Genomic DNA, 112,770 nt, shown 5'->3' on the forward strand with positions numbered 1-112,770 from the left:
AGCTCGGCATCGTCTGCATGACGTCGAGGGTCGGGTTGATGATCGATTGCAGCCGGTCCGAGCGGGCCATCAGGATGCCGAGCGGCAGGCCGATGACGATGGCGATCAGGGTGCAGACCGTGACCATGGCCAGCGTGATCATCGTGTCGTTCCAGAGACCGAAGACGCCGATCAGGATCATCGAGATCGCGGTTCCGATGACGATCTTGATGTTGCGGCTGGCGAAATAGACGATGGCCATCATGACGATGAGGACGATGATCCACGGCGTGTTGGTGAAGAGCCATTCGAGGTCGTTCAAGAACCATTGGAGCGGCTGCACCACGGCGTCGATGACGGCGCCGTAGGCCCGGACGATGCTGCGAAAGCCATCGTCTATGTTCTTGCGGGCTTCGCGAATGATCGTATCGCTGATTGCCGGGAAGTTGCACATAACATCCGGCAGGTAACTACATTGCAGAGCCATCACGTTCCCCTTTTTATCCGGTATTGGCCCAGCCCATCCGTGTGGCCGTCACGATAGGGCGGTCGTTCGCATCGCCGTCACCGGTTGGCAGCGTGCACAGTTCATCTACATCACTCGACCGCGGAACCTTTTGCTTTTTGCGACTTCAATCCGGGCCAGTTGTCGGCGCGGGACGTCTGTGGCTCTCGCGGGATGCAGGAACGGCGGCGGGCCGGTTGGTCCGCCGCCTTCTCGGTGTTCAGGCGATCAGATCGATGCCTTGACCTTGGCGGCGACATCAGGTGAGACCCATTTGGTCCACATGTCGGGGTAGGTCTTCAGGAAGTACTTGGCGCCATCTTCGTTGGTGCCCTGGTTGTCAGTCATCCAGGCGAGAACCTTGCCGACGGTGGCGTTGTCCCACTTGCGGGTCTTGACGTAGTCCATTGCGACGCCGGCCTTGTCGGCAAAGGCCTTGGTAACGACGGTAAAGACGTCCGATACCGGGTAGGAGTTGACCTTCGGATTGGCGCAATCCTGCTGCGATGTGCAGGCGTCCCAGTCCTTCTTGTCATGTGGTACGCCGAAGCTCAGGCGCACCATCTCGTATTTGCCGAGGATTGCGGTCGGAGCCCAGTAGTAGCCGAGCCAGCCGCTCTTCTTTTCGAAGGCGTTGGCGATGGAGCCGTCAAGTCCGGCAGCCGAACCGGTATCGACGAGCGTGAAGCCCAGCTTTTCGGCGCCAAGGGCCTTGTAGAGGTTGGCGGTCGAAATCTGGCAGTTCCAGCCCGACGGGCAGTTGTAGACTGCGCCCTTGGACTTGTCTTCCGGTGCAGGGAACAGGTCCGGGTGCTTCAGAGCGTCCTGGACGGTCTTGATGTCGGGATGCGCATCGGCGATGAATTTAGGAATCCACCAGCCTTCGACACCACCGTCGCTGAGCAGCGGTGCTGCCTCGATCAGGCGGCCTTCCGCGGTTGCCTTGTCGAGCGCAGTGCGAACGGCGTTTACCCAGAGTTCCGGAGCGAGATCGGGCTGACCCTTTTCGTTCATGGAGGCGAAGGTCGGCTGCGTGTCGCCGGTGACCAGCGAAACCTTGCAGCCGTAGCCGTTTTCGAGAATGATCTTGTCGACCTGTGCGGCAACGCCGGCAGAGGCCCAGTTCATTTCGGCGATCGATACGTCGCCGCACTCCGCAGCCTGCGTCGAGCCAGCCAAAGCATAGACACCTGCGGCGAAGATGGCGGAAGCGATAAGCTTCTTCATAATGTAATTTCTCCCAGTGTTTTGCAGATCAACATTCAGGCCGTCGCGACGTATGCCGCCGGCCTGGTCAGCGTGGTCTTGGCATCAACCGCTCAAGCGCCACTGACGACGTCTGAACGGCCCCCTGTCTCTGGTACTTGTGCTTGTTATTCGCCCGCAAACCCTGTGGCAGCCACACTTTTCTTGTACCTAAAAGAAGAGCGTAAGGATTCAGACGCAGAAATCAACCAGACCGTCCAAAAACTCTTTGAAGGAATGATGGCATGCACTTTTCAATGCCGAAACTCGGTGGGCGACGAGATTTTCCGGATTTCGATGCCCAACGAGCTCGATAAGGCACTGCTGAGCACTTTGACACCGTATTGGGATCGGAAGGTCCGCACAGAGAGGGCTGTCATGGCCTGACGGCGGCGATCAGGCCGGGAACGCCGACAAGGGTAATGGCTCTTTTGATGTTGTAGGCCAGCGCCGTCAGGCTGAACTCCCCGCGCACGTTTTCCAACCTGCGCATCAGGAACGCGCCCTGATACATCCATTGTTTTATGGTGCCGAACGGATGTTCGACGCTTTCGCGCCGTTGGTCCAGAATGTCGGGCCGGGCGGCAAGACGCACCGCCATACGGTCGAGCACCGCCTCGTTCTCAAGGCGGGAGACGCGACGGAAGCTTCTGGTGCAGCGTTCACGCAGGTGGCATGCCTTGCAGGCGTCGCGGTTGACATAGTCGATCTTCACATTGTCGCGCGACTTGCCAAAGTGACGGGGTGAGAGCACCTGGTCTGCGGGGCAGATGTAGACATCCGCCTCAGCGTTGTAGCGGAATTGCTCCTTGGAGAAGAAGCCCTCGGCCACGGCCGGACCGCGGATCGGCTTGGGAACATAGGCGGTAATGCCGGCCTTCTCGCAAGCCTCGATATCCTCGATCTTGAAGTAGCCCCGGTCTGCCACCGCCTCGATCCTGTCGACACCGAGCGTGTCCATCGCCGCCTCGACCGTCGGCGCAAGAAGCCCCATGTCGAGGACCTGATTGCAGACCTCCTGCTCGGCGATCAGCTTGTGCTTCACATCAACGGCAAGCTGGATGTTGTAGCCGACGCCGACCTTGGTCATGCGCGCCATGGCGCGAGCATCCGGATCGGTCAGCGAGATCTGGTCCTCGCCGGTGCGATCCAACTCGTCCAGCAGCGCCTTGTGGCGATCCCGCTTGCCTTTGATCGCCGCAATCTTTTCCGCGAGTTTGTCATCGCCGCGGCCGCAATCGCCGCCATTGCTTCTGGCTTTCTCCTCTTGCGCATCGCCCTCATCGAGCCGCTTCATGTAGTCAGCCAGTTTCTCATCGGCCTCGTTGATGAACTTGGTCAACGCTCCCCGTGTGAAGTTGCGATCTTTGTTGTTCACCGCCTTGATGCGCGTGCCATCGACCGCCAGCAGTTCCCGTCCGAACAGATCGAGCTGCCGGCACAGGATGACAAACTCACGGAACACCTGCTTGAAGGCCGATCGGTTCACACGGCGGAAATCGGCGATGGTGCGGAAGTCAGGCTTCAAGTGCCGCAGTAGCCAGATTACCTCGATATTGCGATGGGCCTCCGCCTCCAGCCGCCGGCTGGATCGCACCCGGTTGACGTAGCCATACACGTAGAGCTTCAGTAAATCGGCTGGATCGTAACCTGGACGGCCGGTCTCTTTCGCGGCCACGCGCACGAAGCCTGCGGCAGCAAGATCGAGGCCATCCACGAAAGCCTCGATGAAGCGGACCGGGTTGTCCGGGCCGACGTAATCATCAACCGCTTCCGGCAGAAGCAGCAATTGCGTGCGATCTGTTCCTGAAAGGTGTGCCATGGCAGAATCTAGCGCAAGAGAGTGCTATTTGGAATCAGCCAAGCCGTTTAAAGGAAAATTTATGTGAGCGACGAAATACATTCGGAATTACAAGCGATCGTCTCCAAGAGCCCCCTGCTTTCTTCGGTCCTTGGCAACTGGGATGAGATTGCCCTGCCTGATTCCTGGCTTGTGGCTGGTGCTATCGCCCAAACGGTTTGGAACCACGTTTTTGGTTTCCCGCCCGCTTATGGCATCCAAGACATCGATATTGTTTATTTCGATCCCGATGATCTTTCCGAGGACTCGGAAGCCGAACACTCGGCTCGCATCCGAGCAGCACTCTCTGGATTGCCAGTCTGGATAGATGTGAAAAACCAGGCCAGAGTACACTCTTGGTACGAGGCTAAGTTCGGGTATCCAATTAATCCGTATACCTCGACAGCCGAGGCCATAACCACTTTTCCGACAACTGCGGCAGCCGTGGGGCTACGCCCTGGCCACGCGAACCTGGAGCTGTGCACTCCATATGGACTTTCCGACTTGCTTGGTGCTGTCGTCCGCCCAAACAAAAAGCAGATCACACGCGAAATATACGAAAAGAAGATCGATCGCTGGATCAAATTGTGGCCCGAGCTCACGATCGTCGGCTGGGATCAATAATTGCGGCAAGCAGAGTTTTTGGACGGTCTGTAGGAATTTTGCGACGGGGAGGCGAGAGCCAAATACCTGTTGTTGCGAGCGCCCCAGTTTCTAAGGCGAAGACCATTCAGTTTGATGAACCTTCAGCATCGTGATGGTCGTAGGTGCCGGTGCCGGTAATCGGCAACGAGCCATTTGGCCAACGCATGCTCATTGCGAAACAGGCATAGCCGGCACAGGCAAGTACAATTCCCACAAGAGGTGGCTGTCGGCAGTTTCAAAGGTTATAATAATATCTCGGAAAATCTGGCGCGATGTATCCAGGAGTTGGCGGTATTAAATCGAGAGGTGCCGTTGCCCGGCCCTTTTTTCAGGAAGGACCAGGCGATACTATTGCCGATGCGCGTCAAACCGCTTCATGTAATATCTGCGCAAGATCGGAGATCCGCCATAGGAAGCCGTCCGGTTCGCAGCTCTGCAGAGCGGAGTGCATACGTTCGGATTGATGTGCGGCGCCTATGAAGGCGCAGCTGCGCATTTTCGCGCGGCGGGCGGCTTCGAGACCAGTGACGCTATCCTCAATCACCAGGCACTCTGACGGCTGGACACCCATTGCCTCCGCAGCAAGAAGGAAGACTGCGGGATCTGGCTTATGTAGACCAAGGTCGTGAGAAGAAAAAAACCTCGGCCCTATCAGATTGAAGATCTTTGCAGAGCGCATGCGCAGGATAAGATCTTTTCGTGTTGCGTTCGAAGCGACGCAGAACGGAATACGCAGGGTTGTCAAAGCATCGACAGTTCCAGCCGTGGGGGCGACGCCGGCCAGGATTGCCTCGCGCCATTCAACGTCTACCTCCTCCATGAAGCGCTCGGGCAGCGAAACGGTGGCGAGTGTTTCCAGCAGGGTCACTTCTTGAGCGCGCGGAACACCGGCGAGCGTGGCTGCGATATCGGCCGGTGAGACGGTCCGACCGAGTTCAGCGAGTTTGCTAGAGATGATCTGCGCAACAAGTGCCTCTGTCTCAACCAATGTTCCGTCAAAATCGAATATGATCAGCTTCGGCGGCACGGCAGTAATTGTATGGCTTAATGAAGTACCAATCATCGACTTGCTTTCATCCCGAGATCGAGCGTGACAAAAATGGGTTGGTGGTCCGACCCGGCTGCCTCTTGGTCGATCCTCATCGAAATCAACGACGGAACGTAGTCTTCTGTGACAAAGCAATGGTCGAGCCGCATGGGCTGTTTCTCTGGCCGCTTGAAAGTCCAGCCTTCTGCTTCGCAGTGCTCGGTCATAACCCAGGCATCGAACAGGCCGTCGGCCGGCATGACCCTCTTACGCAGCATCGGCGACGCATCACCTAGCAGGTGTTCATATTCAGGCGCGCCCGGCTCAAAGTTCATATCGCCCATGATGACGCCGCCGCGAGGCCACGGCGGCAATGGTCCAGGGAAACCGGCATCGTCTGGCTCTGCACCGCCCCACGGCGCGCCGCGGCGCGCGGCGTCGAGCATAATCGCCCGCAGCGCCTCGGCTTGCGGCATGCGGTTCAAAGGGGAAACATGATCGAGGTGCGTGCAGCAGAAGCGCAGGGGCGAGACAGGCGTGGCGATCACGGTCTCCAACAGCGTACGCTGGAGATGAAGCGTTCCGTGCAGGCCAATCTTCGGAAGCGTGTGGTTGGTAACACTCTGGATGGGCCAACGCGACAAAACCATGTTACCAAACTTATGGCGCAGGCCGGGCCGGCCGCCGGTTACACTTCCATTGAGGTGAACGTCAATACCAGGCCCGTAGGCCCAAAATTCGCGGCCCAGCAGACCAGCGATTTCAGCCGACTGATCGACGAAATCCCTTAGCGGATTTCCGATTTCCACCTCTTGCAACGCGATGATGTCCGCATCACCAAGATCAGAGACGATTCTGGCAAGATCATGCCGTTCGTCCTTCCCGACCCCGTACTGAATGTTGTAGCTTGCAAGTATTATCTGCACGGTTGTTGGCTCGTTTCCTGTTTGGATAGTGGCAGAGATACGAAGGGTTTTGGCCCGATTCCCCTCCCGGCAATCGGGCCTTCACTTACTTCAGGAGATCGGCCGTCTTTGTAGCAATGCGCTTCAAACCGTCTTCTGGCGACAGTTTTCCACGTTGAACAAGGTCAATCACATCGCGCTGGGCGCGCCAGATCTCAACACCGGTGGAACCGGGATACGCATACCAGGACCCAGCAATTCCTGTTTGTGTAGCCGCGGTGGCGTAATTTGGATTTGAGGAATAGAACGGCCCCAAGAGGTCAGAGGCTTTCTTGTTCGTGGGCATGTAACCCGTGGCTTCCGCGATCTGGGCTTGTGCCCCCGGTCCTGTGACGAACTTCACGAACTCCCAAGCAAGTTTTTGCTTCTCAGGATCCTTTGCGAGGATCACCGCCGCATTTCCACCCGAAGGAAGGCGACCGCTCACCCTGTCAATAAGTGGATAAGGCGCAGTTCGCATCGCGAAGCGGTCGCCGATCGTCTGCATGAAGGAGCGAACGGAAGAAGGCGAGGTTATGTAGAAGCCGAGCTTCCCAGCAAAGAACAGTTCCTTGTAGGAGTTTTGCGCCGTCGCGACATCCATGTCAGTCGCCTCCGCGATGTGGCGCAGGAACCGCAACGTTTCGAGACCAAGAATGTTGTCGTATCCGACCGCCTTCTCATCTTTGGTAAGGATGGCGCCGCCGCGCTCGAGAATCGCTGCCTGCCAGAGCCAATCACTCTCGAGGGATCCGACGGAATAGTTCATTCCGCGGACGTCTCCGCCAAGCGCATTGATTTTGCGCGCCAACGCAATCACACCTTCCCAATCGGACGGGAAGTGGTCGGGGTCGGCTCCAGCCTTCGTCACAAGGTCCGCGTTGTAGTAAACGATCGGCGTTGAGGCATTGAAAGGAATGCCGTATTGAACGCCATCGACTTGGCCTAAAGAGAGAATGGCGGGCGAGTAATTCTGCTCCAGCCATTCTTTACTTTCGGCGCCGATAAACGGCGTTAGAGGAACTGCCTGCCCACGAGCCTTCAATGTCGTCACGAGAGGGCGCAGTACCGAAAAACCCGAGAAGTAGACGTCCGGCAGGTTGCCGGTCATGGCATTCCGGGTGACGACAAGGTTCGCTTCGTTGTAATTAGGCGGGGAAACCCGGAACTCGACCCTGACGTCCGGATGAGCTTTCATGAATGCATCAGCGAGCGGCTGGTAGTTGCCGTGGTCCCCGGGCCAGGCGTGGAGGACCTCGAGTGTGGTTTCCGCCTGCGCAGGCGCGATCGACAACACCGCCAGGCCCGTGGCCAGGCCGAGCCATCTGATTGTACGATTGAACATAGACTTCATCTCCGTGGAAAGCGCCCATGGGCGCGGTTGGCTCGGCCGCCGTGGGATCGGTGCCGGGTAATGGATTACTTGATTGCACCCATCGTGATGCCCTCGACAAAGCGGCGCTGGGCGATGAGAAAGACAAGCGCAAGAGGAAGGGTGATCAGCGTCGCGGCAGCCATGAGAGAGCCGTAGGAGTCACCACCGTCGGCATCACGGAAGAACAGGATGCCGAGCGTTGGCGGCGCAAGATCCGCCGAGGAGATCGCAATCAGTGGCCAATAAAGGTCGTTCCAGTGATAGGTTACCGAGAATACACTGAAGGCTGCAATTACGGGCATCGATGCAGGCAGGATGATGCGAAGCAGGATCGTCGTGTGCGAACAGCGGTCAAGACGTGCGGCCTCAATAACCTCGTCCGGGAAGGCGCGCAGAAACTGGCTGAAAAGCAGGATCGCCAAGGGGGAGACGAGAAAAGGGGCGACCAGCGCGAAATAGGTGTCCAGTGCCTGTATCCAGGCGAGCCCTAAGAAGATCGGCAACGCGAGCGCCTGAAACGGGACCAGGAGCGCGAGCACCACCAACGCTAACAGAGGCCTTTTCCCGTGGAAGCGGAGTTTGGCGATAGCGTAAGCACAAGGAAGCGCCGTGGCGACTTGCGCAGCTAGTATGAGAGTGCACACGATAATGCCATTCAGCATAAAAGAGAGGACGGGCGTCTCTGCAAGCACGCGTCCGTAGTTCTCCTTGATGGCAAGACTGCGCGGCAGAAACATCCGCGAAACGTCGAAGATCTCAGCCGGGTCACGTATGGAACTGAGGATCATCCACGCGAACGGGACGCAGGCGAAGCTGATCCCAAGCCAGATCACCCCATTTGACAAGCTCGATGCGATGAGGGAGCGGAACGGCCGGCTAGTAAATGAAGTCATGGCTGTCTCCTCCGGGCAAACCACATTTGCAGGGTCGAGACGATCCCGACGAACGCGATGAACAACATGATCAACGCACTGCCGTAACCGATGCGAAAGTAGGAAAAGGCCTGCAGATAAGTTTCATATAGCAGCACGTCGGTCGCCCCCTGTGGACCGCCCTGTGTCAGTACGGCGACAAGGTCGAAAACCTGGAATGCCTTGATCGTGGTCAGCAGCAGAACCACGACGGTTGTAGGTGCAAGGAGAGGCCAAGTGATCCTTCGAAACCGCTCCCAGCCACTCCCCACACGATCAAGAGCGGCAGCTTCGTAGACTTCGGTTGGAATTGCGGATAGCCCAGCGAGAAACACGACGAAGCAGAAGCTCGACTGTTGCCAAACCGCGATCAAAGCAAGACTTGGAAGAACGAGCTCAACGTTTGACAGGAATTCGATAGGCGCCAGCCCCATCGCCTTGAGCGCTACATTGATCGGACCGATCTGGCCGTGCAGCAGCAGGCTCCACACAATCGCCATGACTGTCATCGTTGCCGTTAACGGTAGGAAAAGCAGCAATTCATATGCCCGTCGCAGTCGGCCGCGTGCGCTTACCAAAAGTGCGAGCACTAATCCGATCGCCACGGAGGCGGGTACCACGAGCGCCGTGAAGCGCAATGTATTCAGGATGGCTCGGCCGGCATCATCGCTCTCGCCAATTCGCATGAAGTTTTCGATGCCGATAAAGTGGATATCCGTGCCGCCCAGTTGGTAATCGGTAACCGAGAGCACGACGACGGCCGCCAATGGAAGCAAGGTCATCGCAACAAGCAGCAAGATGGCTGGCGATATGCAGATAACGGCATCAAACGCGACAGAATCGCGAAGCGAAGGACGTTCCCCGACAGCGAGAGTAGTCATTTTGCCACTTCCATTTCCGTCCGCAGCAGAGGATGGAACGCCGCAGCATTCCCTTCCTCATCGAAGAGATGAACACCTCGCTTTTGTGCCACGAGGTGGAACGCTCCGGAGAGAATGCCCGTAGCGCTCACCTCGTCGAATTGATCAACAGAGAGCCGGCAGGTCGCCGACGCTCCAAGGGCCATGGTACGGCAGCGAATAAGCACTTCTGCACCCATACGCTCAACCCGGTCCAAACGCGCAGTGAGGGCGAAGCGAGGGCCCAATGGCTCGGAAGCTACGATGTCGAAAGCCTCAGGCCGAACTCCAACCTTCGCGCTGCCGTTAGGCAACGAGCAGCCGCCGAAAGGTTGTGTTCCGTTGACGAGCCTAACTCGTCCGGCCGAGTCAACGTTGACCGGGAACAGGTTGATCACCGGCTGCCCAATGAAAGAGGCAACGTCGAGGTGACTTGGAGAATCGTAGATTTCTTGCGGCGTTCCGATCTGACGGATCCGCCCTCCCATCATGAGCGCGATCCGATCCGACATGGCCAAGGCATCTGATTGATCGTGCGTGACGAACAAGAAGGTCGCACCGATCCGTTTGTTGAGGTCGACGATCTCGGAGCGCATCGAGATACGAAGCTTCGCATCCAGATTCGATAGCGGCTCGTCCATGAGGAAGATTCCCGGCTCTCTCGCCATAGCCCGCGCGAGGGCAACGCGCTGACGCTGACCGCCGGACAGGTGCGCTGGCCGCCGCCGCAACAGATGTGCGATCTCAGTCAGGTCCGCCGCTTGACGCACTCGATTGGAAATCTCTTGGCGAATTGCACGCGACCCCGGCAGGAGGCGTCCCAGCAGCGGCAGACGTTGGAGCGCAGACAGTTCGGTCATTTCAAGCGACAGCGCAATGTTGTCGGCCACGCACATGTGCGGATAGAGCGCATATGATTGAAAGACCATCGCCAGATCACGAGCGCCGGCGGGTACGGCATCCACCACCTGTTCACCCAGTCTGATCGAGCCCGCCTCCGCTCGCTCCAGACCGGCAATGATCCGCAGCAGAGTAGACTTACCACAGCCGGAGGGGCCGAGCAGCGATACGAGCTCCCCTTCTTTGATGGAGAGGTTGATATCCTTCAGCACAGCTTCGCTGCCGAAGGATTTCGTGACGTCTTGGAGTGTGATTGAGAGCCCTGGCATCCGCTTAACCTTTCGTTTGAAGCGGATATTCAGGATTTTTTGTTTCAGTCCTGTGACATTTGGAGCAAAGCTCCACCAGGAGCTTTGCTCCGCCTAAGCCTTTTTCTGGTGCTCGATAAGAGTCGCGACATATTCCGTCAGAAGAATTACTGAAGGCAGCAGGCGAGCAGAACCGTCCTTCGGCCAGGCGCCGAAGATTGAAAGCTCCAATACGACCTGTGCCATCTTGGCTAGCGGGCTCGCGGGTTGCGTTGTTAAGGCGAAGGTGTAGCTGCCGCGGTCACGAGCACGCTCCAGAAATGCGACGGTCTCTTCGCTAAGTCCGTTGTAAGATATTCCAATCGCTACATCATCATTCGTGAAGGAGCTTGCGCTCGCGAGCGCGAGGTCGCCGGAACGAGGCACATTGACGATGATTCCCTGATATGCGAGGCGAGTGGCAAAAAGCTCGGCGCAAATTCCTGAGACGCTGACGCCATAGGCCACGACCCGGCGCGCGCGGCAAAGCCTCGTTGCTAGTTCTAAGACTTGTTTGAGTTTCATTTGGCGGGCAGACCGCTGGATAGATGCGCTCAACTCTTCGACAATAATATAAAGCCGGGGGTCACGTCTCAGTGGTCCGCTTGCGCTCGCCTCGATGGACCTGTCACGAGTGGCTTGGAGAACCCGCTCGCGCTCAATCTCGCGCGCCAGAGCAAGTTTGAAGGCGCTGAACCCGTCAAATCCAAGAGTCTGACAGAGGCGGATCACGGTTGATTCACCGGTGCCGCAGGCACGACTGATTTCGGCGATAGACGAGCTCACCACCAGTTCAGCATTCTGCGCTATGAAAAAAGCCGCACGCGCCATCGCGGGGGAACCGCGTTCCACGAGGCGTGACGTCCGATCGATCAGGCTAATTTTCTCAGATTTCTCCATCGTCACAACAGTTCTGCGCGCATGCGCTCGAAGCGGACCAAGATGTCCTGCAACGTGTTGTTGAGCGCGTGGCCCATGTGCAGCGAACCGGTTACGTTCGGCGGCGGGATGACGATCGTGAAGGTTTCAGCACCCGGCGTTGCATTGGCACCGGCGCGGAAGGCGTCTGCCTCGTCCCACGCTTTTGCGATCTTCAGTTCTACTGTTGCAGAATCATAAGTCTTTTCTAGCATTAGCTGACCAATTTTCTTTCAAAAAGGGGTGTGTAAACAGAATGGCTTGGTTCAAGTCAATGAAAAAGCCTTTTACTCTAGAAAGAGTACAGAGACCTTCCCGATCGTGGGCACTTGCATCGCGGGCGCAATGAATAGCATGGGTCCGGTTCCATTTACGCTCTCTCGCGTCCAGCCTCACTGATCTAGTTGATTCCATCCCGCCCGAAACCCATTGCAATCACAAGGCCGGTCTATTTCTGCGGCCCCTATTGCTGTGCCGGCGCTGAAACAGTGATCTTGCAAGGCTGCCCCTGCTTCGCCTTGGCGGCCGTCTCGGCGCAAGCGGTCAGCACCTCCTGATTGGCGCGAACGAGGTTACTGGCATCGACCAGATTGCGCCAACTCTGCGGGCTTCCCGACTGCATCAGGGAGATTCCGGCGTTCCAGCGGTCGGCATTCATGCCCGTGGAGGCAACGGCCATATCGACCGATCCAGGGAGCACACGCGGCAGGAACAGTGCCAACAGCACGCCGGCGACCAGGCCGATACCTGCCGCGCCCCAAACAAACCAATCTTGTTTTCGACGTAAGCGGGCGCTCCTGGCGTGATCGCCAAGCTCGGCCGATACGCGCTCGAGGCTTTGGCCTCGAGCTTCGATTTTCCTCATAGATGCGCTTGCAGCCGGCCGCCTTCAGCGCCGCTTGCTGCTGGTCTAGGGTCAGGTCGTCGGTCGAGACGCGGGCATATCCGATGAGCAGGCGGTGATCCGTTAGCTGTGGCTATGGCCGGAATCTACATCGTGCAATCAGTCGCGGAAATATGTATTTTGCGACAAAGCAAATATCAGGCCCAAAACCGAAACAAGAGTCATGTCATGATAGCTGAAGGTCTCAACGTCGAATTTTCCCGCCACCTCGAACAGGAACTGCATCGTCCGGAAATTCGCGCTTCACGGGATGCTGTGAGTGCGCTGTTAGCGAACGATTTCATGGAGTTTGGTAGCTCCGGAGGCATATACGACAAGGCCATAACAACAGATGCTTTGGCTCTAGAAGCGCCCTCCGATCCTTCCGCCCTGCCAGAAGTTTATGATTTTACTGTCAAGCCGTTCACGACTGAGGCCGTCTTGGTTTTATATCGAAGTGTACGCCGCTCGGATGGAGTGGCACCTGAAAAGCAGACCCTTCGGAGTTCGATCTGGAAGCTTATCGACGGTCGTTGGCAAATGTTTTTCCACCAAGGAACGGTCGTCCCTCAGCGTTAAAAGACGAACCATGGCGACCATCATACTAGGAAAAACCTTCAGCTCCGTGCCGCCTCATGCAGACATCATCGAGATGTTCGGTTCGACCAGCGATGGCGGGCGGCTGCCTGAGCCACTGCCGAAGGAGCGGTTCACCTCCCTGTATCACCACATCACCCCGGCACTGCTCCGGATGTCGTTCTTCGCCTTAAGGCGCGGGGCGGCCCCTGGTGCGGATGGAGTGAAGTGGCAGGACTACGAGGCAGACCTTGATAATAATATCGTGGATCTGCACGAACGGGTCAGTCGGGGCACATACCGGGCCCAGCCGTCTCGGCGACGGTTCATACCCAAGCCAGACGGACGGCAACGTCCGCTTGCGATTGCCGCCATCGAGGACAAGATTGTCCAAAGGGCGACGATCACGGTGCTCAACGGGATTTACGAGGAGGATTTCCTCGGTTTCTCGTACGGGTTCCGACCGGAGCGCGGCCAGCACGATGCGCTGGATGCTCTGATGGTTGGCCTGAACGACCGGAAGGTGAACTACATACTGGACGCCGATATCCAAGCGTTCTTCGATGCGGTCGACCAAGATTGGCTGATCCGCTTCTTGAACCATCGGATTGGCGACCAGCGCATCATCCGCCTGATCCAGAAATGGCTGAAAGCGGGAATTCTGGAAGATGGGGTGGTAACGCTTAGTGAGAAGGGGACAGGACAGGACAGGACAGGGCTCGGTGGCTCGCCGCTCCTGGCCAACATCTACCTGCACTACGTGTTTGACCTGTGGGCTGCCCGCTGGAGACGGCAGAAGGCCAAGGGCGACATGATCATCATACGGTACGCCGACGACATTGTGGTCGGGTTCCAGTATGAGAACGATGCCCGCCGCTTCCGGGAAGAGATGCGCGAGCGACTGCAAGAGTTTGCGCTGTCGTTGCATCCGGAAAAGACCCGCCTAATCGAGTTTGGCCGCTTCGCAGCGGCTCAGCGCGCTTTGGTCGGGCTCGGAAAGCCTGCAACCTTTAACTTCCTCGGCTTCACCTTCATCTGCAGCAAATCCCGCCGGGGTAAATTCGTCGTCAAGCGCCGAACCAGACGGGATCGCATGCAGGCAAGGCTGCAAGAGATAAAGGGGGAGTTGCGACGGCGACTGCATCAGCCGATCCCTGAGCAAGGGAAATGGTTGCGGCAGGTCGTTACCGGATTCTTCGCCTATCACGCCGTGCCGGACAATGGCGTGGCGCTGAGGGTATTCCGGCACTATGTCACTGATCTTTGGAGACGGTCGCTTCGACGACGCAGCCAAAAGGATACGATGACATGGGTGCGGATGAAGAAGCTGGCTGATGACTGGCTCCCAAAACCGCTCATCCGTCATCCTAGGCCCGGCGATCGCTTCGCCGTCAAACACCTGAGGTAGGAGCCGTATGCGGGAATTCCGCACGTACGGATCTGTGCGGGGGGCGCTCAGTAATGGGCGTCGCAACGGGTTGTTTCAAGTCAATGAAAAACCCGGTTTCGGTTCCATTTGCGCGCCTTCTTCTGCCAGCAGAGATTCGATGGAGCTCACGATGTCCTGGGCCGAAATCACCCGTCTGCGATATTACATCGCCTCGACGGGCTGCCAGTGGCGAATTCAAGAAGAAGCCTGACTTCCTGGCCGAAACGGCCGTCTTTGAGGACAGATGGGCCGGGCTGTAGTGAAAAAGCCCGATGGGTGGGGCTTTTCGGGATCGCAAGGATCGTTGGTGGCGAGGGCTCACAAATTCCTGCGATTGGTCCAGCGGCGCATACCAAAGCTGGGATCATAAAAATCATTGGTCGCCTTGAGTAGATTCGAACCGCAGGCCCCAACCTGAATGCAGGTGGTTCGTTCGGCGCAATGGTAGTTGAATGTGGCCAATGATTTCCAGCGCAAGTTTTCGTTCAAAGCTTCAGGCGAGGTGCAGACCAAAACCCCATCGCCGTCACCCCGCAGGATCGTCTAGCCAAGGTTGTCTTCTGGAAGTGGGCGGAAGCTGCTAACGCCGATGGAATTGCAGGTTTCATCAGGCTCGAAGGTAAATTTCGGTTGCTCGAAATCGACCATCCATTCGCTTGCATTGAACAATGACGTCGATCGAGGCCCGCAGCAATTGATCAATGTCTTCACGATCTAAATTGCGTCCCCCTTCGGATTCTTTCACAAGGAGTGTCAACTGTTGGAAGGCGAGCTTGGCCGAATCGGCATGTACCGTGGTTATCGATCCGGGGTGGCCGGAGTTTACGTTGCGGACGTAGTAGAATGCCGTGCCGTCACGTAACTCTTGCAGCAAAATGCGGTCCGGCCGCATCCTGAGACAAGACTCCAGCAGTTCTTTCGGACCTGCAGTGGACAAGCCCTGCGCGCCTTTCGAATAGAATAGGCGCACGTGGTTAGGCTGCGGAATAACTAGTTCGGGGGTGTCCTCGATCGAAATGATCCGCTCGTGGTCCGGAATGTGTTTGACCAGCGCCTTCGAAAGCGTTGTCTTGGCCGACCCCGTTGCGCCTGAGATGATGATATTCTTCCGTGAAATGACGGCTTGCCGCAGAAACTCCTTGAAGTGGCCGGCACGGTATAGCGCCAGCAAACCCTGGTCCTGCGTCGAGGCGCCATCGCTGGTTGCTCGCGTCTCGGAAAAAAACTCTCTCTGTTCCAAGTCGTCGAGTGTGAATGTGACCGAGGATGGTTTTCGGATGGTGACGCTGACCGTGTGCCTGGTGGTCGCAGGGGGGATGACGATCTGGACCCGTTCGTCCCCCGGCAGTGTTGCCGACAGGATCGGGCGCGTTTCATCAATGGACTGATGGGAGAAGCTGGCCACGGCCCGGGCGAGGCGCATGAGCTTTTCAAAGGTCAGTTCCGGCGTGTCATGGGTCCGCCAACCGCCAGGACCTTCCGTCAGCACCTGCCCGGGCCGATTCACAATCACTTCATAGAGGGACGGGTCCTGGAGGTATGTCGAAAACGGCTTCAATAGCTCGCTAACAACTGTCGCATCCTGCCCCTCAGACATTTCCTATCCTACTTCGTTACGAGCGTCGACCGCGGCGAAAAATCCCCCAGCACCGCGCGATCGAAAATGCGGTTCCTTGGTTCCGTCACCCGAAGACGATAGATTCCAGAAAAGTCGAGATCGCGAGCGACAAAGATCGAAACCAGTTCGCCTTGGTGCTTGTTCAGCGTTGGTGGGATGTTGACGGATTGTTCGACCGCAATGGCGGCTGCCTGTTGACCGGCACTCGTGGTGTTCTGCGCATCGACATCGCTCTCCTGCAAGCGGCTGCTGGCATAGCTGGTCGCGTCACCGACAATAGAAAGAAGAAGGGCGCTGCCGAAGCGCTCCCACCAGTGGGTGTCGATATAACCGTCGACGCCGGCGCGACCGAGCGCGTCGGTCGCGGGGGAGGCGAGCGTGACGATAACGCCCTTCGGCGTTTTAGCTCTATTCCAGAGAACGAAGAGCCGTTTTTGTCCGCGCTGAAGCCCGCCGCGATATTCGCCGACGACCTGCGTGCCCTTTTCCATCAACACGACCCGACCGTTGTCCGAAAGGACATCGCGATTGATCACGCAACTGGTAAAGCCTGGCTGGTCGGACGCCAACGCCGTTTCGAGCACGCAGGGAATAGAAGTCCCCATCGCGACGATGAAGTCGCGATTTCCAAGTGTACCGGCGCGTGAGCCCTCAAGCCGGGTGGGCCGCAGCAGACCATCGAAGCGCTGTTCATCGCTGTTCTGTTGGTTCTGGGCCATCATAGTGTTGTCGAGCGGCACGAAATTCCCGTTGTTTGAAGTGTCGGGATTATCAGCCTCTCGTCGCTCTTTCGCATTTTTCTGCCCGCCGCTGAAGGCCATCACGGGCGCGCGGCGGGCGGAATCGAGGAGTTTGTCAGTCTCTTCCTCGGCCGGTTCAACGACGGGCGTCGGCAACTTCACCTCCGGGACCACCTGCGTCGGCTCCGCTTTTTCCTTGGCGGCTTCGAAGGGATTTGCCTGACGAATAACGACGCGTTCGGGCTGAACATTCTCATCTTTCCCCTTCTTGCCCGTCGTCGACCAAAGGGCAAAGCCGACGAACGCAACGATGGCGACGGCCACTGCGCCGCGTTTCAAAAGGGGATTGTTGTCGATACGGCGACCGGCGATGGTTTCCGCGCGCTCTCCGGGAATGCGAGCTTCATCTTCTTGAGCCATGACCGTTCCCTTCCCTACTGCCCGGTGGTGTCGCTTTTCACGACGCGCTCCACCGAGGGAGACGTCGTATTCGTGTCGGGGTTGATGCCGACGCGGTCGTAAGCCTCGTTGAAAACGCAAAGCACATCCTTGCCTCGACGCAGGATGAACTTGCGGCTGATTGCGTGCACCATCACCAGATTTCCGTCGACCGACTTCGGAACAAGGCTTTCGGATCCGTCGGAGTTCTCCATATAGATCGCGGGCATTTCCTGGTTGCCAACGAAGGCGAAAGTCGTGATCTTTCCATTGTCGTAGACGCTTTGCGGCTCCAGTGCCTGGGAGCCCTGAGCCGAATAGCGCCAATTTCGAGGACCGTACGCTTCGTGGAGTGCCAGGACGTTGTCGGCGTCCTTCGCCTGGGCGGCGAGAGCCCTTGATGCGGCCTGCTGGCGACGAAGCTCGGCTTCATCTCCTGGATACCTGAACTTCACGTAAAAATAGGTGTTCTGCCCGGCTTCCACAGAACCGTCTCGAACCGTCAATTCCATCTGGTAGCTACGGGTCGACCCATCCCGCCGCGTCGTCACCACGGATATGTTCGTCACCGGCTGGTTCTCGCGCGGTTTCAAAAACAAGATATTGCCTGCCGGCGCGACTTCCCAGGCGACGCTATTGCCGAGCGCCACATGGGCGATTTCTTCGTCCGCCGCGAACTCGACCTGTACGGATGACCGCAACGTGCCGACGACCCTCGTGATGTTGTAGGGTTGGTAGTTCACAAAGCGGACACGACTGTCTTGCGAGGCGCCTCGTGGAATCTCCAGCGCAAGCGCAGGCGACATGGAAATTGAAAGGACGAGCGCGACGATTGGTGTGGTGCGCATCATTTCACCTCCTCCGGATCTGCACGATATTCGCTGACGACAAAACCGAGCGGGTTCACAAGCCGGTCCGTCGACGACATCGGAGCGTTAGCGTAGGAATAGGTGAGGCTCGCTACCCAGTGGGTCGTCCGCACTTCTTCGCCGCGCGTAATGGTGCGCATATAGCGCACCGAGACGACATTCTGATTGATCAGAGAAATCGAAGCGATATCGATCCTCACTGTGGCGGCGCGGCCGTAGATATTCTGAGGCGATTCTGGGTTGCTACCGCGGTACACTCCCGCGAACCGTGTCTGTTCTGCTTGCGTCGACAAAAGGGCGATAGTGCGGAAGTTTTCTTGTGCTTCGCTCCAGACGTAACCCTCGCGGGCGCGGACATATTTGGCAGCGAAATATTTCGTCACGGCCTCGTCGTAGGTGCCGGCCGTCGACGTCAACGCCGACACGACATCCACGATGCCCGTCGAATTGTCGACGCGCACCACAAAGGGCTCGACCGTCTTGAGGGGAGTAAGACCCGCGACCGCGAAGACGGCGGCGCCGGCGACAATGCCTGAGGCGATGGCGATCGACCAGGCGATCCGGTTCGAACGCTCGATCTGGATCATTCGGTCCTGGTCGAAACGGCGCGCCTTGTCGAAATAACTCTTGAGATTATCTGTCGTCACCATGTCTCATCCCTCACAGCGGCGATAGGAACCGTCGATGTCCAGATGCGCAAAAGCTACGGGCTCGCTGATCTCTTCGACAAAGGGTGTCACGGACGTGGAGGAACTCGCGTCGGATTGCTGGTGTTTCAGCTTACGGTCGCCCTCCCATTCCCACATCGAGCGGTTCAGAGGCCGGCGTGAATAGCCGTCGCATTTCGGTAAAGGGTAGGTCAGTGACGCGCAGCCGCTAAGCGTGGCTGCAAGGACAAGCAACAGGGCAGGCTTAATCATTCAGCAGGCCTTTTCTTATTGTTCTAAATTGCATGTCATGCACCGGCATTTCTTGATCCGAACGCCCGGCCCGCAAAGCGAGCACCGCGACCGATCATCCGGCCAGTGTACGATGTTCCCCGAGCCAGCATGCCTTCATGCGCATCTCGTGCGGCGCCATAGCCATAAGCCAGCGACGCACCGCCAGAGGCCAAAGCTGAGGCGATGCTGGGAAGCTGGTAGAAAACATAGAGAGCAGCAATCCCGATGGCGCAGAGCGCGATCGGTCGCATGAGAACGTCGGTGTAGCCGTCGATCGCGGTGAAGGTCGAGTCGATGCAAGAAATCAGGAGCGAACCGACGGCGACGACGAGAACTTGCAGAATGACGAAGTTCGCAAGCTGCCCGATCCAGGACTCGGTAAAACGCCGCGTCGACTGGAACATGGCGAGCGCAATAAAAATCGGACCAATCGCCAACACGATTGCCAGCGCCAACCGCGCATAGAGGGAGACGACGTAGCCGATTCCCGCGACGAGGAAGCTGACGCCGATCACCATCATGCCACCGACGCCGGTGACAATATCGACCGGCCAGGAGGCACGTGACCAGATATCGGTCGCAGAAGCCTGACCTTTGTCGAGCAGGCTGTCGAACGTGCTGGCGCTCGGCGCCGCACCCGAATTCAGGGCCTGCGCGATTTCACGCGGCAACACATCGAAGAAGATGTTCGTTACATAGGTTTGATATTCGCCGGCGTTCTTGACCAACATGACGATGATCGCGAGCTTTATCGCGCGGAAGGCGAAGTCGAGGATGGGCTCCTGCACGGAGCCTCGCAGGACCAGATAGCCATAGAGAACCACGTAGAGAGTGACGGCCGCTGTCAGCGGACCGGTGACCCATTCCGCTATGTTCGAGGTTCCATCGGAGACAAACATCTCCAGCGGCCGCTTGAACTGCCCGTCGATGAACTCGAACACCTGGTACATCGGATCAGCCTCCAAGCGCTTTGCGCATGTTTTGGAGGCGTAGCTTTCCGTCGGCCGCCTCCGCGTTCTGGCAATTGATCGTGTTGCGCAGTTCACCAGGATTGTCGCGGCACCCAGAAATGGTTCGGCTCAGCAGCGCTTCGTCGGTGACGAATTCATCGACGGTATAAGTCCGCTCGGATTCCTGCGAGCACGCTGCCAGCAGCAAGAGGGTAACGAAGATGGGGAGCGGCCTCACTGCAGTGCCGCCTTCATCGCATCCATACGTTGCCGCCAATCCTCCGCCTTGCGCTGTTCATCGACCTGGGTCTGTGCTTGCTGCACCATCCGCAACCCCTCCATCCGTAGTACATCGGTCTGGAGGAATGCCTGTTCGGCTTGAAGACGCGCCTGCAGGTCCGCAATATCCTTAGAGTCGCTTGCCGTAGATATCTTCTCGCGTAGCTGATCGATTCCGTCGATACGCTTGGTCGCAGCATCGTAGATCTGCTGACCCAGGCTCATCTGACCCGCATTCTGGTTCTGAATACGCGACAGTTCTTCGGCATAAAAATCATCGGCGCTGGTGCGGTAGGTCGAGTTACTGTCCAGGAACTTCGAGGCGGAATCGCCGAACACGCCGGTGGCATTGCCTTTAAGCAGACCCTCGATGGCGGCGAAGTCGGACGGAAGCGCCTTGCGGATCGCCGGATCATTGAGAACGCTAGCGACATCCGCCATATCGGTGAGCTTGTTGAGCGAGCCATAAAGCTGCTGCGCCTGCTCGATCTGCTGATTGAGCGCGTCGAGCTGGGACTTGAGCTGCGCGATGCTCTCGATCTGCTTGGCGATAGCGGTCTGATCGATGACCGGAATCCCCTGCCCCGCCGCGCCTTCAGCGGAAAGGATAAGCACCGTGGCGAGCACTGCGCCATGAAGTCGATAGGAAGCCATCAGCTTGCACTCCTTCGCTGTTGGAAAACGGGAAGCCAATCCTTGACGTCATTCCCGACCTCCGCGCGGATCGCGTCGAGTAGTTCGACATTGGCGGTCCGGCCGGAAAGGATGGCGAGTTCATCGTCAAAGCCGTTGAGGTCGAGCTCGGCAACGACGCTGTTGTGTCCCTGCTTCAACACGAACCTCCGGCTCTCGACGGAAAGCTCGCGCGCAATCAATTCGTATTCGCGCTCGGTGAGCTTGAATCCATCGACATAGTCGGCATGGTTGCCGCGCGAGTTGGGCAGGAAGATCTGTGTCGGGCATTGCTCGATGATCGTGTGCGCGATCGGCGAGTTCAGCGCGTCGCGTGGGCTCTGCGTGGCAAACAGCATCAACCCATTTTGTTTGCGGATTGTCTTCAGCTTGTTTTGCGCAAGATCGCGGAACCCCTCGTCCTGCAGTGCCTTCCAGAATTCGTCGATGACGATGATGATCCGACGGCCATCGATCAGTTGCTCTACGCGGTGAAAGAGATAGGCCATCAGCGGTGTGCGAATTTCCTCGTTGTCGAGGAAGTCGGTCATGTCGTAGCCGATGAACTTACTGGGCCCGCCGAAATCGCCAAAGCCGATGTCCTCGATGACATTGTCAAAAACCCAGCCGAGCGGCCCTCCCCTCTCCCACCGGCGGAGCCTGGCGGCGATCCCTTCCGGGTCGGTGTTATTGAGGAAGGTCCGGAGTGCGCCGATCGTCCGTTGGTCCACAGGCAGGTCGGCAAGGCCATCGATCGCGCCGGAGATGTCGCGAAGCTCGGTGACTGTCGGTTCCCGCTTGCCGGAACCCACAAGCTTGCCGACCCAACGCGCCAGGAACACCTTGTTTTCCGGCGTCAGGTCGAGGGCCTTCAGGGGAGCGCAGCCGGTGGGGACGCCATTCTTCAGCGGCAGGTAGGAGCCGCCGGCGGCGCGGACATAGAGGTCCGCGCCCCGATCCTTGTCGAAGAAGACAACATGTGGATCGTGTTTTTCCAGCTGTGACAGCATGAAATTCACGATCACGGTCTTGCCGGCTCCCGATGGGCCGCACATGAAGGTGTTGCCGAGATCACCGTAGTGGAGATTGAAGTAGTAGGGCGATCCCGAGGCCGTCTTGAGCAGAGCGACAGCCGGTCCCCATTCATTGCCGTCCTTCTGTCCGATCGGATAAGAGTGGAACGGTGACAGTGCCGCGAAGTTCTTCGAGGTGATCGCACCTGATCGCGCCCGGTAGCGGAAATTGCCCGGCAGTTGCGCCCACCAAGCCGCCTCGAGGCCAAGATCCTCTCGCGCCACGACGGCGCCTCCATTGGTCAGGCTGGCGCGAGCCTTCGCGAGATTGTCCGTCAGTTCTTTCATTGTCGCCGCGAAGACGGACAGCGTCAGGTGATGCTCGCCGATTACGAACCGATTGGACTCCAGATCGTCCATCGCATCGTCAAGCTCGTCGATCTGCGAGGCAGCCTTGTCGCCGCTGCTCACTAACTGGTTCTGCTTTCGCCCCATGATGACGCGAGCGTCCGCCTTCGACACAAAGCAGAAGGATTGGGAAAGCATGAGTTCAAACGGACTGGTGAGGACGCCGTCCAGCATGCCAGTCCTGGTGCGGGCCGGGTATTCCTTGAAGCTCAGCATTCCGGCAAAACGGCTCTCCGCCTCATGCCGAATCTCGATCGCCTCGCGACCGATGATGACGCGATCCGAGTAGATCGCCGAAGCGATGCGGCCTTCGGTCAGCGGAACTCGTTCGCGCCTGCCGCCGACGATCTGGTGAAGCACCTCGCTCGGCTCGGAGAAGAGCATGCCGTCCTGATCATAGAGAGAAAGCACACGGGGTTCGAAACGTTTCAAGCCAGCGACTACGTCGACGACCTTGTCCTGAAGCTGTTTCAAGGCCTCTTCATCGAGCTCCATATCAAGGCGTTTTGCCCGTCGAAGGCGCGATAGCAGCTTTGCCGCCTTGGCGGCCGGATCGCGCCCTGGTGACCAAAGGACGGTCAGATAGAGATCGTTGCGGAAAAGGTCTTCGCGCACCATACGCTCGCGATACTTCTCGTTGAGTGCGGCAGAGAATGGTGTTGCAAATGTTCCATCTGGATAGTCGCTGTCTCGACGCCGGACGAGGTGAGTCCAAATCGCAAGCCGCTCATCGGCAACGTTTCGATAAAGGGTGTTGAGGTCGCGATAGAGGGCGTTGAGATCGAGCACATCAGCGGTTTCGAACGATACACCTTCGAGCGCGACCATGACCATCAGTGTGCGGGAGTCAAGCGCGATCGTCGACTGGTCGACGTGGCGCAGGTATGGAATAAAGGCCTCGGGTGCGAGCTCGCGGGATCTGAGAGTGGCGATGTTAGGCAAATCCAATATCCCTTTCGTCAAAGCGGCGGGCCAATCTGAGAGGCGAGAGTGTTGCTCCGCCCCAATAGGCACTGTTGCGCGAACGGCCGCGTGTCTCGACCCAGGCCAGCAGGATACGGAACATGTTGTGATCGTGCTTCACCAGGGCGCGGAAGATGAGATGGAACACGACGCCGACCAGCGCATAGGCGATCGAACCGGCAACGATATAGAGGATCGTTGTGAGCATGATGTTGAAGCCCATCGCCTCCATGGTCACGCCAGCGATCATTGCCGGCCGCGTGCATGCGATGAAGAGTGTGTCTTCTTCGAGAACCGCCCGCTCGATGGCCATCTTCAGCTTCCGACGATGGTGTTGACGAGTTCGGTGGCGCCGAAGATGCCGCCGATCCCGATGATCCAGAAGCCTGCCCGCCTCAGGTCCATATAGCCGAACATCCAGGCAATGCAGATGACGATCACCGCGATGACCGCCAGAAGCTTGGCGATGTTTCCGGTTAGCATGTCAACGATGTTTTGCAGGACGGTTTCGATGCCGGCGGCTTGCGCGAAGGCTGGTTCAACCATCGTCATTACGATGGTGGCAGCCATGACGGACGAAGCGACAATGGGTCGGATACGGGAATTCACGGTCATTTACTCTGCTCCGATTGATTGCTCTGAAACACGAGGACGGATGATCGGCGTCGGGTCTTAAAGACGTCCCATGCCGGCGCCGCGGAGATCGCGGCTGTTTTTTCCAGGGAGTTTTCCGCCACCACCTCGGCAACGGCGTCTGCGCCGGGAATTTCGTTTGGGATGTCGTCCTCCCTCCCCTCCCCCGTGTCGCCAATTGTCACTCGTGCCATGGTCGGCCCGAGCCGTTTGATTTCGCGGCGAACCTGATCGTCATAGTTGACCATGGCGCCGACAGATGGATCATCCCGTCCGTAGTAGGATTGCAGCATGACCTGCTCGGCCCTGGCGGGGTCGGCACCCACCTTGACCGCGAGGCGATAGTAGCCGTCGAGTAGCGTCGCTGTAGCCTGAAGGTTAAGGCACGGATCGAAAGCGTCGGATATCGAGAGTTTGAGCCTCCGAAGCTCTTCCGCTCCGACTCCGCCAAGGCCCAACTGGATGTCATGGCGTTCGGCCATCAATGATGTGGCGATTTCGATTGCCTCAGCCTTCGTCGCAGGCTGCCGCTTGAGGCGCGCGCCGCTGTTGATCCGGATGCTGAGCGGAGCGAACCGGCTTTCGAGGCTGACGACGCCTGCAAGTGTTTCGGATGCAACGAAGGGCGCGCAGGTCTGTGCAAGATCTAGGAAGGCAACGGGCATGTTCAGAACCACACCCTCTGCTTACCGATCCCGTCGATCGTCACATCGATGTACCGAGGTTTCTCGCGCACCAAGGGACGGGCCACGGTATAGGCAATGCACTGATAGCGACCGTTTTGGTTTTGCCAACGCGGGGACATAACTGAGCCGTTGTTCTCTCCGCCGCCGTCTCGATCCTGCCGGCAGAAACTATCGCTCACGGCCTGCGGCGACGTCGAAATGCACGTAGCGTCATTCCCACGAGGGCCGTAGCCAGCCGATAGACGGTAGTCGGCACTGCAGTAGTATGGCTCGTAATGGGGCCGGGAGCTCTGAAAGCCGACGCCGCTGCAGGTCGGAAACGAATGGCCTTTCGCGAGCCAATCCCAAAGTTTCTCGATCGGCGGCCGGCACTCGGCATATTGCGTTGGGCCACCGGGGTTGGATATGCACAGGATAACCTGGCAACCCCAGTCGTCGGCACGAGCGCTTCGTTCCGAAATAATATACAGTGAGGCGAACCCCAACGCTGCTATGATCGCTCGAAAGAAAAGGCCCTTCATGCCCCCTACCCTCCGGTTTCTTCAATGTCAGCTAGAATTGAAAAGCGACTCGCCTCAACCCGCTGACTATGCAAATAATAGATAGTTAAACCGATGGCAAGCAATTTGAGCGACCGATGGCAAAGCCAAGCGTTATCTGTCTTTGCAGTGCGTGAAATTTTAGAAAAGCCGATCGAGGGAGAGTCGGCGCAGTCCCGCATCAAACAGATCGGGATGATGAATATTCTCTATCTGATGCATCAGGCGCACCAGAAGTTAACGCTCGCAAATATAATCGAAATCACCGGAATGACGCGTGGTGGCGTAATCGAAACCATTGATCTCTTGGTCCAGCGTGGGATCCTTACGGAGACGCTTGGACGGAACTCAATGGGCCGAGGAACGGCCCGACAGTTTGAGTTTTCCCCCCAGATGTTTGAGGCACTCCACGCTGCAGCTACGACCAGAAATGGCTGATTTTTAAGTTATCAGGCATTGTCTAATACAAAGATTTAATTCGCACAACCGAGCGCCGGAAACGACGGTCAACAGCAGTTCATGGGGCATGCGCCGATCGTGTCGGCGTAGGCGCTATAAGCACCAACGGCACGCGGATTCTACGATCACGGTGAAGTCACGTTCGGCCAAATGCTCCAACTACGTTGAGAGAGGGTGGCTTTGCCGGTGGCGGAAGAAGCCGTTAACGCCATCCTCTCCATTGCGCGACTCGGCGGCGATTGGATGGCTAATGTCATAACAGAGCATCACCGGAGGAAGATTGGGATCGTTTCCGGTTAGCTTTTAGCGAAGACGTGGACTCGGCGTAGCATGCCGACTCGAACGCCTGAATCGCGACACATACAGAACCTATCAAGCCACGACGGGGCCAGACCCAAGTGCTCTTTGACCTTGATCATGACTTGAGCAAGTCGGTTGTCGACTCATTTTTTTCTTCCACCGGGGGGACAATGCTAGCCAGGCAATTAACTGATGTTATTGTCTTTTTTGTGTGCGTCGCCCGAGGTCCAGGAAGATGTTAATGTTGCATTAACCTTAAAGCACTTGCCGACTCGGTCAAATCGGTCTCTATCTAGTTGCGGAGTTATGCCGTCCGTTGGCAAAGGTCCGCAAACTGGGCAAGGCGAGCGTAAACATGGTAAACTTAGATCTAGGCGCTGAAGAGGAGTTTTCCGGCTTTCGGGAGCTGGTTCGCAGCCATTCCCGTACGCTTTCTGCCCAACTACAAGCTTACCAGACAAAGATGTTTCCACCGCACGCGCGGAAAACAATCCGAAATTTTGCTCCAGCCGAGGCAGAGAAATTATTCGATTTCGCTGAAGGGTATCTACGCACAATCGTTAGCGAAATGGAGAAAGATGAAAGCCTGAATTTTAAGGTTGCCTCAGGTCCTGGCAACCGCCGTACTTATTCCGTGAGCGATCTTGCGAAAATACGTCAATATATGGACGCTGGGAGCCGCCCCGCCGGACGTTATCTGCCACATCGCCGGCAAAATGAAGACCTGCAGGTGCTTGCCGTTATGAATTTCAAAGGCGGTTCTGGCAAAACCACAACTGCAACGCATCTTTCTCAATACCTCGCCTTGAGAGGTTATCGCGTCCTTGCCATCGACTTAGATCCTCAAGCAAGCATGTCCGCTCTGTTTGGAAGCCAGCCTGAGCTTGATGTCGGACCAAACGACACGATCTACGGTGCCATCCGTTATGATGAAGACCGGCGTCCAATCCAGGATATTGTCAGGGCGACGTATATTCCTGACCTGCACCTGATCCCAGGCAATCTCGAGCTTATGGAGTTTGAGCATACCACGCCCATGGCTCTTGCAAAGCGAGAATCCAGGGACAAGCTTTTCTTCGCTCGAGTGTCAGATGCCATAAACGATATTCGAGACTCATATGATGTGGTCGTCATCGACTGCCCTCCCCAGCTCGGCTATCTAACGCTTTCGGCGCTTACTGCGGCTACGTCCGTGCTCATTACAGTTCACCCACAGATGCTCGACGTTTTGTCCATGAATCAGTTCTTGGCGATGACCAGTGACCTCATGGATACAATTGCAGCCGCAGGTGCCGACGATAGGCAAAACTGGATGCGTTACCTGATCACGCGCTTCGAGCCTTCTGACGGCCCCCAGCATCAAATGGTAGCCTTTCTGCGATCGCTGTTTGGCAGTCACGTCATGGTCAACTCCATGGTCAAGAGTACAGCTATCTCGGATGCCGGATTAACGAACCAGACCCTTTTTGAGGTTGACCGCAATCAGTTCACACGGGCGACGTACGACCGCGCTCTGGAATCGATGAACAGTGTAAATGCTGAGATTGAGGGTCTGATAAAAAGAACATGGGGCAGAACATGAGCCGCAAAAATCTTTTCGCTGACCTTCCGGCGCCCGTCACCACATCGGGCGCGCCACCACACGAACGTCCGCTGCACGGGACGAGCAATCCAATGTCGGCGATAAAGAAGTCGGTCGGCGATCTAAACGACCGGAGCCGCCGTGCCGACGAGATAGAAAAAAGTCTCATCGAGGGGCAACCTGTCATCGATATCGATACTGCGCTGATTGATCCGTCATTTGTACAAGACCGTATGGAAAGTGACATACACGGGCTAAGAGCTTCAATTCAGGAGCAAGGGCAGCAGGTCCCGATCTTGGTGCGTCTACATCCTGACGACGACGGCCGATATCAAGTTGCCTTCGGCCACCGTCGTCTACGGGCATTGAAAGAGCTCGGCCTCAAAGCCAAAGCGATCGTTCGCAGTCTAACTGATGAGCAGCTCGTTATCGCACAGGGCCAAGAGAACAATGAGCGTGAGGATCTCACGTTCATTGAGAAGGCTCGGTTCGCCGCGCGGCTGAAAGAACGCTTTACGCGAGACGTGATCGTGTCTTCGTTATCGGTTGATAAGACAACGCTATCGACGATGCTCCAACTCGTCGACGCATTGCCTGAAGATTTGATCGAGGCAATTGGGCCAGCGCCAGGTGTCGGTCGGCCGAGTTGGCGGCAGTTAGCCGATTTGCTTGAAAAGACAAAAGGAACTTCGGAAGTGATCGCGGTTGCCAAGGCCGAGAGCACGCAGGCTCTTAGCTCAGAAGAACGCTTCAAGGCTGTAATGAGCCACATGAGGCCGAAGCCTGTGTCTCGTGGCGCACCTACTGTCCTGGCGACACCAACCGGCGCCCGTTTGGGCCAAATCACGCAGAATAAGACGAAGCTCGAAATTACAGTCGATAAGAAGGCAACGCCGGACTTCGCGACCTTCTTGCTGGAGCAGGTGCCCGCGCTTTATGAGGCGTACCTGGCAAATCACAGGCGAAACTAGGAGAGCAGGCGAGTAAAGAAAAAGGCCCCAACAACGTTGCCGTCGTGGAACCTCATTCTGTAGTCGTGAGAAACACAGAATCGCATTTCCATGAATCCTCGTCAAGAGTCTTTGGCACCGTTTTTGGTGAGCGGCTTTCTTTTGCCTTCTGAAAGGTGAGAGACGATGCAAACAGGAAATGTGACGACGCCCTTCGGGCGCCGGCCGGCGACGCTTGCGCTCGTGCGACGTCAGACGGCCTTGGCCGATATCAAGCAGGGAAAGACCGCGGATAAATGGAAGGTCTTCAGAGACGCATCCGCCGCGATGGATTCTCTCGGGATCCAGTCCAACAGCCTTGCGGTTCTCGACGCGCTTTTGAGCTTCTACCCGGAAGCTCAGCTACGCCAAGATGCCAAGATGATCGTCTTTCCATCGAATTTTCAATTATCGCTGCGGGCTCACGGCATGGCAGGAGCCACTCTACGCAGGCACATCGCTTTGCTGGTCCAAGCAGGGTTGATCGTCCGCAAGGATAGCGCCAACGGCAAGCGATACGCGCGCAAGGATGACGCAGGCAAGATCGAGGCTGCATTCGGCTTCGATCTTTCACCTCTCCTCGCCAGATCCGAAGAGTTGGCCATGTTGGCGCAGCAGGTTATGGCCGATCGCGCTACGTTCCGGAAGACGAAGGAAAGTCTGACAATCTGCCGCCGCGACGTCCGCAAGTTGATATCCGCAGCCATGGAGGAGGGCGCGGCCGGCGATTGGCGGGCAATTGAGGAGATGTATGTCGGCATAGTCGGCAGGATTCCCCGCTCCCCCACGCTTACTGACCTCACCTCAATCGTCGAAGACATGCAGGCTCTACAAGAAGAGGTCGTCAATCGCTTGGATATTCACGATATTTCGAGAAATGATAGCACCAATGATGCTCATAATGAGCGGCACATACAGAATTCAAATACCGAATCCCCTAATGAACTTGAACCAAGCTCTCGAATAGAGCCAGGGGCGAACCCAAGCGGATTAGATAGAGCGAGGAGCGAGCCGATAAAGGCATTTCCGTTAGGAGTGGTGCTGAGGGCCTGCCCGACGATTGCTGATTACGGGCCTGGTGGGGCGATTGGGAACTGGCGCGACCTGATGTCCGCGGCTGTGGTGGTTCGGTCGGCCTTGGGGGTCAGTCCGTCGGCCTACCAGGACGCCTGTGAAGCGATGGGGCCGGAGAATGCGGCTGTTGCCATAGCCGGGATTTTGGAGAGGGCAAACTTTATCAATTCCGCCGGGGGGTATCTGCGGGATCTCACTCGGCGCACTAGGCGCGGCGAATTCTCACTGGGCCCGATGATTATTGCTCTTCTGAAGAGCAATGCGGAGGGCCGACAGCAAGCGAGTGCGTAAGCCGGTGACCTTGGAGGCAAGGATCGGGCAATCTCTTGAGTTCAAAACCTCGTCTGTAACAGCGTTGCGAAGGTCACAACATTACGTGGGGGGCAACGGCTCAAGCTTGCGAACGACCGTCGCATTCGCGTCACACGATCGAACGTTTTAGCTTTCGTAACGAAACCATCTTTGACACCTTGAGTTTATGAATCCATCGCCTTCGTATTCCTTTCGTGATCGCTCCCCCGCCGAAGCCGCGTGTAGAGGTAAAGCGACGCCTCAGCGCGATTTTCGCGATAACGCCGGCCACGTGAGAACCATGCCCGCTTGCATTGTTATGGAACTGGTCCTTAAAGCTCGGAATCCGTCGTAATCAGTCAGAGCGCGACATTCCATCATGCAAGGCGTCTTGCAGGCGTCGAGATGGCGGTCGTGAACCCCTCCCCGTTTCCCGACGCGGGCTTTTTTGACAAGCATCGCAGTCAAGCAATCTTCATGAGGCTCAACGATGGGGATCAGATCATCTTGATAACGAGTTCCCTGTCATTCGTATCTTGATGTCGGCAGGCGTCGCGAAGGCGCTATGGTTCGAGCCCACAAGGCCAAGGTCGAAGGTGCGGTGCTGATCGTCGAGCGCTGGATACTGGCTCGCCTCAGAAACCGAGGCTTCTTCAGTCTGGCCAATCTGAACGCCGCGATCTCGGTTCTACTTACGACTTAAACAACCGCCCGATGCGCCACATCGGCAAGTTTCGCTGGCACCTGTTCGATGAAGTGGAGAGAAAAGCTCTCGCGCCGCTGCCGGCAAAGCAGTTCGACTATGCAGAATGGAAATCGGCGAAGGTCCATCCCGATTACCATGTCGAGGTCGACAAGACCTTCTACTCCGTGCCGCACCGCCTGATTGGCCGACAGGTTGATGTGCGGCTGACTCACCGGGTGGTCGAGATGTTCCTCGATCACAAGCGGATTGCCAGCCATGTCAGGCGCTCTCAGCGAGCCGGGCATGTCAGGGTCAACGAGCACATGCCTAAATCCCATCAGCGTTACGCCAACACTACGCCGGCATCGCTTTTGAACCATGCGGTGAGGATCAGGGTGAACACCGCCATTCTGGTCGAGCGCATGATGCGCGATCGTCCTCATCCCGAACAAGGATATCGCTCGGCCTTCGGCATTTTGTCCCTTGCCCGCGTTACGATACGGATCGACTGGAAGCGGCTTGCGAGCGGGCGCTGGTCATTAACTCCATCACCTGTTCCTTTGTCACCGCCACTCTCAAATCCGGTCTCGAGCGGACCAAACCTCAGACTGATCCGGCAAAACCAACACCATCGCACACCAACATCCGCGGCAGTTCTTATTAGCAATGAAGGTAGGGAAGACCCCCTTACCGCCACTCCCAAAAAAGTGAAAATTGGAACTTCGCAACTGCGAACCGATATAACACGCTGATAATAAAGTTGTTTTTCCGTTGGTCAATTCTGTAGGGGTCTGCCGACCCTTTCTCACGTGCACTTGCCGGAGACAAAACGTCGTGAATTAGCAGCCCGCCGGATCGATTCAACTAATGGCTGACCTCGCCCCTGTTCCGCCGCGGACCAAGGGTTCAGGGCAATATCAGACCCAGATCAAGAGCGCATTCAGCGTGAGGCCGTAAAGCGCTTTGCCAAGCAATTCGAGTTTGCCGGTGTGCAAATTGTGAGAGACGCTCAGTCTCCATCAAAGTCATTCTTCGTTTGTGAGGGCAGAGAGAGGGGGTCGGAAAATGCCGCGGCTGTGATGGCCTGCATTCTGGAGCGGCGAGGCCTGATCAACTAGCCGGCGCGTGATCTGACGCAACGACCGAAAAAAGGCGAGTTCTCGCTGGGGCCAATGCTAATGGCGTCGATGCGCGCCAATGCCGGTAACAAGAGGGAGTCGGGATGAAATCGTCGACGTTCCGCCCATTCACAGCCTCAAGTGATCGTGGCGAGAAAGCTGTCCAGCAGAGAATTGAATTCCCTGTGCTTTTGCCAGTGGAGACCATGTCCCGCATTTTCCAGACGAACGGCCCCGCGCGCCCAGAGGCTCCGGAATTTCAGGGAGTCGATGTAGTCGAGATTGATCACTGGGTCGTCAGCGCCGTTGATGACGGCGAGGGGGACAGCGGAATTTTCGACAAGCGCACGCTGATCGAGATGTTTTCCGGAAAGGGCTGCATCGATCATCAATTTACGCGAGCGGCCATCCGTTCGCCTGACAGTGGTTTTCCAGAACTCGTCGGGGACGGCGTCCGATCCGAGCGCAAGCTCAACGACCATGTCGATCTCCTGCTTCGTCAGAACTTCTTTCCCTGTGTAGGCGAACTGCGGATTGGGAAGAAAACCAAGGGCCGCGCCCGCGGGACCTGGAGGGATGGGGGGCGTGCCAAAGATCATCGTGCCGGCTGTCTCCTCGGGCAGGAGACGCATAAGTTCCAAAGCCACGTGGCCGCCGAGCGAGTGGCCAAGAATGGCGAAGCGATTGACGCCGAGGGTTTCGATAACTTCGCAAACTGCGTCGGCATATCCGTCGAAGTTGTAGGTGTGCAGCGGATCGACGGCATCTGAGGATTGGCCGTGTCCCGGCAGATCGACGGCGATGATGCGGTTCTTTCCCGTCAATGCTTCGATCTGGAAATGGAATGTTTCTTTGCACACGGAATTGGCGTGGATCATGAGGACCGGAAGCTGGTCGCCGGGTGTATCGTAGACTGCGATCTGACCATGGGATGTTTCGACCGTTTTTTCGTTCATCATCGTTGTTCCTCGTTCACCTTAAATTTCTCATTCTGACGATTTTGCCCAGTCACCTAAACCGTCACTATGACAACAATCTGATCGTGTCCTGTGAGACAGTCGGCAATAGCCGGGTGAGGGTACTGCCCTCGTGCAACATTCGCGGTGATTTTTCGGTAGGCGAGGCACATGGCTCAACTTTTACCGAAGTGTTTCGAACCTTTTAAATTCAGGAAGCTCATAGGAATTCAAATTTGTCACGGTGGTATTGATGCGTTGTATTGTAGAGAAGTCGATTTTAACCGGCCTGCTTTCGGTGTTGGCCTCGCTGGCTCTTTCGTTCAGCATTGTACCGTTGCTGGGCGGGCAAGTAGCGGGCGCGGGCCTGTTCATGACCATTTTTTGTCCACTGGCGATATCGATCCCGGCCTCGGCGCTGCATTTCACCCAGTCGGAAAAAGTGCGACGAGCAGAAGCTGCAACGGCGCAGGCTCTGAACAAACTCGCGGATGCTTATGATGCCCTCCGGGTCCAGTCTCGCAGGGACGGCCTGACCGGCATTCCTCACACGAAGCGCATTCATGGAAGATCTGGAGATGATCGGTCAACAGGGTGGGGCCGGCGCCCTGCTGTTTCTGGACCTGGACTATTTCAAGTCGATCAACGACCGGCATGGTCATGCAACTGGCGATGAAGCCCTTCGCAGCACCGGCCGGATCCTAGCCCGCTACCAGAGCCAATCAGATTTCGCGGGACGTCTTGGGGGTGAAGAATTTGGTCTGTTTCAGAGCAATTTGATGTTCGATGAAATGCTCGGTCGTTGCGAGGAGGTTCGGGAAGAAATCGCCCGTATTGTCTTGAAAACACCTTCTGGCGCACAGGTGCGGATCTCTACGAGTATAGGGGCGTGTTATTGCCAGCCAGGCTTTGATCCATCGGGCTCCCTGAAGGCTGCAGACGAAAACCTTTATCAGACAAAAGCCCTCGGCCGAAACATGGTCGTCGCATAGGCATTGAAGTCAGACCAACGACCGGACGATGCCACCTGGCTACTGGGAAGGTCAAATATCTCGCGTGCAAGGTGGGTGCGAAGAGCATCCCGGGCGAAGCGGGTTTGCGATTTCGCAATCGCCCAGGCATGGTGTGGTTCTCCTTGCTTAGGTTCAAAATCCGGCGACTGGTCATGGTCTCTCCAGGAACCACATTCGGTATTCTGACATCGAGAGAGAATTCACTTTCGCAACGGCATCGGCTGAAAGGGTTTCTTCGCTTCGCCCGGCCGCCAATAATGTCGTTGGCGAAAGAGGAAGAATCCATGTCTGCCGATAACGATCGGGCATAAGAAATTGTCCATCTCCTGCGCGTAAAACGCCCCATTTCATACCGCGGACTTTCGAATATATGGCGTTGATCTTCCGTTGCATGTGTGGCCATGCGAGCATTCGGCCTGGTATGGAACCATCTGGATTGGAAATGACGTAACCGGCCTTTTCCAACTGGTCTCGCTCATCGGAAGACCATCCACTCAGGTCGGCGCCAGATGAAAATCCCTTAAGTCCAGGCATATTCCTCAGACCGACTCCTCTATCATTTGCTTCGACGAGATGGGACCGGACCGCCCAAAGAGCGAACATGGCCGTGATATCGTGGCTGTGTTGAAGATCAGGAATATCGAGATCTCCAATACAAATCCTGTCTGCTATCGCCTGAAAGGTGTCTTCTATAGTTTTGTGCCCATTCTCGCTGCGCTCCTCCCAAAGGCGCGGAGCACAGAAACCAGCGTTCTCTGGCTTTGCAAGAAATGTCTTGCCGTTCTTCCGTGTCACACGAACAAGGCCGGCCTCGTTGCAAAACCGCGCGATGCTTCTACGAGGAACAATATGCTGTTTCTTTGTCAATTGATGAAGGTTCAGTCTTCCCATCGCTACCTCTTCCGGGGCGTGCAGCGCGCATGCTGCATCGGATATGATCTCAATTACTGCTCAGGAAGTGGCCTATGCCGATCGCTGGATGATCAAACTACCAACCGCGCCGCGCGTCCCATTTTACGTTCGGTGTTGTTGTAGTACCCCGACGCTTGGGTGACCGACTTGTGCAGGGATTGCTGCATGGCTTCAGGCAGCGGAATGCCGCGGTTGGCAGCCTCGGTCAAATAGCCCGAGCGCAGGCCGTGGGCAGAAAACTGCGCCGGATCAAGACCAGCCTGTGCAATACGCGTTTTCAGGATGAGATTGACCGATTGTGGCGTCATTGCGCGGCAATCGACATTGCCCCACTGGTCTATGCGGCGGAAGACAGGTCCCGCTTCGATCTTTGCCGCTTCCAGCCAATGCTTGAGGGCTGTCACCGGCCTGCCGATCAGGACGACATGCTCGTTGTCGTCCGCCGACGTGGTTTTGGTACGACCGAGACGGATCGTCAGGCAGGGCAGGAGAGGGGAGTGCTCGTCGGCCGGATTGGCGTGAACCGGTTCCTCGTCCATCAGATCCTCGACCCGAAAACCCGCCACTTCGGAACGCCGCCGGCCGCCCGATGCGAAGGCCATCAGCAGCAGCGCCCGGTCGCGCAGATCGACGAGCCGATCGCCGGCGCAAGCGGTCAGCAGCTTGGCAAGGATATCGCCGGTGACGGCCTTCTTGCTCTTTCTCTGCCGCGGCCGATTGCTGGCGCGGACAGCGAGCCGCAACGCGCTCTTCAGTGATGGCGCCGAAAACGGTCCGGTCAGCCCACGCCAGCGCGTCAGGATCGACCAGCTCGTGAGCCTACGGCGAACGGTCGCTGGCGCATGCGGACCGGTGCTTCTCAGCAATCCCTTGACGCGAAGCGCATTCGACACATCTTCGGGCATGCCGTGATCGGGATTGGTCTCACGCTCGGCCGGATCCCACAGATGGTGGGCAACGAATTTCAGAAGCAGGCTTTCGGGCGCCGGCCAGGGGAGGGGAGTGCCTGTCGCGACAGAACACCATACCTCGAGGTAGGCTAGGTCGGACGCCAGCGCCCGCATGGTGTTGTCGCCCATGCCTTCGCTGGCCAAGTGCTTGAGCGTCGCGACATCGTCGTCGGTCAGCAACTCAGCAAGTTGATCACGACGATCGAAGGGCAAGATGGCGTCGAGCGCATCCAGTTCTTCGGCACGCTTCAGAATCGCGTTGCCCGAAGGCGACAGGTCAGTGCTCATGTTCAAGCGGCCCGACGATGGTGATCCCTTCACCGCGGGCGGCGGTGGCCATTTTCCGGTCGCCGGTCGCCAGAGGCAGTCCTTGTGTCCTGGCGAGCGCGACATAACTCGCGTCGTATGCGGTCAGCGTGTAACGGGCCGCCAGTTCCAGCACCAGGCCGTCTCCACCGGACCCTGCGTCCTCGAGCGGTAACCCCCGCAACTGAGTCATCAGCAGAAGCGGTTCGCCCGGGCGGAGCCGGCCACGCCGTTCGGCCACCAGAAACAGATTGCGCGTCTCAAACCAGAACAGTGCCGGGACGAGACCGACCGTCGAGCGTATCTCTGACATCAGTCGATCGGCGGCATCGTGTTGTTCGTCGGGCAGAAACCAGGCGGCGGCGATGGAGGCATCGAGAACGAAGGACATCAGTAACGCCGGCCTTCATCGCGCCATTCGCGGATTTCGTCCTGCGTGGTGACTGGACGGCCGGCACGCTGGGCCTTGATTTCGGCGATCAGCGCATCGACGTCGTTGTCGCGGCGGATGCGGGAAAGACGGGCGACAGGTGTGTTGCCTCGCGAGATGATCACCTCTTCGCCGGCTTCGACTTTTGCCAGCAGCTCGGACAGGTGGGTTTTGGCCTCGGCGACCTTGACGGTAACGGTCATGACGGATGCTCCAGGGTGTGTGCCTCTCGTCGAGCGGACGGTGGTTCACATCGCTTTTCGACATTCTGCGCGATCATACGGCGGTTTCCGCAAGTTGGTCAAGGCCTAACCATATCATTATCGATACTTATACACTATCGATAGTGCTAGCACCAACCGATAGAAATATGCAGTGACGGACACAAACTATCCACTGGTGTCTGTTTAGAAAATCATTTACCATGATTTCAATGTCTTACGATCTTGCCAAATTGCCCATCTCAAGCCTCCTGCGACCGATTTCGGACGCGGGCTCAATGTTGACCCGTCTTGACGAGCGCATTGCCCGTTCCCCAGTCGGCGAGGGTTTTGTCGAGCGCTCGCACTTTACCGACGCCTGCGCCTCGCTGTGGATCGACGGCGAACTTGTCCACCTCGAAGACCTTGTCCTCCATGACGCCACGAAGGATATTCGCACACCAACCCACGAATTGACCATCGCCCGCGACGTTTTGAAAACCCGCCGGCGCATTGCCGCGCAGCCACCCGGCTGGGCGCTGTCGCCGGACGGTCTGCGCAGCCTGCGTGGCCAGGCGCCTAAGGAGGCGTCGGATGGAATCGCTCCGATCAGCAAGGATGAGCCACCCGCCGACGATCCGGTCGGAGGAGGGGAGGCGGATGGGATCGAAGATAGTATAAGCCTGCCAGACGTTGACTATGCCGCTATCGACGCGCTGCTTGCCCGCTCGGATGCCGTCATCGAAGAGGCAAAGAAGCCGGGCCGTGCCAGCTGCCGCGATAAGGATCCGCTGCTCTATGATCTCGACTGGGATGAGGACGAGCGCATGGAGGAATGGCATGCAGTGGTGCGGCAAGCTGAAAACCTGCCGCCCGTGCTGCAGGTGGTGGTCGCCCTCGATGCCTGGAACGAACTTTCTGTCCTTCAGCACGCCCCTTGGCTCGGCAGACTGCTGACCGTCTCAATCCTGCGGCAGGCAGGCATCACATCTGGAGCACACCTCGCCGCGATCAATCTCGGTCTTAAAACCATTCCCGTCGACCGGCGCCGGCATCGCGACCGCGAGACACGGCTGCTGGCGATCGTGCGTGGTTTCGTGGCGGCCGCAGAGCTCGGGCTTAAAGAACATGACAGGTTGACGCTGGCGCGAAATATGATGGAACGGAAGTTGGCGGGACGACGAACGTCTTCAAAACTGCCAGAGCTGATCGAGCTGGTGATGGCGCGGCCGCTGGTGTCGGCCGGTATGATCGCGAAGGAACTTGCCGTCACGCCGCGGGCGGCGCTACGGATTGTGGATGATCTGGGGCTCAGGGAGATGACGGGGAGGGGGAGGTTTCGGGCGTGGGGAGTGATGTGACGTCGCCGAAAATTGTATCTAAATGTCTGATGCGGAAAGTTCATTGAGCGCGATTGACAAGACGAAAGAACAATTCGAAGTTGTTCTGGAACAATGCATAGCTGGGTCCAATTTTGCTGAATGCCTGCCCATCTGTACTGCTAGATCTCGAAGATCCGGGTGATGATGTCATTGCGCGGTTTAGGTACCAATTCAGCCACGTCGCTATTCAAGCACTTAAAATGGTGGTCGATCCACAATGGGCTAAAGCGATCATCTGCGAGAATTTCGAAGATTTTATTGTCGAGCGTCACACGGGCACCTTTTCCGCGATTCAAGTAAAGTCGCGCGAGCGACACTTGTCACCGTTTAAGCTGAATGAACTAGCAGTCGAAAAGGCCATCGTTCGCTTCGTCCGGCTTGATCTTCGCTTCCCAGGGATTTTTGACGAGTTTGTATTCGTCACAAACCATGAAATGTGGATCGAAAAGGAGAACGAGTCTAATCTTGTTTGGCTCTTGGATGAAATTGAGCGCCAACCGACTATTAAAAGGCTAAGAGCCACAAATCCGAAGAAGATCGCCATTGACCGCTTGTGTAAAGCGTCCGGCGCCGATGCGGATAGTGTGATCGCGACATTATCGCGAACGCGGTGCAATCCGCAGAAGCAAGATATTAAAACAATCGATCGAGCTGTCGAGCATGCTATCGTCGAGTGTGAACAGTGTTCAGACCTCCAGCATAGAACCGTTCTGAGGCTTGTCGACGATCTTGTCGCCGCTGCATTTCATGCCTCTTCGAAAGGTAGAAATACCTTTGTACCTTCGCTTTATGCGGCTGACGTGGACTACGCCAGCGTCTTCCAGAAAGCCGCATTGCAAGGAAAGATGCTCGGACGCGAGATGGTGCAAGCAATTATCGCCGATCGGTTGAAGCCGGTTGACGAACCCTTGGCCATAACCGATCTCCTTGAGCATTCAGATTTGCCAGTGGGGCTTTCCCGCATGGTCCAGAAGATGGCAGCGGGCGGCGTCCAACTCGCTCGAATAAATCACGTGCAGGACCTGGTTCGAAGTTTCGAAGCGCTGAAAGTGCGGTGGGCTACCCGATATGGTGGCGACAAAGCGAAAGAGATGGTCAATGACCTGCTGGCCAGGACACTCACCGAATGCGTTGAGGCACACGTCGAGGCCGAAGCTGCCGCGTCGGGCATGAGTTATGGCTCTTCACAGTTTTCGCTGATGAAGGCGAAGTTGGAAGCTCGGTATACTCGTGAGCAGGCGACGCTTTACGGATGTAAACCCGATCATCTGATTGGAGCAGCAGGTCTTCTGACTGAATACTGTAAAGTGTGGTGGTCGTCACCGTTTGAACTATTGGCGGAGGCATGACGATGGATCTGATCGACATCGTCTCGTCCCTTGAGCAGAATGAGGAGCTTCATCTCGCTCGGCTTTTAGTGCTTTTGAATGCCTTTATGAAAAAAGACGCCAGCGCGGTCGAGGGGATAACTAAACTTGCAAAACTCGACTTCTTATTGAGATACCCCTCGTATTTCGAAGCCGCGCTCGAGAAAAGAGGTGTGCAAAGGGCAAAGCTCCAAGTTGCGGATTTCGAACGAAAATCCATCGAAGCTACCATGGTCCGGTACAGGTTTGGCCCGTGGGATCACCGATACCGGCGCTTCCTCAACAATCTTGCAGCGCGCGGATTCGTTACCTTCAAGGTTGAGGGGCGTAAGATATCGATCGATCTCACAGATTCAGGCGTATCTATCGCCGAGACAATTTCCAGGCAGACGGAGTTCGAACAACTGGTATTTCGGTCTTCCATGCTCGCTAAGCATCTCGATCTATCGGCAACTAAGCTGATGAATTTCATCTACGACACTTTTCCAGAGCTAAATTCCATGCAGCTGAATGACGAAATCGATGCAACGGGGCTGATCGGTGAGAATTAACATTGTTTATCTCAAACTGCTTTGCCGTAGCTCTGAAGAACTAATCACCTTCGGATCCAAGATCTCATTTTTCCACGGCCGGATGTCGAGCGGGAAGTCAACGATCGTTGAAATGATAAATTACTGCCTCGGAGGAAAGCTCGTAAAAACTCCGGCCGTCTCATCCGAGGTGTTGAAAACGCAGCTGACCGTCCGTTTGGGCGATACTGAGGTTCTCATAGAACGTGCGATCTCGGCATCGAACGTGGAAGTAAGCTGGGAGCAGGACGGACAAGTATTTCGTGAAGTGCTGCCTCTCCAAGCGGGAGAGAGGGCGGTAATCGGTGACGACATCTTCAACCTCAGCGACTTTCTGCTCGTGCGTATGGGAAGCGTGCCGATGAAGGTGCGAAAACGGAAGGCGGATGAAGATTCGGAACTGCACAGACTTAGCTTTCGAGACTTCTATAGGTTTTGCTACCTTGACCAGCCTCATCTGGATTCAAGCTTGTTCGCCTTAGAGCAGCCGATCAAAGCCGAAAAATCGAAGGATGTTCTGAAATTCGTTCTCGGCTTTCAGAGCGATGTGCTTACGCAGTTACAGCAGGAGCTGCAGGAAAAGAGACAGGAGCAGCGCTCTCTGCGAGAAGCCGCGAAACAGATCCGCGAATTCCTCAACACCTACGGTTTCGCTTCGGAGGCGTCTATCGACAGCCAAGTTGATGAGATCAACGGCTTGACCGAAAAACTCGAAATTGAGCGAGCAGCTCAGGAGGCACCGACGGAATTCGTCGAGGATAGCCTGCGTAACGAGGCAGTTCGCCTGACAGATGCCCACCAGCTCAAAGCCGCAGCGATAGAAGACATTCGTTTGCGTCAGGAAGAACAGGAGGCCCTTCGTTCCGAACTGATCACCTTGAAGATGAAAGCGGCCAGAGCAGCGAGTGCTTCGAAAGTCTTGCAAGGAGCTACCTTCAAGGCATGCCCGTGCTGCGGAACGTCAGTTACGACCAAGAGTCCTCCTGGTCACTGCTATCTGTGCAAGGCCGAGACCGATTCTGACGACGAAGGCGACATGCCATCTTCGGCCGTCGAACAGGATCTGTCAGACCGGATCGATGACTTGGACATATCGTTACGAAGGTTATCGAATTCTCTGAGAAATCAATCGCGGTCACTTTCTGAGATCCAGATGAAGCGTGCCGAAATATCGCATTCTATCGATTCCGCACGACAAAGCGTGGAATCGCAATACCTGCAGCGGGCGCGCCAGATCGAGAGCGAACTGGGCAAGTTAAACGAACGAAGAAGATTTCTCATGCACGTCAGGGCGATGCCGGCGGACATTGAGGCGAGAATGGAGAGTGCAGACAAGCTTTCAGCCGATGTCGCAAAAATTATGCGCAATATCAGCGAGGAGGAAGAGAAATTCGAAAAGGGTCGCATCCATGTCAAGGCTCTAGAAGAGAACTTCAAATCCATACTGCGAGCCATCAAGTTTCCGGAGATTGGCGATACGGACGGTATTCACATCAACACGCGAACTTGGCTTCCCTACATTTATCCAGAGGGGAATTTTGATGCCGCTTGGACCTTTTACGATGTAGGTAGCGGCGGCAAGGCGGTGCTTTTCAAGATTTCATACGCGCTTGCTATTCACAAGACGGCTGCGGAACAAGGACTTCCCATACCTCAGCTACTGATCGTGGATTCAACGATGAAAAACATCACTCCTGATATCAATCCGCTGGTTTTCAAGAATTTTTACAAGGAATTGTATCGCTTGCTGAACGCTGAATTGATTGATTGGCAGTGCATAGTCGTAGACCAGACATTTAGCCCCTTCGAAGGCTTCAAGACCGGCACCTTTGAACGGAAGATGGTCGTAGATGATCCCGAGCATCCACCGCTGATCAGTTATTATCGAGGGCACTGATCCACAGGAAACCGTGTTTGTACTCCCTAGCTTCCAGCCACTTCTTTAATTGAGATCGAATCTTCGGAGGATGCGTCATGAAACTCGTTCGTTTACGGCTAAAGAGCTTTCGTTCTTTCGGCCCTGCGGCGACTGTTATCGACCTGGCCGACCTGATCTTCCTTCTTGGGCCCAATGGCTCCGGTAAGACCGCAGTGCTCCAAGCGCTGGCAAGGATGTTCAGTCTCGATCCTAGCCAGCGGAAAATTCGGAAGTCTGATTTTCATGTTCCCAATGACGAGAAAGATCATCCCCTGGAGCGACAGCTATGGGTTGAGGCGGATTTCGAATTCCCGGAACTACTTATCGATGATGGGTGCGCCCCAACCGCTCCTGATCGAACTGGGAAGGCAGCTTTGCGACATTCTACCGGCCGAGGTTCATCAACGACACAGAGAGCCGGCGACATGGAAGTGGCAGAACGACAGTGCGCCGATCGAGTTCCAGGTCGAGGTGCCCACCGAGGTGCATTCGACGGTGGCTCTGATTCTAGGTTTGAGCGCGACAATATCAAAAGACCGTATCATTGCCGTTCTGGGCAACGACGTTTCGGTCTGGTCGATCACTGCGATTTCGCCGCACAACGACATCATGCGGACTGCTGGCGACCTCTCGCGCTTTCGCCAAGAGCTGAGACGGCTGTTTGACAAGATAAAATCGGCGCACGGAGAAGGGGCAGCGATAAACGTTTTTCCCGCCCTGCCGGTCTCTGCGGCGGTGGAAGTGGGGCGCGTGTGGATGCCAAAGGCCGATCTGCCTTTGAACGTATTTGACCAAAATCGCAGGATCGGCGGCTTCGCATCCGCTCTTAGGATCCAGTGATAGGCCGCTGAGGCTTTCAAAACAAGCTTCACCAAGCATGCGCGAACTAGTTGAAGAGGTTGCTATCTGTGGTAGGCTTCTGACGGGGCGAGGGGAGATTTACGATGGCCAAGAACATCGTCGTCTGCTGTGACGGGACTGGCAACGAAATTGGCGTGAACATGTCCAATGTTCTCAAGCTATACAGGATGCTTGAAAAAGACGAGGGCCAACTCGTGTACTACGACCCCGGCGTTGGAACGTTGGGTCAACGAAAGACGTGGGGGAGAATAAGCCAAAACGCAAAAGGGGTTCTGGGGCTCGCCACAGGCTATGGCCTGGACGACGACGTATTGGGTGCTTATCGCTTTTTGGCTGAACATTACAGCGAAGGCGACCAGGTGTTTCTTTTCGGCTTCAGCCGCGGCTCTTACAGCGTCCGTGTCCTTGCTGGTTTCATCCACCTCCTCGGTCTGTTGCGGTCAGACCAGCTGAACTACGTCGGCTATGCGTTCGCCGCTTATAAGCGCGCCGCCATGGATGGTGAGGATCTATCGGTAGCCTGGCACTTCCGAAGAATTGTTGGTGGACGGACCATAGCAATCAAGTTCCTTGGCGTATGGGATACGGTTGCATCCGTCATTGTGCCGCGACCTGATCGCTTCTACATCCCGAGCTTGGAGATGCTGCCTTACACGCTTCAAAACCCCAGCGTCGAAGTCTTCCGTCAAGCAATTGCTATCGATGAATTTCGTCGGATGTTCCGATTGCGGAGATGGAAGGAGGACCAGGAATTCAAGCCCAATCGCTTTTCGACTTCAGAGCCTCGAAACCAGGACAGCCGACAGGTTTGGTTCGCGGGCTGTCACTCCGACATCGGCGGCGGCTATCCGGAAAATGAGAGCGGGCTATCAAAGTATCCCCTCCGCTGGATGATCCAGCAAGCCAATCCGCACGGACTGAACGTGAACACGTCGATGTTCAATCATCTTGCAGAAGGAAAGGCGCGGGGCGGCAGTGAGCATGAGTACGCGGAGCCAAGCGCAACAGGGGAGTTGCACGTATCAGCAACCGGCGCCTGGCGTATTCTCGAGTGGATTCCGAAGAAAGTGAAATGGCGAGAATGGCCAAAGCGCAAGGGCTTGCTTGGCTACTACGTGCCCCACTATGAGCCGCGGTTCATTCCTGAAGGAGCAAGCATTCACGAGTCTGCGCTCCGACGGAAGGAAGTAGTTCCGTCGTACAATCCGAAAAATCTGCCGGAAATCTTCGAGGTCGAGCATGACCCTCTTTGAGGTCTTGAATGACTTTTTTTTGGATAAGCGATCGATTGTTCCGAAGTCCATTGTTCTAGGCGAGTACCGGGTAAATGAATTAACGTCGCGAATCTCAGTCCCATCAATTGGCGGAAACCAAGCCGCCATAGTGTAATCAGGAGGACGCTTGCATGTTCCTACGTCGACTGCGTCTGAAAGATCTTCGCTCCATTGCAGAGCTCGACATGCAATTCGTCCAGTCGAGCGGTGATGTTCGCCCTTGGACCTTTGTCTTGGGAGAAAATGGCGCGGGCAAGAGCACAATTCTTCGCGCCTTGGCGCTTGTCACCGCGGGAGGGGAGGCACTCCCCGAAATTGTAGGTGATCCCGACACTTGGATACGTGTTGGAAGTGACACCGCTACGATCGAACTCGACTACGCCACGTCGGAAAATCAACCACGATATGCTCAGCTCATTTTGCGGCGCGGCGAAGGTATCCGGAAACTTCTAGAGGCAAATGCTGAAACTCTCGAGCAGATCGATGCAGCGCTGGCCCACGCTACCCGGAACTATTTCGTAGTAGGTTATGGTGTCTCGCGCCGCCGGTCTGCCGAGCCGATCAGCTGGTCCGGAATGGCAGGGAGCTATAGGAACAATCGGGCCCAAAGCGTAGCGACGCTCTTTTCCCCTGACGCTACACTTGTTTCCATCGAGCAATGGGCTCTTGATCTCGATTATCGCCGTGGAGCGCAAGGGCTTCGGCCTGTTAGAAAGGCGCTCGACACGCTTTTGGCTGACGCCAAGTTTGACAGCATTGACAAGGAGCGCCGCCAGCTTCTGTTCCAGACGCCTGATGGAGTGCTACCGCTCTCGCAGCTCAGCGATGGCTATCAGGCAATGACAGCGTGGTGCGGCGACGTGTTGTTCAGGATTACGGAGACCTTTGCGGATCGCACCGATCCGCTGAGTGCACGGGGTGTTCTACTCATCGATGAACTTGACTTGCACCTTCATCCGATATGGCAGCGTCAACTGGTCAGCTTCATCAAACGCACGCTTCCTAATTTTCAAGTGGTAGCTACCACTCATTCCCCCCTAACGGTGCACCAGGCAGAAGAGGGCGAACTCTTTGTCCTAAAGCGCCCGGAGCGGGGCAACGCGGCCTCAGCTTTGACGCAGTTTGAAGGCGCGCCGAATAAGCTCATGCTGCATCAGCTAATTCAGAGCCCGTTTTTTGGTCTCGAGACCCTCGACTCTCCACAGGTGGCAAGCCTTCGTCGAGAGTTGCGATCGCTCAAGGGCGTTGCGGAAGAGGCTCCGGCAGATGGAGGGCGAACAGTGGCCTCTGAAACGGCAGCAAGTCCTCGGCCGGCATCGCAGGCCGCACGATCAAAAAGAGTGAAACAGATCGAGATCGAGCTTGCCTCTGTTCCAAACTGGAGCAAGGTCCCAGAGTATCTGCAGTCGACTAACAATCTGTTGCGTCAAATATCGGAAGAATTATCGACGGGTTCCGGGTCCGCGCGTGCATCTAAAAGGGCAACAAAGTCGCGATCGGATGTTGGCAATGGAGGCGAGTCGTGATCCGGCTGACGCGTCTCCGCACCGCAACGGGACTGCCGCGCGACTTCACGGGCGCGCGTCTGCTCGAAAAGCATCAGGACTTGGTGACCCGCTTTTTCTCCGGACAAGTGGAGCCGCCAATCAAATGGACATCGTCCAAATGGAAATCGGCAAAAAAACGACTCAAATTCGAGACCAGCGGAAAATGCGCATACTGCGAAGCATCAACTGATGTTGTCGCGCATGGCGACGTCGAACACTTCAGGCCGAAGTCCACGTATTGGTGGCTCGCATATGACTTTGACAATTATGTCTTTGCTTGCCAGATCTGCAACCAGATTTACAAGGGGGACAACTTTCCGATCTCGGGGCAGCGACTCGGATCACCTCTCTTGCCCAACGCTCAACCGGCAGACGCTCAGTTGACGCAGCTTGTTCAAACCCTGGTCCGTGATGTGACATCGACAACCGATGAGGAGCTAGTTGCACTCTGGGGGGGGGAGGGCGCGGATCTAATCCACCCTTACCTTGAAGATCCGTCAGAGCTCCTGACATATGAGGCCGACGATGCCAATCGTGAAGTTTGGATTCGTGCCAACGTCGGGGAACGGGCGGTACGTGCACATGATGCGGCCGTGAAATTCCTGGGCCTAAATCGTGAAGAATTGCGTCGGCTACGCTATGAGCAACTCGACCTCTTGCGGATATTAAAGTCAAGTTTTGATGAGCCACGGCTCTCAGACGACATAAAAGCGAGAATCAGAGCGAAATTCGATGAGATGAGCCGGGCAGCTTATCCTTTCGCGGGTTTGAACCGCTTTTTCCTTCGTGAATGGCACGTGCTCTGAGGTCGATTGTCAATGTTTACCCAAGTTGTTTGTGCTGGCGACTCTTGCTCCGCAAGCTACATCGAATAGGTGACGCCCATGCGCGAAAACTTTAACTTAACAACTCTGCGTAAACTGCGAGATCGGGTCGCTGGAATTTGTTCTAGACCGGGGTGTAGAAGGTTGACTATCGGCCCTAAGACCGACTTCGGTGTGTTAAATATCGGTGAAGGAGCGCATATCACTGCGGCCTCATCTGACGGGCCGCGTTTCGATCCGAGGCTGTCAGTGGCGCAACGAGTCCATTTTAGCAATGGCATTTGGCTCTGCCGGAATTGTCATCGCCTAGTTGATGGAGACGCAGGGTCCTTTCCTGTTGAGCTGTTGCGCAGTTGGAAGTCGGATGCAGAGGCTCTGGCGCGGCTTAATCTATTAGATGGGCCAAGGGAGCTCACTGGTGTACGTGAATATCTCGATGCCAGAGTTACTGAGGCCCAACCAACGGGCTATATTCGCTTTATCGGGGTCGCTGACGTCGATAAACGGAGCGTTTCTGAGGCGATTGAGGCAAGTGATGAGGTAGACATCCGCTACTCTGATTCAATTGAAAAGGCGCTTGTTCAACTTCAATGGCGCGACAAAGATCCAGATGCACATATGGCACAGAATCCGCACCGAAAGGAAATTGAGCCTAACTTACGCGGGGAGATCGCCGCGTTTTATCATTCGCACAATAAGCGACTTTTGAAGCGTGTGAGTTTAATCGCTGAGCACAACTCTGCGGGCCTTTGTCGCCTTCTCGAAATTCTTCGGGAACTGAATGCCTCGCTTTCTCAGAGAGAAAATTCAGTAGCGACTTTTGCAGCGCTGGCGGCGCTACGGTTGGTTCTGATCCTGAAGGACGGGTACGACTGGGATGAAGAGGGCGTGCGCCATTGGTTCGAGTCGTTGCAGGTTGAGACCACAGTTGGGCCAAGCCTTTTGCCTCTGGTGCCCAAAGTCAGCCATACCGGCAGTGCGACGTTCGGCTCCAGGTTTTGGTGTGCAGCCCGAGTAGGTTCGGAAAACATCTACGAGTATGCGATGTTCCCGTACGAGCGGGTACTGCCACTCTTCCTTGGGGGCGTTCGCGGCGATCGAGAGGCATTCTTTCAATGGGTGTTGCCGCAAATTTTTGACAGCAATCGCCTTAGCCTTCGACGTGAAGCAAACAAAATTTCTCCCGAAGACTGGGAGCCGTTCCTCCTGCATGGAAGTCACCTTGAGTGGTGGAGCCGGCATAGAGATTGTCCTTGGGGAACCATCAATGAGCGCTAAAGTTCATCGCTCGTCCGCCGACGTTGATCATGATATTATCGACACACGAAATACGGCATGGGCGCGAAGTTTGGGATTATGTCTTATGTTTGCGTGAATTGCTCTTCATCCACTCGGAACGCCTGAATAGATATTCCACAGTCCGAACCCTGTCGAAGCAGCGAAATTCCTTATGGCGACACCTAAAATACTAAGCACTTAAATTCTCTCCTCTTTTGCTATCGTATGCCATTCAAACTAAGGGGGTCGGCGGTTCGGTTCCCTTCAAGGCGTGGGAATCCGGTCTGGACTCTGCACCCATTTTCGGAGCTTTGATTCCTGTGCATATTTCCGAATAACAACAGCCGCGGAAGTGGTGCACTCTTGCGGACCAGCCCGCTGTCCAGAAAACGGCCGTTTACCGGACACTCATATGCTCAGTCCCGACCTCGCCAAGCGACTGAATAAGGCTGAGGTCGATAGGCATGGCCGCGGCTGGGAGCATACCAGCGATCACGCGCCGGTTTGGATCGAGCTATCAGACAATCAGATCCGGCGGAAAAAGAGTGAGTAATGACGGAGGCCCTCACAGAAAGATGTGCACGACTATGGACGTCACTATAGCATTCAAGCCCATTGCGATGCCCGAAAACAACCCTGCAACTGGGTTCACCGAATAGGCTCGCGCAGTACCTATCCCGTGTGATGCCAATCCGACTGCGAAACCCCGGGCGCCGTAATCACGCACGCCCATCGCATTCATCATCGGGGTGACAACGACCGCTCCGCAGATCCCGGTGAGAACGACCACCGCAGCAGTCAAAGACGGATCGCCGGCCAGACTTTTGGATATTGCCATGGCGACTGCCGCGGTCGTGGATTTCGGCGCGAGAGAAGCCGTAATGAACTCAGGAAATCCGAGCGCCTCGCTCAGGAGGATCGTGGATCCTACCGCCGTCAGGCTTCCGACCGTTAAGGCGACGATCATCGGCAACAGATTCCGCCTCACGAGTGCGAACTTTTCGTAGAGCGGGATCCCCAGTGCGACCGTCGCTGGCCCCAGGAGAAAGTGAATGAACTGCGCACCTTCGAAGTATCGTTGGTAATCGATGCCGGTCAGGTAGAGGATGAGGGCTATGATTACAATCGACATCAGTGTCGGGTTGAACAGCGGATTGCTGGGTCTCAGTCCGGCAAGGAACGTTGCGAAGATCCATATTACCAAGGTTCCGCTTAGCCAAAGCAGCGGCGAGGTTGCGAGGTAGACCCACAAACCGTCACTCATCAGACGCACCTCCGAAGATCCGCTTCGCAAGGACGAACGACCACACCGTGACGGCGAGGGTGATCACCGTCGACACGACAATGAGCGCGAGCAGGGCGAGCCCGTGCGCGACCAAAACGTCGATATGCTTCACAATGCCAACGCCAGCGGGAACGAATAGAATCCCGAGATTTGCCAAAATCGCTTTCGACGTGTCGATTGTCTGGCTTTGAGCACTCTGTACGCGTTGCCACTTCGCCATCGTCAGTAGCGCAATTGCTATCAGCGCCATCCCCAGAACCGGACCGGGTACGAGACCACCGATCTCATAGGCGAGGATTTCGCCGATGAGCTGGAAGGTGAGGAGCGTTGCAATGCCGACGATCATGACCGTGCCTCCTGGCTCAGGACGGGGCGCGACCTGTCCCCGCCAGATACGGCACTGGTAGAACCCGCTGCCCTGTGCGGCAAGATTCCGACATCAAAAGCCTATGAGACTCCGGCTCGCCTTACTCAATTTTACCCACAATGCACTCTGCTTTGCCGCCGCCTTTGTCGATCATCGCGTATTTCCTCTCTTGTGGTTCACCAGGGATACGGAGTGGTGGATCTGGAACCATCGGTATTTCCAAGGGAGGAAAAGCATGCATTCGACGATAGGCACTTTTTACAGAAGCGCGCGCCATGCAGCCAAGGGCTGTTTCATGGGGACTGCGCTCCTTGCGACGTCTGTCGCGGTAGCAAACTCTGCCGCCGCGGCCGAAATGAACTGGCGACAGTTCGAGGGCACCACGATCACATGGGCCTACGACATCCATCCGTATGCTGACGCCCTCAGCGCTGAACTTCCGGAATTTGAGAAACTGACTGGGATCAAGGTAACGCCCGAACTCTATCCGGACGACTCCTACTGGAGTAAAATGACGATCCAGCTCACCACGAAATCTCCTGCGTGGGACGTCTTCGGTACGGGCATCCAGCCGGCATGGGATCTCGCGCCGAGCGGTTCTATTGAGCCCCTGAACAAGTATCTCAATGATCCGACGCTCACCGATGCGTCCTACGACTACAATGACTTCTTCCCAGCACTGCGTTCGGCGCTGACCTGGAAGATAGAAGATGGTCAGATCGCACCAGGAGAAGGCGGCGAAGTCTGGGCAATTCCGCACGCATTCGAGAACATCCAGCTCTTCTATCGCAAGGACATCCTCGACAAATACCAGATCGCGGTACCAACCACTCCGCCAGAGATGGCAGCAGCCTGCGAAAAGCTGAAGGCAGCCGATCCCAAGATCACACCCCTTGGCGTTCGCGGGGTCCGCTTCTGGAGCAGCATCCACACCGCCGCCGTTTCCATCGCGCAGTCCTATGGTGTGAAGGATTGGGTCATGAAGGATGGCAAGCTCGACACCGGTCTCGACTCGCCAGAGTCCATCGCGTTCCACAAAGACTACGTCGATATGATCAAGAAGTGCGCAGCGCCGTCCTTCGCCAATGACAACTGGTACCAGGTCGTCGACGGAATCTCGTCCGGACGCACAGCGATGGCGATCGACTCCAATATGTTCGGCTTCTGGAACGACGTGAAGGGTCAGCCCGCTTCGGGGAAGATCGCATTCGCTCCGCCGCTCCATGCTCCGAGTGCCAAGTCCTTCAACTCCAACATTTGGATCTGGTCGCTCGCCATGAACGCTGCGTCCGAGAAAAAGGGCGCTGCCTGGCTCTTCATGCAGTGGGCGACGTCGAAGAAGGTAACACTGGCGGGCGCCGTCGCTGGCAAACTCGTCAACCCTCCGCGTACGTCAACCTGGGCTGACAAGGCTTGGGTCGATTACGCATCCCAGCCCGAGTTCAACAACTTCGTCGAAAGCTTCAAAACCACTCAGGACCAAGCGGCCCTGGCATTCACGCCACGAGTAGGTTTCGGCGAAGCGATGAACGCTTGGGCAGTCGCCATGCAGAAGATGGTCAACGGTGACGATGTCGAAACCACGCTCCACGCGCTGGCCGAAGAAGTCCGCGCGGGTCTCTGAGAACGGGCGGGGTGGCGGCACACCCGCCACCCCCTTCAAGGACAAATGGAGAATGCCATGACATCTCACGTTTCGAAGGTGGTGTCGCTGCGATCGGAGGCATCGTCAGCCAAAACCTTTCACGCAGCGGAAACGGAAGACGCGGAACGCAAGGTCGACTGGGTAAGCCTCCTTGTCATCGCTCCCGCGATACTGATCCTGCTCGGTTTCCTCGTTCTCTTTTTCTACGGCGTCTATCAGTCTCTTACCGACATGCGCCTTGGCCGACCGGTGGTCCGTTTCGTCGGCTTTGCCAATTACATCGCGCTCATGAAGACGAGCGACTTCTGGAATTCTGTGCGGGTGACCATCGTCTACGCCCTGTCCGCGGTTTTCATCGAGGCACTGATCGGTTTGGCGATCGCGAAGCTCTTTGCAACCGGTGTAACGCTGGCGCGCTGGCTGCGGCCGTTCATTCTACTTCCACTGGTACTTCCGCCGATGAGCGTGGCCTTGATGTGGACGACAATGATGAACCCTCAGAGTGGCATCCTGAACTACCTATTCTCGCTTGTTGGGATGGGCCCGTTTTTATGGATTTCCAGTCCCGCCACCGCATTGATCTCCATCATCCTGATCGATGTCTGGACCTACACGCCATTTTTTGCCCTGATCATCTTCGCCGGGCTTCAGGGGATTACCGATGACTTGCGAGAGGCAGCGCGCATCAACGGTGCGAGATCCTGGGCGACCTTCATCAATATCGAGCTGCCGCTCGTCGCACCCTATATCCTCATTGCGGCCGTCTTCCGCCTCATCGAATCCTTCAACCAATTCGACATCATCTTCGGAACGACCCAAGGGGGTCCCGGAAATTCGACCTCTGCACTTTCAGTCCAAGCCTACATCTCGGCGTTTCAAAACCTGACGTTCGGTCGGGGGGCGGCGATGATGGTCGTGAACTGGTTGATCGTCCTGATCGGGGCAACACTGATGGTCAGAGCCTGGCAGGCGGTCCGCCGCCGGGTGCACTGAGGGAGAAACTCATGGACTTTACACGCAAACCAATCACAACCCTCGTGTTGAACGTCCTGGTGGCGCTATGTGCCCTGGTCCTTGCCTTCCCGCTGGTCTGGATCGTCATGATGTCGCTCAAGGACCAGAACGAGGTCATGGCCTGGCCGCCGACGTTCTTGTTCACTCCGACGCTGGAAAACTTCCGGGTGCTGTTCGATGTCGCCCAGGCCGGTGCGACCAGCTACGGAACCATCAAGGTCGACTTCCTGACGCCGATTATCAATAGCGTGGTCGTCGCACTTGGATCGGTCGTCGTCTCGCTTGTCGTCGGTGTTCCCGCAGGATACGTCCTCGCCCGTCGCGAGGTACCCTTTAAGGAAGACATTGCGTTTTTCATTCTTGGGTTCCGGTTCGCACCCGTTCTTCTCGTCGTCATCCCGCTCTTCAATCTCTTCCAGTCGATGGGCCTGTATGACACCTATTTTGGGATGATCTGGGTCTACCAGGTGATCACTCTTCCAATGATTGTCTGGCTGAGCCGCTCCTATGTCGAGGACATCCCGAAGGACATTGAGGAAGCGGCGGCTATCGACGGCGCAAAGCCTGTCCGCGTTGTTCTTCACATTGTGCTTCCACTGCTGAAGACCGGTCTGATCGGCGCATCGCTGCTCGTGTTTCTGCTTGCCTGGCACAACTTCGCGCTCGGCTTGATGTTGAGCTCGACGAAGGCGCCCGTAACCGTTGCTCTTCTCAAGCTGCTCAACCCGGGCGTTCAATTCTACCCGGTGATGGCAGCGGGACTTGTGGTCACGATGATTGTGCCTGTGATCCTGATCGTGTTCGGACAACGCCATCTCGAACGCGGCCTCACCTTCGGAGCGGTCAAATGAGCACGCGCCCTCTGATATTCTTCGGTACAACCAACCTGGACCTCTGCTTCAACGTCGAGCGTCTGCCCACACCGGGCGAGAGCCTCATCGGATCTCTGGTTCGAAACGCAGGCGGCAAAGGCGCCAATCAGGCCGTTGCTGCCGCCAGGCTCGGCCTTACACCGCGGCTCTTCACAAGGCTCGGTGATGACGAAGCCGGCGTCGAGCTTCTGCGTTCGCTGGTCAACGCAGGCGTCGATACGCAAGCTGTCCAGATCGCCTCGGGTGAAGTCTCTGGGTCGGCCCTCGTGATGGTTGGCGACGACGGCGGAAACATGATCGTCATCGATCCCGGCGCGAATGCGAATGTAACGTCTGACATCATCGAAGGCGCCGCGCACTACATCCAGAAGGACGCGATCGTCGTCGCCGAAATGGGGCTTCCCACGGCCGCCCTTGAGCGATTGTTCGCCCTGAAGGACGAACGCGGGTTCACGTTGATCTTCAACCCCGCGCCGGTCCGGCACGGCTTGACGCGGGACGCGTGGTCGAAGGTGGACTTTGTCACACCGAACGAGTCCGAGGCATACGAGCTGACCGGTATCGAAATCGTGTCGATGGAGGAAGCAGCCCAGGCTGCGAACGCCCTGCTGGCGCTCGGGCCCAAGGCCGCTCTTATAACGCTTGGCGAACGCGGGGCCTACTTCTCTGACGGCAATCAGACGTTCCTGGTGCCGGCTTTCCCGGTCGTCGTCGTCGACACGACTGCAGCGGGAGACGCCTTCAACGGGGGATTTGCCGCAGCCCTTGCGACCGGCACCCCAATCCGCGCCGCAGTTCGGCAAGCCATGGCAGTTGCGGCCCTTTGTGTCACCCGCAGGGGCGCTCAGCAGGCCATGCCATCGGTCGCCGAGGTGGACGAATTTCTCAATCACAAAACGCTTATGGAGATATAATGACCAATTCCCTTTTCACGATGTCGGGCAAAACGGTCCTCGTCACCGGTGCAGGCGGCGGTATCGGCGCCGCGATCACGGCTGCGTTCCTGGAGAGCGGCGCGACGGTCATCGCGACTGATGCGAATAAGGATGCGCTCGACAAAACGCTTGCTACGGTTGAGGGTGGAGATCGCGTCGTCGCGCTGGCGATGGACGTTACAAGCGAGCCGGACATCGGCCGGGTGATGGACACGGTTGCCGAGCGGTTTGGCCGTATCGACGTCCTTGTGAACAATGCGGGCATAAAATCCGGTGAAACGCTTTTGTCTGGCGACAAGGCAAAGATCGACCGGACCATGGAAATCAACTCGGGGGCAGTTCTGCTGTGCTCGAAGCTGGTGGTCAACCGTTTCATGAAGGATGGCGGCGGGCGCATCGTCAACATCGGATCTTCGCTTTCCTCCCAAGGCGCCGTGTTCAACTACCAGGCAGGCGGCGCCGACTACTGCTTCTCGAAAGCCGTTGTCCATGACTTGACCAAGCTCCTGGCCTACGAGTGCGCACCATTCGGGATCAACGTGAACGGCGTCGCACCTGGCATTATCGACACACCTATGCATGGTCGTCCTCGCGAGGAGACGGAAGCGCGTCACGCTGGGAGAATTCCGCTCGGCCGAGTGGGTACGCCCGAGGACGTGGCAGGTCTGGCCGTCTTTCTGTCGACGCCCGCAGCGACATATATCACCGGACAGATCGTGCATGTGAACGGCGGGATGTTGATGAATGGATAAGCTGCAATCTGCCTGGCCGGTTATCCGGGGCGTTGTGTCGGACCTCGATGGCGTGGTCTACCGTGGCAAGACCCCGATCGAAGACGCGGTCGAGGTCTTCAAACGTTGGAAAGCGGACGGGATCCCGTACTGCTTCGTGACGAACAACTCGACGCACACGGCAGAGGACGTCGTGGCTAAGCTCGTTTCGTTCGGCCTCGATGCCACTCTGGATGACGTCGTCACCTCGGCGGTGACGGCTGCCCAGATCGTGCGGCAGAGGTTTCCCGAAGGAACACGTGTCTATGTCATCGGCGCGCCGTCTTTAAAGAAGGCCATCTCCGAAGCCGATCTTGAAATCACCGACAAGGATCCGTCCGTCGTCGTCATGGGTCTCGACCGCGAAATCAGCCATGAGAAACTTCGAATTGCGGTCGACGCTATCCTGAAAGGCGCGCTGCTGATCGGGACCAATCCCGATCTTTTGTTGCCGACGCCGACCGGTTTCGAGCCGGGCGCAGGCGCAATTCTGACCGCCGTTGCGACAGCGGCGCGTGTCCGCCCGATCATCGTTGGCAAGCCGGAAGTTCATATGATCGAGGCGGCGCTCAAGCGACTTGGGACCGATCGCTCGTCGACACTGATGATCGGCGATCAGATACCGACGGATATCCAGGCGGGAAAGAAAGCGGGGCTCTGCTGCGTGCTCGTTACAACGGGAGTACCGCCGGTGGAGGACGCGAGCCTGTTGCCGCCCGATTTCACCATCGCAACGCTTAAGGAAATACCGGTCACGCGCTGAGGAGGCGTACGACCCATCTAAAGGAGGAACACATGGCCGACGTCCAACTCGAGGGCATTCGAAAGAAATATGGCAGTCTGGAGATCCTTCGCGACATCGATCTCGAGATCGAGCATGGCGAGTTCGTGGTCTTCGTAGGACCGTCCGGATCCGGCAAGTCGACGCTGCTGAGAATGATCGGTGGGCTCGAGCAGATCACAGGCGGCACGCTGAAGATCGACAGCAAAATCGTGAACCGCGTTGACGCCGCAGACCGGAACCTAGGGATGGTCTTCCAAAGCTACGCGCTTTATCCGCACCTTACTGTCCGCGACAATCTGGCGTTTCCTCTACGGATGGCGAAAGTGAAGAAAGCCGAGATCGCCGCGAAGGTCAACGACGCCGCAAAGCTCCTGCAGATCGAACATCTGCTCGACCGGAAGCCAAAGCAGCTATCAGGCGGCCAGCGTCAGCGGGTCGCCATCGGCCGAGCGATCGTCAGGGAGCCAAAAGTCTTTCTCTTCGACGAGCCGCTCTCCAACCTCGACACTGAACTGCGCGTGCAAATGCGGGTTCAAATTGCCAAGCTCCATCGCCAGCTCGGCAACACGATGATCTACGTGACCCACGACCAGGTCGAAGCGATGACCATGGCGGACAAGATTGTCGTGCTGAAGGATGGCCGCATTGAGCAGGTCGGCAGCCCGCACGATCTCTATCATCGACCGGCCACTGAATTCGTCGCGGGCTTCATTGGTTCCCCCCGCATGAACTTCCTTCCGAGCCAGGTTCTTTCCAGGAATGACGGCCAGGTGGAGGTTGCAGTAGCTTCCAACGGTCACTGGCTGCCCGTTGATGGCACCGCTGTCGGACCCGGGACAAAAGTCACGCTCGGCGTCCGCCCCGACGACTTCATCTCGCCGTCAGGAAATGCTGGCGAACTGATCCTCGACATCGATGTCGACTTCGTCGAACACCTTGGCAGCGCGACTTATCTATACGGCACGGCTCTGGGCGAAAGCGTCGTCGCCCGATCTCCCGGGGATCAATTCCATCTCGGAAGGCAGGGAAAGGTTTCATTGGCCGTTGCGGTGTCGGATTGTCATGTCTTCGCAGACGATGGCAAAGCTCTTTCGAGACTTCAGGCCCCGAAAAGCTGGAGTTGAAACTTCGTGCTGGATAGCCGATCCTGCTGACGTCGAAACACAGGATTTTTTGCCATATCCGGGCTCAGACAGTTTTTGAATGATTCAAGGTCGTTCTTGCTTGGGGCCGCAATTGGCTCCGGCATGACGGCGCGCGCCGCCGAGCGGGCCGGAGCCGACTTTGTCCTGGCCCTCAACGCCGGCCGCTTTAGAGCGATGGGCGGATCGTCGCCGGCGTCTATCCTTCCCTTGCGGGACAGCAACGCGTTCGTGGAGGGTTTTGGCCGCTCCGAAATCCTCCGCAGCACACGCCTCCCTGTCTTCTTCGGCTCCTGCACGTTCAATCCTGCGTTGGACCTCGATGCATTTCTCGATCGGCTCAAGAGATGGGGTTTTGCCGGCGTCACGAACTTCCCCTCCGTGATACATCTCGATGAACCGCGACGCTCTATCCTAGAGGACAACAATCTGGGTTATCAGCGCGAGGTCGAGCTTCTCGTGAAGGCTCGGCAACGGGGGATGATGACCATCGCCTACACACGCACGCAGAGCGAGGCGAGGCGCATGGTGGAGGCGGGCGTCGAAGCGATTGCCATGAACTTCAACCTCAATCCTGCAGAGACCGCCCAGTCAGCGTCATCGATAGGTCTTGCTGAACTGGCTGCAAGAACACGAGACATCGCAAGGACCGTCCACAGTATCGATCGCAATGTCGTCTGCCTGCTCGGAGGCGGTCCCATCACCAAGCCGGAAGAGCTGATGGATGTCTGCAGGGAAACCGGGACGCAGGGCTTCATCGGCGGGTCCTCGCTCGACCGGGTGCCACTTGAGACGTCCGTTCTGGAGATGACTTCCGGCTTTAAGACCATCAACGTCCTACGCGAAAAGGTCGATCTTCTTGAGCGCCAGCTTCAGCTTAACGGCTACAGGCACGGCGTCATCGCGCGGTCGGCCACCATGAACAAGGCACTCGATGCGGCGAAAAGACTGGCAGCCGGAACCAATCCCGTTCTGATCGTCGGAGAAACCGGCGCTGGCAAACGAAGGGTCGCTTCCCTCGTTCACTCTCTCGGTGGTCGCAAGCATCGGAAACCTGTCATGTTCCCCTGCCGCCCGACGCCTGGAAGTCAGAATGCGGTCGCGCTTTTCGGGCTGGAAGCCGACAAGGATACGCGACGCCGGATTTCTGTGCTTGAGACAGCTGCGGAAACATCACTCGTCATTCTTCATGTTCATGACCTTTCGCCCGCAGAGCAGGACAAGCTTGCGGACCTCCTGGAAACTGGAACCTATACCGCCCAGAACGGCGCGACCACGACACGGGCCGAGGCTAAGATCATTGCGACCTGTACGATCCCTGCCCGAAGCCGTCCCTCGGATTGGCCCATCACCGCGCGCCTGCGGGAGGCTTTTGCTGGGCTTGCGATCGTGCTTCCACCAATGCGGGATCGCCTGGAGGACCTTCCGGCGTTGATCCATCATTTTACGATCGAGACGAAAGGAAATGCGTCGGCAGGCGCCCTGGCGATCGAGAATTCTGCATTTCTCGCTCTCGCGAGCCATTCATGGCCCGGCAATGTTCGAGAACTCCGCCACGTCGTCGAACAGTTGGCCATTCTGCCTGCCGACGTCGTGATCGCTGCGGATCACATCCGATCGGTTCTCGGCGTCGAGCCTGCGATCCAGGAACCGACAAATCTTTCCGAGCGGGAGTGGATCATCGACGCGTTGCGGCGCAACAAACTGCATCGAGGCAAGACGGCGCGGGCTCTCGGGCTCTCGAGAAAGACGCTCTACAATAAGATCAGGAAGCTACGGATTCTGGAGTAGCGCCGGCTGCAGACGTGAACGAAAGGACCGGCGGAAGTCCTTGGCGCTCAACATTGAGCGTTGGATCGAGCTCAAGTTCTAGAGTGTCGCTGAGAGGTCGTCCGAGGGATGTCACAGGCACGTTGACTATCGCTTCGAGCAGGCCCGACAGGCGCTGCTCCACGTTCCTTATTTCTTCCACGCGCGACGCGGTATAGACGAGCCCAAATCCGACGTCGTGAAACCATTTCATCCGATCTATCTCGATCATGTTGCCTTCATCTGTCGATGTCTGGACCTGCTTCACTTCCAACAGGGAGGCCGGAGGAAAATTGACAACTCCAGCGAAGCCTCGCTCCGCGAGCAGATCGCCCAGGTCTTCCCACAGGGTGAACGGATCAATCATCATGACTGCCGCAAAGCAGTTGGGGCCCACCGGGCGCTTAAGTTCGGTCAGCGCTTTCACAAGCTCGGAGTTCCAGTCGACAACAGGGAGTGTCGCCAAAACTAAAGGAGCCCCGCTCTGAAGGACGCCGAGCGCTGGCGCAATAATTATGCCGTCGCGCGAAGAACCATCGAGGTCGTCGCCGTCCCGCTGTTCCGCTCGTCCAATGATCGCCCATGTACCCAACTTTACCCATCTCCCGTGTTGCCCGCGGTTCTTCACGTCAGGAGCAGCGGCTATTCGTTCTTAGGATTGCTCAGGAAGCAAGCGGATACAAGGGAGGATCAATTGTCAGAGTTACGCTGCTCTCGGGGGTGGTCGTCGAGCCACGCCGGGACCCTTTCCAAATGACCAGCGCTGCATCAACCACGGACGCGATCGCCATCGTAGCCACGATGGATACAAAGAGTGCCGAGGTGTCCTTTGTTTCGGACATGATCGCAAAGTCCGGTAGAGAAATCGTGCTCGTCGACGTCGGGACGACGGCATCCGCTTCAGATCGATCGAACGATCCGGCAAGCCTTCTTTCGGCGATCGCTCAACGTGCCCGTGTTTCGGTACACGGAATGTACGAGGCCGGGCGCATCAGCGCAGTTATTGGCATCGCCGGCGGCAAAGGCAGTGGCGTGTTCGGAGAAGTCGTAGCGGATCTTCCGTACGGTTTTCCCAAACTCCTCGTATCGAGCGCGCGACCGGCATTGCTCGCGGAACTCGCCAAGACAAGCGACATCCTCCTTTATCCGACCCTTGTGGACCTGTTTGGTATAAACGGATTCACGTCACGAATTCTCACCAACGCAGCACAAGCCATCGCCGCGATGCGCTATTCGCCGCGACAAGATGCCCGGCGCTCGATCGTCGCGATTTCGGCATTCGGCGTGACAACGCCCGCGGTAGACCGGTGCGTGCGCCTCCTCGCAGATCAGAATGTCGAAGCCATTGTGTTCCCTGCAAACGGCGCCGGGGGGCGCAAGATGGAAGCGCTGATCGAAGCCGGTGAATTTGACGCCGTTCTTGATCTGACAACCACTGAGCTTGCAGACGAACTTTTGGGCGGGACAGCCAGCGCCGGTGCTGAGAGGCTGACTGCAGCAGGCCTGAAGGGTATTCCCCAGCTCATCGCACCGGGCGCCGTCGACATGGTCAATTTTGGCGTAGCATCGAGCGTGCCTGCACAATATGCCGGCCGAAAGTTCTACTCACACACACCCTACACAACTCTCATGCGGACCACGCCCGATGAGACGCGAGAGATCGGTCGTCGCACTGGCACTAAGCTGGGTGAAGCCGTTGGACCTGTGTGCGTGCTGTGGCCCGCGGGGGGCGTCTCTGATTACGACCGGGAAGGTGGTGCCTTTCACGACCCAGAAGCGAACAAGGCTTGGCTCAAGGGTCTGAAGAGCACGCTCCCAGATACTGCCACCCTTCTGGAAGTCCCCTTCCACATCAATGAGCCAGGCTTTGCCGATGCAGCGGTCGACTGGCTTGTCAAAAACTTGAAAAGCGAGGTGGTCTGAAATGAAAATGTTTGAACGGGCGGAAATCCTGGCGGCCATCGCGCAGCAGACGGCGAAGGGAAACGCCATTCTCGCTGCGGGTAGCAGTTGCGGCTTGGTCGCCAAATGTGCGGCACTTGGCGGCGCCGACATGCTGGTCGTCTACAGCACGGGTCTTTCACGTTTGATGGGCCTTCCAACGAGCCGCATCGGTGACTCCAACGCTCGAACGATCGAGATGGCGGAGGAAATCCGCAATGTAGTCTCGGACGTTCCCGTCATTGGAGGGATCGAGGCCTGGGATCCCGTGCGCCTCGACCTCGACCGGCTGCTCGACAGGTTCTGGGCTGCCGGCTACTCCGGGGTTATCAACTATCCGACCATCTCGACCATGGGCGACAAGTGGCGCGACCGAAGAGGGCGCGTCGGGCTCGGTTTCGAGCGAGAGATCGAGATGATACGGTTGGCGAGACAGAAGAGCATCTTCACGATGGCCTACGTCGCCTCCGCCGAAGACGCGGCGGCGATGACCGACGCGGGCGCCGACTGCATCGTCCCCCACGTTGGGGCGACGCGCGGAGGATTGGTCGGTCACGACGAGGGCCAGGCGATCCAGGAAGCGATCTTGAAGATCAACAAGATCAATGACGCGGCCAGAGCTGTTCGATCCGATGTCATCCTTCTCGCCCATGGCGGCGCTGTTGCCGAGCCGGAGGACACGGCGGAGGTCTATCGCCACACGGGCTGTGTCGGCTTCGTCGGCGCATCATCGATCGAGCGGATCCCCATTGAGCGTGCCGTCATGGCCGTTGCGAAAGCATTCAAGTCTGTGCCCGTTCCGCGCTCCTGAACCCTTCGATTTATCCACTAGCCAGCGAGACTGACTATGACCGTTTCATCCGCGCCAATTGCTCTTCACCCTGCCAATGCTTCCCAATGGGAAGAGGTCTATGACGTCGTCGCCATCGGCAGTGGCGCTGCCGGCCTTTCTGCCGCTCTTTTTGCCGCCCAATCAGGCCTGAAAGTTCTCGTTTGCGAGAAGTCCGCGAAGCTCGGGGGTACCACTGCGCTGTCGAACGGCATGATATGGGTGCCATGCTCTCCCCAGGCGAAAGCGGCAAAAGTCAACGATAGCATCGACAACGCTCGAACCTACCTGAGGAACGAGCTTGGAAACTATTATCGCGAGGACTTCGTCGACGCATATCTCACGGACGGCCCTGCAGCATTGACGCAAATCGCAGACGGCACGGAGGTGAAATTCACACTGGCATCAGCGCCCGACTATCATTCCTCTCAAGTCGGCGGCGTCGATTCGGGGCGCGCTCTCAGTCCAGCTCCCTACGATGGCAGGCTTCTTGGCAAAGATTTTGATCTGGTCGGCGATCCCATTCGTGTCGTCCTTGGTGGGATGATGATTTCCTCCGGCGAAGTGATGAAGTTTCTGAACCCTCTCAAATCCTTGGATTCGATGCGTCATGTGCTAAAGCGGGTCGGGCGCTACGCTCGCGACCGCCTTTCCTACCGGCGCGGCACAGAGTTCAGCGGGGGCAACGCGCTCATCGCCCGGTTCATCACTAGCCTTCGAAAGAAGAACGTAGCGATCTGGACAGAAGCGCCGCTGATCCGTTTGATCATCGAGGATCAGAAGGTTATCGGAGCGGTCGTTCGTCGCGGAGGTCGGGATATCCGGATCAAAGCGGAGAAGGGCGTGGTTCTCGCGACCGGTGGCTTTCCGCGAGATGCGGGCCTGCGCCAGGCGCTGAGCGGGGCCCACCAGCATGACGAAACACTCGCGCATCCGGATTCTACCGGTGACGGCATAAAGATTGCCCAGCAGATCGGTGGAACCATCGACAACGACGTTGCAAGCGCCGGATTCTGGACACCGGTTTCGATTCTTCGTGACAAGAAGGGTGGCCAGCAGACGGTTCCATACGGGTGGCTGGACCGCGGGAGACCGGGAGTAATCGCAATAGGGCCCGACGCCCGACGCTTCGTCAACGAGTCAAACTCATATCATGACATTTGCCTGGCGATGTTCCGGAATGGCTACCCGAAGGACAAGCGGTTCTACTTCATCTGCGACTCGGAATTCCTGAAAAAGCGGGGCATGGGACACATGCTGCCATGGCCATGGACGATGGGAACCAAAGCCTACGAACAAGTCGACTACATCAAGGTGAGCCGAACGATCGCCGACTTGGCCGAAAAGATCGGCGTCAGCGCCTCGGAGCTGGAAAAGACAGTCGAAGAGCACAATGCCCATGCGCGTACCGGCAAGGACCCGTATTTCCAGCGCGGGGAGTCGGCGTTCAATCGCATGCTTGGCGATCCGTCTGTGGGAAAGCCGAATCCCAACCTGGGTACGATCACGGTCGGTCCCTTCATCGCACTGCCGATCGTCCCCGCAACCCTTGGTACCGCGACGGGGCTTGCAACCGATACCTGGGGGCATGTCCTCGATCAAAGCGGGCAGAAGATCGAAGGGCTCTACGCGTGTGGCAACGATGCAACGTCACTCATGCGCGGTCTCTATCCAGGCGCGGGAATCACAATCGGTCCTGGTATTGTGTTTGCTTACCGGGCGGCCAAGGCAATCGCTGGCAAAGATGACGAAAGGTCGTGAGATGCTGACGATAACAAGACTAAGCCTCGAGGATTCAAAAATCCTTGTCGAAGGAGCAAAAGCAAAGGCTGAGGAAATCGGTGTACCTATGTGCATAGCAGTCTGCGATGAGTCCGGACAGCTTATAGCATTTGAACGGATGGACGGTGGCAAGATCACCAGCAGCATCATTGCCCAGGACAAAGCTTACACCGCTGCAGGTGCCAAACGGACAACCGAGAGCTATGGTACGGCAAGCCAACCAGGACAGCCCGCTTATGGGATCAACTCGGCCATCGGTGGCCGGTTGATGGTTGTTGCAGGCGGCGTTCCGGTGGTTGTCGACGGGCAGGTCGTTGGTGCAATCGGAATAAGTTCCGGAACGCCTGCCCAGGACCATGAGTGTGCGCAAGCAGGCGTGGACCGCTTTCTCGCCTCCTTGTAAGGCGCCGCGTTCACAGCTTTGGTCTGCTTACAGTGCATTTCTAAGCGCTTAGATCGCTCCGCTACACCGCCGCGGGGCGATCTGTTTTCGGCCACTATCTTACGATCTGCCGTCTTTCACTCTTAGCATGCAAGTGCGCCACAAGGGCCCCGAGCAGAACCTTGTGGCGTTCATCATCCCTGCGCTCCTGTTGGCGGAGACGGGCTTTAAGAGTTTGCGCTGGACCTCGATCTGGGCGAGGCGTTCCTCAATGCACTTGCGTGCCATCGAAATGCTCCTTTTACTTTCTGGTCGCGGTGGATGCCGGTTTGAGATGGATGAGGACGCCTTTCTGCGACTTGCCGGATCGGTCGATGTCAAATTTCCCCGTCGCCTCGACGAGTTCGCTGAGACGGGCAAAGCCGTAGTTTCTGGAATCGAATTCGGGTGACTGCTTTGCGACATGACTGCCGACAGCACCGAGATTGACCCAGCCGTCTTCGTCGGCGGTGGCGATGACGGCTTTGGTCAGCATATCGATCAGGATCTTGTCGATCTTGCTCTTAACGGGGGTGACTGGGACAACCGGCGCAGCGCCTTGGACCGGTGTCGCCTTCTTGGTGGCCTTCTGAGCGGGCTCTGCTGCTGCAACGACGGCAGCCGGTTCTTCGCCCGACGCATTGAGGACGTCGAAATAGACGAACTTGTCGCAGGCAGTGATGAAGGGACGAGGGGTCTTGCGTTCTCCGAATCCGTAGACGGTCACACCCTGTTCGCGGATCCTCGCTGCAAGTCTGGCGAAATCACTGTCACTGGAGACAATGCAGAAACCGGAGAAGCGTCCGGTGTATAGAAGATCCATGGCGTCGATGATCATCGCGCCATCGGTGGCATTCTTGCCGGTGGTATAGGCGAACTGCTGGACCGGCTGGATAGAATGTTCGAGCAGGCATTCCTTCCAGCCGTTGAGATTGGGTTTGGTCCAGTCGCCATAGACACGTTTGACGCTGGCGGTTCCGTAATTGGCGATCTCGGCGAGTAAGCCTTTGACGATTTTGGGCGTTGCGTTGTCGCCGTCGATGATCAGCGCCAGTGTTGCGTTTGCCTCTGCCATTGAAGCGTTCCTTTTCCATAATGTCATTCGAGAGCTATTGCGGAAATAGACGACACGGTCGGTTTCGACGACGCCCCGGTCAGCACGAGCCTGGTGCGATCGTCTGCTTCTGACACCAGCGTCCGACCGGAAATCTCGCGTCTTAGGGAACGGGCTCGGCATAGTCTCCAACTCGGGACAAGTGCCCGACTTGAACATGGATACGTTGAAGGTGAAGAGCCGTAATTTTCAGTAAGCCCTGTAGAACGCGGAAGAGACCAGCTTGCCCAGATTTGATGATCAGGCTGGTCTCACGGCCGACACGTCAGAGCACGCTAACGTTCTCAGCCTTCGATTTTCCGGTCTTGCGGTCCTGGCCAACTTCGAAAATGACCTTGTCACCTTCTCTGAGCGAGTCACCTTGCTGCAAAGCGGACACGTGAACGAACACGTCCGTTCCGCCAGTCTCCGGCGTGATGAAACCAAATCCCTTTTCATCGTTGAAAAATTTAACAGTACCGGTGGGCATGACAGTTCCTTTTCAATTTCGCAGCCTTCTGACTCCAAGCTATACTAAAGTTTGTAGGTCTGCTTGCGCTTTGCATCCAGGCTGAAACCCAACCCCGCTTAGCGGGAGAAAGAGAGTCCTATAAGCAATGAGGAATTTGAAACTAGATGTCCAAGAAATTTAAGTTTGTAAACGAAGGCGCCAAACGCGCCTTTATGGACCTGCCGACAGATATTAGGATCAATTTTTCAGGCGAGATCCGGAGAGTTCAGGAGGGCGAGGACCCGCTGGATGACTTCAAGGTCCCCAGAGGCGAATGGAAGGGCGTCATTGAGCTGCGCGAAAACGGTTCGCCCGCCTATAGAGCCGTCTACTGCGCAAAGCACCTCGACACCCTCTACATTCTCCACGCCTTTACCAAGACCAGCGAAAAGGCTGATCAGAAGGAAATGGACACTGCACTGTCCCGCTACAAGGAGATGATGGCAGAGGTCCGGGAAGTGACCCAGGCTGAAGCGAAGGCGGCCAAAGCCAAAAGCCCGACGAAGAAATAACACTCCGAAATTGGAGCAAGGAGGGGCCGGTTATGCGGCCTCTTTTTGTTTTTCTTCGACACGGCAAACCACGTGATGGTTGCCATCAAGCGACGGCTTGAAGCGATAGCCGAGGACTGCCAGGTAGCCAAAAAGCTTCTGGATTGAAAGGATGGCGATCTTACCGCGCACGAGTTCACTGACACGCGACTGCGGGATGTCGAGTGCCGCGCCGATATCGGCGTTCTTCCAGCCGCGTTCCTTGAAGATGGCAACAAGCGTGTTGACGAGATCCGATCGCAACGTCAAATCCGCAGCTTCGATCGGATCGTCCGTGATCGCTTCAAAGATGTTGTCGTATTCAAGCTGTGTCATAGCGAGTTCCAAACTCTAAAATTACAGAATTCTGTAAATACGGCAAAATGACGGAGCCGTCAAGTTGGTAACGCTTACCCGGATCCTCGGCACCCTTCGCATTCGCAGCCAGCGAGAGAAGCGTGCTAGGCCGCAAGGCGAGAACGGCTCCAAGAACGGCGGCGAAACTGGCTGGAGCTTCACACACATCAGCGACTTAGCTCAATGACAGAGGGTGCCGAAGGTTTGGATCCTTTCAAGGCGAACGATGCGCACAGGGGCCGCGTCTCTCAGGAGCGCGCGAATTCCAGCAACGGCGCTATATCATGATTGTCTGCTGCGCGAAGGGCCGCGACATAATGAGTGCGCAGTTCACCGACATCGGCCAGAGTTCCGCCGCCCCAACTGAAACGCTCGCCGCCAAGACGTTCGATCAGAAGATCGGCCGCCAAACGAGCGTGACGACCATTTCCGTTTGGAAACGGATGTATTGCGACCAGGCGATGGTGGAACCTGACCGCAATCTCATCCGCCGGAAATGTCTCATGTTCAACCCAATAGCGGACGTCGCTTAACAGGCTCGCGAGTTCCACTCCGATGCGGTAGGCTTGGACGCCGATGTTGCGCTCCGTCGTTCGGAAGGTGCCGGCCCATTCCCAGACGTCGCCAAACATCCGCTTGTGCAGTGTTCGCATGAAGTCTTCGCTGAGCATTCGCTCATGCGATACGCGCCGGCGACCGCGCGCCCAGGCTGCGCCCTCGACGATGTTTTCCTGCTCCGCCTCGTTGAGATCACGGCGGTGCGTGATCCATGTCTGCAGCAGTCCCTCTCGCTCATGCGGTTCAAGGTGTGTTGCGTCCTCCGGCTCCTGAAACAGGTCCGTCATGTCTCGTTCCAGAGGTCACGCTCAGAGAGTTTGTCGCGAATGTATGCCTGGACGCGAGCTTCAAAATCCGCATCGTCTGTGCCCTGAGCTTCAAGGCGCATTGTATGCGCGACGGCCTGAAGCTCGCGCGTTGCGATTTTCCTCGCACGCGTTTCGATGACAGTCTCAAGTGAACTGTTTGGAACAAGGGCGTAGACGAGCGTGCAATCCAGCGCCTCAGCTGCGCGACGTAAGGTTTTAAGTTGGATCGTGCCTGCGGCTTCCGACTTCTCGATGGCTTCGACAGTTTGAGGTCGCACGCCAATGCGTGTGCCGAGCTGAGCGCCCGTCATCCCGAGCGCGTCACGTAGTGCGCGCACCCATCCTTTCGGCGGCGCTTTGAACCGGTCAATCGGTTGGAGCGCCCGAAGTCTTTCATCGAGGCGCAGGCGCCCCCTTTTCCGACTGTCGCTTTTCATCTATGTGTCTCAAGCTGCAAGCTGATCTTATGACTATGTGTATCAGTACACAGGCTGATCATCAATACGCATGATTCAAACTCTAGTGTGATCATTGGAGTTATTATATCAGCCTATGGTATGTAGATTGCGTATAAGATATCAGACTGTAATCTGATTATTGGATTCGGGGAGAAACATACCTGCATTGTTTCTTCGCTCCGACCGTCTCGATGACTTCACGACTGACCCCCGAGATTGCTGCCGCCATGAAAACGGGCGGTCTCGGCACGCGATGGCCGCGCCCGACGACCCAGCGACGCGTCATGCCATCCGGCGAACATCCGGGCTGCCATATCAATTCGATGACGGCACATTGCATCTTGCCGTTCGTCGAAGTCTGCCTGGTCGGCGGTGCCCTCTATCTCGATGTGATGAGCCATTTCGTGGAGCTGTTCCGTGAAGACGGCTTTGTGACCGGGAGCGCGCCTGTAACGGAAATCTGCGGGCCGTTCGGCATCATGCGAAAGCAGCTGGCCGCCTGGCTGAACAGACCTCTGCCTGCACCCGGCGACGAGGTGGGTGCCGGCCGGAGCCGGTGATGGTGGGGGGTGTGGTTGGAGGGAGAGGGGGGAGGGGGTGTTTGTGGCGGGTTGAGGTCGTCGGAGAGAGGCTCCGGCCAATCCGCCACGGAGAAACGACATGGCACAGGCCATCCAGAAAATCACGCTCAACACAGGGCGCGACGTCCCCTTCAACAAGCTCGTTCTCAGCCAGCAGAACGTGCGCAAGACCAAGGCGGGCGTCTCGATCGAGGAGCTTGCCGAGGATATCGCCCATCGCGGGCTTCTGACCAGTCTCAACGTCCGCGCTGAAGTCGATGCCGACGGCAACGAGACCGGCATCTACCGTATTCCGGCGGGCGGCCGCCGCTACCGCGCGCTCGAATTGCTGGTCAACCAGAAGAAGCTGTCGAAGACGGCAGCCGTTCCCTGCATCGTCAGCAAGGGCGACACTCTCGAAGTAGAGGATTCGCTGGCCGAAAACGTCAAGCGCGTCGATCTGCACCCACTAGACGAGTTTCGAGCCATCATGACGCTTCGCGAACAGGGGCTCGATGAAGAAGAGATCGCCGCCCGCTTCCATATGTCGGTGGCAACGGTGAAGCAGCGCCTGCGGCTGGCTTCGGTCTCGCCGCGTCTCCTCGAGCTCTACGCCAATGACGATATGAAGCTCGGCCAGGTCATGGCATTCTCGATCACCAATGATCATGTTCGCCAGGAGCAGGTCTGGGACACGATCTCGCGATCGCATAATCAGGACGCCTATTATATCCGGCGGATGCTGACCGAAACCGCGGTCCGCGCCTCAGATCGCCGCGCCGTCTATGTCGGCATCGACGTCTATGAGGCAGCCGGCGGTGTCGTGATGCGCGACCTGTTCGAACAGGACAATGGCGGATGGCTGCAGGATCCGGCGCTGCTCGAACAGCTCGTACTCGAAAAGCTGACAACCGACGCCGAAACGCTGAAGGCCGACGAGGGTTGGAAGTGGGTCGAGGCCGCGTTCGACTTCTCCTACGGCCATACCTCCGGTCTTCGCCGATTCTACGGCGAACGTGCCGAATACACCGACGAAGAGCTTGCACGTTATGATGCGCTGAAGGCGGAATACGTCAGGCTCGACGCGGAATACGCCGAGGCGGAGGACCAGTCCGAGGAAACCGAGGCCCGGCTTGAGGAACTCGGCGGCGAGCTGGATGCCCTCAACGACCGGCCCTACGTCTTCGACGCGGAAGAAGTCTCCCGCGGTGGCGCCTTCATCTCGCTTGCCGCCAATGGCGAGCCGAAGATCGAACGCGGTTTCGTCCGGCCGGAAGACGAACCCGTCGCCGAGCCGAACGGCGTCGATGCCGATGACGGCGACAGTGATGGTGAAGGCGAGACTGACACTGCTGCGCCTGCCGCGAACGGCGGCATCTCGGTCAACGGCAAGCCTGTCGGCGTCGAAGAACCGGAAGAAGACGACGGCAAGGTTCGTCCGCTTTCCGATCGCATCATCGAGGATCTGACGGCCGCCCGCACCGTCGCGCTCCGCAATGCTCTGGCCAATGACCCGATGATGGCCTTCATCGCCGCTCTGCATGTCGCGGTCCTGAAGATCTTCTACAGATACGGGGCTGACTCGTGCCTGGAGATCACGCTCCAGCACACCGCGTTCAGCCAGACGCAGGGGCTCGGCGATACGGTCTGGGCAAAGGAGATCGAACAGCGGCAGGAATCCTGGGGCTATGACCTTCCCGGCAACGCCGACGAGGTCTGGAACTATCTGATCGCGCTCGACCAGGATAGCCGCATGGCACTGTTTGCCCATTGCGTCTCATTGTCGGTGAACACAACCGTGCAAGCGTGGAACCGGCGGACGAAGGAAACGGCTCATGCCAAGCAGCTTGCCAGTTCGCTCGAGTTCGGCATGGTCGCGGCCGGCTGGACGCCGACGGTCGACAACTATCTCGGCCGCGTGACCAAGGCGCATATCCTGCAGGCGGTCCGCGAGGCGAAGGGCGAACAGTCGGCGCAACTGATCGATCATCTCAAGAAGCCCGACATGGCGCGCGAAGCCGCCCGGCTGCTGGAAGGTAGCGGATGGCTCCCCGAAGTGCTGCGGCTCCCGGTCGATCAGATCGCCGCGGAGGCAGAGGTCGATGCTGCGGCTGCGGACGCTGTTGTCGAGGACGATACGGCCGAAGCCGCCAAAGTCGATCTGCCAGCCTTCCTGACGGCAGATGAGGAAGCCGCAGAAGCGGCCGCCGACCCGATCAATGATGACGGCGAACATCTCGAAGCCGCCGAATAACGCCCTCAAACCCTCACTCACGAAAGCCCGGCCACTGCGCCGGGCTTCTCTGTTTTCAGGAGCACCGTCATGCCTGCCTACACGATTGAAACGACCTACACCTTGCCGATATTTCGGCATGGGACCTATATCGCCGACACGCCCGAAGCTGCCTGCAAGGCGGCCCTCGGCGACGACGACTGGGAGTCCCTGAAGAAGGACTACGATTCCTCAGGCGAGATCCATGTGACCGGCATCTGGGAGGGTGAGAACACCGCCTATGCCGGATCGCCGATCACAATACCTTCGCAGTTTGATGAAGCAGTTCAGCGCCGCGCTCACCACTTCGAGATCCTGCTCGGTCTGCTGAAGATGTTGTTCCACGATGTCCAGGCGGCGCGATCTCCGTCAGTCGATTGGTTGGACAAATCGGCCTGGGCGATTGCGCGGGGCGAGGCGATTCTCGCTTACGCACCCGATCCCACCGAGCCGGCCGACGCGCCAAAGCCGAGCCATGTCCTTGCACGTTTAGAGGAAGAACGTGTCCGCAGCGCGATCGTCGCCGTGCTTGAGGTCGATCGCGACTTCGAGGGGCTTTCACCAGATTTGGTGAGCGACGAGGAGATCCAATCGGCTTGCGAGTCCGTCGTTGCAACGATGGATCTCTCCGATGCTGTGGGCAATGCCGAGTTTCATGCGGCGATGGCAGCGATCCGAACGGCGTACCGGCGCCTCCATCCGGATTAAGCCCTGTCGGACCCCTCTGACTTTTCAACGCGGTTCACCGTCAATTCAGAACCTCGCTTTTTCATTCAACCCAGCCCGACGTCTGCATCTTTCTTTTTATGCGCGCCGGCAAAAGCCGCGGCTGCGGCCCGCCTGCAGGGGAAGAGTGGGGCCGGGGAGAGGGGCGAAGCCGGGCCGTGGAGAGAGGGCGCCCGGCTAGAATCCCGTTACCTCTCTGGAGAAAGATCGATGTCGATATCCGAAGTCACACCCCAAACTGCCTCCATCGTCACTGACGAGCGCCGCCTGGAATTCCTGCCCACCCTGTTCGGGCGCTCGCTCCTGATGATCGGCGAGAACGCGGTCTACAGCCTCATGGAGCGGCTCAGCCCCCTCGATTATGGCGGCGGGTTCTGGGATTTCTACGAACATGAGAGCAAGCCGCTGTTTCTGGCTCCGAGATCCAAATCACGTTTCCGGATCACCGGCGAGATCACCGGGTTTCAGGGGGAAGTCTCGGCGGAGGCTGCCGGGATTATCGCCACGCTTTTTGCCTTCTCGCATCTCTCCTTCCAGCATCAATCCGAGCAACTCTCGGAAGGCTATGGCCGTCTTTACGCCTATTCGGCTGACCACCCCGAAGCCGCCGAGATCTTTCAGGCGATCGATTGACCACTAGCCCCCCGTCGCCCTCGGGCGGCGCGCTTGTCTTTCCTGACCGCATTGCCCTGTCAGCAGGGTCTTGCGGCCGCAATTCGTCGTCCATCTCACCAGCCTGGTTGTCGCAAGAGCGGTCAGCCGGGCTCTTTCGTTTCAGGAGACTTCATCATGAACACCATGATTTCCAACCCGCAACCGACATCGTCTGGATTCAAGGTCGATATATCCCGCGGCGAACGCATCGGCCGCGTTTCGTCGGAATGGTTTTCGCGTCCCGACGACGAGCGCTATCTGTCGCTTTCCGATCTGCATCGCGCCGTCAGCGCCCGAACGGAGCGCGCTCGCGTTCGCACGGTCGAGACCGCCGAGATCCGCGTCGAGGCGACCCGCGACAATGCCGAACGCCTGTCGCTGATCGTTCCCGGCGGGCGCGAGCCGTTGGCGCCGACACACTGGAGCTACGGTCAGCTCTGCAGCCTGGTTGGCGCACCTGCGAGCTACATGCGTCAGCTGCCGGCGCCGTTGGCGGCGATCAATCTCCAGCACGGGCTCCTCAATCATAATGCCGAAATGGTCAAAACGCTCGAGATGGACGACGGCCGCCTTGAACTGCGGGCGGTGACCGGTCCCGAATACGGCCGGATTTGGGATAAGGATCTGATCGCCGCCATCATGAACATTGCCGGAAATGGCACCGGAGATACCATCTGGAAGGTTCCGGGATGCTTGTCATGGGAAACCATGACGCACAATCCCTTCGTCGACATCTCGAAGGACACCACGACGCTGTACGCCAGCGATCGCGACGTGTTCGTCTTTCTATGCGATGACACTCACCCGATCGAAGCCGGACGACTGCCGAACGGCGAACCTGATTTGTATTTCCGCGGCTTCTATGCCTGGAACAGCGAGGTGGGTTCGAAAACACTTGGAATTGCCAGCTTTTACCTGCGGGCAGTGTGTGCCAACAGGAATCTTTGGGGCACAGAGAATTTCGAGGAAATCACCATCCGTCACTCGAAATTCGCTGCCCAGCGCTTCGCCCACGAAGCAGCCCCGGCGTTGACGAACTTCGCCAATTCCTCGCCCGCACCATTCATTGCCGGCATTCGCGCCGCTCGTGAACGCATCGTCGCCCGAAACGAAGACGATCGCTCGGAGTTCCTGCGCAAACGCGGCTTCTCAAAGGCCGAAACCGGCAAGATCATCGAAACCGTTCTCAGCGAGGAGGGAAGACCACCGGAGTCGATTTTTGACTTTGTGCAGGGCATCACCGCCCTTGCGCGGGGAAAGTCGCATCAGGACACCCGGCTCGAACTTGAAGGCAAGGCGAAGAGACTGCTCGAAAGCGCGGCCTGACCACGTCAACTCTACCACAAATCCTTATCCATCCCTTTCATCGCCCGGCCATCGCGCCGGGTTTTTCTCGTTCCCGGAAAGGAAACATCATGACAACGCTCGAAACCAGAATCTACAGCCATCCTCCTATTCCACTGGCAAACATCAGCCCGCTCGAAATGCTGATCCTCACCAATGTGCTCGAGTGCAGCGAAACGCAAGCGGGCCTTGTCCTATTCACGGATGTCGCACCGACCAATCCGGTCCGTGTGGCGCGCGGCGAACTGGTCGCTGCATTTCGCGCGTCAGCACAATACGCCGGGGATCCGCTCAGCGTATTCATCGCCGACCGTGTCCTCGCACTTCTGCCAGCAGGCGGCAACACGGTCGAGGACGATGCAACGATCGAAATCGACCTCAGCCAGTTCCCGTGGCAGTTCGTGGTGCAGGGAATCGTCGCGCGATCACCGGATCTGCGCGAGGTCACGGTGATTCAATGGATGAACCACCCCTCGCAACGTCTGGAAAGCTTCGGCGCCAGCGTTTCGCTGATCACCGCCAAGGCCATCCATCACGCCACCAGCGAGGACCTTCTCGCCCGGTTCAGGCTTCAGGACAGGGCCCTTCTGCCTGAGGCATCGTCGGCTGCCTCTTCAGAGCACGACGGCACGTTGACCGGTGCCGCTGCACGCGACCCGTTTACCGTGAAAGACTTTGAGACGGCTCTCTGCATATGGGAGGCCATGCTCTATTTCCGTGGGTTGCATCAGGACGGGCGGCCGGTCCCGGACAATATCGTCCGCATGTCGGAAGTCTGGGATACTGTCGGATGGTAGGCAATGCGTTCCCATGTTCGCGCGATCGTGCCCCTCGCGCTTGATGTCCATGACGCCGTTTTCGAGGACCTTGAGGAAGAAGGTTTCACCTTCGATTTCGATTTCGCACCAGCGTTCATGGAGACCTTGCTCTGGTCCGAGGACGGAGCCTACCGCGAAGGCGAACCTGAAGAGTTCCTTGAAGACGTGATGATGGCCGTCAGGCGCCGTCGGCAGGATGTCGTCGCGCGAAATACATCGAGCTTCAACCCGGCTTCATGCCAAGTCGACTGATGAGGAGAGGCGCTCGCCTGCCGACCCGCGCGTTTGCGGCTCAAGGCAGCCGCGGGATATCGCCTTCCGCGACCCGCCAGACCCATGGTGTGATCTCGGGTCTCGCTTCGATCATCTCCGCAAGCGCCTGCTCATATTCCTCTCCGGCGCTCGCCGGCACGATGAACATGGCGACGGGAGCCGGTTTCTGCTCCGGCAGTGTCACCGACACGATCGGCGCATCGCGCGCCAGATTGAAACGCAAGCCTTTGACGCTTTTTCGCTTGAGGTGGCTGAGCTTTTCCAGAAGCCGCAACTCGTGAATATCCTCGAACGGCAGCCAGTGCTCATTGACCACCATCAACGCGACCTCCTCGACCGCTGCGATGCCGGCGGCTGAGACACCGAAGGTGGCGACGACGATCAGATGGAACGCCTCGCTTGATCGCCATAGTTCGAGCTCCACCTCATAGCGCGCGGCGAGCCGCCGCCATGCACCCTCCTCGATCATCAGCGGAAAGGGCATGTGCCGAACGACGATCCTCTGCCCCTCACGCGCGGCGGAAAACTCCTTCACTTCGGCTACGATCATCATCAGCTTGCGAGGACCGGCACCCGTCGCCTGCACGCCCTTGAGCACCGCGGCGCGCCGGGCGGCGATCCCATCCTTGTCTTCGGGATGAAACACTTCCGGCACGAAGAGCATGTCGCCCAAGGTAGCACCTCTTGCCGTCATCTGCGCGGCGGCATTGAGAAGGCTTGCTCGCACCCGGCCCCAGCCGCGTCTGCCAGCCCAGGTCGAACGCCATTCCGTCAATTCGCCAGCCTCCCAGAGATAATGCAGCATCGCCCGCAGCGACAATTTCCGTGGCTCGCTGCGGATGCCCTGTTCAGACGCTTCAGCCGTCGCGCTGGGTGCAGCCCGAGGCCCGCGTTTCGTCAGCGAGAAATCCAGCTTGAGGTCGGCCTTGCCGTTGGCATCGATCTGGATCGCATTGCCGATCAACGGGCCAAGGCCGGAAAGCTCGTAGGGAGGCTCATAGGAGGGGCAGGCAGGATCGTGATCGCGTCCCGACAGCGGCATCCGCTTGATGAGATATTGGTCTTCGACCCTGGCGATGTACATCGGCACGGACGGTTCTTTGCACATGCACATCGGGCGAAGCCGTTGCTCGTAGGCCTGCGGAAGGAATGCCCGCAAATCATGCGACGATTCTTCGATCACCCGTCCATCGATCATGAATTTTCGCACCTCTGTTCTCCCCGTTCCGTCGTCGAAGCTACACGGCCACCATGTGTTTTACTATCTAAAATATCGACAGTAAAACGCCGCGATGCCAATGAAGCCTGCGGGGCGGAGAGGGCGAGTTCGGCCAGCAGAGGGACGGCGGGTTCGGGCTGGAGCAAAGCCTTTCGGCGCCGCTTGATATTGGCCGAGCACCGTGCAGATGATCGGCGCGATCTCTTATGCCTTCCGGCTGTGAGATCGGTGGCCACCAGAGTTCAGAACCCTTCGCCCGGCGCAAGCCGGGCTTTTCCTGTTTAGGAGGATAGAATGACGATACCCAACCATGCCAAGGCCAATTTCCATACCCTGTTGCGCGCAGCCGCAGACGGCAACCTCGCCCTGATGGAATGCCTGGATTCCCGAACGAGCGAACCCCGCTATGTCCTGTGTGCTGTCGGGTACGACGGGACCGACCGGGTTTTCACACCGTTTGGGCATCTGTCCGATGGGAACCCCTACGATGCGTACCTACCCCCGGATCCTGACAATCCTCAAGGCTTCCTGACGGCGGGTCGGGCTCGAACCGACAGCCGCTTGCCAACCGCCGACGACAGAGGAGAGAGCGATGCAGATCCGACGTAAACCCCGACCCGGCGAGATGCTTCAGCATCTCGCCCATTCCCTGTTCTCGGCGAAGCTCGGCGCATATGACCCGGGCCGCTATCGTTCGACGCCTTCCGGCGCGCCGGATGTCGGCGATCTCGTCTGTCCCGGCATGATGGTCCATACATCCTATGGCACGGGCGGAATCGTGACAGAAGTCGAGGGTCCGCATCTCCATGTCATTGCAGATGGCAAGGAGTATCCGCATTTCACGATCGTTTATCTGCCCGCCGGCCGTCTCGACCGACACAGCAAGCTCGATCGCAACTGGATCAACGAATGCGTCGCCGTCAACGGCCGGATCCTGAAGCTTCTCGAAGCCAACCTCGACGAGGTCTTTATCGAAGGTGCGGTCTCCGACCCACGCTGACGCTCTGGGGAGAACGCCCCACCAATCTTTCTTCCAACCTTTTCCAACCAGGCCAGGTGCTCCGAATGGAGCGCCGGGCCTTTCCACGTTTTCAGGAGAGTATCATGACCAGGCCTGCACTCGACTGCCCCCGCCCGGCTTCTGCGCCGGTCGCACCGGTCGCACCGGTGTTCCTCAATTTCCGTTCGCAGATCGTTCGACCCGTCTGCTTCGCGATCGTCTTTTGGGACGGCCCGGGCGATACGCTTTACGCCTTCGAGGACCGTGACGCCTTCGAGCGCCAGCGCACCACGGCCGAACGTCATTTCGTCCATGTCCACGAGCTGTCGGACGAGGAGGCTGCCGATTGGATCGCCGCCGGCTGCAATGCCGTCCTGCACGAGGTATCGGTCGCCGGCATTGCGGCATTCGGCAATCTCAAGCTCGCGCCCGGCTGAAGGCCGGGCGCCCGCCGCCTTGATCGCCCAGAGGGAGAGAGGGGCCGGAAAAGGGCGGTCTGCCGGGGCTTGGAGAGCGTCCGGGCGGGCCTGTCCTTTCCCGCTCTCGACAAGGTTTCCCATGAACATCGTTCCTTCCCGCGCCATAAACGCGACCACCGCCTCGCTCGCCCCCGCCGATCGCACCAGCCGAACAGGCAAACTGCTGCGTTCCGGCCACGTGCTTCTGCCGTCTCTCGAACGTGGCCAGCCCATCGGCGCAGCCGATCTTCGCACGATGCTGATGAGCATTTTCGGTGGCTCGGACGCCGAAGGCTTCTGGTCATGGAAAGACGCCTACGAGGCGACCGAAGTGGCGCAGGTCCTGTTTCTGCGCAAGTTCGGCGCGGCGATCACCGCCCGCGCAAACGCGCCGCAGGCAACGCTGGCGATGCTGACCAAGGTGGCGGGCCTGATCCCCACCCATACCCGGCGCTCGGAGGAAAGCCAGCAGCTCCAGCAATTTTCGACGCCGATACCACTGGCTTATGTCGTGTCCCGCGCCGCCGGCATCATGGCGGACGATACCGTGCTCGAACCCTCCGCCGGGACCGGCCTGATGGCGATCTTCGCCGAACTCGCGCACGCGCGGCTTTCTCTCAACGAATATGCGCCGGTGCGCCACGGCCTTCTGGAGCAGCTCTTCTCCGGGTCGGCCGTGTCGCAGCATGATGCCGCCCACATCGATGACTATCTCGATCGTTTGATCCGCCCGACCGTCGTCTTGATGAACCCGCCGTTTTCCGTCGGCGTTCATGTCGAAGGCCGCATGGTCGACGCCGCATGGCGTCATCTCGCCTCCGCCTTCGCGCGGCTTGCCCCTGGCGGACGGCTGGTGGCGATCACCGGCTCACGTCTCTCTCCCGACAATCTCAAATGGCGCGCCGCCTTCGCCCGCCTGCAGCAACGTGGCACTGTTCTGTTCAGCGCCGCGATCGATGGCTCGGTCTATGCCCGGCATGGCACCACGATGGAAACGCGGCTGACCGTGATCGACAAATTTGCCGCTGCCGATCCGACACGCCTCATCGCGTCACACGGTCTCGCTCCCGATCTGGAAACATTGCTTTCATGGATCTCGGGCCTTCCACCCCGCTCGCCTTCGACCGCGTCGAACTCCATCGGCGCGCTTTCCAATGGAACCTCAAGCGCCTGCGCGGCGAAGATGGCCGCCCGCAAGGCCGCGGACACCCTGCGCCCCGCGGCCTTGGCCCCGCCAGTAGCGCGCCCTCTGTCCGCTGCTCGCGCGCCACATCCCCTGTCCCCACCGCCCGCGCGCATCGACGATGAAGTCATCGAACTCTCCTATGAACTGCGCGATGCAGCAGCGATGACCCGCGGCGATGTCGCCGACGGCATCTACGAGCCTTATCGGCTGCAGACGATCCACATTCCGGAGGCAAAACCGCATCCTGACAAGCTCGTCGAATCCGTCGCAATGGCATCGGTCGCACCGCCCAAGCCGAGCTATCGGCCGCATCTGCCGAAGCGCGTTATCACCACCGGCGACCTTTCAGACGCCCAGCTTGAAAGCGTGGTTTATGCCGGCGAGGCCCATTCGGGCTACCTCGCTGGTCACTGGTCCGTCGATGCCAGTTTCGACAATCTGAAAGCCGTCAAGCCGGAGGATGAGGGCGCTGTCCGCTTTCGACGCGGCTGGTTTTTGGGTGATGGGACCGGCGCCGGCAAAGGTCGCCAGGCTGCCGGTATCATCCTTGACAACTGGCTCAAGGGCCGTCGCCGCCATCTGTGGATCTCGAAATCCGAGACCCTGATCGAAGATGCCCAGCGCGACTGGAGCGCGCTCGGCCAGGAAAAGCTGCTGGTCACGCCGTTGTCGCGCTTCCGCCAGGGCAAACCGATCAAGCTCGATGAGGGCATCCTCTTCGTCACCTTCGCCACGTTGCGTACCGACGAGCGTGAGGGCAAGCGCTCTCGCGTCCAGCAGATCGTCGACTGGCTGAGTGAAGAGGCGGGGAGGGCTGAAGGCCCGACTGGGACTGAACGAAGAGCGGCGGGGAGCGGCGAAGCCGGGACAGGGAACGCAAAAGGTTTCGATGGCGTCATCGTCTTTGACGAGGGGCATTCGATGGCCAACGCCGCCGGCGGCAAGTCCGAGCGCGGCGAAAGATCCGCCTCGCAACAGGGCCGCGCCGGTCTGCGCCTGCAGCGCGCCCTTCCCGATGCCCGCGTCGTCTACGTCTCCGCAACCGGCGCGTCCGAGGTGGAGTCGCTTGCCTATGCCGAACGTCTTGGCCTCTGGGGCAGCACGGATTTCCCCTTCTCGACGCGATCGGAGTTTATCGCCGCGATCGAAGACGGCGGCGTCGCGACGATGGAAGTGCTGGCGCGCGACCTCAAGGTGATGGGGCTCTACGCCTCCCGGTCCCTTTCCTTCGAGGGCGTGGAATACGACGTCCTCGAGCATGAGCTGACCGAGGAGCAGGTCCGCATCTACGATTCCTATGCCGAGGCCTTCCAGGTCATTCACAACAATCTCGACGCGGCACTGGAAGCCTCCGGCATCGTCAGCAACAGCACCACGCGCAACAAGAATGCTAAGGCCGCCGCCCGCTCCGCCTTCGAGAGCTCGAAGCAGAGATTCTTCAACCACTTGCTCACTAGCATGAAGACGCCGGCGCTGATCGACGCGACGACCAGGGACGTCGAGGAGGGGCACGCGGCGATCGTCCAGATCATTTCGACCGGCCAGTCCCTGACCGAACGCCGGCTCGCGGAAATACCGACCGAGGAGTGGGGTGATATCCAGGTCGACGTCACGCCACGCGAGATCGTTGCGGAATATCTCAACCATTCCTTTCCGACCCAGCTCTTCGAGGAATTTTCCGACGCCGGAGGCAATCTCCTGTCGCGGCCGGTTTACGACGCTGAGGGCAATCCCGTCCTGTGCCGGGAAGCTGTCGCCCGCCGGGATGCGTTGCTCGAACGGCTCGGCAGCCTGCCGGCGATCCCGACCGCCCTCGACCAGATCGTCCAGCACTTCGGCAGTACCCGAGTCGCTGAGATCACCGGCCGCACGCGCCGCATCGTCCGCCGCGACGACGGCGGCACGATCGACCGCTTCGCCGTCGAAAGCCGGCCGGGCAGCGCCAATCTCGACGAGACCCGCGCCTTCATGGACGACGAGAAGCCGATCCTGATCTTCTCGGAAGCCGGCGGTACGGGCCGGTCCTACCATGCCGATCTTGGCGCGAAGAACCAGCGCCTGCGTCTTCACAATCTCCTCGAAGCCGGCTGGCGCGCTGACGTGGCGATCCAGGGCCTCGGGCGCAGCCATCGCACCAACCAGGCGCAGCCGCCCCGGTTCAGGATGATTGCCACCAACGTCAAGGCCGAGAGACGCTTCCTGTCGACCATCGCCCGACGTCTCGACACGCTCGGCGCCATCACCCGCGGGCAGCGTCAGACCGGCGGCCAGGGAATGTTCCGCTCGGAGGACAATCTTGAATCGCAATATGCCCGCGATGCGCTCCGCCAGTTCTACAAGCTGATCCACGGTGGCGGGGTCGCAGGATGCTCACTGGAAAAATTCGAGACGATCACCGGCCTGTCGCTGGTTGCGGATGAGGGGGGTCTCAAGGACGAGCTGCCGCCGATCCATACCTTCCTCAACCGCATGCTGGCGCTCACCATCGCCATGCAGAACCTCCTGTTCGACGCCTTCGAACAGTTGCTGGCCGCCCGCATCGAGGGCGCGATCGCCGCCGGCGTTTATGACAAAGGGCTTGAGACTCTGACGGCGGACCGCATGACGGTGAAGAAACGACGGCTGGTCTATACTCATCCGGTCACCGGCGCGCAGTCACACCTGCTGACCATCGAGCGCATGGATCGCAACCAGCCGATGCAGCTCGCCGACGCTTTGAAACTTGCCGCGCGCGATCCCCGCGCCATGCTGATGCTCAACGGCAAGTCCAGCCGTGCCGCGGTGCAGGTTCCGACCCGTTCAATCATGCTCGACGACGGCTCGGTCCAACCGCGCGTGGCGCTCGTCCGGCCGATGGACGAAATCCGTTTCGAGGTGCGACAGCTCGAAGAAACGAACTGGGAAGAAGCGGACGAGCAGAGCTTTTCCGCTGCCTGGAGCGCTGAAGTCGTCAATCTCCCGGAGTTCTCCATCTCGACCATGCATGTAGTCTCCGGCCTCCTGTTGCCGATTTGGAAACTGCTGCCGCAGGATTATTGCCGGGTCTATCGTCTTGAGACGAATGAGGGCGAGCGGATCGTCGGCCGGCTGATCTCTTCGGAAGGGCTCTCCCGGCTTTGCCGGAATTTTGGACTCGATCAGACGGAGGTCATCACGGCCGCGCAGGTCTGGCAATCGCTGCTCGGCGGTTCCGCGGTCGTCGCACTCGCTGGCAACATGACGCTGCGGCGCGTCCGGGTAATGAACGACTATCGGGTCGAGCTCGCCGGCTTCACCGACGGTATGCGCGACAGGCTGAGATCCATCGGTCTCTTCTCCGAAATGATCGCCTGGAAAGTCCGGTTCTTCATCCCGGCCTCGGATGACGGACAGGCGGTACTGTCGCGCCTCATCGAACGGCATCGCGTCGTCGATGTCGGCGGCCGGAGGTGACCGTCATGCTGTCCGCTTCACAGCTGGCGGATCGTCTGGCGCTCGATGCCGAGGCGGTTTGCCGTCACTACCTCTCCGCCGGCCGCCGGGCCGGCAATTACTGGATCGTTGGCGACGTCGCCAACAGCAAGGGAAAGTCGCTTTACGTTCATCTCTCCGGCCCCCGCAAGGGCAGGTGGACGGATGCGGCGACCACTCAATATGGCGATTTGCTCGATCTCGTGCGGGAATCCTGCGGACTGGTCGACTTCCGCGACGTCGCCGACGAGGCGCGGCGTTTCCTGAACGAACCCCAGGCCAGACCGGTATCGTCGCGCAGGGACGATACCCCCGACAGCCGGCCAGCCGAACGACCGGCTGCAGAACGTGCAAGACGCCTGTTCCGTATGACGGAGCGGCTCTCCGGCACGCTGGCCGACAGCTATCTGCGTCAGCGCGGCATCCTGCGCGCATCCTTGCATCCCGCGCTCCGCTTCCATCCGTCCTGCTACTATCGTGATCTCGCAAGCGGCAGGACGAGCAGCTATCCGGCGCTGATCGCAGCCGTGACCGATCAAGCCGGTACGATCACCGGCGTGCATCGCACCTGGCTCGATCCGGAGGGCAACGGCAAGGCGCGGGTCGAGGATCCTCGCCGTGCGCTTGGCGGGCTGCTCGGCAACGCCGTGCGCTTCCGCTTTCCTGTCCATGGCCCCGTGCCTGTCATGGCGGCGGGCGAGGGGCTCGAAAGCATGTTGTCGCTCTCGCATGTCATGCCCGGTATGCCGATGGTCTCGGCGCTGACGGCCAACCACCTTGCCGCCTTCCGGCCACCAGCCAAATGCTTGCGCATCTACGTCGCCGCCGACGCGGATGCCGCCGGCCGGCATGGCATTGAGGGACTGAGCCGCCGGGCGCAGACGCTCGGCATCCTGCCGCTTGTGCTCACCCCGGAACTCGGCGACTTCAACGAGGATCTGCGCCGGCTTGGACCTGATCGGCTCATCGCAAATCTCCGGGGCCAACTCGCACCGGAAGACGATTGGGCCCTTCTTCCCGCGTGATGCGGCCTCGGAGGAGAAGGCGGTGAGGACGCGGCGTGGCTGGCAGGGCCGGTCCCTGCCGGTCTCCATCCTGGTAAGGCGCGCCTGCGGGCCTGGCGAGAGGCGACCCTTACCAGGCGGCTGTCTGGCCTTCAGCGGGTCGGTCAGGTTTCTTCCCCGCGCCGGCTTTTTACTGCGCATCGGCCACTCCGAAAACCGGTTCCCACTTTTCGAGCCGATGTGGCAGCCGGCGCTCCTCGCGGGCCAAGAAACCCTCCCTCAACCGCCCGGCGCTGCGCTGGGCCGCTTCGCTTCGCTCGCGGTTCCGGCCCGCCCGCCGCCTGGACAGGGATCGCCGTCAGGCCGCGAGAGGCGCGGCCCAAACCGACGGAGACCATCATGAACCTGATCCTTCCCATCGACGACACCTTCGAACCCGACCACGCGTCTTCCCCGACCGACCGCGTCATCTACGAGATGCAAGTCTTTGGCTACCGCCCGTTCCAGGACGAGCCGGATCCCCGTCCGCTGCCCGAGGAGCCAATGGTCCAGTCGGCGCTGACCACGATGTTCGACGCCCTGTTCGAGATGCTCGGCGACACGCGGCTGGAGCCCGATCTCGAAGATCTTCTCTGGTCGACGGTCAATCTCTTTCACCGCGCCGGCGAGCGTATCCAGCGCGAACTTCAGCGCAACGAGGACGCCCAGCGCACCGGCCAGCGCGAGCAGGACGGCTCGGAGGTGAAAAGCGTCGAGCTTGAGCGCCATGTCGTCGAGGGCATCACGCTCCTCGAACGCCGCAATGCCTTCGAGTTCATGCGCGACTATGCAGCCGATCTCTTCGAAGCGCAGACTGGCTCTGCATGGCGGCCGCGCACCGGCTCGAAGGTCAACCACGCGAACATGACCGCGGCGATGATCGATAGCAGAGATTTCCTCTCTGCCCGCCGGCACGCCGAAAACACGGTGCTGATCCCCGCCGGGACCAAGATCGCCTTCGGCGGCGGCATGGACTACAACGATCACGACCGGATCTGGGCCGCGCTCGACAAGGTCCATGCCAAGCACACGGACATGATCCTGCTGCACGGCGGCTCGCCGAAAGGCGCCGAACGGATCGCAGCCTGCTGGGCCGAGGCACGCAAAGTCACCCAGATCGCCTTCAAACCCGATTGGAACAAACACGCCAAGGCCGCCCCGTTCCGCCGTAACGACGACATGCTCTCGGTCATGCCGGCCGGCGTCATCGTCTTCCCCGGTTCCGGCATCACCGAAAACCTTCGCGACAAGGCCCGCCGGTTCGGCATCAATGTCTGGGAACTCAAAGGAGATGGCGCGTAAGCGCCATTCTTCACCTCGCCGAGGAAACCCTTGCATTTTGGAGGAATTGTGTACACATTTCCCACTCAAACGGAGCCTCGCCATGCCTCAATCCCGGCCACAGACATCTTCCCCCCGCCGTGTCGGCGTGCGGGAGTTTCGCGGCAACCTGACGTCCTTCCTCAAACAGGTAGAGGATGGCCAGCGGTTTGTCCTAACCTCCCATCATAAGGTCGTCGCGGAAATCGGGCCGCCATCACAGGACACTGTCGTTCGCAAGCCCGGCGCGTTACGCGGGAAGATCAAAGTTGCTGAAGACTTCGACAGTTTGCCGGCAGACGTTCTGACGTCGATGGAAGACGAGGCGTGAGGCTACTCCTCGATACGCATGCCTTGTTGTGGTGGTTGAACGACGACGTGAAGCTGGGGAACCATGCGCGTGGTCTTATCGGCGATCCTGAGAACGACGTCCTCGTCAGTGCTGTCTCCCTTTGGGAAATCACCGTGAAGCTGCGGATTGGCAAACTCGATGCCGATATAGAAGAGATTCTTGCGATCTTGCCGGATCAGGGATTCGATCGGCTGGATATCACGGATGCGCATCTTATCGCTCTTGCTGCTCTTCCGCTTCATCACCGTGATCCCTTCGATCATCTCCTCATGGCGCAGGCCGTGGCGGAGGGAGCGCATTTCGTTTCGCAGGATCGGAATGTCGCGCTCTACGGCATTCCGTTCGTGACGTGCTCGGATCCTGCCGCGTGATCTCCGATGGGCTCGGTTCCGCCGAGGTGGCCGGGCCGATCGCTCGGGGCCGCTCGCTTGCAGATGGCGGTGTCCCTGGCGGATGCCAACGCCTCAGACTGCCAGGCGCTGGAAGCGAGTTGCTGAAAGCCCGTATCGATGCGCCCCGCGAACAGCTTCGTCCGATATTGCCGACCGATCGGCAGACGGTAGTTTGGACGCTGCTAGACCTTGCAGACTGGCGCAAGTGTGATGTTGGCAGGGGGCGTGCTCATCCGCGTGCAGCAGTTTGGACCAGGCGAGAGCATGGCGGCGATGCGGATGGCCGCGAAGCGCTCACGAGGCGCGTGGCCAATATCCCGCAGCGCTGGACCGGCCAGCCATGAGGGTTTGTCGCGCCCTTCAGTTGCCCCGAACCATTCCCGTTTTATGTCGCTCGTATAGACGACCGCCTGCTTTTGCGGCCAACCCCTAAAGGGGTAAGACTCGGTCAAAATTTTTGCGAAATTCGATTTCAGTTGTTTTCCTCTGGCGGAAAATAGAATTTCGCAAAAATTTTGACCGAGCTGACCGCAGCAGATCGGCCGTCTCTTCGTGCGCCATCGGGAAATGGTCCCGAGCAACCGAAGGAGACACAACCATGGCCACCACGATCGCAACCCTGACGCAGAAGACCGACGGCATCCTCGAAGGCATCTTCGCCACAATCCGGGTCAACGCCCCGATCGCCATCATCCCGAACGCCAACAAGGCGAGCGAGGAAGCCCCCGACTACCGCGTCATCCACCGCAAGACCGGCTTCGAGATCGGCGCAGGCTGGAACCGCATCGCCCGCCAGACCGGCGAGGAATACCTCTCGGTGAAGCTGGAAGCACCCGAGATCGGCGTGATCTTCGGCAACCTCGCTCAGGCCCCCGGCGGCGATCCGAACAAGAAGGTGATCCTCTGGAACAACCCGAACTGAAACGCAAGCGAGCGGCCCCGAGCGATCGGGGCCGGCTCTAGCGAGTGAGGCCAGACGGCCGGGAGGATTGCGGGATTGATCGCGGGCATCGAGCCCGCGATCAATTCTCTTTGGGTGCCACACGAGACCAAACCCTGTCTGCTCAGAACGCCAAGTCTGCCGTGAGCATCGCGCCGCCTCAAGGACATCGCGGCCCCTCCAATTTTCAGCCGACGCCCTGAAGGGTGCCGTCAGAAAATCGGTTCCTCCGCTCGCCGCCTCCGGCGGTCGCTGCGCGATCCTTGACCCGGCCCGATCCTCACGACCCCGGGCGTCATCTTTCACATTATCCAAGGAGATGACGATGACGTACGAACTCGAAATGCAAGTCGAGGAGCTGCGCGCTGAACTGGGCCACTTCGACCCGGCCGAGCGCCACCAGATCGCCGCGGAGCTGGAACAAGCGCGCGCCGCACTGAAGGCAGCAATCGCCGCACAGGAGGGCGCAAACGACGCCGAGCCTCCCCAATGAGGGAGGCGCTTCAGCCGAAGCAGTTGGTTCCTCACGCCGGATCGACCGGCGCGAGGAACCCGAAGCTACGCTTCGGCCGGCGATCAAATGAGATTATGATGCTGTCACTGGGGCACCGTCTTGTATCCCCGCGCTCGTTTCGTCCGTAGGAGGTCGAGAAACATAGCCACAGCCTCCCTTTCCTCGTCGAAGTGATGTTCGATCGACTGTCCCGACGAACCGATCCGGCCCCATCGTCGGCTCAGGCAGAGAGTGCCGAACAACGTCGGTTCGATCGCGAGCGCGTAGTAACGCGCCATGTTCCTGGCCGGGTCCGTGCGTTCGATATAGAGCTGGTATGGTTGAACGAGCATGGCCAAGAATCGCCGATCGGGGAAACCCGGTCCAACGACAATTTTGAATCTATCGCCATGCAACGATTCATTTTGCTGATGGAATGATCCTCCGGCAATGAGGCGTAGCCGGGCAAATCGGCTATCGCCGACCGGGCTCTACTCGCGCCGTTCCGTCGCTCCCCGAGCCGGCATTGCCGTCTCGGCCTTCGGTGACGATCCCTTTCGCGGGCGCGCCGCAGCCAGATCGACCGGTCGCTGTGCCGCAGGAAGATACCGTCGCTGGTGCGGCCGGCTGATCGACCGCCGGCCGGATGTAGTTGGCGCTCCAACAACCCGTTCTTGCTTTGATCTCCATTGCGACCTAGACTCCGTCTGGTCGACAGCATCGCATGTCGACCAGACGGAAGCGTGTGTGCAGTCGATCAGACGAGAGGGCGCGATGAGCGAAATTCAGCCTCGAACCAGAACCCTTTCACAAGCCACTCGACGCAACCCTGTCCTGCGACTGCTGTGGTTTTTCGCCCGCCTGATCGCCGCGATTGCCGTCGGAAGCGTGCTCACTGTGTTCTATTGCGCCTGGCATCTTGCGTTCTTCCTGCTTTGCATGTTCCGCCCGGTCGTCAATGTGCTCGTTTTTGGCGGGGTGATCATGCTACCGCTCTCGCTCGCAGCCTTCATAAAGCCCGAAACGGCGAACGGGATGCCCTTCTGGGCGATCCTCCTGATGGCGGTCGGCTTCATCAGCTTCGCCATGGGCTATTCGAAGTTCGTCGAATGGTTCGCGCCGCCGGGCGAGGCCGATCCGTTTGAACGTTACCGTCGGCGCGACTGGCGATAAGCTTCAGGCCCGGTGTTGGACCCCTCGCTTTAGCGCTTCATGGGGGATAGGGTCTTTCCAATCTGGTGTGACTGCCGTTCGAAGAGGGGAGCAGAATGTCGACTATAGAAAAGGCGCAGATTTCGACGACGACCATTCAAGACCAAGTTGGGATCGCGCTGGATGCGTTACAGCGAGGTTTCGACGGACGGATTGTCAACGGCTATGGCGTCTACGTCGATCCGTCGAGCCGGCATCGAGATTTACTTGAGGCGCGCAAGGCCATTGAAGTCGCACTTTCGGCGATGACGGCGACGCAGTGGCCGACCGAAGCGCAGTACGAAAAGGCCGAGCAAGCCTGACATCTGAACTCACGGCTTGACGAAACGGTTGACCTTGGCCTCCGCATTCATGTCCTTCCGTCTGAAGTAGATCGCCCTGCCGCTTCGGATCGGGCTATGTCCCTGCACGACGATGATCTGCTCATCCTTCCTCATCGATTGCGTGATCTCGTGGGGCATGATGAGCGGCCGGCGTTGAAAGTTGACGCTCTCCGATTTACGCGATGCGCTGTTTTTCGTATCCCAGCCGACGTTGCGCGAACTGCCTTTCACCTCGACGGTCATCTCCCCACATTGCGCCGAGACGTTGCGCGCCGTCTCCAACGCTTTGATCGCGGCGTAGCTCGCGAACGCGCAGCCGTCGATCCACGAGACCGCGCCGTCTTTTCCAAAATGCCGTTCCAGCTGACCGACGGACTGGTAGAGGAGCATCATGCTGACGCCGTACTTGCGGCCGCGGTCACGCGCCTCTTCGAGCACGCGCATGTAGCCGAGAAGGTCCACCTCGTCCAACATGAACAGCGCCCGGCGCTGAAACGCGCCGTCCGCCTCGATCATGGCATTGATGAGAGATCCGACGATGACACGTCCAATCCCCGGATAGGAACGCAGGATCGACGCGGGGATATTGAGGAACACGTCTTTTTTGCCGGTGGTGAGATCGCTCGGCTTGAACGTGTTGCCGCAGACGAGGGCCGCGTAGTTGTCGAGCGACAGCCATTGCGTATCCTTCGACGCGGTCGAATAGACGCCCGAGAACGTCTGCTCGGTCATGTTGACGAAGACGCCCAGCGTTTCGCTGATGAACTTCGATGCCGAATGTTGCTGAACGTCACGGAGCATCGCGAGCACGGAGGTCTCCGGCTCGGAGACGATCTGCCGGAGACTGCGCAAGTTTCGTCGACCGGCATATTCCGGCGACAACATCACATGCGCCAGAAGGCCGGTGAGCAGATTGTGCGCCTGAGACTGGAAGTAGGAGCCGGTCGACGATTCGAAGCGCACGCTTTCCGACAACAGCATGTGGGCGATACCGACGATGTCCTGTTCCTTCTGCTTCGACGTCTCGATGCCATCAAGCACGTTGAAACCCATGATCGGGTTTGCGGGATCGAGCACCATCACCTCGCGGCCGAGCGCGCGCGTTCGGTGTTCGACCACCATCGGCGCGACCTCGGTCGACGGATCAAGGCAGATCAGCGGCCCGGTATATCTGAGCGCCGTCGGCAGGACGTTGCTTGTCGTCTTGTACCCACCCGATCCGGCGAAGAAGAGCATATGGGTGGAATCGAAGTCCTGCTTGTAGGTGAGCAGTGGCGCCTTGCCGCCCTGTCCCCAAGTGGCCGGATCGTTCGGATCGAATGGCAGCTCATGGACGGTTTCCTTGTCGACACGGTAACGCTCGCCGACGACAATCTCGCCGTCGTCCGGAAAGAGCCGGCCCGCCGCAGACATGGACAACCAGTCCGCATCCCCGAAGGTGCCGCGCCTGGCGCGCTTTACCGGTTCGGATACGACGGTCGAGATGCGTGCGGATACCGCCGTCGCCATGAAGCCGACGACAGCGCCGACCACGGCCACCATGTCGATGAACGACAGCGCCTGGCTCCATGTCACCGCGCCGCTTTCAACGGAAGGTGAAAGCCGGCCGAATTCCCGCAGCGCATAAAAGCCGGCGACGGATAAGAAGCAGATGAGCGTTGCCATTGCGATCGGTCTTCGCCGATGCAACGGCAGAGCCCAAACGGCCAGAAGTCCCGCCAGCGGTCCAAACAATAGAGCCGGCACGGGTGAGGTTCGAAGGAACCAGTATTGCGTTTTTCCTGTCATGCCCGCGGCAAGTTCTGGCCAGCGCCAGCCCGCGACATAGACGGCAAAGGCCGTCACTGTGATCGGCACGAAAGTGAGCAACAGGCTGGAATGCGGCTTTGCCCTCATCGTCATTCTGCCGCCTCGACCATAAGCGGCGTGCCACCATCCAGCGTCGGGACCTTGAAAGCCTCCTCACCGATGCCCCGAAGCCGCCGATGCTCGAATGAGCTTGGCGCGATCCTCGCGAGCTCCAGCAATCCGCCGAGCAGGAAGGCGCGGTCCGCCTTCGACAATCCGGCCCGCACGACGATGCCGCCGAGCAGGAATTTTTCGCGCGCCTCCTTTTTCCGGTCAGCTGTCATGAGGAACCTCCGTCGTCGCTCCAGGCCCGCCACCTGGCTGTCCACCCGGCGGAGAAGATGCGCGAGCAGTCCCCTTCTTCTCTGCTTTGCGAAATCGGGCAGCGATCTCTTCGAAGATGCGATCGACCTCCTCCTCAGTGATCTCCATTTCGGCCAGTCCCGACTTCGTTGCCGCGCGGGCAAAGCGGTCAGCCGATTTGACTATTAAAGTTTTTCTACGCTCACGCAGTTTCTCGATTTGTGCGTCAATATCGAGAATTGAAGGTTTTGCAGCCATTGTCCGATCCTTTGCAACTGCAGAAAATTTCTGCTTTCCGATTTAACTTACTAGAAAAACCTAGTCAAATAAGCTACGCTGCACAAGTCCCTAAATCGTCGATGCCGGAAATTCGGCTTGGGCCGTCTTCTGGAAAAGCGGCATCGGCCCTTCGGTCCGATTGGTTTGAGGGCGCAATATACGTCGCTGTCGCGACGTGCTTGAAAGGTCTGGAGACGACGGTGGCGATCATGTTCGTCAGAGCGCAGGTGATCAGCAGGGGAGCGGGACGCAGCATCGTCTCGGCCGCCGCCTATCGTCACCGCGCCCGGATGATGGACGACCAGGCTGGCACATCGTTCAGCTACCGCGGTGGATCGCGCGAACTGGTGCATGAGGAACTGGCGGTCCCGGATAAGATTCCCCCCTGGCTGAAGGCGGCCATCGACGGCAAGACGGTTGCCGCTGCCAGCGAGGCGCTGTGGAATGCGGTTGATGCCTTCGAGACCCGGGCCGACGCCCAGCTCGCGCGCGAGCTCATCATCGCCCTGCCGGAAGAGCTGACGCGGGCCGAGAATATCGCCCTGGTCCGTGAGTTCGTCGCAGACAATTTTACCTCGAAGGGCATGATCGCCGACTGGGTATTTCATGACAAGGACAGCAATCCGCACATCCATCTGATGACGACGCTGAGGCCGCTGGCGGAGGAGGGGTTTGGGCAAAAGAAGGTGCCGGTGCTTGGCGCGGACGGCGAGCCGTTGCGCGTCGTTACGCCGGATCGGCCGAACGGCAAGATCGTCTACAAGGTCTGGGCCGGCGACAAGGAAACGATGAAGGACTGGAAGATCGCCTGGGCCGAGACGGCCAATCAGCATCTGGCGCTTGCCGGTCATGATATCCGTCTCGACGGCCGCTCCTATGCCGAACAGGGGCTCGATGGCATCGCGCAAAAGCACCTTGGGCCGGAGAAAGCTGCGCTCGCCCGCAAGGGCATCGAGATGTATTTCGCGCCGGCCGATCTGGCGCGGCGGCAGAAGATGGCCGACCGGCTGCTGGCAGAGCCGGAGCTCCTGCTGAAGCAGCTCGGCAATGAGCGCTCCACCTTCGACGAGAGGGATATTGCCAAGGCGCTGCATCGCACTGTCGACGATCCCGTCGACTTCGCCAATATCCGGGCGCGGCTGATGGCGTCGGACGAGCTGATCACGTTGAAGCCGCAACGGATCGACGCGCAGACCGGCAAGTCCTCGGAGCCGGCGATCTTCACGACGCGCGAAATCCTTCGCATCGAATATGACATGGCGCAGTCGGCTGCAGTCCTGGCTAAGCGTACCGGCTTCGGTGTCGCCTATGCGGCGGTCGCCTCCGCCGTGCGACAGGTCGAAACGGCCGATCCGGAAAAGCCCATCAAACTGGATGCGGAACAGGTGGATGCTGTGCGCCACGTCACCGCCGACAATGGGATTGCGGCCGTCGTCGGTCTCGCCGGCGCCGGCAAGTCGACGCTGCTTGCCGCTGCACGCGTTGCCTGGGAAGGCGAGGGCCGCCTAGTGTTCGGCGCAGCGCTTGCCGGCAAGGCCGCGGAAGGGCTTGAAGACAGTTCTGGCATCAAGTCGCGCACGCTCGCCTCCTGGGAACTGGCCTGGGAAAATGGGCGCGATCTCCTGAAACGGGGCGACGTCTTCGTCATCGATGAGGCCGGCATGGTGTCCTCGCAGCAGATGGCGCGTGTCCTGAAGGGGGTCGAGGATGCGAGGGCGAAAGCCGTCCTGGTCGGGGACGCCATGCAGCTGCAACCCATCCAGGCCGGTGCAGCGTTCCGCGCGATCAGCGATCGGATCGGCTTTGCCGAACTGGCCGGCGTGCGCCGCCAGCGCGAGGACTGGGCGCGCGAGGCTTCGCGTCTGTTCGCTCGTGGTGAGGTGGAAAAGGGTCTCGATGCCTATGCCGCGCATGGACGCCTTGTCGAGGCGGAGACGCGCGACGAAATCATCGGCCGCGTGGTTTCCGACTGGGCGGACGCGCGCCGTCGGCTGGTCCAAACATCCGGTGAGGGAGAAAACGGCTCTCGTCTTCGTGGCGACGAGTTGCTCGTGCTCGCCCACACCAATGATGACGTCCGCAAGCTGAACGAGTCGCTGCGCAAGGTCATGATGGACGACGGCGCGCTCACCGGCGCGCGCGAGTTCCTCACGGCGCGCGGGGTTCGCGAGTTCGCCGCAGGCGACCGCATCATCTTCCTCGAGAATGCTCGTTTCCTTGAGCCGCGGGCGCGTCGCCTCGGTCCGCAATATGTCAAGAACGGAATGCTCGGCACGGTCGTTGCGACTGGCGACAAACGCGCCGGCCCGCTGCTTGTCGTGCGTCTCGACAACGGCCGCGACGTCGTCATCAGCGAGGGCAGCTATACCAATGTCGATCACGGCTATGCCGCGACCATTCACAAATCTCAAGGCGCAACCGTCGACCGGACTTTCGTGCTTGCCACCGGCATGATGGACCAGCATCTGACCTATGTGTCGATGACCCGCCATCGCGACCGCGTCGACCTCTATGCGGCCAAAGAAGATTTCCAGCCGAAGCCGGAATGGGGCAGGGCGCGCGCAGATCATTCCGCCGGCGTCACCGGCGAGCTCGTCGAAACCGGAGAAGCAAAATTCCGTCCCGAAGACAGGCAAGCCAAGGAAAGCCCTTACGCCGATGTGAAGACTGACGATGGAACCGTCCATCGCGTTTGGGGCGTCAGCCTACCAAGGGCGCTGGAGAAAGGCGGCGTCTCGGACGGCGACACGGTCACGCTTCGCAAGGATGGCGTCGAGACCGTGAAGGTGGACGTGACTGTCACCGATGAGGAGACAGGCGAGAAGCGAACAGAGGAACGTCAGGTCGAACGCAATATCTGGACCGCGGAACAGGTTGAGACGGCTGATGCTCGGCAGGAACGGATCGAGCGCGAAAGCCACCGGCCGGAATTGTTCAAACAGCTTGTCGCGCGTCTTGGCCGCTCCGGCGCCAAGACGACGACGCTTGATTTCGAAACCGAGGAAGGTTACCAGGCGCATGCCCGCGACTTCGCCCAGCGGCGCGGTATCGACACGGTCGCCGGGGTCGCGGCCGGGATGGAGAAGGGCGTTTCCCGGCGGCTGGCGTGGATCGCCGAGAGGCGCGGGAAGGTGGCGAGGCTTTGGGAGCGGGCGAGCGTCGCGCTTGGTTTTGCGATCGAACGGGAACGCAGCGTCTCGTACAACGAGTCCCGGGCGGAAGCCGTCTCGGCCGATAACTCGGTTGGTGGCTACCATCTGATCCCGTCGACCACCGCATTTGCTCGCAGCGTCGAGGAGGATGCGCGCCGTGCTCAGCTTTCGTCCGAACGATGGAAGGAGCGGGAAGCGATCCTGCGGCCGGTTCTCGAGAACGTCTATCGCGATCCGGATGCGGCGCTGGTCGGCCTGAATGCGCTCGCATCGGATTCCGCGATCGAGCCACGTAAGCTCGCCGACGATCTCGCGATCGCCCCGGACCGTCTCGGCCGCTTGCGCGGTTCCGATCTCATGGTCGACGGCCGGGCGGCACGCGATGAGCGCGCCGCCGCGATGGCGGCCTTCGACGACCTGTTGCCGCTGGCTCGCGCGCACGCGACGGAGTTCCGCCGGAATGAAGATCGCTTCCAGGATCGCGAGAAGACGCGCCGCGCGCGCATGTCCCTGTCGATCCCGGCGCTCTCGAAACGGGCGATGGCCCGTCTCGTCGAAATCGAGGCGGTGCGCAATAACGGCGGCGAAGACGCCTATAAGACCGCATTCTCCTTTGCCGTCCAGAATCGTGAGATCGTCCAGGAGGTGAAGGCGGTGAGCGACGCGCTGACGGCACGCTTCGGCTGGAGCGCGTTCACCGCAAAGGCCGACCCGATAGCCGAGCGCAATGTTGCCGAGCGCATGCCGGAAGACCTCGGTGATGAGCGCCGCGAAAAGCTGGTGCGCCTGTTCGAGGTTATCAGGCGCTTCGCGGACGAGCAGCATCTCACTGAGAAACAGGATCGATCGAAGATCGTCGCCGGTGCGAGTGTCGAGGCCGGAAAGGAGAGCATACCTACGCTTCCCATGCTCGCCGCCGTAACCGAGTTCAAGACGTCGGTGGACGATGAGGCGCACACACGGGTGCTTGCCGTCCCGCACTATCGCCATCACCGCGCAGCGCTTGCCGAGACCGCCGGGCGCATCTGGCGCGATCCCGCCGGCACCGTTGGCACGATCGAAGAACTGATCGTGAAAGGTTTTGCCGGCGAGCGGATCGCGGCGGCGGTGGCAAACGATCCCGCAGCCTACGGTGCGCTGCGCGGCTCCGATCGGATCATGGACAAGCTGCTCGCCGTCGGCCGGGAACGCAAGGAAGCGGTTCAGGCTGTGCCGGAGGCCGCAAGCCGGGTGCGTTCGCTCAGTGCATCCTGGGCCAGCGCCCTCGATGCGGAGACGCAGGCGATCACCGAAGAGCGTCGGCGCATGACCGTTGCCATTCCCGGTATTTCGCCGGCGGCCGAAGAAGCACTTCATCATCTGGTTGCCGACCTGAAAAAGCAGAGACAAGAAAAGGCGAAGAGCGCCAGGATCGAGACCGCCGCTCGCTCTCTCGATCCTGACATCGCCCGAGAGTTCGCCGCTGTCAGCCGGGCGCTCGACGAGCGCTTCGGCAGAAACGCCATTCTTCGCGGCGAGGCGGATGTCATCAATCGCGTATCGCCGGCGCAGCGCCGCGCCTTCGAGGCGATGCGGGAGCGTCTGCAGGTCGTGCAGCAGACTGTGCGGACGCACGGCAGCCAGGAGATCATATCCGAACGCCAGCGCCGTGCCATCGATCGCGCCCGCGGTCTCACCCGATAACAAGTTTTTGACGAATGAAAGGAAAGCACATGGCAGAGCACGAAACGTCCTACGACGCGATCGTCCGAACCGAGATCGCCATCGAGATCCTCAACCAGGCCCGGGCGATCGTCACCGCCCGCGTCTACGAGCTCGAGGATACCGATCCGGCGGCCGCCGTAGCGCTGCGCCAGCGGCGTCGCGGTCTCATCGATGTGCAGCAGAGCCTTTCCGCCGATGATCGCGATGCCGTCGAGGACGTCATCGCGGTCTGGGGACCGCGCGTGCAGGAAGAGATCCGCTTCTGGGCGGAGTTCTGACCATGGCGGAGGATCAGGCATCCGGCCCGCTCTCGCCGGAGAGGAACGAGCGCATTTTCCGCAATGACATTCTTCCCGATTATCTGCCAACGGCAAAGACGCCGGCAGAGCGGCCCCGCCTCATCCTGCTCGGCGGTCAGCCAGGCGCTGGGAAGACAGCGGTTCTGTTCGCAAGCCATGTGGAGCTTGAACAATCGGGATCGACGATCCGTATCGTCGGCGACGATCTCAGATTTTACCATCCGCAGTTTCTCAGCTTCCAGCGACAGGATCCGGAGACGGCGTCGCAGTTCACGCAAGCGGACGCCGGGCGATGGACGGAGAAGCTGCTGGCGGCGGCCGCGGAGCGTAAGGTGAACATTGTCTTCGAGACGACGATGCGCACCCCCGAAAACGTCGCCCGCGTTATCGGCATGGCGCGTGACGCTGGTTACGAGGTCGAGGCCCGCACTGTTGCCGTCAATCCGCGCCTCAGCTGGCAGGGCAATCATGTTCGCTTCGAGGAAATGTTGCGCCTCGGCGACGCCGCGCGCATTCCGCCGCAGCATATCCATGACGCCGCCGTCGACGGGCTACGCATCAGCCTGGAGAAGATCGAAAGCGAGCGCTTGGTTGATCGGGTGCAATTGCGCTCGCGCGGTGGCACGATCCTCTACGACAATGAGCTGCGGCAAGGCGAATGGTCGGATCGACCCGGCGCGAGGCAGGCATTGGAAGCGGAACAGGCTCGACCGATGACCCGTTCCGAGCTCCAACGCTTTGCCGACGACTGGAGCTATGTGCTGAGCCGGATGGAAGAACGAAGAGCCCCGGCGGATCGCATTGCCGAGGTTAAGACGCGCGCCGCCGATGATGTGAACTATCTGCTCACGCAACGCCGAGAAGCCGATGTCGACGAGAATTCTCGTCGGAGCCGCACGATCTTCCAGAGTCGGGCCGATGCATTGGGCCTGTTCGTCGAACTCTACGACAATGCGGTGCGAGATGCAGAACGCCGGCCCATCGGCAATATAGAAGCCCATGCCACTGGCCGTCTGATGCAGACCTACATGACGCTGAAGCTGATCGAAGCCGTCCGCGATCTTGGCCTTCTGCTAGAGGGCGGGAAAATCGTTGCAACCCGAGCCATGGTCCAGGACAAGCGCGGAACGCAGGAGTTTCCGCACCGTTTGCCGGCGGACCTCGCCGTGGAAACGTCGGACGGATCGCGCCGGCGGCTGACGGAGCATCTCGATGTTGCTCTCAATCGTGTCGCCGCCGACCGTGAAGTGTTCGGTCGAACCGACCGGCTTTCTCGCTTGGCCAATGTCGTGGATTCCTGGATGGACGCCGCTGGGATGCGGAAAGCCCTCGTGCGTGCCGCCAACGCGGTCGCAATCGGCGGCAGGTCGGCCGAGGCAGCAATGGCGGAGATCATCGAGCCGGGTTATGGCGCCGCTCTTGCCCATACCCGCGCTCGGCTTGACCGGAACATGGCAATCGCCGAGCGCGCCGTCATTGCAACAGCGATCAAGGACGCCAGCGGAGAGCCGTTTCGCGCCGTGCGGAACGATCTGCGGCTTCGGGCGGGCGATCTCGAAAACCGCGCCCGGGCGAAAGCCATGATGGAGGCAGTTCTGAACGAGACGGCGCGCCATTTGCAGTTCGATCCAGAACGGCGGAGGGAGGCTGATGAGTTTGTTCGCGGCATCGCTGATAATGAGCGCAGCCTCGGTGCGCGCCGATCGCCGGATCGAAAAAGCGTGCAATCCGAGGTTCTTGTGCCTGCACGGGACCTGCCTGACCTCACCGATGCGGAGATTGCCGATCGCTTGCGTGTTTCCTCCCGGCTCGCCAACAAGCGGGCGGAAATCGAAAACCTGTCACGGCTCGTGTTCGGCAACGGCCAGGCGGTCTCGGCGTCAGTCCAACAAATCGCCGATGCGCGCAGCGGCGCGGCGGCCCGCGATGATGTTCGCGCCGGCCGGCTTGGCGATATGGCCGGGGAGGGGAGGAAATGGTTGCGCGGGCCGAGCCCGGCACGCCAGACGGCCGAAGCCCATGCACCGCAGCTCGCCGCAGCGCTGGCGGATTACGGGCATGCGATGGATTTCGAGCGGCACCAGACCGTCTTACAGCATCGTGAGGAACAGGCGCGGCAGAAGGTGGAGATACCGCGCCCATCGGCAAGGCTGTCAGAAGTGCTAGCAACTGAGCGCCAAGAAGAAGTCCGTCGTCTGAACACGGACCCCGCTCTACGCCGTGAACTCGAGTCATTGGCGCTCGCCATCACCAAACGGCTATCGCCTTCCGACAAAGCGGATTTGAGAGCAGGAAATGTCGCCAAGCTCACATCGTCGTACGGCATTAGCCGGGAGCAGGCGGATGCGCTGCGGGCTGTGCATGCCCGTGTTGGCTCTCTGCAAGAAAGAAATCTCCGGCAAAGTCGTGACGTTGCGCGCACAACCCAACTTGGCATCCGCCGGTGACAAGTACGTTGTTCGCGGCGTTATCGACCGCCTGACCAGCTTCGTCTGAGGAGCGCGCGACTATTGAGCGCCCCGAATGTTGCGCCGTCGGCCGGATACCACTCGACGTCCTGTGCGTCGACAGGGGCGACGGCCGTAAGGTTTCCCTGCAGTATTACCCGGACGCCATAGAAGACGACCATGTCCTTGGCCTCAACCCGCATCTGCACCCCCGCGCTGGTCGGTCTCAGGATCGCGCGGGCGTCCTCGAAGGCAAGAACCTTGTCGGCCCCTGTCTGCCTGATCGACAGGCAGTGGCCGCGAGTACGCTCGCAGAGGTTTTCGACAACGCCTTCAGCATGTGGGACCGGCACAAATGCTTCCGCGGCATGTTTGAACTTGACGGACATCTTTCTACACCCCGCCGCCCGTCACGCCGAGAGCCGCGCCGGCTTGCGAACAACCTGCACAGGGTATTCAGGCCGCCGGTAGAGCGGTTCACCAATGCCGATCTTGCGGCGCATTGTGCAGAGGACCGGGCCTGAGACTTCAAATACGCCGCAGCAAACCGGGAAGCGGCCGAAGCCATCAGACCGTCCGAGTTCGTCGAATTCGGCGCCGGCCTTCTGATAGACCCGCCGCATATGCGGCTCATAGTTTGAGATCATCGTTTGGATCCCATTGTCGAGCGCGACTTCGCAGAGCGCCAGAAGGAGCAAGCAGAAAGCGCGGTCTGGACGCATATCGGGAAAGTCGCGGGCAACCGCGTCCTCGTCGATGCACATCCGGGTGCCCTCCCAGATCCCAGGGGCAACAAGGTCGCAGGCGTCCGGAAATGTCTCGCGAAAAACATCGTAGAGGAGCGTTGGACCTGTCGTGGGCATCAGCCGGACCGAGCCATAAAGCTGTCGGCCTGTTTCGTCGCACCAGAGCAAATAGGCAGGATTGAGGTGGTCGTAGCGGTCTTGTTCGCGAGAGCCCGATACGATCACATCCCATCCCAAGCGATCGGCGAAGACTTTCTTTCGTAGGCGGAACGACTGATCGAGCAGCGTTGCATATTTATGATATTGGTGCGCTTGGACAAGAAGATACATGATTGCCTCCATCGTTTGACCAACAGGAGGATGCAGCCTTCGCCACAGGTGATAAATCTGCGGAGATCGGCTCACTTAATTCTGGGTATTGCCATAGGGATTGATCAGGCGGAGCTGAATTGCCAGGGCGACCGTTGAAGCAATAGGACCGCTCCCCAACTTGTGTCGGGCGGACGTCAGATAGCGGCTCGTAGTGTGCTCGGACAATCCGAGAATGTCCGCGATCTCCTTGCTGGTTTTCCCAAGCGCCGTCCAATGCAGGCATTCCAGTTCGCGTCTGGCGAGTTGCGGGACCGGGTCGTGCTCTCCGTGCAATTCGAAAATCGCTTTCTTGTGGATCAGGAAGGCGAGCTTCATCCATTCGTGACGAAACCGCTCAACGACGGCTGTCCATTTTGCGGGTGGCTTGCTCGAATTCAGGGAGAACAGCGCACGCCGTTTTTTGTCCACGATGGGGATTGAGTACCCGTTGGGGCCGAGACCGTGCGCTTGGGCGTCGAGGAGAAATTCGTGTGCACCTTGCGGGACCTCAACCTCACGCCAATCGAAAGGCAGCTGTCTGACGAGGCCCTCGCGAAGCACGGGATCGATTTTCGCATACCCGCGGATCAGGTATCGCGCAATCCACAGGTCGGGATACGTTGTTCGCACGTAGGGGGTATCGACTACATCAGCTACGGTCAAAGCAAGGTGGTAAGTCAAAAAATCAATTCCGTATGCAGCTCCTAGGATGCGGAGAGCGTCGAAAACGCTTGGCGCATCGGCGACTGCAAGAACGAGATCTTCAAAATCCATTTCCAAACTCCGTCAGAGCAACGATGGTCCCGGGACGCCCTGTCTCGCGGACAGAGCGACCGCCTGACAGAAAAGCATATACTCTAGTTATGGTATAACATATCACATACATAGCCACTCGCTGGATGTCGTAGGTGATAGGAAACCTTGACTACAGTGCAATTTCCGCCAAAGCTGCTTTGAAGACCTCTGAATTAGGCTCATGCCCCGTCCACAGCTTGAAAGCGATGCACGCTTGATTAACGAGCATGCCACGGCCGTCTAGCACGGTGCATCCGCGGTCCCTCGCCGATTGCAGGAATTTCGTGTTCGCGGGATTTGCTATAACATCGGCCACCGTCATTCTAGGAAGCAAGGTCGACGTATCCACTTGGAAATCAACGTCAACACGCGGCGGGAGGCCGATCGATGTGCAATTGATGACTATATCTATATCATCCGGAATCTGAAATCTGCCAAGCCAGGGTGAGAAACAGGTCTTTGTCGATGTGCAACTGCTGACGAGTTCCGCAAGCCTCTCGCCCCTACCGGGATCACGGTTTACAACGTGGAGTTCTTTACAGCCGGCAAGAGCAATCTCGATCGCTACAGCACGGGCGGCCCCCCCAGCGCCAAATATAAGGGCCTTAGCGCCTTTGACAGGCCTGACCGCGTCAAGAGATTTGAGGAAGCCCTTGCCATCGGTATTTTCTCCCAAAAGGCGGGAGCCGGATATGACCACCGTGTTGACTGCGCCGATGATTCGTGCCGAATCGCTGAGGTCATCGAGAAAGTCGATCACCTTGATCTTATGCGGCATTGAGCAGTTGAACCCAATCCAGCCCATCGCCTTCGCTCCATGGACTGCGAATTTCAAATTCTCTGGATTAACTTCGCAGTTGATGTAACGCCAATCCAACTTGTGAAAGCGGTAGGCCGCCTCGATCATCCAGACAGTCGGGTTGCTGGCTGCACCCGTTGAAAATGAGCCTGTCAGCCTTGAAAGGAAATCGCTGCCGAGCACGCCTTTAGTCCTTATTACAGAGTTCTTGTTTTTCGCGGATCGCTTCGCGTCTATCAACCGAGAAGGCGTCGGTGCATTATCGGCCATATCCGAGAGCCTGGGGAACGCAGTTGTTTAGTTCGGCCAACCACGATCTTGTGCCCGACTGGAGGTGAAACACGTCCATCCCCAAGGCAATCAAATCAAATCCGAGCTCAGAGAGATACTTGGCATTTTGCGGACTAACCGACATGGCCCAGGCCCTCTTACCTCGGCTCCGACATATCCGGAGTATGTCTTTTTGGCTGCTGACGACATCGGCTCTCAGCGGGTTAAGATCCCTTCCCTCCGACAGCGACAGCGATAAATCTGCTGGACCGATGAATACACCGTCGACTCCGGCGACATCCAGGATCTCTTCCAGCCTGTCGACCGCGCGGGCAGACTCGATCATAGGAATAACGAGGCAGGAAGCATTTGCGCGGAGACGATAGGCCTCGGGCTCTTCCTCCGTGACTGCACAGGCCAAGTATGGCCCCCAACTGCGGTTTCCAATGGGCTGGTATTTACAAAACTCGACAAGTCTTCGCGCTTCAGCGGCATCGTCAATCATCGGCGCAATAATTGCCTCTGCTCCGGCATCTAATACTCTGGAAGCAAGGCTAAAATCTCCGACGGGGACACGGACTATAGGCGACTTTCCCGCCAGGCGTATATTTGCGATGGATGCAACAATAGACGTGTAATCAAACTGTCCGTGCTGAGCGTCAAGCGTAACAGCGTCCACCGCTTCTCTTGCCTGATAAAGAGCCAGTTGAGGATCGTTGAATGCGAGCCAAGACGTGCACAGCGCTCGCGGCTTGGCGTTCTCACTCGAAGAATTGTTATCATTCGTCAGCATGGTTTGATCCTGATTTATAAACTGGTTAAGCCACCGGATGTCAGGGGCAGTATCGTAAAATGGAATAAAGCTCCATAATAATACATAATAGAACTATACTCCGCAACAGGATTTGGTATTTTTTTTCGGCCTTCTGGCATTGCAATTCGTTTCGGTTCACGTCGACCGTAGATTGTACAATCACTAGTCGACAAAACCAGATAGAAATGAGCAAACAAGTGGTGTAACGCGATGAGCAAGGTACCAATGCGCAAAAGTGAGAGAATTGGATAGAACAGATGACCCAAACTCCTTTGATGGACGCCATATATAAATCAATCACCACGGCCCCTGCGGCACTCTCCAGAATAGCCTTGTACATCGCCAGAGAACCTCAGCTGGTACCCAACCTCTCCATCGGCGAGCTTGCTTCGAATACCGACAGTGGCCAAGCTTCCGTCGTGAGATATTGTCGTTTGCTTGGCTTTCAGGGTTTCCGTGAATTCAAAATTGCCTTTACCGGCGAAATCGAGCGCGACAAAGCGCGGCGGGTTTCACGGGGGATATCGGACGATCTCAGCTTGGATCCTGCCGTGACCTCCGTCAGCACGGTATTAATGGAGTCAATTGCGGCGTCCGCCGAACTTATGGATCTCGTCGAGATAAAACGGCTTGCCGTAAAATTGCGTGTCGCTCAACGCGTGGAAATATTTGGTGTGGGCGCTTCAAGTATCTGTGCTGAAATCATCAGCCATCGGCTGTTGTGGCTCGGGATACGGGTGCATCATATCCTCTCCCCAAGCATAGCGTATGGAATTGCCAACACGCTTGACGCGGAAGCCCTCGCAATCGGCATTTCTTATAGCGGAGTAACTGACGAAACTGAAAAATTTCTATCTGCTGCTAAAAGTTCGGGCGCCGACAGTATTGCAATAACCTGTCGTTCAGACTCCCTGGTAGCTCTTTCTGCAGCTAGCACAATTTTGTTGAGCGTCGCCGGACCGTGGCCGGAGCCAGGTTCATCAAGGTTGATACCTTCCGTGGTTCTCCTAAGCGAGCTTCTCGCGGCTCACCTCAGATAGATACGGTTCGACGCTTCCGCCTACAGTGGCGGGAGCATCTACAATAATTGTATTAGTTTCGACTAAGCAGCCCCCGATGGTCGCCGACCACCGTTATGCTGTTCTTCGGATTGAGCAGTCATCATCCCAGGCTGCGATATAAAGTAAAATTCCAATTTGTAAAACAATGGAGCTTGTTTCCATTTTTGCTCTCTGTTATCGCTTACTGACTGCAGTGCAAAAGTGACGCCTGCGCGGTGAAGGGAGATTTCTCATGGTTGAGGTTAGCCTGAGTTCATTGGAGGACCGGGATGTCAAAGCGCATTTCCATTCTCAGACGAATCCGAAAAACTTAGCTGAAAATGGGCCGATAGCTATCGCGCGGGGCGACGGACCTTACGTCGTGGACAATCACGGCAACCGTTTCATCGATGCTATGGCAGGCCTTTGGTGCGCGTCATTGGGTTTCTCGAACGCAAGACTGGCACAGGCGGCATCGCGACAATACGAGACCATGGGTTTCTACCACACCTTCTTCAATCGCACCCACGGCCCCGTAGTGGAGCTCGCCGAAAAACTGCTCGATCTGACTGAGATGCGCGACGGCAAAGTGTATTTTGCGACGTCTGGATCAGAAGCGAACGAAACCATGGTCAAACTGTCATGGCTGTATCACGCCGAAAGAGGCAAGCCCAGCAAGCGCAAGGTTATTGCGCGGCAAAAATCATTCCACGGCTCCACCATCGCTGCATCGTCCATGTGCGGGCTACCACACATCCACCGCGGATTTGGGTTGCCTCTTTCGGGCTTCATCCATACCTCAGCGCCATATTCTTATAGGGGCAAATTAGAAGGCGAGAATGAGAGTGAGTTCGTCGCCAGGCTTTGTCAGGAATTGGAGAATCTCATTCTCAGGGAAGGTCCTGACACGATTGCGGCGTTTATCGCTGAACCAATTCAGGCTGGCGGCGGCATCATACCGCCGCCGCAGGGATATTTTGAGGGTATTCAAAGAATACTCTTGAAATATGATGTTCTCGCTCTGGCTGATGAAATCGTTTGCGGATTTGGCCGAACCGGCTCCTGGTTCGGAAAGGATACCGTGGGATATAAGCCTGATATGGTCGCACTTTCCAAAGGACTTTCGGCAGGTCACTTTCCAATTTCCGCCGTGGTGGTGACAGATGAAGTATATCGAGCCGCATATAGGTACAACGAGAATGGTGGCAACTTCTCACACGGATTTACCAACTCCGGCCATCCAGTCGGTGCTGCCGTAGCACTTGAAGCTATAAAAATCTATCGCGAGATGGACGTCGTTCAACACGTCAGGCAGATAGGAGCGCGTTTGCGAGGACATCTAGACGAAATCGCCAGAGGCTCGAGCATCATAGGCGATGTCCGTGGTGAAGGTCTAATGCTCGCTGTCGAACTCGTAGAGGACAAAGCCAAAAAGACGCCGTTCGCGCCTTCCATGACCGTCGGTTCTAGATTGGATAAGATCGCGTACGCAAACGGTTTGGTGATCAGATGCATGGGCGACACGATCGGTTTCTCTCCCGCCTTAAATATCGACAGTTCCCAAGCGGATGAAATTGCTGAGAAGGTCGGCAAGAGCATAGCCGATCTTGAAAGGCAGCTTTTATAGAATGACGCCTACGCCGTGCATCGGATGACGTTGCGCGGCGGAGCCGGACCGCATTCAAAGGCTCAAGACGAAGTTTGACCCTGGTGGTCGTTCGAGTTTCGCCATCAAGCAGCACAGTGTTCAGAAAATGATATCCGTTTCACAATCTTCCGGAATGATCGATTTAACAGGCAACGGGTTTCGCGCCACAATCGCGACAAAAGGGGCCACCCTGCTGGAGTGGGTCCCCTTATCGAGCATGAGCGAGGCCAGCGGAAGCTGGGTCGACGGATACGAAAGTTTGGCCGATCTCGACAATCAAGCCGGCGTGAGAAACGGTATTTTGGCGCCGTTTCCCAACCGGATTGCGAATAGTACATTTGATTTAGATGGCACTCTCTATCAGTTCGACCCAGTCACCAGCCGGGACAAGACCGTGCTCCACGGCTTTCTCAGGATTGTCACGTTTGACGTTGCAGACATAAGTGCAAACGACGATTTCATCTCGATTGTATTCAGAGCCAAAATTGATGACGACGCGTTCGCGGGTTACCCCTTCGCATTGGAAGTCGAGGTTGTCTACCTTTTCAAGAACCAAGCGATCGATGTTTCCATCAAAGCCAAAAATCTGAACAATTTTCGCATACCGTTTGCGGCCGGTTGGCATCCGTATTTTCGCCTACCTAACGCGGAGGTTGTAGACGAAATGTATCTAAAGGTACCTTCCGTCTGGACGATAGAAACCGATCAGAACCTGATACCGGTTCGAGACGAATATGGGCGCCAACGCAAACAATTCGACGACAGTTTCAATCATCCTCGACTTGTCGGCAAAAGTGTTCTCGACAAATGTTTTACAAATTTGCAGCCGGGACCTCAAGGAGTGTTCGAGACGTCGATAAGCGATTGTAAGGGCGAACACGTCCTGACCGTTTGGCAAGACCGGGGCCATATGCATGTCTTTACTGGCGATACACTGTTGCGAAGGCCACGCAACTCCATTGCGCTTGAGCCTGTGGAGGCCACTACAAACAGCTTCAATCACCCTGAACTCATCGAGGAGTTGATGCTCCACCCCGGCCAGACGCGTGTCTTCAACTTCGGGGCGCGGGTCGAGGTAAACAGTTAGCTCGAATTCCTTGGCTTGCTTTGCGGGGGTCAAGGCTACATCACCTGGCGGCCGGCATAGGCCCACTATTTGATTTCCGGAGCCATCGGGGGCTCGCACCAAAAATCTCCGCGCGATCTATTCACGCGCTTGAATGATCGTCCGTGAGACTTTCAACCGGCAGACAGCGAATATCTTCCGTCAAGACCAAAAAATTTCCGCCAATTAGCGTGATAAGGCCGAAACTGAAACGTAAAAAATTGGCTTGCGAAATAAAACTCTGTATGTCATATAAATGAAACTTAGCTCCATTAAGAGAGCATAGTCGAAGTGGGAACAGGAATTGATGGGCTCTACACTTAGAATACAAGACGTTTCGATGTCATTCGGAGCGATCAGCGTACTCAAGCAAATCAACTTGGATATAAGAGCCGGAAGCTTCGTCTCACTTCTCGGGCCCTCTGGCTGCGGAAAGTCGACGCTACTTCGTGTTATTGCTGGTTTTGAAGCGCAGCAATTGGGATCTATTCTCATCGACGGCAGAGCGGTCGAAGACGTTCCTCCTCGTGCACGCAATCTGGCTATGGTGTTTCAGAGTTATGCTCTCTACCCGCACATGACCGTGTCAGAAAACATTTCTCTTCCGCTGGAAATGGAGCTGTTAAGCGCCGTGCAGCGGCTTCCTCTGGTAGGGCGGATGGCGGCTGGATCAAAAACCGTGTGGACCGATATTCGGCGGCGAGTACTGGACGCTTCCTGTTCCGTTCAGATCGATCATCTGCTGGAGCGGCGCCCATCGCAGCTGTCTGGCGGTCAACGGCAACGCGTAGCACTAGCCCGAGCCCTGGTGCGTTCACCCGGCCTGTTTCTGATGGATGAGCCGCTCTCCAATCTGGATGCGAAACTGAGGGTCGCCATGCGATCTGAACTTGTTTCGCTGAACAAGCAATTAGAATCAACGATCTTGTACGTTACGCACGATCAGACCGAAGCCATGGCGATGTCCGATAAGATAGCCTTAATGATGGGCGGAAGCGTGCTGCAGTATGATGCGCCGGAGGTTCTTTACACCAAACCCGGTCATCTGGACGTTGCCACATTCATTGGTCAGCCAGCAATCAACTGTTTTACCGCCAGGATTCAAAATAACACGATTGTCAGCGATGGGGTCGATTGCAAGCTCTGGACCGAATACCCTAATCAGGAAAGCACTCTTGCCATTCGGCCTGAGGCACTAGCGATCACCAATAAGCAACCGGATGGCGCCCTCATTTCGATACCAGTGACACTGGATCGGGTCGAACTATTGGGTTCTGAAATCCTTCTCTGGTGCTCGAATAAGGCGACAGGTCAATCGGTTGTCGTGCAAACACGCGCCACCTTCCATCGCCGCTTGATAGACCAAGGAAAATTGAGCGGAGATCTTTGGTTGGAGACTGATGGTGCGGGTACCCACGTGTTCGACCGGAATGGTAAGGCGGTTCAATTCGGCGACGCCGAGCTTGTGACCGCAGTTTCCAAAGGCGGCGCGACACAATGAAAAGCGCTTCGTCTACTTCATCGCCAATTCGCCACGCAGCTCTGACTGCTCGTTATCGAACCGAAAAGACGGCTTACTGGTGCGTTGCGCCGTCAGTGATATTGTTAGCGATTACCACGATCGCACCTTTTGCTGCCGTAGTTATGTTTAGCTTCACCGACTACGAACTTGGCGCGACCGGTTTCAATTGGGTCGGGTTGGGCAACTTCGCTCGGATGATTAACGATCAAGGCGCGCAGAAAGCAATTCGAAATACCTTGCTCTTCGCCGGCATGGTGGTCCCGACCACGATCGCATTGGCCATGCTTTTTGCTGTACTCGTCAACGAGCGCGTAAAGACGCGCCGCGCCTATGAAATCCTCTTCTTCCTGCCAATCACGGCTACAGTGCCGGTGATGTCACTCGTGTGGAGTTTTATTTTACACGACAGAATTGGCCCGGTCCACGCGTTGATGATGACGTTGGGCATGCCTCAGGTGAGCTTTCTCTCCGACCCGAGAATTGTCCTTACCTCACTGGCGTTCATCGCTGTCTGGCAGCACCTGTGCTTTGCGTTCATCATATTCCTGGCCGGCTTGACGACAATTCCAAAAGAGCTTTATGAAGCCGCCGCTCTGGACGGCGCCGACCGTGGTTGGGAGCGGCTTCGTCGAATAACTCTACCGCTGCTCGGCCCGACTTCCCTTGTTGTGGCGTTGCTGACGACCTTGCGCACATTACAAGTGTTCGACTTGATTATCGTGCTTACGCAGGGCGGACCCGACGGCCGATCTGAAGTCATTCTCTATCGAACATATTTGGAGGCTTTTGCCTATTTCCGCGTCGGCTATGGCAGCGCGCTCGCACTTATCTTTGTGGGGATAGTCGGCATCATCTCTGTAATACAGTTCTTGAGCGCTGGTAGGCGGAAATAGAAAAATGAAGATCCGAACCTCACATTTCATTGTACATGCGATCTTACTTTTGGGCGCCATATATTCGGCATTCCCTTTCATATGGATGGTTTGGACGTCTCTCCGTTCATCCGGAGAGGCCTTCAACACAGGAACTGTTTCATTGCTGGAGCATTGGGACGCCCTTTCAAACTATCGACAGGCTTTATTTGATACGCCTCTTATCAAATTCATGGCCAATGGCGTCGTTGTCTGCAGTGGGATCCTTCTCTTCCAAGTTTTAACAGCAGTTCCATCCGCCTATGCGCTGGCAAAACTAAACTTTCGAGGTAAGCGACTTTTCGTCGGAACGCTCCTGGTGTGCTTTGCGATTCCGTTTCAATCACTTGCCCTTCCGCTTTTTGTCGCCTTGTCGCAGATGAAAGCCCTCAACTCGTATTTCTCTCTCATTTTCCCGTTTGTTGGCTCGGTCTTCGCGATATTGATGCTTGCGCAGTTTCTAAGGTCCTACCCAGACGAAATACTTGAGGCGGCGCGACTGGATGGTATGTCGGAATTTGCAATCCTGTTGCGGCTAATATTTCCGGCTAGCTGGCCCGCCATCGCAACGTTCTCGCTATTTTCAGTATCAAGTCACTGGAACGACCTGTACTGGCCCTTGATCGTGATCACGTCGCCGGATTTAGCCCCTCCCACACTTGGAATACTCTTTTTCCGCAGCGATGAGAGCGGAGACAAAATGGGGCCGCTGATGGCTGCCGCCACAATGGTCATGCTTCCGCTCTTCGTTTTTTTCCTCGTAGCCCAGCGGCGCTTCGTTCAAGGCATCACGAACACTGGCGTCAAGTAATAACTCATATCTAATCGAAAAATGGAGTTAAGAGAATGCTACTGACCCGTCGCAATGCCATGTATATCGCCAGTGGAACCGCTCTTGCCGGTTTCTTCAGAGAGGCCTCTTTTGCCAGCGCTGCAAGTGATAAGACCCTGTCTATTTTGTTTGCGTTTCCAGAATCGAAGAGTTTTCAAGAGCCCCTTGCTCAGCGCTTCATGGAACTCCACCCCGATGTCAAAATTGACTTTCGCCTTTCTGCCCCCGATTACACGGAAGCGAACCTGTTAATCGCCCGCGGTGCGATCAACGGAGATCTGCCTGATATCTATTTCTCGGGATTTGCGGTTTTGAAACCGGCCGTTGACACCTTGTCGAAACGCGGCATCGATATTTCTCTTGAGAATTTGTTGAGGTCGGAAGGAAACAGCTGGATTCAGGGCAACTTCGACGAATCCGTCCTGAAGTTGGGACAACTGGACGGGGTGCAATTTGCGTTGCCTTTCAACGCTTCTACACCAATTATATATTACAACGCCGATTTGGTCAAAGCGGCAGGGCACGATCCTGACAATTTTCCTACGGACTGGGATGGTCTGATCACGCTCGCTAAGGACATCGGTGGGCTTGGGGGAGGCGTTGGAGGCTTAGACTTTTCGGTTGGTTCAGGCTCCACCGACTGGCTCTGGCAGACGACAATTCTCAGCCTTGGTGGAGAAGTGACGACAGCTGACGGCGCCAGAGTCGGCTACGAGAATGCCATTGGCCTGAAAGCTATGCGACTTATTCAGCGTATTTCCAAAGAGACGAACATGACTGTCGCTACGACAGTTGATCCATTTCGTCAGCAGTTTTTTGCGGGAAAGCTCGGCTTCTTTGCGACATCACCGTCAAGCGTTGCCAACTTTACGGAGACTGTCGGAAATAGATTCAAGCTTAGGACGGCGACGTTTCCTGTCGATGCGGACGGCGGGGGGCTACCGACCGGCGGGAATGCGGTGACCATAACTGCCCAAGACAAGAGTAAACGCCTCCTGGCATGGGAGTATATAAAATTCATCACGAGCCCCGAATCTCAGGCTTTCGTCGCAAAAGCTACCGGCTACATGCCGACGAACAGGAATTCTGAGCAGACGCTGAGCGATTTTTACAAGCAAAACCCGAACTATCAGACCGCCTTTAAGCAGGCCTCGCGCTCCCGGCCTTGGTATAATTACGCGAAGGGGAACACCAAGGAGATATGGAAGGTTCAGCAGGGCATTCTAGATCGTGTTCAGCGCGGCGGAACAAGCCCTGAGGACGGTCTCAAGGAGATCGTTCAAGCTACAAACTCTCTCGTGAAATAATTACCCGGTTCCGTCGCCAGGGGCGATGGAACCTAGATTGCCACAGGTTTCAGATGAAAAAGTTGATTCAGGTTACCGATCCACATCTCATGGGTCGGGGGGGTAAATTCCATGGCATCGATCCGGAAGAGCGATTGCGGGAATGTTTGCTCCACATTGCTGAAAACCATCCGGACGCCGATGCTATCATCGTCACAGGCGACCTCGCCGATAACGGCGAGGTGGCAGCATACCAGCAGCTGAAGGAGCTGATGGAAGGCCTGCGGACACCGATTTACCTGACCCTGGGAAATCACGACTCAAGGCAGGCGTTCCGCCAAGTCTTCGGAGGAAGTGGGTTCGTGAACGCGACGTTCGACCTAGAAACATGGCGGATAATCGTTGTGGACTCGAAAGGTGATTTTAGCGACTGCGGTTCCCTGGATCAAGGACGGCTCGCGTGGCTCGAATATGAACTCGCAAATGCAGGTGACCGGAATGTAATTCTGGCAATGCATCATACGCCTACAAATCTCCACGCTCCTTTCTTTCAGCCAGACGATGACCTCACGGATGGCGAAGCGCTCGTGGATTTGATCAAGCGTACGCCTGCCGTGAAGCACATGCTTTTTGGTCATCGGCATTTGACGGTCGGGGGATCTTACGCTGGCATTTCTTTCTCGGTGTGTCGCGGCACGTCGCACCACATTGCGCTGGATTTATCGCAAACCGGCCGTTCCAATTTTGTGGCGGCTCCACCGTCTTACGACATCGTTCTGTTAGATGAACGCGATGTCATTGTTCACAAATATTACGGGCTCGAGCAGCTTGAAATTATCAGACCGGGAGATCCAAAGTGATGTTTAAGCACTCGGCGAATACCGATCATAAAGCAATGCCCCAGCTCATTATTTTTGATTTTGACGGAACGCTGGCGGAAACTGAGGCGCTTATCGCCAAAATCGCGTCACTCAAGCTAAAGGCGCTTGGGGTAGATATAGAAGCACGCACAATTGCGGAAACCTTTGCAATCGAGACCTTGGATGACGATGTTGCGGTGCTTGAGCGCTTATTGAATCGAGCGCTGCATTTAGAATTCATGGATGAGGTGAGAGCCGACGTCCGCGCCTCAATCTTGAACGGCTTGGAAGCAACCCCTGGATCTTTCGAAGTCCTTTCTATTCTAAAGGTGCCTTTTTGCGTTGCATCCAACGCTTCAAGGGCAGACTTGATCAGGAGACTCAGGGCGGCCGGTTTGTTTGAACTTGTTGGCCCCCGATTTTTTTCTGCCCACGACGTTGGGGTTAAGAAGCCGGATCCTGGCGTCTTTTTGCTCGCGGCGGAAGCAATGGGGGTGAAACCGCAGGATTGTTTGGTGGTTGAAGACAGCATGGCGGGCATTCAGGCAGCACGGCGCGCTTCTATGCGCTACGTCGCTTTCGCTGGTGCATCACATCATTCGGAACAATCACGCCGGAATTTATTCGAAGCTAAACCGGAAGCAATGTTGGTGAACATGGGCCAGCTCCTCGCATATCTTGAGAAGTTGGGACAAGTCGAGATCTGAACCGTCAAGGATCCGGTCGAGTGCCGTCTAACTGAGACGTGCGCAACACATACGCACGACCCTACCGTTGTTGAAGATCAGGAACTGCAAAAGCTTCCTGAGAATTCGAGGAAACTAATGAAGAGTGGCATCAGACCAACAAGCGAACAACTGTCTCGGCTGGAAGCCCAACTTGGGCAATTGCTTGGCGCCAGATTTACGCGCTCTATGGCCGAGCGTGACCTGCACGCGCAGGACGAATCCTGGCACAAGTGCGCTCCACCTGATGCCGTCTGCTACCCCGCATCGACGGACGAAGTCAGTCAGGTAGTTCGCGTTTGCATTGAGAACCGTATTCCGATCATACCATTTGGTGCAGGCACGTCTTTGGAGGGACATATATCGGCGGTTTACGGCGGAATCTCGATAGATTTAAGTCGAATGAACCGGATTTTGGAGGTTCGTGCGCAGGATTTAGATGCATCGATCGAAGCCGGCGTAACCCGCCAGCAACTGAATAGCCATATACGCGATACAGGCCTCTTTTTCCCGGTTGATCCCGGCGGCGAATCGACGTTGGGAGGCATGGCGGCAACCCGAGCGTCCGGCACGAATGCCGTGCGTTATGGAACCATGAGGGAGAATGTTCTTTCGCTTAAGGTTGTACTTCCGAACGGTAAAATCCTGACAACATCCACTCGTGCTCGGAAATCGGCTGCTGGTTATGACCTGACCAGATTGATGATTGGGTCGGAAGGAACATTAGGTATCATTACGGAACTCACGGTTCGCCTTCATGGTATTCCGGGCGCGATTGCGTCGGCAGTGTGTTCTTTTCCAAATCTGCGTAGCGCGGTTTCAACGGCCGCTGAGACAATCCAAGCTGGCGTCTCTATCGCTAGGATCGAGCTTTTAGACGATCAAAGTATGAAAGCTGTAAATCGCTACTCTAAGTTGAATTATCCTGAAAAAAGCACGCTTTTTCTCGAATTTCATGGCACGACAGCGGGCGTACTTGAGCAGGCTGATATTGTCAGGGAACTTGCAGAGGCAAACGGCGGTACACAGTGGCAATGGGCGAACGATCCGGAACAGCGGAACCGGCTTTGGAAAGCTCGTCACGACATGCACTACGCGGCCTTGTCCATGCGACCCGGTTCAAAGGTTTGGGGAACTGACGCCTGCGTTCCTCTATCGGCGTTGACCGACATAGTCACTGAGATGCGGGAAGAGGCATCGGCCGCAAGTTTCTTCACCACATGTGTTGGCCATGTCGGAGATGGGAATTTTCATCTCGGATTTTTGATCGATCCATCCAGCAAATCGGAGATTGAGGAGGCCGAGAGATTAAACTCAAGGCTGATCGAGCGAACTCTTGCATTAGGTGGTACGAGCACAGGGGAGCATGGGATCGGACTCGGAAAAATTAAGTGGATGGAGAAGGAACACGGTGATGTTGCGATCGAATTAATGCGCCAGATCAAAACCGCAATCGACCCGCTCGGACTTTTCAACCCGGGTAAACTTCTGCCGAACACGTAACGATTTCGACGCTTTGTTAGCCTTGATCGACGAGCAAGATACCTCAGGCCCAAGTAAAACTCGCAAGGCGGAGAATTTAAATGAAAATCCTGGTACCTGTGAAGCGAGTTGTCGATTACAACGTGAAGATCCGGGTGATGTCGGATGGTACGGGTGTCGAGCTCGCCAACGTCAAGATGTCGATGAACCCGTTCGACGAGATTTCGGTCGAGGAAGCATTGCGGCTGAAGGAAGCCGGCAAGGCCGAGGAAGTGGTCGTCGTATCGATCGGACCTGCCAAGGCCGAGGAGACGTTGAGAACGGCGCTTGCCATGGGCGCCGACCGGGCGATCCTGATCGAAACGGATGAGGCGGTCGAGCCTCTGGGCGTCGCCAAGATACTCAAGGGCGTCGTCGAAGCCGAACAACCGGGACTGATCATCGTCGGCAAGCAGGCGATCGACGACGATTCGAACCAGACCGGCCAGATGCTGGCGGCACTGATCGGCTCGGCGCAGGCGACCTTCGCTTCGAAGATCGAGCTTTCCGCCAACAAAGCCATTGTGACCCGTGAAGTCGATGGCGGTCTGCAGACGATCGAGGTGAAGCTTCCGGCTGTGGTGACGGCAGATCTTCGCTTGAACGAGCCGCGCTATGCTTCGCTGCCGAACATCATGAAGGCGAAGAAGAAGCCGCTCGACAAGAAGAC

At 57.8% G+C, this 112,770-nt stretch carries 110 protein-coding genes and 5 pseudogenes (2 of these 115 cut by a window edge); 66 read left to right on the forward strand and 49 right to left on the reverse strand.

Annotation, left to right across the window (positions count from 1 at the left end):
• The 3 genes from CPY51_RS15110 to CPY51_RS15125 all read right to left on the reverse strand — a co-directional run.
• Positions 1-466, reverse strand: the 5' portion of a protein-coding gene (locus CPY51_RS15110; protein WP_111161065.1) for an ABC transporter permease. The gene continues 446 nt to the left of window position 1, outside the view; 466 of the gene's 912 nt are visible here — the first part of the coding sequence; the start codon lies at positions 464-466; the stop codon falls past the left edge of the window.
• Between the two features lie 246 nt (positions 467-712).
• Positions 713-1,711 (reverse strand): ABC transporter substrate-binding protein, encoded by a 999-nt coding sequence (locus CPY51_RS15115; protein WP_111161066.1) that lies wholly within the window; start codon positions 1,709-1,711, stop codon positions 713-715.
• 394 nt (positions 1,712-2,105) lie between these two features.
• Positions 2,106-3,551: an IS1182 family transposase gene (locus CPY51_RS15125; protein WP_111161068.1), complete on the reverse strand. Its 1,446-nt coding sequence runs from the start codon at positions 3,549-3,551 to the stop codon at positions 2,106-2,108.
• 63 nt (positions 3,552-3,614) lie between these two features.
• Between CPY51_RS15125 and CPY51_RS15130 the strand changes: the two genes are divergently transcribed.
• Positions 3,615-4,193 (forward strand): nucleotidyltransferase family protein, encoded by a 579-nt coding sequence (locus CPY51_RS15130; RefSeq protein ID WP_111161069.1) that lies wholly within the window; start codon positions 3,615-3,617, stop codon positions 4,191-4,193.
• Positions 4,194-4,578: 385 nt separating this feature from the next.
• On the opposite strand, the gene CPY51_RS15135 is transcribed toward CPY51_RS15130, so the two are convergent.
• The 10 genes and pseudogenes from CPY51_RS15135 to CPY51_RS15180 all read right to left on the reverse strand — a co-directional run.
• The gene (locus CPY51_RS15135) at positions 4,579-5,277 is read right to left on the reverse strand and encodes an HAD family hydrolase (RefSeq protein WP_111161070.1); all 699 of its coding nucleotides are present in this window, start codon (positions 5,275-5,277) and stop codon (positions 4,579-4,581) included.
• Complete coding sequence (locus CPY51_RS15140) at positions 5,274-6,167, reverse strand: endonuclease/exonuclease/phosphatase family protein (protein ID WP_195909532.1); 894 nt, start codon at positions 6,165-6,167, stop codon at positions 5,274-5,276. Before CPY51_RS15140 ends, CPY51_RS15135 begins: the two co-directional genes overlap by 4 nt.
• 85 nt (positions 6,168-6,252) lie before the next feature.
• Positions 6,253-7,539 carry an ABC transporter substrate-binding protein gene (locus CPY51_RS15145; protein ID WP_111161072.1) on the reverse strand — a complete coding sequence of 429 codons (1,287 nt, stop codon included), beginning with the start codon at positions 7,537-7,539 and terminating at the stop codon, positions 6,253-6,255.
• A 65-nt stretch (positions 7,540-7,604) separates the two neighbouring features.
• Complete coding sequence (locus CPY51_RS15150; RefSeq protein WP_206607256.1) at positions 7,605-8,453, reverse strand: carbohydrate ABC transporter permease; 849 nt, start codon at positions 8,451-8,453, stop codon at positions 7,605-7,607.
• The gene (locus CPY51_RS15155) at positions 8,450-9,352 is read right to left on the reverse strand and encodes a carbohydrate ABC transporter permease (RefSeq protein ID WP_111161073.1); all 903 of its coding nucleotides are present in this window, start codon (positions 9,350-9,352) and stop codon (positions 8,450-8,452) included. The genes CPY51_RS15150 and CPY51_RS15155 overlap by 4 nt, the downstream gene beginning before the upstream one ends.
• Positions 9,349-10,539: an ABC transporter ATP-binding protein gene (locus tag CPY51_RS15160; RefSeq protein ID WP_111161074.1), complete on the reverse strand. Its 1,191-nt coding sequence runs from the start codon at positions 10,537-10,539 to the stop codon at positions 9,349-9,351. Before CPY51_RS15160 ends, CPY51_RS15155 begins: the two co-directional genes overlap by 4 nt.
• A gap of 93 nt (positions 10,540-10,632) precedes the next feature.
• Positions 10,633-11,457 (reverse strand): MurR/RpiR family transcriptional regulator, encoded by an 825-nt coding sequence (locus tag CPY51_RS15165; RefSeq protein ID WP_111161075.1) that lies wholly within the window; start codon positions 11,455-11,457, stop codon positions 10,633-10,635.
• An 11-nt stretch (positions 11,458-11,468) separates the two neighbouring features.
• Positions 11,469-11,690: pseudogene (locus CPY51_RS15170) on the reverse strand (class I tRNA ligase family protein); the annotation flags it as partial.
• A gap of 248 nt (positions 11,691-11,938) precedes the next feature.
• Positions 11,939-12,340 (reverse strand): DUF6118 family protein, encoded by a 402-nt coding sequence (locus CPY51_RS15175; protein ID WP_111161076.1) that lies wholly within the window; start codon positions 12,338-12,340, stop codon positions 11,939-11,941.
• Position 12,341: 1 nt separating this feature from the next.
• Positions 12,342-12,431 (reverse strand): annotated as a pseudogene (locus CPY51_RS15180) (recombinase family protein); the annotation flags it as partial.
• Positions 12,432-12,547: 116 nt separating this feature from the next.
• On the opposite strand from CPY51_RS15180, the gene CPY51_RS15185 reads away from it, so the two are divergent.
• Both CPY51_RS15185 and ltrA read left to right on the forward strand, forming a co-directional pair.
• Positions 12,548-12,937 (forward strand): nuclear transport factor 2 family protein, encoded by a 390-nt coding sequence (locus tag CPY51_RS15185; RefSeq protein ID WP_111161404.1) that lies wholly within the window; start codon positions 12,548-12,550, stop codon positions 12,935-12,937.
• A gap of 10 nt (positions 12,938-12,947) precedes the next feature.
• Positions 12,948-14,342, forward strand: coding sequence for a group II intron reverse transcriptase/maturase (gene ltrA, locus CPY51_RS15190; protein WP_111161077.1), 1,395 nt, complete (start codon positions 12,948-12,950; stop codon positions 14,340-14,342).
• Between the two features lie 628 nt (positions 14,343-14,970).
• On the opposite strand, the gene virB11 is transcribed toward ltrA, so the two are convergent.
• Genes virB11 through CPY51_RS33425 form a run of 13 tightly spaced genes read right to left on the reverse strand, consistent with a single transcriptional unit; the run spans position 14,971 to position 25,094 of the window.
• Positions 14,971-15,960 (reverse strand): P-type DNA transfer ATPase VirB11, encoded by a 990-nt coding sequence (gene virB11, locus CPY51_RS15195; RefSeq protein ID WP_111161078.1) that lies wholly within the window; start codon positions 15,958-15,960, stop codon positions 14,971-14,973.
• 8 nt (positions 15,961-15,968) lie between these two features.
• Entirely contained in the window at positions 15,969-17,141 is a 1,173-nt protein-coding gene (virB10, locus tag CPY51_RS15200) for a type IV secretion system protein VirB10 (protein ID WP_111161079.1), read from the reverse strand.
• Positions 17,142-17,155: 14 nt separating this feature from the next.
• Positions 17,156-18,007: a P-type conjugative transfer protein VirB9 gene (virB9, locus tag CPY51_RS15205; RefSeq protein WP_111161405.1), complete on the reverse strand. Its 852-nt coding sequence runs from the start codon at positions 18,005-18,007 to the stop codon at positions 17,156-17,158.
• The gene (locus tag CPY51_RS15210) at positions 18,007-18,678 is read right to left on the reverse strand and encodes a VirB8 family type IV secretion system protein (protein ID WP_111161080.1); all 672 of its coding nucleotides are present in this window, start codon (positions 18,676-18,678) and stop codon (positions 18,007-18,009) included. Before CPY51_RS15210 ends, virB9 begins: the two co-directional genes overlap by 1 nt.
• A 3-nt stretch (positions 18,679-18,681) precedes the next feature.
• The gene (locus CPY51_RS15215) at positions 18,682-18,948 is read right to left on the reverse strand and encodes a hypothetical protein (protein ID WP_111161081.1); all 267 of its coding nucleotides are present in this window, start codon (positions 18,946-18,948) and stop codon (positions 18,682-18,684) included.
• A gap of 35 nt (positions 18,949-18,983) precedes the next feature.
• Complete coding sequence (locus CPY51_RS15220) at positions 18,984-19,919, reverse strand: TrbL/VirB6 family protein (protein ID WP_111161082.1); 936 nt, start codon at positions 19,917-19,919, stop codon at positions 18,984-18,986.
• 4 nt (positions 19,920-19,923) lie between these two features.
• Positions 19,924-20,157 (reverse strand): EexN family lipoprotein, encoded by a 234-nt coding sequence (locus tag CPY51_RS15225; RefSeq protein WP_111161083.1) that lies wholly within the window; start codon positions 20,155-20,157, stop codon positions 19,924-19,926.
• Positions 20,154-20,852, reverse strand: a complete 699-nt coding sequence (virB5, locus tag CPY51_RS15230; RefSeq protein ID WP_111161084.1) for a P-type DNA transfer protein VirB5 — start codon at positions 20,850-20,852, stop codon at positions 20,154-20,156. The genes CPY51_RS15225 and virB5 overlap by 4 nt, the downstream gene beginning before the upstream one ends.
• Complete coding sequence (locus tag CPY51_RS15235) at positions 20,852-23,233, reverse strand: VirB4 family type IV secretion/conjugal transfer ATPase (RefSeq protein ID WP_111161085.1); 2,382 nt, start codon at positions 23,231-23,233, stop codon at positions 20,852-20,854. Before CPY51_RS15235 ends, virB5 begins: the two co-directional genes overlap by 1 nt.
• Positions 23,226-23,567, reverse strand: coding sequence for a VirB3 family type IV secretion system protein (locus CPY51_RS15240; protein ID WP_111161086.1), 342 nt, complete (start codon positions 23,565-23,567; stop codon positions 23,226-23,228). Before CPY51_RS15240 ends, CPY51_RS15235 begins: the two co-directional genes overlap by 8 nt.
• Before the next feature lie 2 nt (positions 23,568-23,569).
• Positions 23,570-23,869 carry a TrbC/VirB2 family protein gene (locus CPY51_RS15245; RefSeq protein ID WP_111161087.1) on the reverse strand — a complete coding sequence of 100 codons (300 nt, stop codon included), beginning with the start codon at positions 23,867-23,869 and terminating at the stop codon, positions 23,570-23,572.
• Positions 23,866-24,552 carry a lytic transglycosylase domain-containing protein gene (locus CPY51_RS15250; protein WP_111161088.1) on the reverse strand — a complete coding sequence of 229 codons (687 nt, stop codon included), beginning with the start codon at positions 24,550-24,552 and terminating at the stop codon, positions 23,866-23,868. The genes CPY51_RS15245 and CPY51_RS15250 overlap by 4 nt, the downstream gene beginning before the upstream one ends.
• Before the next feature lie 2 nt (positions 24,553-24,554).
• Positions 24,555-25,094: a hypothetical protein gene (locus tag CPY51_RS33425; RefSeq protein WP_111161089.1), complete on the reverse strand. Its 540-nt coding sequence runs from the start codon at positions 25,092-25,094 to the stop codon at positions 24,555-24,557.
• Positions 25,095-25,187: 93 nt separating this feature from the next.
• Here CPY51_RS33425 and CPY51_RS15260 point away from each other — a divergent pair, with 93 nt between their 5' ends.
• The 5 genes and pseudogenes from CPY51_RS15260 to CPY51_RS15280 form a co-directional block, all read left to right on the forward strand.
• Positions 25,188-25,550: a transcriptional regulator gene (locus tag CPY51_RS15260; protein ID WP_111161090.1), complete on the forward strand. Its 363-nt coding sequence runs from the start codon at positions 25,188-25,190 to the stop codon at positions 25,548-25,550.
• A gap of 676 nt (positions 25,551-26,226) precedes the next feature.
• Positions 26,227-27,453, forward strand: a complete 1,227-nt coding sequence (gene repA / locus CPY51_RS15265; protein ID WP_111161406.1) for a plasmid partitioning protein RepA — start codon at positions 26,227-26,229, stop codon at positions 27,451-27,453.
• Complete coding sequence (repB, locus tag CPY51_RS15270) at positions 27,450-28,424, forward strand: plasmid partitioning protein RepB (protein WP_111161407.1); 975 nt, start codon at positions 27,450-27,452, stop codon at positions 28,422-28,424. The genes repA and repB overlap by 4 nt, the downstream gene beginning before the upstream one ends.
• A gap of 165 nt (positions 28,425-28,589) precedes the next feature.
• Positions 28,590-29,807 (forward strand): plasmid replication protein RepC, encoded by a 1,218-nt coding sequence (gene repC, locus CPY51_RS15275; protein ID WP_111161091.1) that lies wholly within the window; start codon positions 28,590-28,592, stop codon positions 29,805-29,807.
• Positions 29,808-30,346: 539 nt separating this feature from the next.
• Positions 30,347-31,156: pseudogene (locus CPY51_RS15280) on the forward strand (Mu transposase domain-containing protein); the annotation flags it as partial.
• A gap of 591 nt (positions 31,157-31,747) precedes the next feature.
• On the opposite strand, the gene CPY51_RS15290 reads toward CPY51_RS15280, so the two are convergent.
• The gene (locus CPY51_RS15290; protein ID WP_244598683.1) at positions 31,748-32,569 is read right to left on the reverse strand and encodes an alpha/beta fold hydrolase; all 822 of its coding nucleotides are present in this window, start codon (positions 32,567-32,569) and stop codon (positions 31,748-31,750) included.
• Between the two features lie 560 nt (positions 32,570-33,129).
• Here CPY51_RS15290 and CPY51_RS33435 point away from each other — a divergent pair.
• A complete protein-coding gene (locus tag CPY51_RS33435; protein WP_244598684.1) occupies positions 33,130-33,558 on the forward strand; it encodes a GGDEF domain-containing protein in 429 nt (142 codons plus the stop codon).
• A gap of 171 nt (positions 33,559-33,729) precedes the next feature.
• Here the strand turns inward: CPY51_RS33435 and CPY51_RS15300 are convergent, their stop codons facing one another.
• The 4 genes from CPY51_RS15300 to CPY51_RS15315 all read right to left on the reverse strand — a co-directional run bounded on the left by CPY51_RS15300 (position 33,730) and on the right by CPY51_RS15315 (position 36,380).
• Positions 33,730-34,470: a hypothetical protein gene (locus CPY51_RS15300; protein ID WP_111161092.1), complete on the reverse strand. Its 741-nt coding sequence runs from the start codon at positions 34,468-34,470 to the stop codon at positions 33,730-33,732.
• A 92-nt stretch (positions 34,471-34,562) separates the two neighbouring features.
• The gene (locus CPY51_RS15305; RefSeq protein ID WP_111161093.1) at positions 34,563-35,729 is read right to left on the reverse strand and encodes a site-specific integrase; all 1,167 of its coding nucleotides are present in this window, start codon (positions 35,727-35,729) and stop codon (positions 34,563-34,565) included.
• The gene (locus tag CPY51_RS15310) at positions 35,719-36,138 is read right to left on the reverse strand and encodes a type II toxin-antitoxin system VapC family toxin (protein ID WP_111161094.1); all 420 of its coding nucleotides are present in this window, start codon (positions 36,136-36,138) and stop codon (positions 35,719-35,721) included. The genes CPY51_RS15305 and CPY51_RS15310 overlap by 11 nt, the downstream gene beginning before the upstream one ends.
• Positions 36,138-36,380 (reverse strand): type II toxin-antitoxin system Phd/YefM family antitoxin, encoded by a 243-nt coding sequence (locus CPY51_RS15315; RefSeq protein ID WP_034513080.1) that lies wholly within the window; start codon positions 36,378-36,380, stop codon positions 36,138-36,140. The genes CPY51_RS15310 and CPY51_RS15315 overlap by 1 nt, the downstream gene beginning before the upstream one ends.
• A 221-nt stretch (positions 36,381-36,601) precedes the next feature.
• Here CPY51_RS15315 and CPY51_RS15320 point away from each other — a divergent pair, with 221 nt between their 5' ends.
• From CPY51_RS15320 to CPY51_RS33440, 11 genes and pseudogenes are all read left to right on the forward strand, one after another.
• Positions 36,602-37,738, forward strand: coding sequence for an RHE_PE00001 family protein (locus tag CPY51_RS15320; RefSeq protein WP_111161095.1), 1,137 nt, complete (start codon positions 36,602-36,604; stop codon positions 37,736-37,738).
• Positions 37,739-37,851: 113 nt separating this feature from the next.
• Positions 37,852-39,108 carry a dsDNA nuclease domain-containing protein gene (locus tag CPY51_RS15325; protein ID WP_195909533.1) on the forward strand — a complete coding sequence of 419 codons (1,257 nt, stop codon included), beginning with the start codon at positions 37,852-37,854 and terminating at the stop codon, positions 39,106-39,108.
• A gap of 2 nt (positions 39,109-39,110) precedes the next feature.
• A complete protein-coding gene (locus CPY51_RS15330) occupies positions 39,111-39,677 on the forward strand; it encodes a hypothetical protein (RefSeq protein WP_244598685.1) in 567 nt (188 codons plus the stop codon).
• The gene (locus CPY51_RS15335) at positions 39,667-41,592 is read left to right on the forward strand and encodes an AAA family ATPase (protein WP_111161098.1); all 1,926 of its coding nucleotides are present in this window, start codon (positions 39,667-39,669) and stop codon (positions 41,590-41,592) included. Before CPY51_RS15330 ends, CPY51_RS15335 begins: the two co-directional genes overlap by 11 nt.
• A gap of 77 nt (positions 41,593-41,669) precedes the next feature.
• A pseudogene (locus CPY51_RS32995) lies at positions 41,670-41,912 on the forward strand (AAA family ATPase); the annotation flags it as partial.
• Positions 41,866-42,453: an SAVED domain-containing protein gene (locus CPY51_RS33000; RefSeq protein WP_275540477.1), complete on the forward strand. Its 588-nt coding sequence runs from the start codon at positions 41,866-41,868 to the stop codon at positions 42,451-42,453. The pseudogene CPY51_RS32995 and the gene CPY51_RS33000, both read left to right, overlap by 47 nt.
• 104 nt (positions 42,454-42,557) lie before the next feature.
• Positions 42,558-43,727, forward strand: a complete 1,170-nt coding sequence (locus CPY51_RS15345; RefSeq protein WP_111161100.1) for a DUF2235 domain-containing protein — start codon at positions 42,558-42,560, stop codon at positions 43,725-43,727.
• Positions 43,728-43,879: 152 nt separating this feature from the next.
• Positions 43,880-45,274 carry an AAA family ATPase gene (locus tag CPY51_RS15350; protein WP_111161101.1) on the forward strand — a complete coding sequence of 465 codons (1,395 nt, stop codon included), beginning with the start codon at positions 43,880-43,882 and terminating at the stop codon, positions 45,272-45,274.
• Positions 45,271-46,101 carry an HNH endonuclease family protein gene (locus CPY51_RS15355; RefSeq protein ID WP_111161102.1) on the forward strand — a complete coding sequence of 277 codons (831 nt, stop codon included), beginning with the start codon at positions 45,271-45,273 and terminating at the stop codon, positions 46,099-46,101. Before CPY51_RS15350 ends, CPY51_RS15355 begins: the two co-directional genes overlap by 4 nt.
• Positions 46,102-46,179: 78 nt before the next feature.
• Positions 46,180-47,397: a hypothetical protein gene (locus CPY51_RS15360; RefSeq protein ID WP_195909534.1), complete on the forward strand. Its 1,218-nt coding sequence runs from the start codon at positions 46,180-46,182 to the stop codon at positions 47,395-47,397.
• A 403-nt stretch (positions 47,398-47,800) separates the two neighbouring features.
• Positions 47,801-47,950 (forward strand): annotated as a pseudogene (locus tag CPY51_RS33440) (exodeoxyribonuclease III); the annotation flags it as partial.
• Positions 47,951-47,962: 12 nt separating this feature from the next.
• Here the strand turns inward: CPY51_RS33440 and CPY51_RS15370 are convergent.
• Both CPY51_RS15370 and CPY51_RS15375 read right to left on the reverse strand, forming a co-directional pair.
• On the reverse strand, positions 47,963-48,661 hold the full coding sequence (locus CPY51_RS15370; RefSeq protein WP_111161104.1) for an LrgB family protein: 699 nt from the start codon (positions 48,659-48,661) through the stop codon (positions 47,963-47,965).
• Complete coding sequence (locus tag CPY51_RS15375; protein ID WP_111161105.1) at positions 48,654-49,028, reverse strand: CidA/LrgA family protein; 375 nt, start codon at positions 49,026-49,028, stop codon at positions 48,654-48,656. Before CPY51_RS15375 ends, CPY51_RS15370 begins: the two co-directional genes overlap by 8 nt.
• Positions 49,029-49,284: 256 nt before the next feature.
• On the opposite strand from CPY51_RS15375, the gene CPY51_RS15380 reads away from it, so the two are divergent.
• From CPY51_RS15380 to CPY51_RS15415, 8 genes are all read left to right on the forward strand, one after another.
• Positions 49,285-50,673 (forward strand): ABC transporter substrate-binding protein, encoded by a 1,389-nt coding sequence (locus CPY51_RS15380; RefSeq protein ID WP_111161106.1) that lies wholly within the window; start codon positions 49,285-49,287, stop codon positions 50,671-50,673.
• 57 nt (positions 50,674-50,730) lie between these two features.
• Positions 50,731-51,687, forward strand: coding sequence for a carbohydrate ABC transporter permease (locus CPY51_RS15385; protein ID WP_111161107.1), 957 nt, complete (start codon positions 50,731-50,733; stop codon positions 51,685-51,687).
• A gap of 11 nt (positions 51,688-51,698) precedes the next feature.
• Positions 51,699-52,559 carry a carbohydrate ABC transporter permease gene (locus CPY51_RS15390; protein ID WP_111161108.1) on the forward strand — a complete coding sequence of 287 codons (861 nt, stop codon included), beginning with the start codon at positions 51,699-51,701 and terminating at the stop codon, positions 52,557-52,559.
• Entirely contained in the window at positions 52,556-53,494 is a 939-nt protein-coding gene (locus CPY51_RS15395) for a ribokinase (protein ID WP_111161109.1), read from the forward strand. Before CPY51_RS15390 ends, CPY51_RS15395 begins: the two co-directional genes overlap by 4 nt.
• Entirely contained in the window at positions 53,494-54,267 is a 774-nt protein-coding gene (locus tag CPY51_RS15400) for an SDR family NAD(P)-dependent oxidoreductase (protein ID WP_111161110.1), read from the forward strand. The genes CPY51_RS15395 and CPY51_RS15400 overlap by 1 nt, the downstream gene beginning before the upstream one ends.
• Positions 54,260-55,048 carry an HAD-IIA family hydrolase gene (locus CPY51_RS15405; RefSeq protein WP_111161111.1) on the forward strand — a complete coding sequence of 263 codons (789 nt, stop codon included), beginning with the start codon at positions 54,260-54,262 and terminating at the stop codon, positions 55,046-55,048. The genes CPY51_RS15400 and CPY51_RS15405 overlap by 8 nt, the downstream gene beginning before the upstream one ends.
• Positions 55,049-55,080: 32 nt before the next feature.
• Positions 55,081-56,193 (forward strand): ABC transporter ATP-binding protein, encoded by a 1,113-nt coding sequence (locus CPY51_RS15410; RefSeq protein ID WP_111161112.1) that lies wholly within the window; start codon positions 55,081-55,083, stop codon positions 56,191-56,193.
• Between the two features lie 75 nt (positions 56,194-56,268).
• A complete protein-coding gene (locus CPY51_RS15415) occupies positions 56,269-58,002 on the forward strand; it encodes a phosphoenolpyruvate hydrolase family protein (RefSeq protein WP_275540476.1) in 1,734 nt (577 codons plus the stop codon).
• Here CPY51_RS15415 and CPY51_RS15420 read toward each other — a convergent pair.
• Positions 57,977-58,612 carry a hypothetical protein gene (locus tag CPY51_RS15420; RefSeq protein ID WP_111161113.1) on the reverse strand — a complete coding sequence of 212 codons (636 nt, stop codon included), beginning with the start codon at positions 58,610-58,612 and terminating at the stop codon, positions 57,977-57,979. The two genes, CPY51_RS15415 and CPY51_RS15420, sit on opposite strands and share 26 nt — an antisense overlap.
• Before the next feature lie 161 nt (positions 58,613-58,773).
• Here CPY51_RS15420 and CPY51_RS15425 point away from each other — a divergent pair, with 161 nt between their 5' ends.
• Genes CPY51_RS15425 through CPY51_RS15440 form a run of 4 tightly spaced genes read left to right on the forward strand, consistent with a single transcriptional unit; the run spans position 58,774 to position 62,975 of the window.
• Entirely contained in the window at positions 58,774-59,943 is a 1,170-nt protein-coding gene (locus CPY51_RS15425) for a Tm-1-like ATP-binding domain-containing protein (protein ID WP_111161409.1), read from the forward strand.
• A 1-nt stretch (position 59,944) separates the two neighbouring features.
• Positions 59,945-60,772 (forward strand): phosphoenolpyruvate hydrolase family protein, encoded by an 828-nt coding sequence (locus CPY51_RS15430; protein ID WP_244598687.1) that lies wholly within the window; start codon positions 59,945-59,947, stop codon positions 60,770-60,772.
• A gap of 36 nt (positions 60,773-60,808) precedes the next feature.
• Positions 60,809-62,551: an FAD-dependent oxidoreductase gene (locus CPY51_RS15435; protein ID WP_111161114.1), complete on the forward strand. Its 1,743-nt coding sequence runs from the start codon at positions 60,809-60,811 to the stop codon at positions 62,549-62,551.
• A gap of 1 nt (position 62,552) precedes the next feature.
• A complete protein-coding gene (locus CPY51_RS15440) occupies positions 62,553-62,975 on the forward strand; it encodes a GlcG/HbpS family heme-binding protein (RefSeq protein ID WP_111161115.1) in 423 nt (140 codons plus the stop codon).
• A gap of 280 nt (positions 62,976-63,255) precedes the next feature.
• Here the strand turns inward: CPY51_RS15440 and CPY51_RS15450 are convergent, their stop codons facing one another.
• Positions 63,256-64,068, reverse strand: a complete 813-nt coding sequence (locus CPY51_RS15450) for an NYN domain-containing protein (RefSeq protein ID WP_111161116.1) — start codon at positions 64,066-64,068, stop codon at positions 63,256-63,258.
• Between the two features lie 304 nt (positions 64,069-64,372).
• On the reverse strand, positions 64,373-64,576 hold the full coding sequence (locus CPY51_RS15455; protein WP_111161117.1) for a cold-shock protein: 204 nt from the start codon (positions 64,574-64,576) through the stop codon (positions 64,373-64,375).
• A 146-nt stretch (positions 64,577-64,722) separates the two neighbouring features.
• On the opposite strand from CPY51_RS15455, the gene CPY51_RS15460 reads away from it, so the two are divergent.
• Positions 64,723-65,109: a type II toxin-antitoxin system RelE/ParE family toxin gene (locus CPY51_RS15460; protein WP_111161118.1), complete on the forward strand. Its 387-nt coding sequence runs from the start codon at positions 64,723-64,725 to the stop codon at positions 65,107-65,109.
• Positions 65,110-65,139: 30 nt separating this feature from the next.
• Here CPY51_RS15460 and CPY51_RS15465 read toward each other — a convergent pair whose 3' ends face one another.
• The 3 genes from CPY51_RS15465 to CPY51_RS15475 form a co-directional block, all read right to left on the reverse strand.
• Positions 65,140-65,463 (reverse strand): helix-turn-helix domain-containing protein, encoded by a 324-nt coding sequence (locus tag CPY51_RS15465; protein ID WP_111161119.1) that lies wholly within the window; start codon positions 65,461-65,463, stop codon positions 65,140-65,142.
• Positions 65,464-65,732: 269 nt separating this feature from the next.
• Positions 65,733-66,329 (reverse strand): mobile mystery protein B, encoded by a 597-nt coding sequence (locus CPY51_RS15470; protein WP_111161120.1) that lies wholly within the window; start codon positions 66,327-66,329, stop codon positions 65,733-65,735.
• Positions 66,326-66,787: a mobile mystery protein A gene (locus CPY51_RS15475; RefSeq protein ID WP_111161121.1), complete on the reverse strand. Its 462-nt coding sequence runs from the start codon at positions 66,785-66,787 to the stop codon at positions 66,326-66,328. The genes CPY51_RS15470 and CPY51_RS15475 overlap by 4 nt, the downstream gene beginning before the upstream one ends.
• 212 nt (positions 66,788-66,999) lie before the next feature.
• On the opposite strand from CPY51_RS15475, the gene CPY51_RS15480 reads away from it, so the two are divergent.
• The 7 genes from CPY51_RS15480 to CPY51_RS33445 all read left to right on the forward strand — a co-directional run bounded on the left by CPY51_RS15480 (position 67,000) and on the right by CPY51_RS33445 (position 73,434).
• Positions 67,000-67,368, forward strand: coding sequence for a hypothetical protein (locus tag CPY51_RS15480; RefSeq protein WP_195909535.1), 369 nt, complete (start codon positions 67,000-67,002; stop codon positions 67,366-67,368).
• Positions 67,369-67,468: 100 nt separating this feature from the next.
• On the forward strand, positions 67,469-69,622 hold the full coding sequence (locus CPY51_RS15485) for a ParB N-terminal domain-containing protein (protein WP_111161122.1): 2,154 nt from the start codon (positions 67,469-67,471) through the stop codon (positions 69,620-69,622).
• Between the two features lie 69 nt (positions 69,623-69,691).
• Positions 69,692-70,348 (forward strand): hypothetical protein, encoded by a 657-nt coding sequence (locus tag CPY51_RS15490; protein ID WP_111161123.1) that lies wholly within the window; start codon positions 69,692-69,694, stop codon positions 70,346-70,348.
• A 228-nt stretch (positions 70,349-70,576) separates the two neighbouring features.
• On the forward strand, positions 70,577-70,999 hold the full coding sequence (locus CPY51_RS15495; RefSeq protein ID WP_111161124.1) for an antirestriction protein: 423 nt from the start codon (positions 70,577-70,579) through the stop codon (positions 70,997-70,999).
• Positions 71,000-71,155: 156 nt separating this feature from the next.
• Entirely contained in the window at positions 71,156-72,346 is a 1,191-nt protein-coding gene (locus tag CPY51_RS15500) for a DUF932 domain-containing protein (protein ID WP_111161125.1), read from the forward strand.
• An 89-nt stretch (positions 72,347-72,435) separates the two neighbouring features.
• Positions 72,436-73,161, forward strand: coding sequence for a hypothetical protein (locus CPY51_RS15505; protein WP_244598688.1), 726 nt, complete (start codon positions 72,436-72,438; stop codon positions 73,159-73,161).
• 3 nt (positions 73,162-73,164) lie between these two features.
• Positions 73,165-73,434: a hypothetical protein gene (locus tag CPY51_RS33445; protein WP_244598689.1), complete on the forward strand. Its 270-nt coding sequence runs from the start codon at positions 73,165-73,167 to the stop codon at positions 73,432-73,434.
• A 40-nt stretch (positions 73,435-73,474) separates the two neighbouring features.
• Here CPY51_RS33445 and CPY51_RS15510 read toward each other — a convergent pair whose 3' ends face one another.
• Complete coding sequence (locus tag CPY51_RS15510; RefSeq protein ID WP_111161126.1) at positions 73,475-74,653, reverse strand: DUF1173 domain-containing protein; 1,179 nt, start codon at positions 74,651-74,653, stop codon at positions 73,475-73,477.
• A 315-nt stretch (positions 74,654-74,968) separates the two neighbouring features.
• Between CPY51_RS15510 and CPY51_RS15515 the strand changes: the two genes are divergently transcribed.
• The 10 genes from CPY51_RS15515 to CPY51_RS32840 all read left to right on the forward strand — a co-directional run bounded on the left by CPY51_RS15515 (position 74,969) and on the right by CPY51_RS32840 (position 85,308).
• Positions 74,969-75,283, forward strand: a complete 315-nt coding sequence (locus CPY51_RS15515; RefSeq protein ID WP_244598690.1) for a DUF6117 family protein — start codon at positions 74,969-74,971, stop codon at positions 75,281-75,283.
• The gene (locus tag CPY51_RS15520) at positions 75,267-75,674 is read left to right on the forward strand and encodes a hypothetical protein (protein WP_111161127.1); all 408 of its coding nucleotides are present in this window, start codon (positions 75,267-75,269) and stop codon (positions 75,672-75,674) included. The genes CPY51_RS15515 and CPY51_RS15520 overlap by 17 nt, the downstream gene beginning before the upstream one ends.
• Positions 75,675-75,778: 104 nt before the next feature.
• Positions 75,779-76,111: a hypothetical protein gene (locus tag CPY51_RS15525; RefSeq protein WP_111161128.1), complete on the forward strand. Its 333-nt coding sequence runs from the start codon at positions 75,779-75,781 to the stop codon at positions 76,109-76,111.
• Positions 76,112-76,232: 121 nt separating this feature from the next.
• Positions 76,233-80,750: a bifunctional class I SAM-dependent methyltransferase/DEAD/DEAH box helicase gene (locus CPY51_RS15530; RefSeq protein WP_111161129.1), complete on the forward strand. Its 4,518-nt coding sequence runs from the start codon at positions 76,233-76,235 to the stop codon at positions 80,748-80,750.
• A gap of 5 nt (positions 80,751-80,755) precedes the next feature.
• Complete coding sequence (locus CPY51_RS15535; RefSeq protein WP_111161130.1) at positions 80,756-81,793, forward strand: DUF7146 domain-containing protein; 1,038 nt, start codon at positions 80,756-80,758, stop codon at positions 81,791-81,793.
• Between the two features lie 378 nt (positions 81,794-82,171).
• On the forward strand, positions 82,172-83,113 hold the full coding sequence (locus CPY51_RS15545) for a DUF2493 domain-containing protein (protein ID WP_111161131.1): 942 nt from the start codon (positions 82,172-82,174) through the stop codon (positions 83,111-83,113).
• An 82-nt stretch (positions 83,114-83,195) separates the two neighbouring features.
• Positions 83,196-83,462 (forward strand): type II toxin-antitoxin system Phd/YefM family antitoxin, encoded by a 267-nt coding sequence (locus tag CPY51_RS15550; RefSeq protein WP_111161132.1) that lies wholly within the window; start codon positions 83,196-83,198, stop codon positions 83,460-83,462.
• Complete coding sequence (locus tag CPY51_RS15555; protein WP_111161133.1) at positions 83,459-83,854, forward strand: type II toxin-antitoxin system VapC family toxin; 396 nt, start codon at positions 83,459-83,461, stop codon at positions 83,852-83,854. Before CPY51_RS15550 ends, CPY51_RS15555 begins: the two co-directional genes overlap by 4 nt.
• Before the next feature lie 619 nt (positions 83,855-84,473).
• Positions 84,474-84,797 (forward strand): DUF736 domain-containing protein, encoded by a 324-nt coding sequence (locus CPY51_RS15570; protein WP_111161135.1) that lies wholly within the window; start codon positions 84,474-84,476, stop codon positions 84,795-84,797.
• 343 nt (positions 84,798-85,140) lie between these two features.
• Positions 85,141-85,308, forward strand: coding sequence for a hypothetical protein (locus CPY51_RS32840; RefSeq protein WP_195909537.1), 168 nt, complete (start codon positions 85,141-85,143; stop codon positions 85,306-85,308).
• 104 nt (positions 85,309-85,412) lie between these two features.
• Here the strand turns inward: CPY51_RS32840 and CPY51_RS15575 are convergent, their stop codons facing one another.
• Complete coding sequence (locus tag CPY51_RS15575; RefSeq protein WP_111161136.1) at positions 85,413-85,661, reverse strand: WGR domain-containing protein; 249 nt, start codon at positions 85,659-85,661, stop codon at positions 85,413-85,415.
• 421 nt (positions 85,662-86,082) lie between these two features.
• On the opposite strand from CPY51_RS15575, the gene CPY51_RS15585 reads away from it, so the two are divergent.
• The gene (locus tag CPY51_RS15585) at positions 86,083-86,481 is read left to right on the forward strand and encodes a hypothetical protein (RefSeq protein WP_111161138.1); all 399 of its coding nucleotides are present in this window, start codon (positions 86,083-86,085) and stop codon (positions 86,479-86,481) included.
• A 95-nt stretch (positions 86,482-86,576) separates the two neighbouring features.
• The gene (locus CPY51_RS15590; protein ID WP_111161139.1) at positions 86,577-86,822 is read left to right on the forward strand and encodes a hypothetical protein; all 246 of its coding nucleotides are present in this window, start codon (positions 86,577-86,579) and stop codon (positions 86,820-86,822) included.
• A gap of 9 nt (positions 86,823-86,831) precedes the next feature.
• Here CPY51_RS15590 and traG read toward each other — a convergent pair whose 3' ends face one another.
• From traG to CPY51_RS15605, 3 genes are read right to left on the reverse strand one after another with little or no spacing between them, the layout of a single operon-like run.
• On the reverse strand, positions 86,832-88,745 hold the full coding sequence (gene traG / locus CPY51_RS15595) for a Ti-type conjugative transfer system protein TraG (protein WP_111161140.1): 1,914 nt from the start codon (positions 88,743-88,745) through the stop codon (positions 86,832-86,834).
• Positions 88,742-88,975, reverse strand: a complete 234-nt coding sequence (locus tag CPY51_RS15600; protein ID WP_111161141.1) for a conjugal transfer protein TraD — start codon at positions 88,973-88,975, stop codon at positions 88,742-88,744. Before CPY51_RS15600 ends, traG begins: the two co-directional genes overlap by 4 nt.
• Entirely contained in the window at positions 88,965-89,252 is a 288-nt protein-coding gene (locus CPY51_RS15605) for a TraC family protein (protein ID WP_111161142.1), read from the reverse strand. Before CPY51_RS15605 ends, CPY51_RS15600 begins: the two co-directional genes overlap by 11 nt.
• 221 nt (positions 89,253-89,473) lie before the next feature.
• Here CPY51_RS15605 and traA point away from each other — a divergent pair, with 221 nt between their 5' ends.
• The 3 genes from traA to CPY51_RS15620 are packed head-to-tail and all read left to right on the forward strand — an operon-like array spanning position 89,474 to position 96,875.
• Complete coding sequence (gene traA, locus CPY51_RS15610; RefSeq protein ID WP_111161143.1) at positions 89,474-94,108, forward strand: Ti-type conjugative transfer relaxase TraA; 4,635 nt, start codon at positions 89,474-89,476, stop codon at positions 94,106-94,108.
• 29 nt (positions 94,109-94,137) lie between these two features.
• Entirely contained in the window at positions 94,138-94,407 is a 270-nt protein-coding gene (locus CPY51_RS15615; protein WP_111161144.1) for a hypothetical protein, read from the forward strand.
• Between the two features lie 2 nt (positions 94,408-94,409).
• A complete protein-coding gene (locus CPY51_RS15620; protein WP_111161145.1) occupies positions 94,410-96,875 on the forward strand; it encodes a zeta toxin family protein in 2,466 nt (821 codons plus the stop codon).
• Positions 96,876-96,895: 20 nt separating this feature from the next.
• On the opposite strand, the gene rctB is transcribed toward CPY51_RS15620, so the two are convergent.
• From rctB to CPY51_RS15645, 5 genes are all read right to left on the reverse strand, one after another.
• Complete coding sequence (gene rctB, locus CPY51_RS15625) at positions 96,896-97,264, reverse strand: SMa0974 family conjugal transfer regulator (protein ID WP_111161146.1); 369 nt, start codon at positions 97,262-97,264, stop codon at positions 96,896-96,898.
• Positions 97,265-97,285: 21 nt separating this feature from the next.
• Positions 97,286-97,951: an acyl-homoserine-lactone synthase gene (locus CPY51_RS15630; protein WP_111161411.1), complete on the reverse strand. Its 666-nt coding sequence runs from the start codon at positions 97,949-97,951 to the stop codon at positions 97,286-97,288.
• Positions 97,952-98,026: 75 nt separating this feature from the next.
• On the reverse strand, positions 98,027-98,746 hold the full coding sequence (locus CPY51_RS15635; RefSeq protein ID WP_111161147.1) for a helix-turn-helix transcriptional regulator: 720 nt from the start codon (positions 98,744-98,746) through the stop codon (positions 98,027-98,029).
• Positions 98,747-98,897: 151 nt separating this feature from the next.
• Positions 98,898-99,836 (reverse strand): shikimate dehydrogenase, encoded by a 939-nt coding sequence (aroE, locus tag CPY51_RS15640; RefSeq protein ID WP_111161148.1) that lies wholly within the window; start codon positions 99,834-99,836, stop codon positions 98,898-98,900.
• Complete coding sequence (locus CPY51_RS15645; protein ID WP_111161149.1) at positions 99,826-100,629, reverse strand: HpcH/HpaI aldolase family protein; 804 nt, start codon at positions 100,627-100,629, stop codon at positions 99,826-99,828. The genes aroE and CPY51_RS15645 overlap by 11 nt, the downstream gene beginning before the upstream one ends.
• A 278-nt stretch (positions 100,630-100,907) precedes the next feature.
• Here CPY51_RS15645 and CPY51_RS15650 point away from each other — a divergent pair, with 278 nt between their 5' ends.
• The 11 genes from CPY51_RS15650 to CPY51_RS15700 all read left to right on the forward strand — a co-directional run.
• Positions 100,908-101,690 (forward strand): MurR/RpiR family transcriptional regulator, encoded by a 783-nt coding sequence (locus CPY51_RS15650; RefSeq protein ID WP_111161150.1) that lies wholly within the window; start codon positions 100,908-100,910, stop codon positions 101,688-101,690.
• A 253-nt stretch (positions 101,691-101,943) separates the two neighbouring features.
• Positions 101,944-103,317, forward strand: a complete 1,374-nt coding sequence (locus CPY51_RS15655) for an aminotransferase (protein ID WP_111161151.1) — start codon at positions 101,944-101,946, stop codon at positions 103,315-103,317.
• 154 nt (positions 103,318-103,471) lie between these two features.
• A complete protein-coding gene (locus tag CPY51_RS15660; RefSeq protein WP_195909538.1) occupies positions 103,472-104,425 on the forward strand; it encodes an aldose 1-epimerase in 954 nt (317 codons plus the stop codon).
• A 325-nt stretch (positions 104,426-104,750) separates the two neighbouring features.
• A complete protein-coding gene (locus CPY51_RS15665) occupies positions 104,751-105,944 on the forward strand; it encodes an ABC transporter ATP-binding protein (protein ID WP_111161153.1) in 1,194 nt (397 codons plus the stop codon).
• Positions 105,941-106,858 (forward strand): carbohydrate ABC transporter permease, encoded by a 918-nt coding sequence (locus CPY51_RS15670; RefSeq protein ID WP_111161154.1) that lies wholly within the window; start codon positions 105,941-105,943, stop codon positions 106,856-106,858. The genes CPY51_RS15665 and CPY51_RS15670 overlap by 4 nt, the downstream gene beginning before the upstream one ends.
• A gap of 4 nt (positions 106,859-106,862) precedes the next feature.
• Positions 106,863-107,687, forward strand: coding sequence for a carbohydrate ABC transporter permease (locus tag CPY51_RS15675; protein ID WP_111161155.1), 825 nt, complete (start codon positions 106,863-106,865; stop codon positions 107,685-107,687).
• 35 nt (positions 107,688-107,722) lie between these two features.
• Entirely contained in the window at positions 107,723-109,015 is a 1,293-nt protein-coding gene (locus CPY51_RS15680) for an ABC transporter substrate-binding protein (RefSeq protein WP_111161156.1), read from the forward strand.
• A gap of 53 nt (positions 109,016-109,068) precedes the next feature.
• Positions 109,069-109,854 (forward strand): phosphodiesterase, encoded by a 786-nt coding sequence (locus CPY51_RS15685; RefSeq protein WP_111161157.1) that lies wholly within the window; start codon positions 109,069-109,071, stop codon positions 109,852-109,854.
• Positions 109,854-110,561 carry an HAD family hydrolase gene (locus tag CPY51_RS15690; protein WP_111161158.1) on the forward strand — a complete coding sequence of 236 codons (708 nt, stop codon included), beginning with the start codon at positions 109,854-109,856 and terminating at the stop codon, positions 110,559-110,561. Before CPY51_RS15685 ends, CPY51_RS15690 begins: the two co-directional genes overlap by 1 nt.
• 117 nt (positions 110,562-110,678) lie before the next feature.
• Positions 110,679-112,082: an FAD-binding oxidoreductase gene (locus tag CPY51_RS15695; protein WP_111161159.1), complete on the forward strand. Its 1,404-nt coding sequence runs from the start codon at positions 110,679-110,681 to the stop codon at positions 112,080-112,082.
• Between the two features lie 80 nt (positions 112,083-112,162).
• Positions 112,163-112,770: the 5' portion of an electron transfer flavoprotein subunit beta/FixA family protein gene (locus tag CPY51_RS15700; RefSeq protein WP_111161160.1), read on the forward strand. The gene runs 139 nt beyond the window's last position; only the first 608 of its 747 coding nucleotides appear in the window; the start codon lies at positions 112,163-112,165; its stop codon lies beyond the right edge, outside the window.

Source organism: Arminella tubonensis, assembly GCF_003240585.1.
Taxonomy (GTDB): domain Bacteria; phylum Pseudomonadota; class Alphaproteobacteria; order Rhizobiales; family Rhizobiaceae; genus Rhizobium; species Rhizobium tubonense.

What these genes read in the sequence shown, in the direction of transcription:
- CPY51_RS15115 (WP_111161066.1), bottom strand. Translation starts at nt 1,711, where the DNA reads ATGAAGAAGCTTATCGCTTCCGCCATCTTCGCCGCAGGTGTCTATGCT.
- CPY51_RS15125 (WP_111161068.1), bottom strand. Translation starts at nt 3,551, where the DNA reads ATGGCACACCTTTCAGGAACAGATCGCACGCAATTGCTGCTTCTGCCG.
- CPY51_RS15135 (WP_111161070.1), bottom strand. Translation starts at nt 5,277, where the DNA reads ATGATTGGTACTTCATTAAGCCATACAATTACTGCCGTGCCGCCGAAG.
- CPY51_RS15145 (WP_111161072.1), bottom strand. Translation starts at nt 7,539, where the DNA reads ATGAAGTCTATGTTCAATCGTACAATCAGATGGCTCGGCCTGGCCACG.
- CPY51_RS15150 (WP_206607256.1), bottom strand. Translation starts at nt 8,453, where the DNA reads ATGACTTCATTTACTAGCCGGCCGTTCCGCTCCCTCATCGCATCGAGC.
- CPY51_RS15155 (WP_111161073.1), bottom strand. Translation starts at nt 9,352, where the DNA reads ATGACTACTCTCGCTGTCGGGGAACGTCCTTCGCTTCGCGATTCTGTC.
- CPY51_RS15160 (WP_111161074.1), bottom strand. Translation starts at nt 10,539, where the DNA reads ATGCCAGGGCTCTCAATCACACTCCAAGACGTCACGAAATCCTTCGGC.
- CPY51_RS15165 (WP_111161075.1), bottom strand. Translation starts at nt 11,457, where the DNA reads ATGGAGAAATCTGAGAAAATTAGCCTGATCGATCGGACGTCACGCCTC.
- CPY51_RS15175 (WP_111161076.1), bottom strand. Translation starts at nt 12,340, where the DNA reads ATGAGGAAAATCGAAGCTCGAGGCCAAAGCCTCGAGCGCGTATCGGCC.
- CPY51_RS15185 (WP_111161404.1), top strand. Translation starts at nt 12,548, where the DNA reads ATGATAGCTGAAGGTCTCAACGTCGAATTTTCCCGCCACCTCGAACAG.
- ltrA (WP_111161077.1), top strand. Translation starts at nt 12,948, where the DNA reads ATGGCGACCATCATACTAGGAAAAACCTTCAGCTCCGTGCCGCCTCAT.
- virB11 (WP_111161078.1), bottom strand. Translation starts at nt 15,960, where the DNA reads ATGTCTGAGGGGCAGGATGCGACAGTTGTTAGCGAGCTATTGAAGCCG.
- virB10 (WP_111161079.1), bottom strand. Translation starts at nt 17,141, where the DNA reads ATGGCTCAAGAAGATGAAGCTCGCATTCCCGGAGAGCGCGCGGAAACC.
- virB9 (WP_111161405.1), bottom strand. Translation starts at nt 18,007, where the DNA reads ATGCGCACCACACCAATCGTCGCGCTCGTCCTTTCAATTTCCATGTCG.
- CPY51_RS15210 (WP_111161080.1), bottom strand. Translation starts at nt 18,678, where the DNA reads ATGGTGACGACAGATAATCTCAAGAGTTATTTCGACAAGGCGCGCCGT.
- CPY51_RS15215 (WP_111161081.1), bottom strand. Translation starts at nt 18,948, where the DNA reads ATGATTAAGCCTGCCCTGTTGCTTGTCCTTGCAGCCACGCTTAGCGGC.
- CPY51_RS15220 (WP_111161082.1), bottom strand. Translation starts at nt 19,919, where the DNA reads ATGTACCAGGTGTTCGAGTTCATCGACGGGCAGTTCAAGCGGCCGCTG.
- virB5 (WP_111161084.1), bottom strand. Translation starts at nt 20,852, where the DNA reads ATGGCTTCCTATCGACTTCATGGCGCAGTGCTCGCCACGGTGCTTATC.
- CPY51_RS15240 (WP_111161086.1), bottom strand. Translation starts at nt 23,567, where the DNA reads ATGGCCATCGAGCGGGCGGTTCTCGAAGAAGACACACTCTTCATCGCA.
- CPY51_RS15245 (WP_111161087.1), bottom strand. Translation starts at nt 23,869, where the DNA reads ATGACCGTGAATTCCCGTATCCGACCCATTGTCGCTTCGTCCGTCATG.
- CPY51_RS15250 (WP_111161088.1), bottom strand. Translation starts at nt 24,552, where the DNA reads ATGCCCGTTGCCTTCCTAGATCTTGCACAGACCTGCGCGCCCTTCGTT.
- CPY51_RS33425 (WP_111161089.1), bottom strand. Translation starts at nt 25,094, where the DNA reads ATGAAGGGCCTTTTCTTTCGAGCGATCATAGCAGCGTTGGGGTTCGCC.
- CPY51_RS15260 (WP_111161090.1), top strand. Translation starts at nt 25,188, where the DNA reads ATGGCAAGCAATTTGAGCGACCGATGGCAAAGCCAAGCGTTATCTGTC.
- repA (WP_111161406.1), top strand. Translation starts at nt 26,227, where the DNA reads ATGGTAAACTTAGATCTAGGCGCTGAAGAGGAGTTTTCCGGCTTTCGG.
- repB (WP_111161407.1), top strand. Translation starts at nt 27,450, where the DNA reads ATGAGCCGCAAAAATCTTTTCGCTGACCTTCCGGCGCCCGTCACCACA.
- repC (WP_111161091.1), top strand. Translation starts at nt 28,590, where the DNA reads ATGCAAACAGGAAATGTGACGACGCCCTTCGGGCGCCGGCCGGCGACG.
- CPY51_RS15290 (WP_244598683.1), bottom strand. Translation starts at nt 32,569, where the DNA reads ATGATGAACGAAAAAACGGTCGAAACATCCCATGGTCAGATCGCAGTC.
- CPY51_RS33435 (WP_244598684.1), top strand. Translation starts at nt 33,130, where the DNA reads ATGGAAGATCTGGAGATGATCGGTCAACAGGGTGGGGCCGGCGCCCTG.
- CPY51_RS15300 (WP_111161092.1), bottom strand. Translation starts at nt 34,470, where the DNA reads ATGGGAAGACTGAACCTTCATCAATTGACAAAGAAACAGCATATTGTT.
- CPY51_RS15305 (WP_111161093.1), bottom strand. Translation starts at nt 35,729, where the DNA reads ATGAGCACTGACCTGTCGCCTTCGGGCAACGCGATTCTGAAGCGTGCC.
- CPY51_RS15310 (WP_111161094.1), bottom strand. Translation starts at nt 36,138, where the DNA reads ATGTCCTTCGTTCTCGATGCCTCCATCGCCGCCGCCTGGTTTCTGCCC.
- CPY51_RS15315 (WP_034513080.1), bottom strand. Translation starts at nt 36,380, where the DNA reads ATGACCGTTACCGTCAAGGTCGCCGAGGCCAAAACCCACCTGTCCGAG.
- CPY51_RS15320 (WP_111161095.1), top strand. Translation starts at nt 36,602, where the DNA reads ATGATTTCAATGTCTTACGATCTTGCCAAATTGCCCATCTCAAGCCTC.
- CPY51_RS15330 (WP_244598685.1), top strand. Translation starts at nt 39,111, where the DNA reads ATGGATCTGATCGACATCGTCTCGTCCCTTGAGCAGAATGAGGAGCTT.
- CPY51_RS33000 (WP_275540477.1), top strand. Translation starts at nt 41,866, where the DNA reads ATGACGAGAAAGATCATCCCCTGGAGCGACAGCTATGGGTTGAGGCGG.
- CPY51_RS15345 (WP_111161100.1), top strand. Translation starts at nt 42,558, where the DNA reads ATGGCCAAGAACATCGTCGTCTGCTGTGACGGGACTGGCAACGAAATT.
- CPY51_RS15350 (WP_111161101.1), top strand. Translation starts at nt 43,880, where the DNA reads ATGTTCCTACGTCGACTGCGTCTGAAAGATCTTCGCTCCATTGCAGAG.
- CPY51_RS15360 (WP_195909534.1), top strand. Translation starts at nt 46,180, where the DNA reads ATGCGCGAAAACTTTAACTTAACAACTCTGCGTAAACTGCGAGATCGG.
- CPY51_RS15370 (WP_111161104.1), bottom strand. Translation starts at nt 48,661, where the DNA reads ATGAGTGACGGTTTGTGGGTCTACCTCGCAACCTCGCCGCTGCTTTGG.
- CPY51_RS15375 (WP_111161105.1), bottom strand. Translation starts at nt 49,028, where the DNA reads ATGATCGTCGGCATTGCAACGCTCCTCACCTTCCAGCTCATCGGCGAA.
- CPY51_RS15380 (WP_111161106.1), top strand. Translation starts at nt 49,285, where the DNA reads ATGCATTCGACGATAGGCACTTTTTACAGAAGCGCGCGCCATGCAGCC.
- CPY51_RS15385 (WP_111161107.1), top strand. Translation starts at nt 50,731, where the DNA reads ATGACATCTCACGTTTCGAAGGTGGTGTCGCTGCGATCGGAGGCATCG.
- CPY51_RS15390 (WP_111161108.1), top strand. Translation starts at nt 51,699, where the DNA reads ATGGACTTTACACGCAAACCAATCACAACCCTCGTGTTGAACGTCCTG.
- CPY51_RS15395 (WP_111161109.1), top strand. Translation starts at nt 52,556, where the DNA reads ATGAGCACGCGCCCTCTGATATTCTTCGGTACAACCAACCTGGACCTC.
- CPY51_RS15400 (WP_111161110.1), top strand. Translation starts at nt 53,494, where the DNA reads ATGACCAATTCCCTTTTCACGATGTCGGGCAAAACGGTCCTCGTCACC.
- CPY51_RS15405 (WP_111161111.1), top strand. Translation starts at nt 54,260, where the DNA reads ATGGATAAGCTGCAATCTGCCTGGCCGGTTATCCGGGGCGTTGTGTCG.
- CPY51_RS15410 (WP_111161112.1), top strand. Translation starts at nt 55,081, where the DNA reads ATGGCCGACGTCCAACTCGAGGGCATTCGAAAGAAATATGGCAGTCTG.
- CPY51_RS15425 (WP_111161409.1), top strand. Translation starts at nt 58,774, where the DNA reads ATGACCAGCGCTGCATCAACCACGGACGCGATCGCCATCGTAGCCACG.
- CPY51_RS15430 (WP_244598687.1), top strand. Translation starts at nt 59,945, where the DNA reads ATGAAAATGTTTGAACGGGCGGAAATCCTGGCGGCCATCGCGCAGCAG.
- CPY51_RS15435 (WP_111161114.1), top strand. Translation starts at nt 60,809, where the DNA reads ATGACCGTTTCATCCGCGCCAATTGCTCTTCACCCTGCCAATGCTTCC.
- CPY51_RS15440 (WP_111161115.1), top strand. Translation starts at nt 62,553, where the DNA reads ATGCTGACGATAACAAGACTAAGCCTCGAGGATTCAAAAATCCTTGTC.
- CPY51_RS15450 (WP_111161116.1), bottom strand. Translation starts at nt 64,068, where the DNA reads ATGGCAGAGGCAAACGCAACACTGGCGCTGATCATCGACGGCGACAAC.
- CPY51_RS15455 (WP_111161117.1), bottom strand. Translation starts at nt 64,576, where the DNA reads ATGCCCACCGGTACTGTTAAATTTTTCAACGATGAAAAGGGATTTGGT.
- CPY51_RS15460 (WP_111161118.1), top strand. Translation starts at nt 64,723, where the DNA reads ATGTCCAAGAAATTTAAGTTTGTAAACGAAGGCGCCAAACGCGCCTTT.
- CPY51_RS15465 (WP_111161119.1), bottom strand. Translation starts at nt 65,463, where the DNA reads ATGACACAGCTTGAATACGACAACATCTTTGAAGCGATCACGGACGAT.
- CPY51_RS15470 (WP_111161120.1), bottom strand. Translation starts at nt 66,329, where the DNA reads ATGACGGACCTGTTTCAGGAGCCGGAGGACGCAACACACCTTGAACCG.
- CPY51_RS15475 (WP_111161121.1), bottom strand. Translation starts at nt 66,787, where the DNA reads ATGAAAAGCGACAGTCGGAAAAGGGGGCGCCTGCGCCTCGATGAAAGA.
- CPY51_RS15480 (WP_195909535.1), top strand. Translation starts at nt 67,000, where the DNA reads ATGACTTCACGACTGACCCCCGAGATTGCTGCCGCCATGAAAACGGGC.
- CPY51_RS15485 (WP_111161122.1), top strand. Translation starts at nt 67,469, where the DNA reads ATGGCACAGGCCATCCAGAAAATCACGCTCAACACAGGGCGCGACGTC.
- CPY51_RS15490 (WP_111161123.1), top strand. Translation starts at nt 69,692, where the DNA reads ATGCCTGCCTACACGATTGAAACGACCTACACCTTGCCGATATTTCGG.
- CPY51_RS15495 (WP_111161124.1), top strand. Translation starts at nt 70,577, where the DNA reads ATGTCGATATCCGAAGTCACACCCCAAACTGCCTCCATCGTCACTGAC.
- CPY51_RS15500 (WP_111161125.1), top strand. Translation starts at nt 71,156, where the DNA reads ATGAACACCATGATTTCCAACCCGCAACCGACATCGTCTGGATTCAAG.
- CPY51_RS15505 (WP_244598688.1), top strand. Translation starts at nt 72,436, where the DNA reads ATGACAACGCTCGAAACCAGAATCTACAGCCATCCTCCTATTCCACTG.
- CPY51_RS33445 (WP_244598689.1), top strand. Translation starts at nt 73,165, where the DNA reads ATGCGTTCCCATGTTCGCGCGATCGTGCCCCTCGCGCTTGATGTCCAT.
- CPY51_RS15510 (WP_111161126.1), bottom strand. Translation starts at nt 74,653, where the DNA reads ATGATCGATGGACGGGTGATCGAAGAATCGTCGCATGATTTGCGGGCA.
- CPY51_RS15515 (WP_244598690.1), top strand. Translation starts at nt 74,969, where the DNA reads ATGACGATACCCAACCATGCCAAGGCCAATTTCCATACCCTGTTGCGC.
- CPY51_RS15520 (WP_111161127.1), top strand. Translation starts at nt 75,267, where the DNA reads ATGCAGATCCGACGTAAACCCCGACCCGGCGAGATGCTTCAGCATCTC.
- CPY51_RS15525 (WP_111161128.1), top strand. Translation starts at nt 75,779, where the DNA reads ATGACCAGGCCTGCACTCGACTGCCCCCGCCCGGCTTCTGCGCCGGTC.
- CPY51_RS15530 (WP_111161129.1), top strand. Translation starts at nt 76,233, where the DNA reads ATGAACATCGTTCCTTCCCGCGCCATAAACGCGACCACCGCCTCGCTC.
- CPY51_RS15535 (WP_111161130.1), top strand. Translation starts at nt 80,756, where the DNA reads ATGCTGTCCGCTTCACAGCTGGCGGATCGTCTGGCGCTCGATGCCGAG.
- CPY51_RS15545 (WP_111161131.1), top strand. Translation starts at nt 82,172, where the DNA reads ATGAACCTGATCCTTCCCATCGACGACACCTTCGAACCCGACCACGCG.
- CPY51_RS15550 (WP_111161132.1), top strand. Translation starts at nt 83,196, where the DNA reads ATGCCTCAATCCCGGCCACAGACATCTTCCCCCCGCCGTGTCGGCGTG.
- CPY51_RS15570 (WP_111161135.1), top strand. Translation starts at nt 84,474, where the DNA reads ATGGCCACCACGATCGCAACCCTGACGCAGAAGACCGACGGCATCCTC.
- CPY51_RS32840 (WP_195909537.1), top strand. Translation starts at nt 85,141, where the DNA reads ATGACGTACGAACTCGAAATGCAAGTCGAGGAGCTGCGCGCTGAACTG.
- CPY51_RS15575 (WP_111161136.1), bottom strand. Translation starts at nt 85,661, where the DNA reads ATGCTCGTTCAACCATACCAGCTCTATATCGAACGCACGGACCCGGCC.
- CPY51_RS15585 (WP_111161138.1), top strand. Translation starts at nt 86,083, where the DNA reads ATGAGCGAAATTCAGCCTCGAACCAGAACCCTTTCACAAGCCACTCGA.
- CPY51_RS15590 (WP_111161139.1), top strand. Translation starts at nt 86,577, where the DNA reads ATGTCGACTATAGAAAAGGCGCAGATTTCGACGACGACCATTCAAGAC.
- traG (WP_111161140.1), bottom strand. Translation starts at nt 88,745, where the DNA reads ATGACGATGAGGGCAAAGCCGCATTCCAGCCTGTTGCTCACTTTCGTG.
- CPY51_RS15600 (WP_111161141.1), bottom strand. Translation starts at nt 88,975, where the DNA reads ATGACAGCTGACCGGAAAAAGGAGGCGCGCGAAAAATTCCTGCTCGGC.
- CPY51_RS15605 (WP_111161142.1), bottom strand. Translation starts at nt 89,252, where the DNA reads ATGGCTGCAAAACCTTCAATTCTCGATATTGACGCACAAATCGAGAAA.
- CPY51_RS15615 (WP_111161144.1), top strand. Translation starts at nt 94,138, where the DNA reads ATGGCAGAGCACGAAACGTCCTACGACGCGATCGTCCGAACCGAGATC.
- CPY51_RS15620 (WP_111161145.1), top strand. Translation starts at nt 94,410, where the DNA reads ATGGCGGAGGATCAGGCATCCGGCCCGCTCTCGCCGGAGAGGAACGAG.
- rctB (WP_111161146.1), bottom strand. Translation starts at nt 97,264, where the DNA reads ATGTCCGTCAAGTTCAAACATGCCGCGGAAGCATTTGTGCCGGTCCCA.
- CPY51_RS15630 (WP_111161411.1), bottom strand. Translation starts at nt 97,951, where the DNA reads ATGTATCTTCTTGTCCAAGCGCACCAATATCATAAATATGCAACGCTG.
- CPY51_RS15635 (WP_111161147.1), bottom strand. Translation starts at nt 98,746, where the DNA reads ATGGATTTTGAAGATCTCGTTCTTGCAGTCGCCGATGCGCCAAGCGTT.
- aroE (WP_111161148.1), bottom strand. Translation starts at nt 99,836, where the DNA reads ATGGCCGATAATGCACCGACGCCTTCTCGGTTGATAGACGCGAAGCGA.
- CPY51_RS15645 (WP_111161149.1), bottom strand. Translation starts at nt 100,629, where the DNA reads ATGCTGACGAATGATAACAATTCTTCGAGTGAGAACGCCAAGCCGCGA.
- CPY51_RS15650 (WP_111161150.1), top strand. Translation starts at nt 100,908, where the DNA reads ATGACCCAAACTCCTTTGATGGACGCCATATATAAATCAATCACCACG.
- CPY51_RS15655 (WP_111161151.1), top strand. Translation starts at nt 101,944, where the DNA reads ATGGTTGAGGTTAGCCTGAGTTCATTGGAGGACCGGGATGTCAAAGCG.
- CPY51_RS15660 (WP_195909538.1), top strand. Translation starts at nt 103,472, where the DNA reads ATGATCGATTTAACAGGCAACGGGTTTCGCGCCACAATCGCGACAAAA.
- CPY51_RS15665 (WP_111161153.1), top strand. Translation starts at nt 104,751, where the DNA reads ATGGGCTCTACACTTAGAATACAAGACGTTTCGATGTCATTCGGAGCG.
- CPY51_RS15670 (WP_111161154.1), top strand. Translation starts at nt 105,941, where the DNA reads ATGAAAAGCGCTTCGTCTACTTCATCGCCAATTCGCCACGCAGCTCTG.
- CPY51_RS15675 (WP_111161155.1), top strand. Translation starts at nt 106,863, where the DNA reads ATGAAGATCCGAACCTCACATTTCATTGTACATGCGATCTTACTTTTG.
- CPY51_RS15680 (WP_111161156.1), top strand. Translation starts at nt 107,723, where the DNA reads ATGCTACTGACCCGTCGCAATGCCATGTATATCGCCAGTGGAACCGCT.
- CPY51_RS15685 (WP_111161157.1), top strand. Translation starts at nt 109,069, where the DNA reads ATGAAAAAGTTGATTCAGGTTACCGATCCACATCTCATGGGTCGGGGG.
- CPY51_RS15690 (WP_111161158.1), top strand. Translation starts at nt 109,854, where the DNA reads ATGTTTAAGCACTCGGCGAATACCGATCATAAAGCAATGCCCCAGCTC.
- CPY51_RS15695 (WP_111161159.1), top strand. Translation starts at nt 110,679, where the DNA reads ATGAAGAGTGGCATCAGACCAACAAGCGAACAACTGTCTCGGCTGGAA.